We start from the raw sequence: 113,046 nt of genomic DNA, 5'->3' as shown, positions 1-113,046 counted from the left end.
GCGCGCGCACGCGGCGGCTGAAGGCCGGCTGGGTCAGGTGGCGCTCCTCGGCCGCGCGCGAGAAGTTGCCCGTTTCGGCCAGCACCAGGAAGTCGTCGAGCCAGAGGAAATTCATGGCGGTGCTTTCAAGGCATCGAAGTCTAGAAAAAGGGCATTGGCCGGATCGGCGCCACGCGGCCACCATCGGGTCTTCCTCAGCTCCTGGAGACCTCCCGTGAAGATCGTCGAGATCCGCGAAAAGACCCTTCCGATCAGTTCGCCCATCCGCAATGCGTACATCGACTTTAGCAAGATGACCCTGAGCCTCGTGGCGGTGATCACCGATGTGGTCCGCGACGGCAAGCCGGTGGTCGGCTACGGCTTCAATTCCAATGGCCGCTACGGCCAGGGCACGCTGATGCGCGAGCGCTTCATTCCGCGCATCCTCGAGGCCGAGCCCGACACGCTGCTCGACGCGAGCGGCCGCAACCTCGATCCGCACAAGGTGTGGGACACGATGTTCAAGAACGAGAAGCCCGGCGGCCATGGCGAGCGCTCGGTCGCCATCGGCACCATCGACATGGCGGTGTGGGACGCGGTGGCGAAGATCGAGGGCAAGCCGCTGTTTCAGCTGCTGGCCGAGCGCTACGGCAACGGCACGCCGAACCCGAAGGTCTTCGTCTATGCGGCCGGCGGCTACTACTACCCGGGCCAGGACCACGGCAAGCTCAAGGACGAGATGCGCAGCTACATCGACCGCGGCTACACGGTGGTCAAGAAGAAGATCGGCGGCGATTCGCTGGACGAGGACCTGCGCCGCATCGACTCGATCTTGAGCGTGCTGCAGGACGGCCAGAAGCTGTGCGTGGATGCGAACGGCCGCTTCGACCTCGACATGGCGATCGCCTATGCCAAGGCGCTGTCGCAGTACGACCTGTTCTGGTACGAGGAAGCCGGCGATCCACTCGACTTCGAGCTGCAGGCCACGCTGCGCAACTACTACGCCAACCCGATGGCCACGGGCGAGAACCTGTTCTCGATGCAGGATGCGCGCAACCTGATCCGCCATGGCGGCATGCGGCCCGACCGCGACTGGCTGCAGTTCGACTGCGCGCTCAGCTACGGCCTGGTCGAGTACCTGCGCACGCTCGACATGCTCAAGCAGCACGGCTGGTCCGCGAGCCGCTGCATCCCGCATGGCGGCCACCAGATGTCGCTCAACATCGCGGCCGGGCTGGGGCTCGGCGGCAACGAGTCCTACCCCGACCTGTTCCAGCCCTTCGGCGGCTTCCCCGACGGCGTGCAGGTGGAGAGCGGCCACGTCACGCTGCCGCCGCTGCCGGGCATCGGTTTCGAGGGCAAGGCCGACCTGTACGCGCGGATGCGGGCACTGTCGGACTGAAGGGGCGATCGAGCGCGCGACCCGTGCGTCCGCTATATTCCGCCGGCCCCATCGCGGCCGGCGGGAGCGCAAGCCGTTGCGTCTCGCAACCCCTCAGGAGATCGAAGTGCATCCAAAGTTTTGCGGCCTCGTGGCCATCGTCGTGGCGCTGTCGGGCTGCAGCCTGTGGCCGAAGTCCGGCCCGTCCAAGGATGCGCCGAAGGCCGCGGCACCGAGCGAGACCTACCACTCGGACCGGCCCAAGTCCTTCACCAACACCGCGGGCGTGTCGGTGCCCGAGAACCTGATGCTGCTGTGCCAGTACCGCGTGGGCAAGACGCTGGCGGAACAGGACGAGAAGAACCGGCAGTCGACCACGCCGCAGCGGCTCGAGTACGGCACGGGCGCGAGCGCGCCGCTGAAGGCTTGTTTGTCGGCCTACGGTTACCTCGAGCGCTGAGCGCGGGACTCATCCCGGGCCGGGGCGCAGTTCGGCCGGTGAATCGGACAGCTCGCCGACCAGGAAGTCCCTGAAGCTCTCGGCCGCCGGCGACAGTGCGCGGGCCCGCGCGCAGAACAGCGACAGGTGGCGATCCACCGTCGGTGAGGTCAGCGGCCGCGACACCAGGCCGAAGGATTCGAGCATCGGCAGCACGCGGCTGGGCTGGGCCGTGATGCCGAAGCCGCCGCGCACCATGCCGAGCGCGGTGGTGATGAACGACACCTCGTGCGCCGGATGCAGCGCCAGCGCATCCGAGTGCTTGAACAAATCGGCCTGCAGCCGGTTCGTGAAGTCGGGCGTGAGGCTCACGAACGGATGCTGCAGCGCCTGCGCCCAGCTCACGCGGGCGCGCGCGGCCAGCGCATGGTCGCCCGGGCACACCAGCCGGATGCGATCGCGCATCAGGCTTTGCTGCAGCAATTCGGGCGGCGTCGGGCGCTGCGGCGCGATGCAGAGGTCGGCCTCGCCGCTCACGACCCGCGCGGTGGCCTGCTGGTTCAGCGAATCGAGCACGTAGACCGCGATCGCCGGATACCGGCGGCGGTAGCGATGGATCATTTCGGGCAGCGTCGTCGCCGCATAGAGCGGCGTGCAGGCGATGCGCACCGTGCCGCGCTTCTTCTGCTCGAGGTCCTGCGTGCTCTCGAGCGCGCGAGAGAGATCGTCGAGCACCTGCCGCGCGAGCGGATAGAACTCGCTGCCCGCCAGCGCGAGGGCGGTCGACCGCGTCGTGCGGTCGAACAGCCGCACTCCCACGTTGCGTTCGAGATCGCGGATCAAGAGGCTCAGCGCCGAAGGCGTGAGATGGAGCCGGCGCGCCGCCGCGGCAAAGCTGCCGGCATCGGCGATGGCGACGAAGGCGCGCAACTGGCGCAGGGACACGTTTCCGATATTCATAAGACAAGCTCAACAGGGCCTAAAAAAGTCTAGCTTGTCTTAGCAATACCCGCTACCTACGATGCCCTTCATCCGAGACCAACACGAAGCGATTCCACGATGCTGCGATTCGATCCCAACCTGCGGTGGCTGTTCACCGAATACCCGATGCTCGAGCGTTACGAGGCGGCCGCCAGGGCCGGCTTCCGCGGCGTGGAGGTGGCCTTTCCCTACGAATACCCGGCACGCGAGATCGCGGCCCGGCTCGAGGCCAACGGGCTTGCGCTGGTGCAGATCCTCTCGCCCTTCGACTGGGACGCCGGCGAGCGCGGCTACGCGGCGCTGCCGGGACTCGAGGCGCGCTTCCGGCAGAGCATCCACACCGCGATCGACTACGCGGCGCAGGTGGGCGGTCCGATGATCCACGTGATGCCCGGCAACATCGGGCCGGACATGGACCGCGCGCGCTGCATGGACCTGTTCAAGGGGAACATCGCCTGGGCCGCCGACCAGGCCCGCGCCAGCGGGCTCACGCTGATCCTCGAGCCCTGCTGCCGCGCGCGCTTTCCCGACTTCCTCTATCACCGCATCGAGGAGGGCGTGGCGGTGGTCGAGGCGCTGGGCCGTGGCAACGTGAAACTGTGCTTCGACACCTTCCACATCCAGACCGAGCAAGGTGCCATCGCCGAACGCCTGAAGGCCGCATGGCCTCACATCGGGCACATCCAGGTCGGCAGCGTGCCGGGCCGCAACGAACCGGGCACCGGCGAGATCCGTTTCCCCTACCTGTTCGAACTGATCGAGCAGATGGGTTGGGAGGGATGGATCGGCTGCGAGTACGCGCCTTCGGGCCACACGCTCGACACGCTGCAATGGGCCGCCGATCACGGCATCCGCGATCCGCGCACGCCAGCGGCCGCGCACTGAACACAACCACGAGGAGACGACCGCGATGCTCAGCGCCGCCGACAACGACATGCTCACCCGCACCGGGGCCCAGACACCGATGGGCCAGTTCTTTCGCCGCTTCTGGCAGCCCGTGGCGCTGTCGCGCGAACTGCCGGAGCGCGACGGCGCGCCGATGCGCGTGAACATCATGGGCGAGAGGCTGGTGGTCTTCCGCAACAGCGAGGGCGTGGTCGGACTGGTCGACGCGCGCTGCCCGCACCGCGGCGCGGACTTGTACTTCGGACGCAACGAGAACTGCGCGATCCGCTGCGTGTTCCATGGCTGGCAGTTCGACCTGCAGGGGCGCCCGGTGGAGCTGCCCAACGTGCCGCCCGGCGCGAGCTACCACCAGACGCTGCGGCTCAAGGCCTACCCGACGCGCGAGCACGGCGGCGTGGTCTGGGCCTACATGGGACCCGATCCGTGGGAGCGCGAACTGCCCGAACTGCCGCAGCTCGAGTTCGCGGCCTTGCCGGAGTCGCACCGCTACGTCACCAAGAAGCTGCAGGAATGCAATTGGGCGCAATCGATCGAGGGCGCGCTCGATACCTCGCACTTCTCGTTCCTGCACATGCCGGCGCCGGGCGTGCCCTCGAACGCGAACCCCGACGCGCCGGCCGACGAGAAGCGCCTGCGCTGGATCCGCGAGGATCCGTTGCCACTGTTCTCGATCCTCGAGCACGAGGTCGGCTTCGTCGTGGGTGGCGCGCGCCGCGCCGACGATGGCGTGCGCTACTGGCGCAGCGCGCAGTTCGCGCTGCCCTCGCACAGCACCACGCCCTCCACGCTGCCCGGCGAGACCCACTTCGGCTACACCTGGGTGCCGATCGACGACGAGAACTGCTGGATCTACACCTATGCGTGGAATCCGGATCGCCCGCTCGGCGAGGAGGAGGTCGCGAAGTTCAAGGAAGGCCACGGCGTGATCGCGGAGGTGGACGCGGACTTCATTCCGATCCGCAACCGCTCGAACGAATACCTGATCGATCGCGTCCACCAGAAGCACATCAGCTTCACCGGCGTGCGCGGCGTGGCCGAGCAGGACGCGATGATCCAGGACAGCCAGGGCCGCATCGCGGATCGCACGCAGGAGCACCTCTCGGCCTCCGATGCCGCCGTGGTGCGCTTTCGCCGCACCGTGCTCACGGGTGCGAAGGCACTGGCGCGCGGCATCGAGCCCGAAGCGCCGCTGCGGCACGAGGCCTACCGGCTGCGCTCGGGAAGCTGGTTCGCTTCCGAGGGCGTGTCCTTCGAGCAGGTGATGCTCGAGCGCTTCGGCGACACCGTCGGCCGCATCGCGGCGGCGCCGGGCGCACCGAGCGCCGAGGAGGCCGCCAGCGCTCGCTAGCTTTTTCCGCTTCCCCGTTCCCGACAAGAAATCCTGGAGACAAGACACGATGAACCCCCTGAAGAAGTTCCGCTGGTCCGCCGCGCTGGCGTTCGCGGCCTGCGCGCTGGTCGGTGCCGCCACCGTCCATGCGAGCACCTACCCGTCCAAACCCATCAAGCTGATCATTCCCTACGCGGTCGGCGGCTCGACCGACCAGACGGGGCGGCTCATGGCCAAGTCGCTGTCCGAACGGCTCGGGCAGGCCGTGGTGGTCGAGAACCGCGCGGGCGCCGGCGGCACCCTGGGCCAGGACTTCGTGGCCAAGGCATCGGCCGACGGCTACACGCTGCTGTTCAGCGCCGCGGGTCCGCTCACGGTGACGCCGCACACCTATGCGAAGCTGAGCTACGACCCGGTCAAGTCCTTCGAGCCGATCGCGCTGGTGGCCACGCAACCGCTGCTGCTGGCCGTGAAGCCGGGCCTCAAGGCCGACAGCGTGGCCGAGTTGATCGCGCAGGCCAAGGCGAACCCCGGCAAGCTGTCGTACGGATCCTTCGGCAACGGCAGTGCCGCGCACCTGGCCGGCGAATACTTCAAGACGCTGGCCGGCGTGGACATGGTGCACGTGCCCTACAAGGGCAGCGGGCCCGCGCTGGTCGACCTGGTGGCGGGGCAGATCGACCTGATGTTCGACGTCTTCAGCACCTCGGCGCCGCTGGTCAAGGCCGGCAAGCTGCGCGCGCTCGCGATCACTTCCACCGAGCGCTCGCCGCAGTTCCCGCAGGTACCGACCATGCAGCAGGCCGGGGTCGCGGGCTTCGAGGCCGGCACCTGGTTCGGGCTGCTGGCGCCGGCCGGAACGCCGCGGCCCATCATCGACAAGCTCTCGGCCGCGGTCAACGCGGCGCTCGGCGAGAAGGAACTGCAGGAGACGCTGGCCTCGCAGGGCGCGAGCGTGCGCGGCGGCACGCCCGAGCAGTTCAGGAGCTACTTCCTGGCCGAGTACGACAAGTGGGGCCGCATCGTGAAGTCGGCCGGCGTCACTGCCGACTGAGCGCGGCTCTTCTTCCGTTTTTCTTCCACCCGCCCCTCGTCAGGGGGCCGTCTTCCGTCATGAAACTTCTGAGCTATTCCCACCAGGGACGGGCGCGCTGGGGCGCGCTCGTCGATGAACGCATCGTCGACCTGCAGGCCGCGTCGCAGGGGCGCTGTCCCACGCTGCGCAGCGCGCTCGCCCAACTGGACCTGCCCGCGATCGAGGTCTTGGCCAGGAGCGCCGTCCCCGGCGTCGCGCTCGGCGAGGTGACGCTGCTGCCGGTCGTGCCCGACGCGCCGCGCATCTTCTGCATCGGCCTCAACTACGAGGAGCACCGCGTCGAGGCGCGGCGCGAGAAGACCGGCCAGCCGACCGTGTTCCTGCGCGTGGCGTCCTCCCAGGTCGGCCACGGCCAGCCGATCGTGCTGCCGCGCGAATCCACCTGCCTCGACTACGAGGGCGAGATCGCGATCGTCATCGGCCGCGGCGGCCGGCGCATCCGCGAGCAGGATGCCTGGACGCACGTGGCCGGCTATGCGCCCTACACCGATGCCTCGGTGCGCGACTGGCAGGCCCACACCACGCAGTGGACGCCGGGCAAGAACTTTCCCGCCACGGGAGGCTTCGGGCCCTGGATGGTCACGCGCGGCGAGATCGCCGACGGGCAGGAACTGGGACTGGCCACGCGGCTCAACGGCGAGGTGGTGCAGCAGGCGACGACCGCGCAGCTGATCTTCCCGATGCCCACCCTGATCGCCTACATCTCGACCTTCACCGCGCTCGAGCCGGGCGACGTGATCGTGACCGGCACGCCCGGCGGCGTGGGCTTCAAGCGCCAGCCGCCGCTGTACTTGCGCGCGGGCGACGTGGTGGAGATCGAGGTGGACGGCGTGGGCATCCTGTCGAACGCCGTGCAAGCCGAATGACCGGCACGCGGCCGATCGAGGCGCGCATCGCCGCGCGCGCGAGCGTGGCGCCGGACATCTGCGCCCTCGAGATCGAGGCGCGCGACGGCACGCCGCTGCCGGCCTTCGATGCCGGGGCCCACATCGATGTGCATGTCGATGGCTTCGTGCGGCAGTACTCGCTGCTCGGCGCGCCGTGCGCGGCGCCCGCGCGCTATCGCATCGCGGTGCTGAAGACCGCCGCCTCGCGCGGCGGCTCCGAGGCGGTGCACGCCCGGCTGCAGGCGGGCAGCGCGCTGCGGATCTCGGTACCGAGGAACCTGTTCCCGCTGCAGCCGCAAAGCCCATGGTCGCTGCTCGTCGCGGGCGGCATCGGCATCACGCCGCTGCTGAGCATGGCGGCGGCACTGCATGCGGCCGGCTCGCCATTCGAGCTGCACTACTGCGCGCGCTCGCGCGGCGCCATGGCTTTCGTCGACGAGTTGCTGCGCTCGCCGTTCGCGCGCGCAGTGCACTTGCATCCGGACGACGAGAGGGCGTTCGATGCCGCGCGGGTGCTGGCCGGCCGGCCCGGCGACGCGCGGCTCTATGTCTGCGGCCCGCAGGGCTTCATGGACCATGTGCTGCACACCGCGAAGGCCGCGGGCTGGGACGAGCGCAGGTTGCACCACGAGTCCTTCCAACCGGTGGCAGCGGCCCACGGCGATCGCGGCTTCGAACTGGTCGCGGCGCGCAGCGGCAGGCGCATCGCGGTCGCGGCCAACGAGACGGCGCTGCAGGCGCTGCGGCGCGAGGGCATCGAGATCGCATCGTCCTGCGAGCAAGGGGTCTGCGGAAGCTGCCTCACACCGGTGCTCGAGGGCCGGGTCGAGCACCGCGATGCCTTTCTCACGGCGCAGGAACAGGCGCTGCACGACCAGTTCCTGCCGTGCTGTTCGCGCGCGCTCGGCGAGGTGTTGACGCTCGATCTCTGAGGCCGTCGCGGGCCGGGCTGCGAGGGGCGGCGCGTCGGCTCGCCACCCTAGAATCGCCGCATGGCATCTCCAGCGGCTTCTTCATGATCGGTTCCGGCGGCAGGCCCACCAGCAGGGACGTCGCGCGGCTCGCGGGGGTGTCGCAGGCGACGGTGTCGCGCGTGCTGCAGAACTCGCCGCTGGTGCAGCCGGCCACGCGCCAGGCGGTGCTCGATGCGATCGCGCAATCGGGCTACGCGCCCAACGCGGCCGCGCGCTGGATGCGCACCAGGCGCACCGGCATCATCGCGCTGGTGGTCGCCAACCTCGCGGTCAATCCGCTCTACCCGGCGATGCTGCAGTTGCTCTCCGCGGCGCTGCGCAAGCGCGGCCTCTCGGCCTCGGTCTACGAGGAAGAAGACTTCAGCGACGCGACCATGCGCGTGATGGTCGAGAGCGGCGTGGACGGCGTCATCACCACCACGGCCACCGAGGCCTCGCTGCCGCTGCTCGAGCGCATCGCGCAGAAGGTGCCGCTGGTGCTGCTGCACCGCACGGTGGGCTCGGATGCCTTCGACCAGTTCTCGAGCGACAACCGCGCGAGCGGCGCCTCGACCGCGGGCTTCTTCGTGGACCATGGGCGCACGCGTATCGGCCTGATCTCGGGCCACGACCTGCCGAGCACCTTGCGCGAGCGCGAGCAGGGCTTCGTCGAGGAGCTCGCGCGGCGCGGCGTCGCGCCGAGCCCGGGCGCGGTCGCGCGGGTGCCGAAGTTCTCCTATGCCGCGGGCCAGGATGCGGCGCGTGCGATCCTGCAGTCGGGCCGCGTCGATGCGATCTTCGGCGTCAACGACATCGTGGCGATCGGCGCGCTCGACGGCGTGCGCTCGCGGGGGCTCGCGGTGCCGCGCGACGTCTGGGTGGTGGGCCACGACGACGTGCCGATGGCCGCCTGGGACAGCATCGCGCTCACGACGGTCTCGCAGTCGCGCGAGGCGATGGTGGAGGCCGCCGTCGCGCGGCTGTGCGCGCGACTCGACAACCAGCAGATGGAGCCGGCGCGCGTGGTGCTCCCGCACGCGTTCATCGTGCGGGGCACGGCCGGCTGATCAACGCCTCGCGGCTCAGTCCAACGTGATGTTGTTCTCGTGGGCCACCTTGCCCCACTTCGCGACTTCGTTCTTCAGGTAGCTCGCGAACTCCTCGGGCGTCGAGCCGACGATGTCCGCGCCCATCGACGTGAGCTTGGCGGCCGTCTCCGGCTGCTTGAGGATCTTCACGATCTCGGTGTTGAGCCGCGCGACGATCTCGGGCGGCAGGTTGGCCGGACCCATCACGCCGCCCCACGAGTTGGCCTCGAAGTTCGGGATGCCGCCTTCGGCCACGGTGGGCACGGAGCTCAGCGCCGACGAGCGCTTGGCGCCGGTCACCGCGATCGGCTTGAGCAGCCCGCTCTTGATCTGCGACATGCCGCCGATCACGGTCGGGAAGATCACGCTCACGTTGCCCGCGATGGTGTCCTGCAGGCCGGGCGCATCGCCCTTGTAGGGCACGTGGACCATCTTGAAGTTCGCCATCGACTTCATCATCTCGCCCGCGAGATGGTTGGCCGATCCGTTGCCGGCCGAGGCATAGGTCAGCTTGTCGGGATGCGCCTTGGCATAGGCGATCAGCTCCTTCATCGAGTTCACCGGCATCGAGGGCTGCACCAGCACCACCAGCGGCACCACCGAGGTCAGCGTGATCGGCGTGAAGTCCTTGATCGCGTCGTAGGGCAGCTTGCGGTAGACGGCCGGGTTGATCGCGTTGGGTCCGAGGTTGGCCATGAGGATGGTGTAGCCGTCGGGCGCCGACTTGGCGACGTACTCGAGCGCGATCAGGCCGTTGGCGCCGGGCCGGTTCTCGACCACGAAGGCCTGGCCCAGCGCCTCGGTGAGCTTCACGCTGAGCAGGCGCGCGGTCACGTCGGAGGCGCCGCCGGGCGGGTAGGGCACGACGAAACGCACGGGCTGCTTGGCCGGCCAGGCCTGGGCCAGCGCGGCGGCCGACACCACCAGCGAGGCCACGCACAGGCCCGCGGCGCGCCACAGGGAGCGGGCCTTCATGCGGCCACCGTCGCGGTCGAGGCCGCGGGCAGCGGCAGGTCCAGCGTCGTGGTGCGCCGCAGCTCGCGCCGGTACTTCTTGTCGTCGAAGGGCCGCGCGCGGTGCATGGTGGTGCGGTTGTCCCAGATCACGAAGTCGTGCACCCGCCATTCGTGGCGGTAGATGAACTGCGGCTGCGTCGCATGCTCGCTGAGGTCGCGCAGGATCAGCCGGCCCTCGGGCACGGCCATGTCGACGATGTGCGAGGCATGCGAGGCGAGGTAGAGCGAGCGCCGCCCGGTGCGCGGCAGGGTGCGCGCCAGCGGATGCACCGCGCCCTTGAGCCGCTGCTTCTCTTCCTCGGAGAACTCGAAGCCCATGATCTGGCGCGAGTAGGCGATCGAATGGAAGACCTGCAGCCCTTCGATGGCGGCCTTCGTCGCATCGTCGAGCGCGTCGTAGGCGGCGCGCATGTCGGCGAACTCGGTGTCGGCCCGCACCGGCGGCACCACGCGCGCCGACAGCATCGAGTAGCGCCCGGGCGGGTTCTCGAACGAGGCGTCGGTATGCCACAGCCGGTTGCTGATGGTGCTCATGCGCAGCCGGTGGTCGGCCGGCAGGATCTGGCCGTCGGCGCCGACGTTGGAGATGTCGGTCAGGGCCTCGTTGCCGAAGCGGTTCTTGGCGAGCACGGCGACCGAGGTCTTGCTGTGCAGCGTGCCGTCGAAGCGCTCGGCGAAGGCGAGCTGCTCCTCGTTCTCGAGCGGCTGGTCGCGAAAGACCAGCACCGCGTGCTCGTCCATGCCGGCGCGCAGCTGCGCGAGCGTGTCGGGGTCGGTCAGGGTGCGCAGGCTGATGCCGGTCACCTCGGCGCCCAGCACCGAGGGGAGTTTCTGGATCTTCAGGGTCATGGTGGAGTCGTCTTTGGGTACGTATTCATGAATACGTAGTCATTTTTGGCCGCATGGCCGTGGTGGCGCATCGGGGAAAGCCCGCGGCCCGGTCGGAACCCTTGTTTCAGCCTTCGGCGGCCGCCACTTCCTCGGCCATCCAGTGCTCGAAGTCGCGCACCCGCTGCGGCACCGGCCGGTCGGCGCGCCAGGCCATGAAGTAGCCGCCCTCGGTCGGCAGCCGCAGCGCGAGCGGCGCCACCAGCCGGCCGCTCGCGAGGTCGTCGCGCACGAAGGCCAGCAAACCCATCATCACGCCCAGCCCCTCGGCCGCGGCCTGGTAGGCCATGGCGGCGTTCTCGAATTTGAGGCCGCGATGGGTGTCGAGACCGCTCAGCCCCGCGGCCTCGAGCCAGGCTGGCCAGTCCTGCGGCCGGTTCAGCGAGCTCAGCAGCGCGTGCTGCGCGAGGTCGGCCGGTTGCGCCAGCGGCGGATCGCGCTGCAGCAGCGCTGGCGCGCACACCGGCAGCAGCGTCTCGCGGAACAGCAGCCGGTAGCCCGGGCCCTCGGGCGGGCTGGGCTCGGAGTGGATGCTCACGTCCACGTCGTCGCGCTCGAAATCGGTCGGCTTGTGCGAGGTGGTGATCTGCACGTCGATGCGCGGATGCCTGGCATGGAAGCGCGCCAGCCGCGGAATCAGCCAGCGGATCGCGAAGGTGGGCGGCAGCTTGACGCGCAGCAGCCACTCGTCGGGGCTTTGCTGCAGCTGCCGCGTGCCGAGCTCGATCTGGTCGAAGGCCACCCGCATGCTGGCGTGGTAGCTCTGGCCCGCGGGCGTGAGCCGGATGCCGTGGCGGCCGCGCTCGAACAGCTGCACCTCGAGCCAGCTCTCGAGCGTGGCGATGTGGCGGCTCACCGCGCCCTGGGTCACGCAGAGCTCGTGCGCGGCGCGCGTGAAGTTGCCGCAGCGCGCGGCGGCCTCGAAGGCGCGCAAGGCATTGAGCGGTGGCAGGCGGCGTGTCATGGGGTCTGACTTTAGCTCATGCCTGCATGCGTTAATTGTGATTGCGGCGCCTTCCTCTGCGGGCCTAGGATGCGGCCACTACAAGACAGGAGACGCGCAATGATGAAGAAACTGCATGCCTGCACGATGGCCGCGGTGCTGTTCGCGGGTTTCGGCCCCACGCTGGCGCCGGCCCAGGACGCGGCCGCCAACTACCCCAGCCAGCCGATCAAGCTCATGGTGCCCTGGCCCGCGGGCGGCGGCGTCGACACCACGGCACGCATCGTGTCCGACATGCTCGGCCACCGGCTCGGCCATCCCTTCGTGATCGACAACCGCGCGGGCGCCGGCGGCAACATCGGCACCGAGCTCGCGGCGCGGCAGAAGCCTGATGGCTACAACCTGCTGATGTCCTCGATCAGCCCGAACGCGGTCAATGCCAGCCTCTACAGCAAGCTCGGTTTCGATCCGGTCAAGGACTTCGAACCGGTGATCTACGTGTCGGCGGTGCCGAACATCCTGGTGGTGCCCGGCGACTCGCCGTTCAAGACCGCCAAGGACGTGATCGACGCCGCGCGCGCCAATCCCGGCAAGCTCAACTACGCCTCGGGCGGCATCGGTTCCTCGCAGCACCTGGCGGCGGTGCAGTTCGCCAGCGCGGCCAAGATCGACATCGTGCACGTGCCCTACAAGGGCACGGCGCCGGCCGAGGCCGACCTCGCGGCGGGCCATGTCTCGCTGATGCTCGACACCACCACCTGCCTGCCCTTCGTCGCCAGCGGCAAGATGCGCGCGCTCGCGGTGGCCTCGAAGAAGCGCAACCCCGCGCTGCCCGACGTGCCCACCTTCGACGAGGTGGGGCTGCCCGGCGTCTATGCCTCCTCGTGGTATGGCCTGTCGGCGCCGGCCGGCACGCCCAAGGCCATCATCGCCAAGCTCAATGCCGAGGCCAACGCGGTGCTCAAGTCGCCCGAGTTCCAGAAGCGCATGCTGGCCTTCGGCGCCGAGGTCGGCGGCGGCACGCCCGAGGAGTACGGCCGCTTCATGGCCAGCGAGACCAGGCGGTATGCCGAGATCGTGCGCATCTCGGGCGTGAAGCTCGATTGAACCCTGGCCCTGTCCTCTCTTCTTCCCACCCTTCCGACGATCCCATGTCCGCTTCCCCCGCTCCCCGCACCCTGTTCGACAAGATTTGGGAGCCGCATGTCGTGATGCAGCGCGACGACGGCCAGAGCCTGCTGTACGTCGACCGTCACCTGGTGCAGGACGGCTCGGCGCCGGCCTTCGAGATGCTGCGCCAGCGGCAGCTGCCGGTGCGCCGGCCCGAGCGCGCCTTCGCCACGCCCGACCACTACGTGCCCACCGGCTCGCGCGTGCTGGCCGACATCGCCGACGCCGAGAAGCGCGCGATGGCGCAGGCGCTGCACGACGACAGCGCGGCCGCGGGTATCCGCTTCTTCGGCCTCGACGACATCCGCCAGGGCATCGTGCACGTGGTCGGTCCCGAGCAGGGCCTGAGCCTGCCGGGCAGCGTGATCGTCTGCGGCGACAGCCACACGGCCACGCACGGGGCGCTCGGCGCGCTGGCCTTCGGCATCGGCGCCTCGGAAGTGGCGCACGTGCTGGCCACGCAGACGCTGTGGCAGCGCAGGCCGCGCACGCTGCGCGTGAGCATCGACGGCCGGCTCGGCGAAGGCGTGTCGGCCAAGGACATCATCCTGGCCGTGATCGCGCGCATCGGCGCCGCCGGCGGCACCGGCCACGTGATCGAGTACGCGGGCGAGGCGATCCGCGCGCTCTCGATGGCGGGCCGCATGACGGTGTGCAACATGTCGATCGAGGCCGGCGCGCGCGCGGGCATGGTCGCGCCCGACGACACCACCTTCGAATGGCTGGCCGGCCGACCCGAGGCGCCGCGCGGCGCGGCCTGGGACGCGGCCTTGGCCATGTGGCGCCGGCTGCCGAGCGACGAGGGCGCGGCCTTCGACAGCGAGGTGCGCCTGTCGGCCGCCGACATCGCCCCCATGGTCACCTGGGGCAACAGCCCCGAGGACGCGTTGCCGATCACCGGCCGCGTGCCCGATCCCGCGCAGGCGGCCAGCGCCGAACGGCGCGAGGCGATGCAGCGCACGCTCGCCTACATGGGCTTGGCACCGGGCCAGGCGCTGACCGATCTCGCGGTCGACCGGGTCTTCATCGGCTCGTGCACCAACGGCCGCATCGAGGACATGCGCAGCGCCGCCGAGGTGGTGCGCGGCCGGCGCGTGGCCGAAGGCGTCGAAGCCTGGGTCGTGCCCGGTTCGGGGCTCGTCAAGCAGCAGGCCGAGGCCGAGGGGCTCGACGCGGTGTTCCGCGACGCCGGCCTGCAATGGCGCCATGCCGGTTGCTCGATGTGCCTGGGCACCAATGGCGACCAGGTGGCCGCGGGCCAGCGCTGCGCCTCGACCTCGAACCGCAACTTCGTCGGCCGCCAGGGGCCGGGCTCGCGCACCCACCTGATGAGCCCGGCGATGGCCGCGGCCGCCGCCATCACCGGCCGGCTGACCGACGTGCGCGCGATCCCGCCGGCGCGCTGAAGCGCCGCTGCCACGAACCCACGCCCCGAACCCATGGAAGCCTTCACCTCCCTCGACGCGGTCGCCGCGCCGCTCGCGCGCATCAATGTCGACACCGACCAGATCGTGCCCGCGCTCTACCTGCAGAAGCCGCGCTCGGACGACTTCGGCGACTACCTGTTCCACGACGTGCGCCACGATGCCGCGGGCGCGCGCCGCGGCGACTTCGTGCTCAACGATCCGGTGTACGCGCGGGCGCGCATCCTGGTCGCGGGCCGCAACTTCGGCTGCGGTTCCTCGCGCGAGCATGCGGTGTGGGCGTTGCACGACGGCGGCTTTCGCACCGTGATCGCGCCGAGCTTCGGCGACATCTTCTTCTCGAACGCGCTCAAGAACGGCCTGTTGCCCGTGCGCCTGCCCGAAGACACGGTGCAGTCGATGCTGGCCGAACTCGCCGCCGCGCCCGGCGCGCGCCTGCGCGTGGACCTGCGCGCGCAGACCGTCACGCGGCCCGGTGGAGAGGTCGAGTCCTTCGCCGTCGATCCCTTCGCGCGGCATTGCCTGCTCGAGGGCCTCGACGAGATCGACTACACGCTGACCCAGCGCGCGCGCATCGAGGACTTCGAGCGGCGCCGCGCCGCCGAGGCCGCGCTGTCCCATTCCTCCCTCTGAACAGCTAGAAAAGGTTCCCAGACATGAAGATCGCAGTGATGCCGGGCGACGGCATTGGCCCCGAGGTGACCGCCCAGGCATTGAAGGTGCTGAAGGCCGTGGTGGGCACGGCCCAGCCGCTGGAACTCGCGCATGCCGCGATCGGCCAGGCCGGCATCGACAGCGCGGGCGACCCGCTGCCCGCGGCGACCAGCGAGATCGCGCGCAAGGCCGACGCCATCCTGTTCGGCTCGGCCGGCATGCCCGGCGACGAGGCCATCCCGTTCATGATGCGGCCCGGCGCGAGCCTGCTGCGCCTGCGCAAGGAGCTGGGCCTGTTCGCGAACTTCAGGCCGGCCTTCCTGTTTCCCGAACTGATCGGTGCCTCCACGCTCAAGCCCGAGGTTGTCGAGGGGCTCGACATCCTGATCCTGCGCGAGCTCACGGGCGACGTGTACTTCGGCGAGCCGCGCGGCAGCGGCGTCAATGCAGCGGGCGAGCGCGAGGCCTTCAACACCATGCGCTATTCCGAGCCCGAGGTCGAGCGCATCGCGCACGTGGCCTTTCGCACGGCGCGCGCGCGCAAGGGCCGGCTGTGCTCGGTCGACAAGGCCAACGTGCTCGAAGTGATGCAGCTGTGGCGCGAGGTGGTCACGCGCGTGGGCGCCGAGTATCCCGACGTGGAGCTCACGCACCTGTTCGTCGATGCGGCGGCCATGCAGCTGATGCGCGCGCCCAGGCAGTTCGACGTGATCGTCACCGGCAACATCTTCGGCGACATCCTGTCCGACGCGGCCGCGATGCTCACCGGTTCCATCGGCATGCTGCCCTCGGCCTCGATGGCGGCCGGCAGCTTCGGCCTGTACGAGCCGGTGCACGGCACCGCGCCCGACATCGCCGGGCGCAACCTCGCGAACCCGCTGGCCGCGATCCTGTCGATGGCGATGATGCTGCGCTTCTCGTTCGGCCAGGCGGCGAACGCCGATCGCGTGGAGCAGGCGGTGCGCCGCGTGCTGGCCGATGGCCTGCGCACCGGCGACATCTACCAGGCCGGCAGCACGCGCGTGGGCACCGAGGAAATGGGCGACGCGGTGGTCGCGGCCCTGGGAAGGAACTGAAGGAGCCCGATGGAGGGCAGGGCGCGCGCCCTGCCTACCAGAGCTTCCACCAGCGCGGTGGCGGCTTGCGGAGTTCGAGCGGGCGGGTGTCGAGCTCCAGGCCCGCCACCGGCATCGAGGGCAGGTGACGGCGCAACGTGCGCTCGAGTTCATGCGCCATGCCGCGTGCGCGCGCGTCGCCGCGCAGGGCGCGACGGCGCCATTCCGCAGCCTCTGCGGCCAGTGCATCCATGTCCATGTTGCTGATCTCCACCATGGCGCGATTGTCTCGTGCCCGGGCGTCGCTCATGTAGGCGCAAGCAGTACGTCGGCGTACGAATGGATACGCAGCGCGGCCTGGATCCCACACCTTGGCAACAAGAAGCCCGCCGCTATGTCAAAAGACATTGCGCGCCGGCGCGAAACCGGGCCCAGTCGAAGATCGCCTCACCCATCCTATATGTGGGATACGACCTACACGAGGATGCGGCATCGCTTGACTGATGCAGCTTCGTCGGCGCGGTCCGCCGACGGCTACGATCCCCGACGCGAACCAAATACTCAAATTAGGGAAGGGAGCCGCCGCGTGCATGATCGAATGCACGGGCGGTCGGTGGTGGGACCGCGAACCGTGCAAATACCGAGAGGAAATCCATGAAGAACGACCATGAAGCGTTGCGCGCGACGCTGCGCGAGGAAGAGAACGACGTCCTCGAGGGCTGGCTGGACGAAGCCCGCGTGAGCGAACCGGGGGCGCGTCGCTCCGCCAAGGCCGAGGGCGGCGAGCTGCTGCGCCAGCTCGACGGCGTTCTGGCCGCGGGCGGCGACGCCGCGCGCTTCGAGGCGGCCGAATGGGCACCGCTGCGCGACACGCTGGCCAACCTCTCGCGTACGCGCGCGGCCAAGGGCGAGTCGGCCGGCGACACCAGCCTGTTCGTGCTGGCGCTCAAGAAGCCGCTGTTCGATGCGCTGCAGCGCCGGCTGGCGAAGGATCCCGCCGCGCTGGCCAGCGCGCTGTGGACCCTGTCGGCCTCGGTCGACAAGCTCGCGCAGCACACGGTGACCACTTTCCAGCAGGCTCGCGAGGACATCATCCGCCGCCAGCAGGAGGAACTGCTCGAACTCTCGACCCCGGTCGTGAAGCTGTGGGAAGGCGTGCTGGCCGTGCCGATGATCGGCGTGCTCGACAGCGGCCGCACGCAGATGGTGATGGAGGCGCTGCTGCAGCGCATCGTCGAGACCGGCTCCGGCATCGCGATCATCGACATCACGGGCGTGCCCACGGTCGACACCCTGGTCGCCCAGCATCTGCTCAAGACCGTGACCGCGATCCGCCTGATGGGCGCCGACTGCATCATCAGTGGCATCCGGCCGCAGATCGCCCAGACCATCGTGCACCTGGGCATCGACCTGCAGGGCGTGCAGACCAAGGCCACGCTGGCCGATGCGCTCGCGCTGGCCCTGAGGCAGACCGGCTGGCGCATCGAGCGCATGGCCTGAGCGGAGCCGCCATGGACCGCATTCCCATCCTGCGCATGGGCGACATCCTTCTGGTGACGATCCAGGTCGACATGCAGGACCAGACCGCGTTGCAGCTGCAGGACGACCTGGCCGGCCAGATCGCCAAGACCGGCGCCTCGGGCGTGATGATCGACATCTCGGCGCTCGAGATCGTCGACTCCTTCGTCGGCCGCATGCTGACCAGCATCTCGGGCATCGCCCGCATCCTCTCGGCCACCACGGTGGTGGTGGGCATGCAGCCGGCGGTGGCGATCACCCTGGTCGAGCTCGGGCTCTCGCTTGAGGGCGTGAAGACGGCGCTCAATGTCGAGCGCGGCATGGAAATGCTGCGCCGCGCGCGCCTGGAGAACACCCTTGGCCGCTGACCCCACGGGCACGCTGCCGCTGCTCTCGGAGCAGAACATCGTGGCCAGCCGCCAGATGGTGCGCACGCTGTGCCAGGAGCTCAAGCTGTCGCTGGTCGACCAGACCAAGATGATCACGGCCGCCAGCGAGTTGTCGCGCAACGCGCTGATCCACGGCGGCGGCGGGCGCATGCGCTGGGAGTTCGTCGAGCGCAACGGCCGGCGCGGGCTGCAGCTGCACTTCGAGGACGAAGGCCGCGGCATCGAGGACATCGCCTTGGCGCTGACCGACGGCTGGACCAGCGGCAGCGGCATGGGCCTGGGCCTGCCGGGCAGCAAGCGGCTGGTGAACGACTTCGAGATCCAGTCGGCACCCGGTGCCGGCACGCGCGTGAGCATCACCAAGTGGAAGTGATCGCGGGCTGGACCCATCGAGCGTTTCCGATCGACGATGCCAGCCGCATCGGCGAGGCCCGGCGCCATGCGGCACTGGCCGTGGCCGAGATGGCCTGGAACGAAGTCGACGCGGGCCGGGTCGCGCTGGTGATCACCGAGCTCGGCACCAACCTGCTGCGGCATGCGCGCAAGGGCCGGCTGCTGATCGCTTCGCGGCCGCAGATGCACGAGCTCGAGATCGTCTCGATCGACGAGGGACCGGGCATCGAGAACCTCGCGCTGTCGATGCAGGACGGCCATTCCTCGGGCAGCACGCCCGGCACCGGCCTGGGCGCGGTGCGGCGGCTGGCCGACGAGTTCGACATCCATTCGTCGGTGCCCGAGGGCACGGTCTGCGTGGCGCGCGTGCGCGAGGCGCGCGGCCGCGGCGCGGCCGAGGTACCGGGCGCGCAGCGGGTGCAGATCGGTGCGCTGTGCCTTCCGGCGCCCTACGAATCCGTCAGCGGCGACGCGTGGGCGGCTTCGGTGTCGCCCGAGGGTGACCACTTCAACCTACTGCTCGTCGACGGGCTGGGCCACGGGCCCGAGGCGGCCAAGGCCGCGCAGGCCGCGACCGAGGCTTTCGCCGAGGCGCCCGGGCGCGAGGTCCGCGACGCGGTGCAGCAACTGCACCAGCGCCTGCAGACCACGCGCGGCGCGGCCGTGTGCGTGCTGAAGCTCGATACCGAGGGCGAGTCCATCGCCTGGTCGGGCGCCGGCAATATCGTCGGGCGCGTGCTCTCGGGCATCTTCGACAAGGGCATCCTGACCCAGCACGGCACCGCCGGCATGCAGATCCGCAAGCCCGAGGCCGCCACCATGGAACTTCCGCCGCATGCGCTGGTGGTGCTGCACAGCGACGGCATCGAGACGCGCTGGCAGGCCGACCGCATCCGGCCATTGCTGCAAAAGGACCCCACGCTGGTGGCGGCCGTGCTTTTGCGCGACCATACGCGTCACCGCGACGATGCGACGGTCGTGGTTCTGCGGCGAAAGGAATGGCGATGAGCAGCAGCGAACTCGACACCGCGCACGACACCGAGGCCTCGGCGCTCGCGCGCCAGCTGGCCGAGAGCCGCCAGGAGAGCGACGAGCTGCGCGCCGAACTCGAGGAAACCAACCGCGGCGTGGTGGCGCTCTATGCCGAGCTCGATGCGCAGGCCGAGCAGCTCAAGAAGGCGACCGAACTCAAGAGCCGCTTCCTCGCCTACATGAGCCACGAGTTCCGCACGCCGATCAATGCGATCCGCAGCATTACGCGCATCCTCAACGACCGCATGGACGGCCCGCTCACGCCCGAGCAGGAGAAGCAGGTCGGTTTCGTCGAGACCATGGCCTCGGAACTCGCCGAGATGGTCGACGACCTGCTCGACCTGGCCAAGATCGAGGCCGGCCGCGTGGAGATCTCGCCGGCCTGGTTTGAGATGGTCGACCTGTTCTCGGCGCTGCGCGGCATGTTCCGCCCGGTGCTCGGCAACCCGGCCACCGCGTTGATCTTCGAGGAGCCCGAGGGCCTGCCCAAGCTCTACACCGACGACCGCAAGCTGTCGCAGATCCTGCGCAACTTCATCTCGAACGCGCTCAAGTTCACGCCCGAGGGTGAGGTGCGCGTGACCGCGATGCGCGTGGGCGAGGATCGCGTGCGCTTCTCGGTGGCCGACACCGGCATCGGCATCGCGCCCGAGCACCATGCGGCCGTGTTCGACGACTACTCGCAGGTCGACTCGCCGGTGCAGAAGCGGCTGCGCGGCACCGGCCTGGGCCTGTCGCTGAGCAAGCAGCTCGCCACGCTGCTTGGTGGCCATGTCGAACTCGAGAGCGAACTCGGCAAGGGCTCGACCTTCTCGGTTACGCTGCCGGTGCAACTGCGGCGCCAGTCTGGCGCCGAGGCGCAGGACGGGGAGCGCGACTGGGGCTGGAACGGGGCGGGCGGCGCCGCGAACGAACAGCACCCGGGGCAGGCATGAACATCGACCCCGTCATCAACATCACCATCGACCGCTCGCAGCACACGGTGCTGGTGGTCGACGACAACCCCACCACCCGCTACGCCACCGCGCGCGTGGTGCGCGCGGCCGGCTTCCAGACCCAGGAAGCGGGCACCGGCGGCGAGGCCGTGCGGCTGGCGCCGAAGAACATCTCGGCCGTCGTGCTCGACGTGCACCTGCCCGATTTCAGTGGTTTCGAGGTCTGCCAGCAGCTGCGGTTGCGCCCCGAGACCTCGACCCTGCCGGTGGTGCACCTGTCGGCGACCTTCGTGCGCAACGAGCACAAGGTGGCCGGACTCAACGCGGGCGCCGACGCCTACCTGGTGCACCCGGTCGAGCCGCCGGTGCTGATCGCCACGCTGCAGGCGCTGATCCGCGCGCGCATGGCCGAGGAGCGGCAGCGCGCGAGCGAGGCGCGCTTTCGCGCCATCTACGACCAGGCGCCGCTGGGCATCGCGCTGGTCGATGCGCGGGGGCGCATCGCCGACGTCAATCCCGCGATGGTCGGCATGCTCGGCCGCGCTCGCGAGATGCTGGTCGGCCAGGCGGTCAGCGCCTTCGCCCCGCCGGACTGGACCGAGTTCGTGCACCAACACACCACGGAGAGCGGCGACCCGCTGCAGCCGGCGGCGACCTGGACCGGCGAGTTCCCGCTGTTGCGGCAGGACGGCACATGGGTCCGCCTCGAATGGACCCTGTCGACGCCGATCGAACCCGGCCTGCGCGTGGGCATCGCGCTCGACGTCTCCGAGCGCTTCGAACTCGAGGCGCGCCGCAGCGAGGTGCTCGAGCGCGAACAGGCGGCGCGCGCCTCGGCCGAGCGCCTGAGTCGCACCAAGGACGACTTCGTGGCCGTGCTCTCGCACGAGCTGCGCAACCCGCTCAATGCCATCGGTGGCTGGGTGCACCTGCTGAAGGTCGGCAACCGCGCGCCCGAGCAGATGGAGAAGGGCCTCAACGCCATCGACCGCAGCGTGAAGGCGCAGGCGCGCCTGATCTCCGACATCCTCGACGTCTCGCGCATCAGCTCGGGCAAGCTGCGGCTGCACCGCGAATGGGTGGACCCGGCCGCGCTGGTGACCGCCTCGATCGAGGCCTCGAACGCCGCCGCGGCCGCGAAGAAACTGGCGATCCGCTTCAACCAGGAAGGCGCCGAGCAGGCGGCCTGGCTCGACGGCACGCGCTTCCAGCAGATCGTGTGGAACCTGCTGTCGAATGCCATCAAGTTCTCCGACGAGGGCGGGCGCATCGTGGTCGACCTGGTGCGCAGCGGCGACCGGCTGCACCTGTCGGTGCAGGACTTCGGCCGCGGTATCGCGAGCGATTTCGTGCCGCACCTGTTCGACCGCTTCTCGCAGAGCGATTCGCCCGACAACCGTTTCCATGGCGGCCTCGGCCTCGGGCTGTCGATCGTGAAGAACCTCGCCGAACTGCATGGCGGGCAGGTCTCGGCGCACAGCGAAGGCGAGGGCAAGGGAGCGACCCTGCGCGTGTCGCTCGGCGTGGTGCCCGACGGCGACGGCGGGATCATCCTGCTCGATGCGCGCCAGGCCGCTGGCGATTCGCTTTCCGACCATCTGCTCGCGGGGCTCGAGGTGCTGGTGGTCGAGGACAACGTGGATGCCAGCGAGATCCTCGCCGTGGTGCTGTCCGACGCGGGCGCGCTGGTGCGCATCGCGCCCGACTTCGACGGCGCGTTGCAGCTGCTCGACCAGAAGTGGCCCGACGTGCTGGTGAGCGACATCGGCCTGCCGGGGCGCGATGGCTACGACCTGATCCGCGAGCTGCGCCAGCTCGAGGTCGCGCGCGGCAAGCCGCGGATCTTCGCGATCGCCCACACGGCCTTCACCCGGCCGCAGGACCACAGCAAGGCGACCGAGGCCGGCTTCGACGCGCACCTGGGCAAGCCGCTGCAGCCGCATGCGCTGATCGCGCTGATCAACCAGCGCCACGGCTGAGCGCAAGCGCCTAGGCGGCTGGGCCCTCCACGAACACGTCGGAATGGAAGTCGGTGGCGTCGAGGCCGCAGCGCGCGAGCGCGGCCTCGCGCACCGCCGCCACCATCGCTGGCGAGCCGCAGCAGTACAGCGCGTGCCCGCGCAGGTCGGGGGAGGCCCGTGCCAGCGCCTCGTCGGCCCGGCCGCGGATGTACTCGGCGCGCAGGCTTTCGTCCACTGTCGCGTCCTCGTCGCTCAGGGCCGCGACGAAGCGCAGCGACGGCCACTGCCGCTGCCAGCGCGCGATCGCCGCGGGCAGGTAGATGTCCTGTGCGCGGCGCGCGCCCCACAGCAGCGTGATCGGCCGATCGGCGCGGCGCTTCATCAGGTCGTCGAGGATGGACTTGACCGGCGCGAAACCCGTGCCGCCGACCACGAAGACCAGCGGCGCGGTGTCGTCGGCTTCACCGGCCAGCGAGAAGGCGCCGAAGGGCAGTTCCACCTCGAGCAGCTCGCCGCTTTCGAGCCGCGGCACGCGCGCGCTGAACGCGCCGCCGGGCACATGGCGCACATGCAGCGTCAGCGTGTCGCTCTCGTGGGGCGGATTGGCCATCGAATAGCAGCGCGTGCTGCCGTCGTCGAGCTTGAGCTGCAGGTACTGGCCGGCCTGGAAGCGCGCGCGCTGGCCCGCGGGCAGCCGAAGCTGCAGCAGCGAGACGTCGGGTGCGACGAGCTGGTGGCGAAACACCTTGGCAGCGAAGCGCTTGCGTGCCGCCGGATCAATGCGCCGCCACGACACCGGCCGGATCTCGAGCGCGGGGCTCGCGGCCGTGCACATGCACAACAGCACCTGGCCCGGCAAGCAGGTCTCGTTGACCATCGCGCCGCGGCCCGTGGGTGCGACCTCGCCTTGCGCGACCGTGCCCGCGCAGTTGCCGCACACGCCCTTGCGGCACGAGTGGGGCAGCTCGATGCCGGCGCGCAATGCGGCGTCGAGCACGGTCTCGCCCTCGTTGCCGTCGAAGGCCAGGTCGCTGTCGGCGATAGCGATGCGGTGGCTCATGGCACCACCTCGCCGGACACGTTCGGCAGACCCGACAGCAGCGCGATGGTGCGCAGCACGGCCTCGGGGCTCGCGATGCCGCGGCCCGCGATGTCCATCGCGCTGCCATGGCCGACGCTCGACAGCAGCGCATCGGCGCCGATGCTCAGGGCGCTCGCTGCGCGCGGCGCCAGCAGCTTGACCGGGATGTGGCCCTGGTCGTGGAACATCGCCACGTAGAGATCGTGCGTGCGCTCCGCGAGCAGCAGGTCGGCACCGACGGGGCCGTCCACGCGCAGGCCCTCGGCGCGCGCGGCCTCGACCGCCGGCGCGACGATCGCGGCATCCTCGGGCCCGAACAGCCCGCCCTCGGAAGCATGCGGGTTGATGCCGAACACGCCGATCGAAGGCCGGTCCACGCCCAGCAGCGCGCAGGCCCGCGCGCCGGCACGGATCGCCTCGGCCACCAGCGCGGGCGTCATGCGGTCGAGCGCGGTGCGCACGCTCTCGTGCAGCGTCGCATGCACGATGCGCAGCCCGCCGCCCACGAGCAGCAGGAACACGCGCTCCTCGGCCATGCCGCACACGCGCGCCACCAGCGAGGGATAGCCGCTGAAGGCGATGCCGGCGCGATGGATCGCGGTCTCGTGGTGCGGGCAGGCGACCACCGCATCGACTTCGCCGCGTCGGCAGGCCTGCAGCGCGGCCGTGGCCGATGCGACGGCGGAGGCGCCCGCTGCGGCGTCGATACGTCCGGGTTGCGCTTCGAGGTCGCCGGTGGCGACCAGCGCCGCATCGCGCAGCAGCGCGTCGAGGCCGAGCTGCGCCGCCGTGCGTTCGAACACGTTTGCCGGTCCGTACAACACGATGCGTTCGCGGTCTTCGCGCGGCAGCGCGGCCAGGGCCTTCAGCGCGATCTCGGGCCCGATGCCGTTGGGATCGCCCGCCGTGAGCGCGAGCCGGCGCGGCGTTCGAAGAGAAGACTCGGCGTTCACAGCGGCAGCGCGAGCAGGGTGTCGGTCACCGTGCTGTCGCACACGGCCACGCGCGATTGCAGCAGCAGGCGGCCGTCGCGGCGCACGAAGCGGTCTTCGTAGCTGCCGGTGGCGAACATCTCGGTCTGTCCCGTGGCCATGATGCGCGCCACCATGAAGGGCGTGCGCGTGCGGGCAGTATCGGCTTCGGCTTCGGCCTCGAGCAGCAGCGGCATGCCCAGCAGGTGGCGGTAGCGCTGCCGCTCGTAGATGTTGGCCTCGCGCAGCGCGGCGATGCGGTCCTCGAGCATCGCGCGCGAGTCGGCGTAGACGATGCCCGCGGGCAGTCCCTCGCGCTCGTTCTCGACGTGGGTGATGCGGTAGTGGCAGTCGTCGGCGAAGAAGTCGGGCCAGCGCTCGAGCGCATCGCTGTCGATGGCATCGGCATAGGCCGCGTTGAAGGCGCACAGCGCCAGCAGGTCGATCATGGGTGTACTTTCCTCGTCGGGTGCTCAAGCGCCCATGTGCTGGCGATACGCCTTCCAGAAGCCGCGCACCGAGGCCTCGGTCGCGCGGCCCTCGCTCGAGACGGCGCCGTCGCCGCCCATCTCGACGATGGCCTCGTGGTCGGCCGCGCCCGCGATGCCGCGCTGCACGAAGCCGCCGACCGCGCCGTCCTCCATCGAGATGAAGCCCGCGGGGCCGACCAGGTTCGACTGCTTGAGCCGCACGCGGCGCTGCGCGGGCGTGTCGTCGACGTAGCCGATGTAGGTCCAGTTGAGCTCGGTGCGCGCGCTGCCCTTGGGCAGTACCTGGCGCACCGCGAGGCAGTTCTGGATCTGCTGCAGCACGAAGCCAGGGAACACCGAGAGGATCTGCAAGGTCACGCCGTCGTCGTACTCCGCGAAGCCCGCGAGCACGCTCGGGTCCTTGAGGCGATAGCGGTCGTTGTCGGAGCGCAGCGCCTGTTCCTTGTACGAGGCATCCTTTTCGGCGGCCGCGTCGATCATCGAATAGCTCACGTGGTGGCCGCCGCTCTCGTCGACGATCACGCCGCCCTTCTGCGACAGCCGGTTGAGCTCGAAGGTGGTGAAGAACAGATGCAATAGGCTCGCGTGGTAACTGTCCTTCACGTTCTCGACGTAGAGCTTCCAGTTGTTGGGCAGCGCCTGCGTGAAGCGGCCGATCACCTCTACCGGCTTGTGCAGCACGCGCTCGATGCGCGCGCAGATGTCGTCGCCGAGGTATTCCTCGATCGAGGGCACGTCCTCCGAGAAGCTGCCGAACACCAGCCCGCAGAAGCGCGCGATGCGCAGCTTGCGCGGCCCGTGCGCTTCCTTGCAGAAGCTCGCGGGCATGCCGCCCTGGCCCTTCACGCCCTTCTCGAAGGCCACGCCCGTGAGGTCGCCCTTGCGGTTGTAGCTCCAGGCGTGGTAGACGCACTGGAAGTTCTCGCTGCGGCCCGACTTCTCGAGCGCGATCAGCGCGCCGCGGTGCGCGCAGCGGTTCTCGAAGGCGTAGATCTCGTCGTCGTCGTCGCGCACCACCACCACCGGCGTCTCGCCCGCGAAGGTGGTGCGGTAGCTGCCGCCTTCGGGCAGTTCGGCCTCGAGGCACAGGTAGTTCCAGGTCTGGCCGCGGAAAATGCGCGCCTGTTCGTCGGCGGCCAGTTGCGCGTCGCTGTAGACGCCGAAGGGAATGCGCGTGAGGCCGGGCCCGGACCAGTGGATCGGCTGCGCGGACGCGGTGGATGAAGCGATGGACATGGCGGGCTTATTCGAGGGTGACGTTGGCGCTCTGGATGACCTTGTGCCACTTGGCGGACTCGGCCTGGATGAACTGGCCGGTGCGGGCACTGTCCCAGCCGCGCGGCTCGGCGCCCTGCTCGGCGAACTTCTGCTTCACGTCGGGCAGCGCGAGCGCGGTGGCGATGGCCTTCTGCGTCGAGGCCACGACCGGTGCCGGCGTGCCCGGCGGCGCGACCACCGCGAACCAGGTCACGGCGTTCATCGCGGGCAGCTTCTGCTCGGCGAAGGTCGGCGCCTCGGGCAGCGCGGGACTGCGGTGCTCGTCGGCCACCGCGAGGATGCGGACCTTGCCGGTGCGCGCGAACTGCAGCGAGGAGGAGATGTTGTCGAAGAACACGTCGACCTGGCCGCCGATCAGGTCCACCAGCGCGGGCGCCGTGCCCTTGTACGGCACGTGCGTCATCTCGGTGCCGGTGAGCTGCATGAACAGGCTGGCCGTGAGGTGCGAGGTGGTGCCGTTGCCCTGCGAGGCGAAGCTCACCTTGCCGGGGTTGGCCTTGAGGTAGGCGATGAACTCGGCCACGTTGTGCACCGGCAGCTTCGGGTTTACCACCAGCACGTTGGGAACCGTCGCGAGCACCGTCACCGGCACCCAGCGCGTGGGGTCGAAGCCCAGCTTCTTGTAGAGGTGCTGGTTGATCGCGATCGGCGCGGGCGGCGAGGCCAGCAGGGTCTTGCCGTCGGGCTCGGCGCGGTAGACCACGTCGGCGCCGATGTTGCCGCCGGCGCCCGTGCGGTTCTCGATCACCAGGCCGCCGGGGAACTGGTCGCGCAGCTTGTCGGCCACCACGCGCGGCAGGATGTCGGCGGTGCCGCCGGCGGGGAAGGGAACGATCATGCGCGCGACCTTTTCGTTGGCGGTCTGCGCCCGCGCGGCGAGCGGCAGCGCGGGCAGCATCAGCGCGGCCAGGGCCGCCAGGCCGAGCGTGCGCGCGGCGAGTCTGTGGAACATCGTGTGTCTCCGTCTTGTTCGTGCATCGAGGGGTTTTCAGTGTCCTTGCGGGCCGGTGCGCAAACAAGCTAGATTTGCGCTATGCGCAAAACCCGGACCGACGCCCCGAGCGAGGAAGAGCCCGCTCCCGACAAGAACTTCGTCGCCTCGCTCGAGAAGGGGCTGGCCGTGCTGACCTGCTTCGGTCGCCAGCACAGCCGGCTCGACTTGTCGGAGGTCGCGCGGCTCACGCGCAGCACGCCGGCCTCGGCGCGGCGCTCGCTGCTGACCTTGCGCGCGCTCGGCTATCTCGACAGCGACGGCAAGCGCTTCTGGCTGCTGCCGAAGGCGCTGCTGGTGGCGCATGCCTATCTGGCGTCGCGGCCCGAGCCTTCGGTGGCGCAGCCGCTGCTCGACGCGCTGTCGGAACGCACGCGCGAATCGGCTTCGCTCGCGCTGCTGCAGGACGACGACGCGATCATCATCGCGCGCTCCACCGCGCGGCGCAGCCTCAGCACCGGCCTGGGCATCGGCTCGCGCCTGCCGGCCTACTGCGCGGCGCTGGGCCGCGTGCTGCTCGCGAGCCTGCCGCCCGAGGAGGCCGAGCGCCGCATCCGCGCCATGCCGCGGCCACGGCTCTCGCCGCGCACCGTCACCGACGCGGCCGAGGTGCTGGCCATCGTCGCGCGCTGCCGGCGCGAGGGCTATGCCAGCAACGACGGCGAGCTCGAACTCGGCGTGCGCTCCATGGCCGTGCCGGTGCGCGACCGCGCGCAGCAGGTGGTGGCGGCGATGAGCATCGCGGTGCGAACAGAGCGCATGACGCTGGCGGAGTTTCGCGAGGCCTTCCTGCCGGCGCTGCAGAAGGCGAGTGCGAGCCTGAGCGCGCGCCTGTATCCGGGATGACGCGCAGCCGCCAGCAGGAGAGGGCGATGCAGAATGCCCCCGTCGCCAGCGACCACAACCACGACAACCGCCTCATGAACCTCCGCTCCTCTCTTGCCCGCACACTCGTGGCGAGCGCGATCCTCGCCCTGCTGGCCGCCTGCACCTCGAACCCGCCCGCCGACCCCGGCGAATGGAAGCCCAACCCGCCCAATCCCAATGCGCCGTATCCCGCCGAGTCGCGCACGAATGGCGAGCAGGGCATGGTGATGCTGCGCGTGCGCACCACGCCGGCGGGCAAGCCGGCCGCGATCGAGGTGCAGAAGTCGAGCGGTTATCCGCGGCTGGACCGCTCGGCGGTCGAGACGGTGTGGAAGTGGCAGTTCAAGCCCACGCCCGACGACGGCACCGTGGTCTGGCGCGAGGTGCCGATCCGCTTCTTCATCACCTCGCTGCCGCAGCAGCAGAAGCTGGATTGAGACCCACCGCCCTCAGGCGGTAACCGGCGCATCGTCCGTGAGCTGCCGCAGCGCCTCGCGCAGCTTGCCGAGGTCGGCCGGCTTCGAGAAGTGCGCATCGAAACCGGCCTCGAGCGCCTGGCGCCGGTCCGATTCCTGGCCATAGCCGGTCAGCGCGAGCAGGGCGATCCGTCGCGTGCCCGATTCGCGCTCGCGCACGCGCCGCGCGAGCTCATGTCCGCTCATGCCGGGCAGGCCGATGTCGAAGATGCCCGCGTCCACCGGCCCGGCCTCGAGCAGCTGCAGCGCCTCCTCGGCGCTGCCGGCCTTGCGGACATCGTGCCCTTCGAGCGCGAACCACTCGGCCAGCACGTCGAGCGCATCGAGGTTGTCGTCCACCAGCAGCAGGCGCAACGTGGGCGCGCCGATGGCGGCCGCATCGGCGGGCGCCTCGGGCTCGGCGGCCGCGGCACCGGCCAGCGGCAGGCGCACGATGAAGCGGCTGCCCTGTCCTTCGCCGGCGCTCTGTGCCTCGATCAGCCCGCCATGCAGCTTCGCGAGGCTTTGCGCGATGGCCAGGCCCAGGCCCAGGCCGCCGGCCGCGCGCTGCAGCTGCTGCGCGCCCTGCACGAAGCGGTCGAACACGTGCGGCAGCAGCTCGGGCGCGATGCCGATGCCCTCGTCGCTGATCGACAGTTCGGCCTGGCCACCGGCCATGCGCAGGTCCAGCACGATCTCGTCGGTGGGCTGGGTGAACTTGGCGGCGTTGTTCAGCAGGTTGCACACGATCTGCACCAGCCGCAGCGGATCGCCGAGCACCGGCACCGGCTGATCGGGCAGGCTCAGGCGCGGCATGCGCGCGCGCGGCTGCAGCGCGGGCTGCGTGAGCTCGATCGCCTTGGCGGCCACGTCGCGCAGGTCGACGGGTTCGGGCCGCAGCACGATCTTGCCCGACACGATGCGCGAGATGTCGAGCAGGTCGTCGACCAGCCGCGACAGATGGCGCACCTGCCGCTCGATGATCTGGCGCTCGCGCGGGAAGGCTTTTTCGTCCTTGCGTTCGATCAGCGTGAGCGCGAGCGAGATCGGCGCCAGCGGATTGCGCAGCTCGTGGCCCAGCATGGCGAGGAACTCGTCCTTGGCCTGGCTCGCCACCTCGGCCTGGGTCTGCGCCTTGCGGGCGCGCGCGAGCAGGCGCACGTTGTCCAGCGCGAGCGCGGCGCGCTGCGCGAGCTCGCCGATCAGGGCGCCGTCGGCCGGCGAGAAGCGCCGCTTCGAGCGGTCCTGCAGGATCGCCATCGCGCCGATGGTGCGTCCGCGCGCCACCAGCGGCACCACGCAGCCGGCCGTGATGCCCAGCATCTGCACGAAGGCGCGCAGCTGCGGGTCGAGCAGCTCGAAGTCGCCGGGGCTGTCGAGGTTGCCGATGAAGGTCTGGCCGCTGGCGACGGCCCAGGGGAACGAGCCGGGGCCCGTGGTCGGGGCTTCGCTGTTGTCCACGAACTTCGCGATCTCGGCGCTGCGCGCGGGGTCGGCATGGTGGGTGAGCTTGCGCTCGAGCACGTCGTGCTCGTCGAGCAGGTCGATGCGGCAGAGGTCGGCCACGTGCGGCACGATGATGCCGGCGATGGCCTGCAGCGTCGACTCCTCCTCGAGCGAGCGCGACAGCACCGCGCTCGCGCTCACCAGCCGCTCGAGTTGCGTCTGCGCGGCCTGCGCCACGGTGCGTGCCTCGCGCTCGGCGTTCAGCAGGCTGTCGCGCTCGGCCTCGTGCTCGGTGCGCTGGGTGGCGGCATCGGCCAGCGCATGCGCCACGGCGTCGATCTCGGCGATGCCCGAGGCATGGGTCGAGACCGGCAGGCCGTGTCCGAGCGCATCGGCGCTGCGGCGCAGGCGCGCCATCGGCCGCGTGATCGAGCGCGACATCCACCAGGCCACGAGCGCGCCGAGCAGCAGCGAGACCAGCAGGCCGCCGCCATAGGCGACCAGGGTGCGGCGCAGCGCGTCGTCGGCCACCGCGGTGGGTGCGCCGAGCGCGACGATCCAGGGCGCGACGTCGATGCGCGCCACCGCCGTCTGCACCTCGGTGCCGTCGACGTTGTGCGTGGTGCCGACGTACTCGCGCCGCTCCTTCATCGTCTGCAGCAGCGCGCGCAGGCTGTCGCTGGGCGGCCGGCCGCGGAAGCGATCGTCCTCGCGCGAGCGCGCCACGCGCGTCAGCGCCGAATCGAAGACCGAGACCGCCCAGCCCTCGGGCACGCGCTGGCGCGCCAGCACGGCACCGATCGCCTCGGGCCGCACGATGGCGGTGAGCACGTAGCGCACCGCGTCGTCGCGCACCACCGGCACCCGCACCGCGAAGGCCAGATTGCCGCGCGGCCCCGGCGTCAAGGCGCCGATGCCGGGCTGGCGCGTGCGGATCACCTCGGCCAGGCTGGCGGCCTCGACCACCTCGCCGTCGGCCCCGGCCACCGAGCCCTCGCTGCTGAAGACCACCTTGCCCGAGGGCGCGATCAGCAGCACGCCGCGCCATTCGGGATGCGAGGCGCGCAGCGCCTTGGCGAGCACCAGCGCGTCGATCAGGCCGCTGTCCTCGTTGGCGCCCAGCGGCTCGGCCAGCGCCAGCGCCTGCAGCGCCGAGATCGTGAGCCGCAGCTCGCTGTCGACCGAGGTGGCGAGCGCGCGCGCCACGCCCATGGTGGAGGTCTGCGTCTGGTTGCGCTGGGCCTGAAGCAACCCGTTGAGCGCGAAGCCGCAGACGACGGCCAGCGGCAGCAGGGCTGCCGAGGCCACCAGCAGGAGCCGGACCGAGAGGGAGGGAGCGCGCATTCGTCTGAGGTGATCCACCGCAAAAGCATCGATTGTTGCTCAGCCGGCGCGGGCGGCCATCCCTGGTTTTCGGTAGCCGCCGGCACGACGCCTGTTGCAGCGCGCTTTCGCTCGCCGCGAAAGCTCCGCGCCTCGAAGCTAAACCACGCGTTGGCTCGCGTTCCTAAAGTTGCGCCACGGGCCACGCCGATGGCCGCGAACAGGAAAAAGAGATGCCTTCCCGAGACAAAGAAACCATCGACCCGATCACCCTCGAAATCTGGTGGAGCCGGCTCGTCGCCATCGCCGACGAGGCGGCCACCGCGCTGCTTCGCACCGCTTTCTCGACGATCGTGCGCGAATCGAACGACTTCGCCACGGTGCTGATGAACCGGCATGGCCAGTCGATCGCCGAGAGCACCGGCGGGATTCCCGCCTTCGCCGGCATCGTGCCGCGCACCACCAGGGCGATGCTCGAAACCTACCCCGCGTCCGGCTGGCGCGAGGGCGATTGCCTGATCACCAACAACCCCTGGCTGGCGACCGGCCACCTGCCCGACATCGCGATCGTCACGCCGATCTTCTTCGCGGGCGAGCTGGCCGGCTTCGCTGGATCGGTGGCCCATTCGCCCGACATCGGCGGCAAGCCGGGCGCCGGGGCGCAGGAGCTCTACGAGGAGGGCGTGTGCATCCCGCCGATGCACCTCTACCGCGGCGGCCGGCGCAACGACGACATGCTCAAGCTGTTCCTCAACAACGTGCGGCTGCCCGAGCAGGTACTCGGGGACATCGAAGCGCAGGTCACGGCCAACGAGGTGTGCCGCCGCCGCACCGTGGATTTCATGACCGACGCCGGGCTGCGCTCGCTCGACGCCCTCTCGGAGGCGGTGCACGAGCGCTCGGAGATGGCGGTGCGCAAGGCGATCGCCGCGATCCCGGACGGCCGCTACGAATCCGCCATCGATGCCGACGGCTTCGCGCACCGGCCCACGCACATCCGCTGCGCGATCACCATCAGCGGCGACTCCATGACGGTCGACTACGAAGGCAGTTCGCCCCAGGTGGACCGCGGCACCAACTGCACGATGAACTACACGCAGGCCTACTCGGTCTATCCGATCAAGTGCGTGCTCGATCCCGCGACGCGCAGGAACGAGGGTTCGTACCGGCCGATCCTGGTCAAGGCGCCCGAGGGCAGCATCCTCAATGCGCGTCATCCGGCGGCCGTGGCGGCGCGCCACCTCACCGGCCACATGCTGTGCTGCGCGATCTACCAGGCGCTGGCGCGCGTGATCCCGGACCAGGTGCTGGCCGACAGCGGCGGCACGCCGGCGATGCGGGTGCGTTTCAGCGGTGCCACCGGCTCGGGCTCGCGCTTCGCGCAGATCCTGTTCGCCAGCGGCGGCATGGGGGCGTCGGCGCAGGGCGACGGGCTGTCGACCACGGCCTTCCCCACCAACTCGGGCGCCGGCAGCATCGAGGCGCTCGAAGCGGTGGCGCCGGTGCTGGTGCGCCGCAAGGAATACCGGACCGACTCCGGCGGCGCGGGCCGGCACCGTGGTGGGCTGGGGCAGCGTTGCGAGGTCGAGAACATCACCGGGCGGCCCATGCAACTGGCGCTGCTCGCCGACCGCGAGCGCCATCCCGCGCTCGGCATCCTCGGCGGCCGGCCCGGCGCGCCCACGGCCGCCTTGCTCTCGAACGGCGAGGCACTGTCGCTGAAGTCGAAGGTCGAGTTCCCGCCCGGCGAATGCGTGACGCTGCTGTTCGCGGGCGGCGGAGGCTACGGTCCGCCGCTAGAGCGCGATCCGGCGCGCTTGCGCCGCGATGTGTCGGACGGCTTCGTGTCGCCGGCGGCGGCCCTGGCCAGCTATGGGCAGGACGAGGGAGCGGTGCAATGAGAAGGACCACCCGCATCGGCGTCGACATCGGCGGCACCTTCACCGACTTCGTGCTGCACGACGAGGCACGCGGCATCACGCGCACCGGCAAGCGGCTGACCACGCCGGCGCAACCGAGCCAGGCCATCGTCGAGGGCATCGAGCGGCTGCTGGCCGAAACCGGCACGCGGGCCGGCCAGATCGCCAGCATCGTGCACGGCACGACGCTGATCACCAACACCGTGCTCGAGCGCACCGGTGCCAAGGTCGGGCTGCTGGCCACCGAGGGCTTTCGCGATGTGCTCGAGATGGGGCGGGAGAGCCGCTACGACGTCGATGACCTGTTCCTGCAGCCGGCGCCGCTGATCGTTCCCCGCTCGCTGCGCCTGGGCGTGGGCGGCCGGTTGCTCGCCGACGGCAGCGAGCGCACCCCGCTCGACGAGGAGGGCGTGGCGCGTTCGGTGCGCACGCTGGTGGAGGAACACCGCATCGAAGCCCTGGCGATCGCCTTCTTCCATGCCTACCGCAATCCAGCGCACGAGCGGCGCGCGCGGCAGATCGTGCACGGGCTGTACCCCGGCCTGCTGGTGAGCCTGTCGGCCGAGGTCGCGCCGGAGATCCGCGAGTTCGAGCGCACCACCACCGCTTGCGTCAATGCCTACGTGCAGCCGCGCGTGCACGGCTACCTCGACCGGCTCGGCGCCGACCTGGCGGCGCTGGGCTTCGAGGGCGACCTGCGGATCATGCTGTCCGGCGGCGGCATCACCACGGTCGACGAGGCCAAGCGCTATCCGGTGCGCCTGATCGAATCGGGCCCGGCGGCCGGCGCGATGGCGGCCGCCTTCGTGGCGCGCACCGCCGGCGAGCCGCGCATGGTGTCGTTCGACGTCGGCGGGACCACCGCCAAGATGTGCCTCATCGAGCAGGGGCAGCCGCACCTGAAGCACGACTTCGAGGCCGGGCGCCTGCGCAAGTTCAAGCAGGGTTCGGGCCTGCCGCTGAAGGTCACGGTCATCGACATGATCGAGATCGGCTCGGGCGGCGGCTCGATCGCCGCGGTGGACGCGGTGGGCCTGATGAAGGTCGGCCCGCGCAGCGCGAGCTCCGTGCCAGGGCCGGTCTGCTACAACCGCGGCGGCACCGAGCCGACGGTGACCGACGCCGACCTGCTGCTCGGTTGCCTCGACCCCGCGTTCTTCCTCGGCGGCGAGATGGCGCTGTCGATCGACAAGGTCCGCTCGGCCGTGAGCGAGAAGCTGGCCGGCCCGCTGGGCATCGGCAGCGAGGAGGCGGCGCGCGGGATCCGCAGCATCGTCGACGAGAGCATGGCCGCGGCCACGCGCATGCACCTGGCCGAGAAGGGCAAGGACCCGCGCGCCTACACGCTGTTCGCCTTCGGTGGCGCCGGTCCGGTCCACGCCTATGCGCTCGCCCGGCTGCTGAAGATGCGCAGGATCATCGTGCCGATGGGGGCCGGCGTGATCTCGGCGCTCGGGTTCCTGGTGGCGGCACCTGCGGTCGACGAGGTGCGTGGCTACGTGACCAGCCTGGAGCAGGTCGACTGGGACCACGTCAACCGCATCTATGCCGAGATGGAGGCCTCGGCCAGCGCGCTGCTGCTGGGGGCCGGCGGCGACGCGGGCCAGATCTCGCTGCGCTGGTCGGTGGACATGCGCTACCTGGGCCAGGGCTTCGAGATCACCGTGGACATTCCGCGCGGCCCCCTGGGCGCGGCCGATCGCGGCGCGATCCGCGATGCTTTCGTGGCCACCTACGCGGCGCGGTTCGACCGCACGGTGCGCGACGTCGGCATCGAGGCGATCAACTGGCGCCTGTCGGCGAGCCTGCCCGCGCAGGACATCAGCCTCGCGCATGCACCGGTGCAAAGCGATCCGCTGCGTGGCGTGCGGGTGGTAAATTTCGCCGAATTCGGCGACCTGCCGGCGCGGGTCTATGACCGCTATGCGCTCAAGCCCGGCGACCGTTTCCAGGGGCCGGCCGTGGTCGAGGAGCGCGAATCGAGCTGCAGCTTCGGTCCCGATTGCGTGTTCTCCATCGACCGGCACTTCAACCTGGTCATCGAGCTCGGTGCCGCGCCCGAAGTGGCGGCGAGCCGGGGCGCCGTGGCCGAGGAGGCTGCCGCGCCATGAGCACGCTCTTGTCGGCGCGGCGCGTGGTCGTCACGCAGCGCTTCTTCGATGCGCAGGCCCGCGCCTTTCTCGAACAGCACGGGTGCACGGTGAGCGAGGTCGAGCTTCCGGCTGGCGTGGCCGACGGGGATCTCGGCGTCGACGTCCTGCGGCGCCATCTCGAGGGCGCGCAGGGCTGGATCGTCGGCCATGCGCGCGTCGACGATGAGTTGCTGCGTGCGCTGCCCGCGCTGCGGGTCATCGCGCGGCGCGGCGTGGGGCACGAGCGGGTGGACCAGGATGCGGTGCGCCGCCACGGCAAGGTGGCGACCATCGCAGCGGGTGGCAACGACGCCGCGGTGGCCGACCATGCGATCGCGCTGATGCTGGCGGTGGGCCGCCGCCTGCACGAAGCGCGGGCACAACTCGTCGTCGGCGACTGGTCTATTCCGCTGGCCACCGAGCTCTACCGCAAGACCGTCGGTGTGGTGGGGCTCGGGCGCATCGGCCGCGGCGTGGTGAGGCGCCTGCGCGGCTTCGAGGCCCGGGTGCTGATCGCCACGCCCGAGCGCGACGAAGCCTTCGCCGCCGAGCAGGGCGCGCGCTTCGCCAGCCTCGACGAACTGCTGGCCTGCGCCGACATCGTCAGCCTGCACGCGCCGCTGACGCCGGCGACCCACAGCTTGATCGACGCCGCGGCGCTCACGCGCATGAAGCGCGGCGCCATCCTGGTCAACACCGCGCGTGGCGGCCTGGTCGACGATGCCGCGCTGCTGGCCGCGCTCGAGGAGGGGCGGCTCGGCGGCGCCGGGCTCGACGTGTTCGAAAGCGAGGCCGATCCCGGCTTGCAGGCGGTGACGCACGCGCTGCTGCGGCTGCCGCAGGTGGTCGCCACGCCGCATGCGGGGGCGTCGACGGCCGAGAGCCTCGCACGCACGAACCTGATCGCGGCGCGCTGCGTGGTGCAGGTCCTCGATGGTCAGACGCCCGCCGCCGAATGTCTTCTGGCCGATGGCCGCTCTCCCAACCTCTCCCGATGAAAGAAGAACGATGCAGACAAGCGTGAAAGTCCTGGTCCCCTCGGGCTCGATCGGCGCCGGCGCGCGATCGCAGCAGCCCTTCGAGCGCGGCATGCGCGAGCGTCCCGACGTGATCGCCGTGGACGGCGGCTCCACCGACTCCGGTCCGCACTACCTGGGATCGGGCCAGGCCAAGTGCTCGGTGGGCGCGTTGCGCTACGAGCTGCGGCAACTGATGGTCGCGCGTGCCGAGCTCGGCATTCCGCTCATCGTGGGCAGTTGCGGTACCTGCGGCTCCGATGCGGGCGTGAACCTCATGCGCGATCTGTGCCGCGAGATCGCGATCGAGCTCGGGCAGACCGTGCGCGTGGCCTGCATCTACAGCGAGCAATCGGCCGCGGCGGTGAAGACGGCGCTCGCGCAGGGCCGCATCTCCGGTCTGCAGCCACTGCTGCCGATCGACGACGCGCTGATCGAACGCTGCTCGCATATCGTCGCGGCCATGGGCGTGGAGCCGATCATCCATGCGCTCGGGCAGGGCGTGGACATCGTGCTCGCCGGGCGAGCGACGGACACAGCGCTGATGGCGGCCGTGCCGCTGATGCGCGGCGTCCATGCCGGGGCCGCCTGGCATGCGGGCAAGATCCTGGAGTGCGGCGCGCACTGCACCACCAAGCCGATGGCCGGCGCCGTGATGGCGACCATCGACCAGACCGGCTTCACCGTGCAGGCCCTGGCCGAGGGCGCGCGCGCCACGCCGCGGACCGTGCTGGCGCACATGCTCTACGAGAACTCGAACCCGCACGTGCTGGTCGAGCCGGGCGGCACGCTCGAGGTCGAGCGGGCCCGCTACGAATCGATCGACGACCAGCGCGTGCGTGTCGAGGGCTCGACCTGGACGCCGGCCGATGCCTACACCGTCAAGCTCGAGGGCGCCGCGCCGGCCGGACATCAGGCGCTGATCATGTGCCTGCTGCGCGCGTCGCGCTACAAGGACCGCTTCGACGAATGGATCGGGAATCTCGAGCGGCGCTCGCGCGAACTGATCGCGCTGCAGCTCAAGCTGGAGAGCGGCGACTACCATCTGCAGTTCCGCGCCATCGGCCGCGACGCGACGCTCGGTGCGCTGGAATCGCTCCCGGGCAGCCCGGCCGAGATCGGGGTGATGGCGATCGTCACCTCGCCCACGCAGGAGCGCACCCGGGAACTGCTGGCGATCCTCAACTCGCCGATGCTGCACTTCCCGCTGCCGGACGACGAGGAACTGCCCACGCACTGCTTCCCGCTGTCGCCCGCCTCGATGAACCGGGGCGTGGTGTACGAGTTCGTGCTCAACCACGTGATGACGGTGTCCGATCCGCTGTCGCCGTTCCGTTTCGACTACGCCACCTTCGGAGAACCGCAGTGACCCGCCCCGATCCTTCCAGCTACGACGTGCGCTCCAAGAATGCCGGGCCGTTCTGGCTCACCATCGACATCTTCTGTCACGATGCCCGGGCCTTCCAGGCGCTGTGCGACGAGCCGCGGCTGCGGTCCGACGAGATCGCCCGGCTGCTGCGCGGCGATGCCGCCAGCGTGAAGGTGTTTCGCATCGAGGCGCTCAACGTCATCAAGATCAGCCTGCCGAGGCCGGTGGTGCAGGGGTCGCTCGAGGACCGCGACCTGCACGGCGCGCAGTGGGCCCATCTCGTGCAGGAATCGCTGACGCGCGACTGAGCCGCGCGTCGACCTGCATCACGAACAACGACAAGGGGCCGTACTCGATGCGGCCTGCCGGAGACAAGACATGCCAACGACGACCATCCCTTTCAACCCGCGGCGCCGCCGCGCGCTGGCCATCGGTGCCGCCGCGTTCCTGCCCGCTCCCTTCGCCTGGGCGCAGGGCTATCCGACGAAGCCGATCCGGCTGATCCTGCCGAATGCGCCGGGCTCCTCGGTCGACAACATGGCGCGCCAGCTCTCGGTCGGACTCGGTGCCGCGCTCGGGCAGTCGATCGTGGTCGAGAACGTGCCCGGCTCGGGCGGGCTGATCGGCATCAGCCAGATGCTGCGCGCGCCGCGCGACGGCTACACCATCGGCATGGTGGCGAACAACTATGCGATCGGTCCCAGCCTCTATCGGCTGCCCTACGACCCCGCCAGGGACATCGTCCCGGTGTCGCTGCTGGTGACGGGGCCGATGGTGCTGGTCACGCACCCCGCGCTGCCGGCCCGCACGCTGGCGGATTTCATCGCGCTCGCGAAGTCGCGGCCGGCCGAGAAGTCGCTGAGCTTCGGCAGCGCGGGCGTGGGCACCGTCGGCCACCTCGCGGGCGAGCTGATGGCGACGTCGGCCGACGTGAAGCTGCTGCACGTGCCCTACAAGGGCAACAACAACTTCACCACCGACCTCGTCGGCGGGCAGCTCGATGCCGGCTTCATTGCGGCGGGCGTCGCGATGCCGCTGGTCAGGCAGGGCAGCCTGCGCGCGCTGGCGCTCACCACGCCGAGGCGCCTGGCGCTGATGCCCGAGGTTCCGCCGATGGCCGAGGCCGGCTTGCCCGGTTTCGATCTCGGCGGCTGGCAGGCGATGATCGCGCCGGCCGGCATTCCGGCGCCGGCGCTCGAGCGGCTCAACGCGGAGATCGTCCGGGTGCTGAAGTCGAAGGAGGTCTCCCGCTTCATCGAGGAGCAGGGCAGCCAGGTGGTGGCGAGTTCGCCGGCGGAGGCCGGGAAGCTGATCGCGCGCGACATCGCGCGCTATGCGGACTTGTCGCGCCGCATCGGCCTGAAGCCCGAGAATTGATGCGCCGCCGGCGCCGAAGGGCCGGCAGCCGTCGGTTGCAATGCGCCATCGGCGACCCCTTCACCCAGCCGACGAGGCGGCCGCCATGAAGCAACTCGAGTTCACCACCCTCCGGCTCTTCGCCGCCGTCGCCGAGGCCGGCAGCCTTTCGGCGGCCGCGGAGAAAAGCAATATCGCGGTGGCGGCGGTCAGCAAGCGCATCAGCGATCTCGAGAGCTCGACGGGCAGCCAGTTCTTCCATCGCCATGCGCGCGGCATGACGCTCACGCCCGCGGGGCGCGCCTTGCTGCAGCACGCCAGGCAGATCCTGTTCGGCGTCGATCGCATGCACATGGACCTGAGCCAGTACGCGCTCGGCGCGAAGGGGCTGGTGCGCGTGGCGGCGACGGGTTCGGCGGTCACGCAATTCCTGCCGGGCGAGCTCAAGCGCTTCGGCGACCTGCATCCGAACATCGCCATCGACCTGTCGGAATGGACGAGCGAGCAGATCGTCGACGCCGTGCTCGACGGACGCGTGGACATGGGCATCTTCATCGGGCCCAGCGGCAACGATGCGATCGCCACCTATCCGTACCACACCGATCGGCTGTGCCTGGTGGTGCCCAAGGGCCACCCGCTGGCCGCGCGCCCCAGCGTGCGCTTCGCCGACACGCTGGACGAGGACTTCATCGGCCTGTCGCCGAGCAGCTCGATCGCGCAGCACCTGATGGCGGCGAGCGGCGGCAAGCTGAAGGTGCGCATCAACGTGCGCGGTTGCGATGCGCTGTGCCGCATGGTGGCCGAGGGCCTGGGCATCGGCGTGAGTCCCTACCTGATCGTGCGGCACTACGTGTCGGCCACGCCTGTCGAGCTGGTGGCGCTCGAGGACGATTGGGCGCGGCGCCAGCTGCTGATCGGCATCCGTTCGGGCGACGACGGCTTGTCGGGAGCCGCGCAGTCCTTTCTCGCGCACTGCATCGAGGCGGCCGCGCGCCCGCCCGGCTGAGGCTTTCTCCAGCGGCGAAGGGCGTCCGCCCTCGAAGCTAAACCGCGCCGCCGCCCTTCTTTCTAAATTCCAGTGGCCCTCGCACCGGCGGTGCGAGCAGGCAGACAAGAACCACTGGAGACAACCCATGAAACCAAGCCTTGCCGCGACCGCGGCAGTCGCTGCGGCCTGCGCCGCTTCCGCCGCTTCGGCGCAGTCGTCGATCCTCATGTTCGGCGTGGTCGACACGGCCATCGGCACGTTCTCGAGCCGCGCCGAGCCTTCCTTGCGCACGCTCGCCAGCGATCCCGCGGCGGCCGCGCGCGGCGCCATCGGCCTGCGCCGCAAGGCGATGATCAACTCGGGCCACAACTCGAGCCGCTTCGGCTTTCGGGGCACGGAAGACCTCGGCGGCGGCCTGGCCGCGAGCTTCTGGCTCGAGGCACCGATCTCGAACGACGACGGCCAGACCGGCATCGCCTCGTTCTCGCGCCGCTCCACCGTCAGCCTGTCGGGCGGCTTCGGCGAGATCCGCCTGGGCCGCGACTACACGCCCACCTTCTGGAACGACTCGGTGATGGACCCCTTCGGCCAGGTCGGGCCGGGAACGAACCTGCTGCTCGCGGCCAGCACGAGCGAGCCGGGCTTCGGTGCCAACGGCAACTACGCGCGCGTCGGCAATTCGGTGGGCTATTTCCTGCCGAAGGATCTCGGCGGCTTCTATGGGCAGCTGATGTACGGCTTTCACGAGAACACGCGCTACACGCCGGGCGACAGCACGCCGCCGGGCATCGGGCCTTCCGGCCGGCTCAACGCCGGCGCGGTGCCGGCGGTGCGTGCCGGCCGCTATCTCGGCGGGCGCTTCGGCTATGCGAGCGGCCCGCTCGACATCGCCCTGGCCTACAGCACCAACACCGTGGCCGACAGCTTCTATGCGGGAACCACGGACAGCGTGCGCACGGCCAATCTCGGCGTGGCCTACGACTTCGAGGTGGCCAAGCTCACGGCGGAGCTCTCGCGCGTGGAGCGCGTGCGCAGATACGCGCAGCCGCCAGCCGTGGGCGCGGTGCCGGACACGGAGCTTTCGGGCTATCTGCTCGGCGTGCAGGTGCCGATCGGGCCGGGCCTGTTCCGCGCGTCCTATGCGCGGGTGCGCTACGACCTGAACGCGGCGTTCCCCGCGGCCGACCCCTCGGCGTCGAAGCTCGCGATCGGCTATGTGCACAACCTCTCGAAGCGCACGGCGCTGTATGTCACGGCGGCGCGGGTGCGCAATCGCAACGGAGCTGCGTTGATCGTCGGCGGGGCGCCCGCGTTCACGGCGACCGCGGGCTATGTGCCCGCGACCTCGACCGGCTACGTGATGGGCGTGCGGCACGCCTTCTGAGCCGGGCGCGAGGGGAGGGCGCGCCGGCCCAGGGCGTTGAGCGGGGCTGCGAATCCGGGGTTTGTACTACATCAAACATGATATATCATGTGTCAAACTTCGAAAAAGCAGCCAAGGATCCCGCATGCCGTCCGTGTCTCCCGCCGCCTCGTCCCCCTTGTCGAACCAGCACGATCTCCAGCTTCGGCAACGCGCCGCCAAGGTCGTGCCCGGCGGCATGACGGGGCACTTGAATGCCGCGGGCCTGCCCGCGGGCTATCCGCAGTTCTTCGAGCGCGGCCAGGGCTGCCGCGTCTGGGACGTCGACGGCAACGAATACATCGACTTCATGTGCAGCTGGGGCCCGAACCTGCTGGGTCATCACCATCCGGTGGTCGATGAGGCGGCCCGCAGGCAACAGGCGCTGGGCGACTGCCTCGACGGTCCCACGGCGCGCTTCGTCGAGCTGGCCGAACGCTTCGTCGCGCGCAGCGCCCATGCCGACTGGGTGCTGTTCCAGAAGAACGGCACCGATGCCACCACCGTCTGCCTGATGGTGGCGCGCGCGGCCACCGGCAAGCGCAAGGTGCTGGTCGCGACCAAGGCCTATCACGGCGCCGATCCCTGGTGCACGCCGATCCCGCAGGGCATCACGCCCGAGGACCGCGCGCACCTGATCCACTACACCTACAACGACATCGCGAGCCTCGAGGCTGCCGCGGCCCAGGCGGGTTCCGATCTGGCGGCCATCGTCTGCGCGGCCTTCAAGCACGACCTGGGCATCGACCAGGAGCTGCCCACGCCCGAGTTCGCACGCCGTGCCCGCGCGCTGTGCGACCAGGCCGGTGCCGCGCTGATCCTCGACGAGGTGCGCGCGGGTTTCCGCGTGCACGCAGGCGGCAGCTGGGAGGCGGTGGGCGTGCGGCCCGACCTCAGCGCCTGGAGCAAGTCGATCGCCAATGGCTATGCGCTTGCTGCCGTGACCGGCGTCGATGCGCTGCGCGAAGCGGCCACGCGCATCTACACCACGGGCTCGTTCTGGTCGGGCGGCGTGGCGATGGCCGCGGGCCTGGCAACGATCGAAGTGGCCGATGCGCAGGACGTGGTGGGCCATGTGCAGGCCATGGGCCAGCGTTTCCGTGACGGCATCGCCGCGCAGTCCGCGAGCCATGGGGTGCCGGTGCGCCAGACGGGTCCGGCCGCGTTGCCGCTGATCCTGTTCGACGAAGACCCGGGCTTCGACAAGGGGGCCGTGTTCACGGTCGAGGCGTTGCGCCGCGGCGTCTACCTGCACCCGAAGCACAACATGTTCCTGTCGCTGGCACATACCGTGCAAGACATCGACATGGCCCTGCAGGCCACCGACGCGGCCTTCGCCGCCGTCGCCCAACGCTTCGGCCACCGCTGAGCCGCTCCCACGTGCGAGTCCCCGAAACGCGAACGCCACAATAGCCGCGCGATTCACGCACCCGCACTCAAGGAGAGAGAAGCCATGGCAACCCCCGTCATCAACGTGGTCGAACGCACCAACCTCGCGAGCCAGATCTACGAGCACCTGCGCGAGCAGCTGATGTCGGCCACCTTCCAGCCGGGCCAGCGCCTGAAGATCCGCGACTTGGCCAAGACCATGGGCACCAGCGAGACGCCGGTGCGCGAGGCCCTGATCCAGCTGGTGCGCGACCGCGCGCTCGAGATGAAGGAGGGCTACTTTATCCGCGTGCGCCAGCTCTCGCTGGCCGAGTACCTCGAGCTGCGCGACATCCGCTTCGCGCTCGAGCCGCTGGCCGCCGAGCGAGCCGTGCCATTGCTCGACAACGCCACGATCAAGCAGCTGACCGAGAGCCATCGCCTGCTGGTACGCGCGGAGAAGACCAAGGACTACCGCGCCGCGCTCCAGCACAACTTCGACTTCCATTTCGGCATCTACCGCCATTCCGGCATGCCGCAGCTCACCGAGCTGCTGGACCGCATCTGGGTGCAGGTCGGTCCGATGCTGAATTTCCTCTACCCGCACGGCCATCCGACCTACGACGCCGAGCATCAGCACGTGAACGTGCTGCGCGGCCTGCAGCAGCGCGACACGGCGATGGTGCGCAAGGCCATCGAGGACGACCTGATCGAAGGCGGCCGCGACTTCGTGCGCGTGCTGAAGGAAATCGACGCCAATCCCGCGCGCGCCGAGGAACTGCTCGCGCTGCGCAACCAGCCACCCCCTTCCAGCAGAAAGAAAAGCACTACATGACGGACCCCGGCAGCGCCCTGCACCCCACGGCATTCCCTCCCGACTGGCAACGCCGCGACCGCCTCGCGCTGCCCGTGCCGGAACTCCGGCGCGTGGCGCACACCTTGCGCCGCCAGGTCATCGAGCTCGTGCGCCGCCATGGCCAGGGCTATGTGCAGCAGGGCCTGGGCGCCGCCGAGATCTTCGCGAGCCTCTATTTCCACGAGGCACGCATCGACCCCGCCGATGCACGCTGGGAGGAGCGCGACCGCTGCATCCTCTCGACCGCGCACAACTCCGCGCTGTTCCATGCGGCGCTCGCGCTGCGCGGCATGATCCCCTCGGCCTCGCTCGACGACTACGTGAAGGACGGCTCGGCGCTCGAGATCAACGTCTCGGAGCGGCTCGGCCCCGTGGTCGAAGGCACCTTCGGCTCGCTGGGCCAGGGCATGTCGGTGGCCGCTGGCATGGCGCTGGCCTCGCGCATCCGCGGCATCGACTACCGCGTGAACGTGGTGCTCGGCGACGGCGAGCTCGAGGAGGGCCAGGTCTGGGAGGCCGCGATGCTCGCGGGCTCCGAGGGCCTGCACAACCTCTGCGTGGTGCTCGACCTCAACTGGATGCAGGTCGAGGGCCACACCGACAGCGTGTTGCGCCTCTCGCCCATCGCCGACAAGTTCCGCGCCTTCAACTGGCAGGTGATCGAGCTCGACGGCCACGACCTCGAGGCGCTGCTCGCGGCCTTCGCGGCCGCGCGCGGGCAGAGCGCGCGGCCGACCATGATCGTCGCCACCACGGTGCCCGGAAAGGGCGTGAGCCTGCTCGAGGGCGTGATCAGCCACAACGCGAAGCTGCCGGCCGAGGTGGCCGACGCGGCGCTGCGCGAACTGGGAGAAATGGCATGAACGCGAACATCAAGGCGCCGGCGCGCACGCTCGAGGTCGAAGACTTCACGCAGGGCGGTGCCCACACCGCGATGTCGGCCGCGCAGTCGGCGGGTGCATCTTCGGTGCCGCGCTACTACGGCGAGGCGCTGCTCGCACTTGCGCGCGAACGCCGGAACATCGTCGCGCTCTCGGCCGACCTCACCTCATCGACCGAGACCGACATCTTCCGCGACACCTTCCCCGAGCGCTTCCTGAACCCCGGCATCGCCGAGGCCAACATGGTGGGCGTGGCCGGCGGCCTCGCGCGCAGCGGGCTGCAGGCCTGGGTCCACACCTTCTGCGTGTTCGCCACGCGCCGGCCCTTCGACCAGATCGCGATGCAGGTCGCCTATCCGCGCACCGATGTCAAGATCGTCGGCTTCCTGCCGGGCCTGTCGACCATCCTCGGCGTGAGCCATCAGGCGATCGACGACATCGCGCTGATGCGGGCACTGCCGAACATGACGGTGATCGAACCCTCGGGCCCGGCGCAGGTGCCGGCCGCGGTACGTGCCGCGGCCGACCACAAGGGACCGGTGTACCTGCGGTTGCTGCGCGCGTCCGCGGCCCTGCCCGAGGGCACGCCCTGGGAGCCGCTCGAGCTCGGCCGCATCCAGCCGCTGGACGACGGCGATGGCGAGGCCCTGATCGTCGCGAGCGGCCTGATGGTCGAGCCCGCGAAGGCGGCGGCACGCGCGCTGCGCGCGCAGGGCATCGCGGTCGGCGTGGCCAACGCGCACACGCTCAAGCCTTTCGACGAGGCCTTCATCCAGCGGCAGCTCGCGCGCCGGCGCCTGATCGTGACGGTGGAGAACCATTCCATCGTCGGCGGCCTGGGCTCGGCCGTGGCCGAGGTGCTGGCCGAGGCCGGTGCCGGCACGCGGCTGGTGCGCCTGGGCGTGCGCGACCGTTTCGCGCAGGGCGCCTCGATGCCCTGGCTGTTCGAACGCCACGGCCTCACGGCGCAGGGCATCGCCGACGCGGTGCGCGAGGCATTGGCTTCGGGCGAGAAGACGCGATGACCGACGCCGTGCTGGTGCCCGAGCTCTGCCGGCTGCCCGCGCGCGAGCTGGCGGCGCTGATCCGGCGCCGCGCGCTGTCGTCGCGCGAGGTGGTGAGCGCCTTCCTGCAACAGGTCGATGCGCTCAACCCGCGCTTCAACGCGATCGTCTCGCGCGTCGAGCGCGAGCAGGTGCTGGCCGAGGCCGACGCGGCCGATGCGGCGGTGGCGCGTGGCGACGCGCTGGGCGCGCTGCACGGCCTGCCGCAGGCGATCAAGGACACGGCGCCGGTGCGCGGCATGCGCTCCACCTTCGGTTCGCCGCTGTTCGCCGACCACCTGCCGGCGGCCGACGCGATCATGGTCGAGCGCATGCGCGCGGCCGGCGCGATCTTCATCGGCAAGACCAACGTGCCCGAGTTCGGCCTGGGCTCGCACACCTACAACCCGGTGTTCGGCGCCACGGGCAATGCCTGGGACCCGCGCTTCAGCGCCGGCGGCTCCAGCGGCGGCACGGCGGTGGCGCTCGCGCTGCGCATGCTGCCGGTGGCCGACGGCGCCGACATGGGCGGCTCGCTGCGCAACCCGGCGGCCTTCAACAACGTGCTGGGGCTGCGGCCCTCACAGGGGCGGGTGCCGTTCTGGCCGCGCGGCGATGCCTTCGCCGGGCAACTGACCACGGAAGGCCCGATGGGCCGCAGCGCCGACGACCTCGCGCTGCTGCTGTCGGTGCAGTCGGGCTACGATGCGCGCGCGCCGCTGTCGCTCGACGGCGCGGTGCCCGACTGGCACGACCGCCTCGAGCGCGATTTCGCCGGCGCGCGCATCGGCTGGCTCGGCGACCTCGGCGGCCACCTGCCGTTCGAGCCCGGCATCCTCGCGCTGTGCGAAGCGGCCCTCGCGCGCTTCGGCGATGCGGGCCTGCGGGTCGAGCCGGTGCGCACCGACTTCGACTGGGAGCGCGTCTGGCACGCCTTCACCGTGCTGCGCCAGTTCATCATCGGCGGCAAGCATGGCGCGCACTACGACGTGCCGGCCTCGCGCGCACTGCAGAAGCCCGAGTTGCAATGGGAGATCGAGCAGTACCGCCGGCTCTCGGCCGACGACCTCTACCGCGCCGCGCTCGACCGCACCGCCTGGTACGACTGCCTGCTGGGCCTGTTCGAGCGGCACGACTTCCTCGCGCTGCCGACCGCGCAGGTCTTTCCCTTCGCGATCGGGGAGCACTGGCCGCGCGAGATCGCGGGTCGTGCCATGAGCAGCTACCACCGCTGGATGGAGGTGGTCACGCCCGGCACGCTGTCGGGCTGCCCGGTCATCAGCCTGCCCGTGGGCTTCGATGCGCGCGGCCTGCCGATGGGCATGCAGATCATCGGCCGTCCGCGCGACGACCTGTCGGTGCTGCAGCTCACGCATCTCTACGAAAGCCTCAGTCCCTTCCTGCGGATGGCGCCGCCCGCGCTGCGCATGGATTGAGGGGCGGGCTCCCGCACACGCACAGAACGAACGAGACAAGGAGCACCACCCGATGAACACGACCCACCCGCTGAAGGGACTGCACGCCCCGGTGGACCTGTGGCGCGATGCCTGGGGCATTCCGCACCTGCGCGCCGCCAACGCCGACGACGCCTTTTTCGCGCTCGGCCATGTGCATGCGAGCGACCGCCTGTGGCAGATGGATGCGCTGCGCCGCCGCGCGATCGGCCGCTATGCCGAATGGATCGGCCCGGCCGCCGTGCCGATGGACATGCTGGTGCGCCGGCTCGGCCTGGCCGACTGCAGCCGCCGCGACCTCGCCGCGCTCGGCGCCCCCGCGCGCGCCATGCTCGCGGCCTACACCGCGGGCGTGAATGCCTTCATTGCGAAGGGCGAGCTGTCGCCCGAGTACGCGCTGCTCGGCGAGACGCCCGAGCCCTGGGAGGAGTGGCACAGCATCGCGGTGCTGCGCCAGACCGGGCTGCTGCTGAACTCCGTCTATCCGAAGCTGTGGCGCGCCATCGCGCTGCCGGTGATCGGCGCCGAGGCGATCGATCGCCTGCGCATGGACGACGGCGGCGAGGAACTGGTCTGCCTGCCGCCGGGTTCGCTGGCCGGGCGGCTGTCGCCCGACATGGCCGAGCTGGCCGATGCCATCTCGACCTTCATCGGCGAGGCCGACACCGAGGCGGCCGGCGGCGGCAGCAACAACTGGGCGGTGCACGGCAGCCGCACGCGCAGCGGCCGGCCGCTGGTGGCGGGCGATCCGCACCGTGTGCTCGACATGCCCAACATGTACCTGCAGTGCCACCTCGCCTGCGATGCCTTCGACGTGATCGGCCTGACCTCGCCGGGCGTGCCGGGCTTTCCGCACTTCGCGCACAACCCCGACGTGGCGTGGTGCGTGACGGTGGCCTTCGTCGACACGGCCGACGTCTACCTCGAGCGCTTCGAGGACGAAGGCCGGCGCTACCTGCGCAGCGACGCGCCCGGCGGCGGCGATGCGCAATGGGCCGAGGTCGAGCGCCGCGTGGAACGCATCCGCGTGCGCGGCCAGGCCGACGTGGACTGCGAGATCCTCGTGACCGCGCGCGGCCCGGTGGTGGCCGGCGACGCGAAGAGCGGCAGCGCGCTGGTGCTGCGCCATTCGGCCGACGTGGAGGCCGACCGCTCGCTCGACTGCATGCGCCCGATGATGGAGGCGCGCAGCGTCGATGCACTGTTCGAGTCGGTGCGCGGCTGGGGCCTGGTCGACCACAACCTGGTGGCCGGCGACACGCAGGGCCACATCGGCCACCACGTGCGCGCCAAGGTGCCGCGGCGCGCGGCCGCCAACGGCTGGCTGCCGGTGCCGGGCTGGCTCGATCGCCATGCCTGGAAGGGCTGGATCGACTGGGAGCGCATGCCGCGCCAGATCGATCCCGCAGCGGGCCTCATCGTCACCGCCAACAACCGCGTGGTCGAGCGCCATGACGACTATCTCTGCACCGACTGCCATCCGCCGCACCGCGCGCAGCGCATCTGGCAGCTGCTGGTGGCGATGGAATCGGCCGATGTCGCGGGCATGGAGGCCGTGCACCGCGACACGCTGAGCCTGCCGGCGCGCGAAATCTGTGCGCGGCTCGCACCGTTGACGCTGGCCGATGCCCCATCGCGTGCATTGCGCGACCGCCTCGTGGCCTGGGACGCGCGCCTCGAGGCCGATTCGCAGGAAGCCGATGCCTATGTGTCGCTGCGCATGGCGCTGGCGCGCGCGGTGGCGCGGCGCAGCGGGCTCGCCGCGCTCGATGTGAGCCGGCAGCGCACCGTGCCGCCCGGTCTCGCGATCGACTACCAGCTCGGCTGGTGCGTGCCGCAGTTGCTGCGTGCCGACGATCGCGCGCTGCTCGGCGGCGCGAGCTGGGACGAGGTGCTGACCGAGGCCCTGGCCGAGGTCGCGCGCCTGCCGCTGGCGGCATGGGGCGAGCGGCACCGGCTCGAGCTGCGCCATCCGCTGGCGCCGGTATTCCCCGCCGAGCCCTTGGTGGCGACGCGCGACATGGGCGCGATCGGCGGCGACAACGAAACCGTCTTCACCACCGGCTACCTGCCGCACCTGGGCCCGCACGCGCACTACGCCTCGCTGGCGCGCTACGTGTTCGACGTGGGGCAGTGGGAGGCCTGCCGCTGGATCGTGTTCCACGGCGCGGCCGGCGATCCGCGCGATGCGCACTACGCCGACCAGAGCGCCACCTGGCGGCGCGCGGAAACGGTGCCGATGCACTACGACTGGCGCACCGTCGCGGCCGAAGCCGCTTCGCACGCGCGGCTCACGCCGGCCTGAGGCCGCGGCGCGCGAGCGCCGCTGGCACCGCGCCTACCGCAAGGTCGGCGCAAAAAAGAGAAAGCGCGCACAGCTCTTGCATGGGAGATGCCCGGATTGTCTTCGTTTGACACATGATATATCGTGTATCAAATTTCATATCGAGAGATTTCCAGCGTTTTTCCACGAACCCTCGAAACCCTGAAAGGAACCCGGCTCATGAAGAATTCCCCTCCCCTGTACGCACGGCTCGCCGGCTGGGCGGTGGCATGCGCGATGGGCGCGGCCGCGACTGGCGTGTGCGCGCAGAACGCACCCGCGCCGGCCAAGACCCTGCGCATGGCGATCAACAACGACCTCAAGGTGGTCGACCCGCTGTTCAGCAACACCTACGTGACGCGCGACTACGGCTACATGGCCTTCGACACGCTGTTCTCGCGCGACAGCAAGGGCGAGCCCAAGCCGCAGATGCTCGAGCGCTTCACGCAGTCGCCCGACAACAAGGCCTGGACCTTCACGCTGCGCCCGAGCCTGAAGTTCTCCGATGGCAGCGCCGTGACATCGGCCGACGTGGTGGCCACGCTGCAGCGCTGGGCCAAGCGCGCGACCATGGGCCTGCTGCTGGCCGACTCGGGCGCGGAGTGGAAGGTGGTCGACGACAAGACCTTCTCGCTGCAGCTCAAGGAGGGCATGGGTCAGGTGCCGCTGATCCTCGCGGCCAAGACGCTGTTCATCGTGCCCGAGAAGCAGGCCAAGGCCTTCCCCGACGCGCCGATCCCCGAACCCATCGGCTCGGGCCCGTTCATCTTCAAGCGCGACGAATGGATCCCGGGCAACCGCATGGTGTTCGTGCGCAATCCCAACTACGTGCCGCGCAGCGAGCCGGCCGATGGCCTGGCCGGCGGCAAGCGCGTGAAGCTCGACCGCGTCGAGTGGCGCTACATGCCCGATGCCAACACCTCCACCTCGGCGCTGAAGAACGGCGAGGTCGACATCGTCAACGTGGTGCCGCCCGACTACCAGGCCGCGCTGCGCACCGACGCCAACGTGCGTCTCGCGCAGACCGGCATCTGGCAGCCGTTCATGGTGGCCAACACGCTGGCACCGCCGTTCAACAACCCGAAGGCGCGCGCGGCGCTGCTGCACCTGGTGAACCAGGAGGAGATCCTCGCGGGCATGGGCTTCACGCCCGAGCCCGGCAAGTCCTTCTACTGCCCGGCGGTGTTCATGTGCGGCGCGCCCAACGAGACCGCCGCGGGCGCGGAAGCCTTCAGGAAGCAGGACTTCGAGAAGGCCAAGGCGCTGCTCAAGGAGGCCGGCTACAAGGGCGAGAAGATCGTGTTCCTGCAGCCCACCGACGGCACGCAGTCGATGGCCGCGCTGATCTGGATCCAGTACCTGAAGAAGGCCGGCCTGAACCTCGACGTGCAGGTGATGGACCAGTCCTCGGTGCTGGCGCGCGTCTACAAGAAGGAAGGCCCGGCGCAGGGCGGCTGGAGCCTCTACCTCACGGCCTCGAAGAATGCGGACGTCGACACGCCGCTGACCAACGGCTGGGTGCTCTCGTCGTGCAAGGGCAGCGTGGTGCCGGGCTGGCCCTGCGACGCGAAGATCGACGAACTGCGCGACGCCTGGATCCGCGAGGGCGATGCCGCCAAGCGCAAGCAGCTGGTGGACAACCTGCAGCGCCGCTTCTATGAAGCGCCGCCCTACATCCCCTACGGCCAGTACCCGGCCACCTTCGCGGCGCGCAAGGACGTGAAGGGCACCGAGCTGTTCGGCATGGGCATCCCGATCATGTGGAACGTCGAGAAGTAAGGGGACCGCGGCATGGAATATGTGATCCGGCGCGTGCTCGCCACGGTGCCGGTGATGCTGGTGGTGTCGGTGATCGTGTTCCTGCTGATCCACCTCGCCCCCGGCGATCCGGTGTTGCTGATCGTCGGCGACTTCGCCACGCCCGAGCAGATCGCACAGACGCGCGCCGCCCTGGGGCTGGACCAGCCGCTGTGGCACCAGTTCGTGGTCTGGGTCGGCAACGTGGTGCGCGGCGACTTCGGCGTCTCGCTGTTCAACCAGATGCCGGTGTCGCAACTGCTGGGCCAGCGCATCGGCGCCACGCTGTCGATCGCCTTCTTCACCATCCTCGTGGCGGTGCTGCTGTCGATCCCGCTGGGCGTGCTCGCGGCCTACCGCGCCGGCAGCTGGATCGACCGGCTGGTGATGGTTTTCGCGGTGTGCGCGTTCTCGATGCCGGTGTTCCTCACCGGCTACCTGCTGGTCTACACCTTCGCGCTCAAGCTGCAGTGGCTGCCGGTGCAGGGCTACCGCGGCATCGCCGAGGGCGTGCTGCCCTGGCTCAAGCACCTGGTGCTGCCGTGCCTGAACCTCGGGCTGCTCTACACCGCGCTGCTCACGCGCATGACGCGAGCGTCGATGCTCGAGGTGCTGCACGAGGACTACATCCGCACCGCGCGGGCCAAGGGCCTGGGCGTGCTGCCGGTGCTGGGCCATGCGCTGCGCAACGCGGCGATCCCGATCGTCACCACCATCGGCGTGGGCATCGCGCTGCTGCTGGGCGGCGTGGTGGTCACCGAGACCGTGTTCTCGATTCCGGGACTCGGCAGCCTGGTGGTCGACGCGGTGCAGCACCATGACTACCCGGTGATCCAGAGCCTGCTGCTGCTGTCGGCGGCGGCCTATGTGCTGATCAACCTGCTGGTCGACCTGAGCTACAGCCTGTTCGACCCGCGCATCCGCTATTGAGGCCCCGCGAATGACCGAAGCCATCCTGAACCCCGGCGCCGCGCGGCGCCCTCCCTCGCCGGCGCTGCGGCTGCTGCGCAAGCACTACACGCTGATCCTCGGCGTGCTGATCCTGCTGGTGGTGGTCACGGCCGCGCTGGGCGCGCCGTGGATCGCGACCCACGATCCGCAGGCCATCAACCCGATCGCGCGCATGAAGGCGCCCTCGGCCGAGCATTACTTCGGCACCGACGCGCTCGGGCGCGACACCTTCAGCCGCGCCGTCTGGGGCGCGCGCGTCTCGCTCGTGACCGGCGCCTCGGTGGCGCTGCTGGCCACGCTGCTGGGCGTGCTGCTCGGCCTGCTGGCGGGCTTCGTGCGCTGGACCGACGGGCCGATCATGCGCGTGATGGACGGCCTGATGGCGATCCCCGGCATCCTGCTGGCGATCGCGCTGATGGCGCTCACCAAGGCCAGCCTGACGACGGTGATCGTCGCCATCACCGTGCCCGAGGTGCCGCGCATGGTGCGGCTGGTGCGCGCGCTCTCGCTGTCGCTGCGCGAGCGGCTCTACGTGGAGGCCGCGCATGCGCTGGGCACGCGGCTGCGCACCATCCTGTGGCGGCACGTGCTGCCCAACATCCTGGCGCCGCTGCTGGTGCAAGCCACCTTCATCGCCGCGTCGGCCGTGCTGGCCGAGGCCGCGCTGTCCTTCCTCGGCGTCGGCGTGCCGCCGCAGGTGCCGAGCTGGGGCAACATGATCTCGGAAGGCCGCAACCTGATCGCGATCGTGTTCTATCCCATCGTGTTCCCGGGCCTGCTGCTCGGGCTCACGGTGCTGGCGATCAACCTGCTGGGCGACGGCCTGCGCGATGCGCTCGACCCGCACGTGGCGCGCCAGCTCTGAGGACATGTCCATGAACGACACCCCCCTGGCCGCCAAGGGCGCGGCGCACCGCGCGGGCGATGCGCCGCTGCTCGAGATCGACGGCCTGCACACCTACTTCGACACCCTGGCCGGCGAGGTGCGCTCGGTCCACGGCGTCTCCTACCGCGTCGAGGCCGGCCAGACGGTCGGCGTGGTCGGCGAGTCGGGCTGCGGCAAGAGCGTGACGGCGCTGTCCGTGATGCGGCTGATCCAGACCCCGCCCGGGCGCTTCGCCGGCGGCGCCATCCGCTACCGCGGCACCGACCTCTTGAAGCTCAGCGAGGCCGAGATGCGCCGCATCCGCGGCAACCGCATCTCGATGATCTTCCAGGAGCCGATGACCTCGCTGAACCCGGTGCTGACCGTGGGCCGGCAGATCGCCGAGACCGTGATGCTGCACCAGCAGGTGGGCCGCCGCGAGGCGCTGGCGCGCGCCACCGAGATGCTGCGGCTGGTGCAGATCCCCGAGCCGCAGCGGCGCGTGAACGAGTATCCGCACCAGCTCTCGGGCGGCATGCGCCAGCGCGTGATGATCGCGCTGGCCCTGGCCTGCCATCCCGAGCTGCTGATCGCCGACGAGCCGACCACCGCGCTCGACGTGACGATCCAGGCCCAGATCCTCGAGCTGCTGCGCGGCCTGCAGCGCGAGCTCGGCATGGGCATCGTGATGATCACGCACGACCTCGGCGTGGTGGCCGAGTGCTGCGACCGCGTGGTCGTGATGTATGCCGGGCGCAAGGTGGAGGAGGCCGACGTGCTCGATCTGTTCGAGCGGCCGCTGCATCCCTACACGCGCGCGCTGATGGCCTCGATGCCCTCGATGAACACGCACAGCGCGCGGCTGACCGAGATCCCCGGCATCGTACCCTCGCCGCACGAGGCGGTGCGCGGCTGCGCCTTCGCGCCGCGCTGCGGCTTCGCGAGCGAGCGCTGCCGCAACGAGGTGCCGCCGCTCGAGGAACACGGCGCGGGCGCGTCGCACCTGTCGGCCTGTTTCCATGTCGAGGAGCTGGTGCGCACGACCGAAGTACCGACGGCCCAGGCCGTCCTGATGCAGGAGGCCGGCGCATGAGCAAGAACGCGACAACCGAGGCGGGCACGCCCTTGCTCGAGGTGCGCGACCTGCGCAAGCACTACCAGTCGCCGGGCTCGTGGATCTCGCGGCGCAAGGCCTCGAAGGTCTACGCGGTCGACGGCGTGTCGTTCTCGGTGGCCGCGGGCGAGACGCTGGCGCTGGTCGGCGAGTCGGGCTGCGGCAAGACCACCACCGGCAAGTCGATCCTGCGGCTGATCGAGCCGACCTCGGGCACGGTGCAACTCAATGGGCGCGACCTGCTCTCGCTCGACGCCGGCGCGATGCGCGAGCAGCGGCGCGAGATGCAGATCATCTTCCAGGACCCCTACGCCTCGCTCAATCCGCGCATGACGGCCGGCGAGCTGGTGGCGGAGCCGCTGCGCAACTTCGGCGAGTCGAACGACGCGCAGCGCAACGAGCGCGTGGCGTGGCTGTTCTCGAAGGTCGGCCTGCGGCCCGAGGCCATGAAGAAGCTGCCGCACGAGTTCTCGGGCGGCCAGCGCCAGCGCCTGGGCATCGCGCGCGCCCTGGCGCTGAACCCGAAGCTGATCGTCTGCGACGAGCCGGTGTCGGCGCTCGACGTGTCGGTGCAGGCGCAGGTGATCAACCTGCTGACCGACCTGCAGGCCGAGTTCGGCATCGCCTACCTGTTCGTCGCGCACGACCTCGCGGTGGTGCGCCACATCAGCCACCGCGTGGCCGTGATGTACCTCGGCAAGATCGTCGAGATCGCCGGGCGCGACACGCTGTTTCGCGCGCCGCTGCATCCCTACACCGAGATCCTGCTGTCGGCGGTGCCCGTGCCCGACCCGCGCGTGCGCACGCAGCGCCGGCTGCTCAAGGGCGATCCGCCCAACCCGGCCGCGCCGCCCTCGGGCTGCCGCTTTCACACGCGCTGCCCGATGGCGCAGGCGCGCTGCGCCGAGGAGGAGCCGGTGCTCGAACAAAAGACGGCGGGCCAATGGGTGGCCTGCCATTTCCGCTGACTGCAAATCCACTCACACAAGGAAAGCGATACCGATGATTGCCGAATACGACAAGCTCGATGCCGTGGCCATGGCCGACCTGGTCCGCCGCCGCGAGCTCAAGGCAGAGGAACTCCTCGACGAGGCCATTGCCCGCACCGAGGCGCGCGACACCGTGCTCAACGCCGTCACCACGCGCTTCTTCGACCTCGCGCGCGACCGCATCGCGCAGGGCCTGCCCGACGGCCCGCTGCGCGGCGTGCCCTTCCTGCTCAAGGACCTGGGCGTGTTCTACGCCGGCACCAAAACCACCAGCGCCTCGCGCCTGTTCGCCGACTTCAGCTCGCCGATCGACAGCACCCTGGCCGAGCGCTACGTGCGCGCCGGCCTCGTGATCTTCGGCAAGTCGAGCCTGTCGGAATTCGGCATCAGCGCCACCAACGAGCCCGAGATGTTCGGCCCCTGCCGCAACCCGTGGAGCCTGGAGCACACCACGGGCGGCTCGAGCGGCGGTGCCGCCGCGGCCGTGGCCGGCGGCATCATCCCGAGCGCGCACGCGGCCGACGGCGGCGGCTCGATCCGCATCCCCGCTTCGCACTGCGGCCTGTTCGGCCTCAAGCCCACGCGCGCGCGCGTGCCGCTCGGCCCGCACATCAGCGAGAGCTGGGCCGGCATGACCATCCATCACGTGGTGACGCGCTCGGTGCGCGACAGCGCCGTGCTGCTCGACGTCTCGCAGGGCGCCGCGCCCGGCGATCCGTACTGGGCGCCGCCGCCCGCGGCCTCGTACCTCGAGCTGACGAAGCGTGATCCGCAGCGCCTGCGCATCGCCGTCTCGCTCAAGTCCTTCGAGGCCGTGGCGCTCGATCCGCAGGTACGCGCCGGCGTCGAGAACGCGGCGAAGCTGTGCGAATCCCTGGGCCACCAGGTCGAGTGGGTCGATCCCGCGCTGGACGACGTGATCTCCGACGACGAGTACATCCAGTGCCGCGCCGACATCATCCACGCCAGCATGTACACCTCGCTGCTGCGCCGCAACCGGCAACTGGGCCGCGACTTCAGCGGCCGCGACCTGCAGCGCGTGACCGCGCTGTTCGCCGAGGCCGGCCGCGAGGTCAGCGCGCAGACCTACCTCAACGCCATCCAGACCCTGCAGCGCGCGAGCCGCGCCCTGGGCCAGCAGTTCGAGAAGTGGGACGTGCTGCTCGGACCCGTCTGCGCCACGCCGCCGCACAAGCTCGGCGTGGTCGACATGGAGAGCACCGACCTCGCGAGCTACAAGGCCATCGCGCGCAGCCACACGGGCTACACCTCGATCTGGAACGTGGCCGGCAACCCCGCGATGTCGGTGCCGCTGCACTGGTCGAAGGAAGGCCTGCCGATCGGCGTGCAGTTCACGGGACGCTTCGGCGCGGAGGACACGCTGTACCAGCTCGCGGGGCAGATCGAGCGCGCGGCGCCGTGGGCGGACCGCCGGCCGGAAGCGTTTCCGGCCACGTCCTGAAGTTGTCCCGCGCCCCTAGCGCCGCGCGGTGAGCCACTGCGACGGCGTCAATGCCGCCGCGACCACGCGCACCTCGCCGATGTTGCCGAAGAAGCCGTCGGCGCGGTCGCCGTCCCACGAGCCGCCGCCCACCACCCAGGGCGAGCTCGCCGACAGCGTGGCGAGGCCGGGGATCGCGGCGGCGTTGCGCAGCACCGGTGCGCCTTCGACGTACATGGTGGTGTCGTGCGAGACCGGGTCGTTCACGATGGCGATGTGCACCCAGCGGTCGGCGATCACCTCGCCCGACCAGTTGGCCTTGGGCTCGCGCCGGCCCGCGGGGCTCGGCACCACCTCCCACTGCACCTCGCGCAGGCTCGAGATCGCGAACAGCATCGGCGGCGATTCACCGTCGCCGCCCGCATAGCCCGCGAGGTCGCCGCGGCGGCCGTCGCGCGTCATGATGTTCATCCACGCCTGGTTGCCGCTGGTCCAGCTCTTGTCGATCTTGACGAAGGCCTCGACCGTGTAGCCGCTCTCCAGCGTCTGCGCATTGATCGGCGCGCTGGCGTCGGTGAGGAAGTAGCTCAGGCGCGGCGTGTTCTTGTTGGTGTTGAGGAAACGCACCGAGCCCGGCGCCGCCGACAGGTGGTGGCGGTCGTCGGTCCAGACCACGTCGCCATTGGCCGCGCCCTTCACGCCGCCCTGGTCGAGCGCATCGCGGTGCAGCGGGTTGTTGCCCGTGACGTCGGCCACCACCGTGCCCGGCAGCACCGGCTGGTTGAGCGCGCCGCCGAAGAAGCGCCAGTGCGCCAGCGTGTTCGCGACCTTCGGATAGTCCTCCGCGTCGGCGGCGGGGCGCTGCGCGACGGTCTCGGGATCCTTGTAGTTGGCGAGGATCATCGCGCGCGCCTTGTCGACCAGCGAACCCTCGATGACCGCGCTGCCGCTGGCGAAGGCCTTGTTGAAGCCGGCGAAGCGCTGCGCGAAATCCATTTCGATCTCGAAGGCCTCGTTGGGCGTGATCAGCACCGCCTGGTCGAAGGCGTTGAGCGTGGCGGCCGGCTTCTGCGGCACCCACGGCGAGAACGACAGCACCTTGATCTTCTTGTTCGTCAGGTCGAACTCGTAGAGGCGCATCAGGCCGTTGCCGCCCTGGTAGGCCATCTGGTAGTCCACCACCATCTCCTCGACCTTGTGGCCGAAGTCGTTGGTCTTCGTGAGGTGCGCGGCGCCATGGTGGTGGCCGTTGAGCGTCATGAAGATCTGGTCGTTGTCGCGGATCAGCTTCTCCCACAGCATCTTGCCGTAGTCGGTCTCGAGCGGACTGGTGCCGTCGGCATCGATATTGAGCAGCTGGTGGTTCGACAGGATCACCGGCAAGGTCGGGTTCTTCGCGATCACCTGGCGCGCCCAGGCGATGCCCGCGGCGGAGATGCGCCACGACAGCGACAGCACCATGAACTTCTGGCCCTGCGCCTCGAACACGTGGTACTCGTGGAAACCGCTCGGGTCGCGCCCGCCGAAGGTGGCCTGCTTCTTCGCGCGCTCGGTGCCGAACCACTGGATGTAGGGCTCCTTGCTCGGGTCGCGGTCGGCGTCGGTGCCGCCGACCGGGTCGACGCCGTAGTCGACGTCGCGCAGCACGTCGTGGTTGCCGGCCAGCACGCTGTAGGGCAGCTTCGCGTCCTCGAGCAGCTTCATCGCCGCATCGGCCACCTTCCACTGGTCGGGCTTGCCGACCTGGTCGACCACGTCGCCGAGGTGGATGGTGAAGGGGATGTTGAGCGCCTTGGCGTTGTCGGCGATCCACTTCGTCTGCGCGGCGAAGGGCGCGCTGCCGAAGCGCTTGTCGTACTGGTCGCTCTCGGCCGCGGTGGCGTAGCGTGCATAGAACTGGGTGTCGGGCATCACGGCCAGCGCGAAGCTCGAGATCTTCGCGGCGACCGCTGGCGCCGGTGCCGGCGCGGGGGCCGCCGGGGCGGGCGCGGGCAGGGCGCCCAGCACCGGCGAGCCGCCGCCACCACCGCCACAGGCGGCGAGCAGCGCGCCGCTGCCGCCGAGGGTCAGCAGCGAGGCGCCGAGCTTGAGCAGGTCGCGCCGCGGCGGCGTGGTGGATTCGGGTGCGGAAGGCGAGGCGTCGCGCGGCTCGGTCGTGCCGCGCGGATCGTCGGGGAAATTCATTGCAAGCTGAACGAAAGGATGAAGGCGCGCAGCGTAGGAAGACGGGGTGACGTGGGCGTGTCAGCGGCGTGACGCTTGCGGCTGTCATGTAGATCGCGCGCCGGACGCTTGAAGCGACGCCCGGCGCGAATCGAAGCGCCGATCAATGCGCGCTGGCAGTCGGCCGAATGACGATCTCGCTCGTGTCCACGTCCTCGGGCTGCGAGATCGCGAAGTCGATGGCGCGCGCGATCGCCGATGCGCTGATGGCCACTTTCCTGAACTCCTTCATCTCGTCGCGGCCCTTCTGGTCCGAGATGGTGTCGGCCAGTTCCGATTCGGTCACGCCTGGGCTGATCGTCGTGACGCGGATGTCCTGGTGCTCCTGGCGCAGGCCCTCGGAGAGGGCCCAGACCGCGTACTTGGTCGCGCAATAGACGGCCGCCGTGGGCGAGACGGCGTGCGCACCGATCGACGCGACGTTCACCACGTGGCCCGCGCCCTGCTTCTGCATGGTGGGCAGCACGGCGGCAATGCCGTGCAGCACGCCGCGGATGTTGACGTCGATCATCCGGTCCCATTCCTCGAGCTTGAGCGAGGCGAGCGGCGACAGGGGCATGACGCCGGCGTTGTTGACGATGACGTCGATGCGGCCGAAGCGCGCGATGGCGTGGGCCGCGAAGGCCTGCACGTCCTCGCGCCGCGTCACGTCGAGTGCGCGGGCCTCGGCGATGCCGCCGGCGGCGACGATGTCCGCGACGATCCGATCCAGCCGCTCGGTGCGCCGCGCGCCGAGCAGCACGGTGGCGCCGTTCTGCGCGAGCAGGCGGGCGGTGGCTTCGCCGATGCCGCTGCTGGCGCCGGTGATGAGGATGACCTTGGAAGTCTTTGCGTTCATGGTGGGTTCTTTCTGGGGTTGGAGAAGAGGGTTCGGGTCATCGGGGGGCGCCGGGCGCGACGCGCCTGAGCACCATCCCGCCGTGATGCAGCACGCCATCGATGAAGTCGCCATCGGCCGTGAAGCCCGTGTCGTCGACGTACTCGATGTGGTTGCCTTCGATGACGTAGCGGCCGCGGTAGGCGCTCTCGCGATTGCCGCGCACCTCGTCATAGCGGCCGTTGGGAAGCAGCTGATGGCGCACGTGGCCGTCGCCGGTCACCCACATGCCGAGATAGGGATGCGTTGTCATGTCCGATTCCTTGGAAGATCGAGCCTGGGCTCGGTGGGGGGCGGCGAGGGCCGTGCCGAGGGCCAGGAGCCCGAGGCTCAGCAGACCGCGCCGCGTGGGTTTCCGGCGCTTGCAGGCTGCTGGAGAAGGGGTGGTTCGTGAAGTCATGGGCTCACTTTAGGAAGGCGCGGCGGTTAAGAGAACTCCCCGATCGCTGACTGCGCCGGTTAGCATTGCTAACCAATGGACGCCGACTTCAACCTGTTGCGCTTCTTCCTCGCGGTCGCGAAGGCGCAGAACTTCCGCGCCGCCGCGGACCATCTGGGCGTCACGCGTTCGGCCGTCAGCCAGGGCATCCGGCGGCTCGAGGACAGCCTGGGCATCGCGCTGGTCCAGCGCTCGACGCGCCACGTGCGCCTGACCGAGGCGGGCGAAGCGCTGCACCGGCAGATTGCCGAGCCGCTGTCGACGGTGGGCGCGGCGCTGGAGGAGGCCGCGGTCGAAGGCCCCTCGCGCGGCGTGCTGCGGGTGGCGGTGACCTCGATCGCCGAGCGCTTCCTCTCGGGCCCGCTGATCGGCAGCTTCGCGGCGGCCCATCCCGGCGTCACGCTCGACGTGACCGTGACCGACGACGAGTCGGACATCGTCGCCGCGGGCTTCGATGCCGGCGTGCGGCTCGGCGAGGTCATCGAGCAGGACATGGTGGCGGTCCCGCTCACCGGGCCGCAGCGCCAGATGGTCGTGGCGAGCCCGGCCTACCTGGCCGCGCACGGCGTGCCGACGCATCCGCGCGAGCTGCTCGCGCATTGCTGCATCGGATGGCGCCGTTCGCTCAAGGAAGCGCCGTACCGCTGGGAGTTCCGCGAGGACGGACGCGACTTCGCGCTGACGGTGGAACCGAGGATCACCACCAACGACATGCTGCTGATGATCCGCACCGCGCTCGCGGACACCGGCATCACGATCGGCATGGAGGAGACCTTCCGGCCCTACATCGATCGCGGCGAACTGGTCTCGGTGCTCGACGATTTCCTGCCGAGCTTCGCGGGCTTCTTCCTGTACTTTCCGAGCCGCCGGAACCAGCCGCGCAAGTTGCGCGCGCTGGTCGATCACGTCAGGGCCTTCGCGCAACGCTGAGCCCGTGCCGTGGGTGCCCGGCACGGCATCGCCGGTGTCGCGCAACCCCACGTTCGGGGGAGGCCGCGAGGCCCGGCGCGGCCGGGGCTTTGGCGACAATGGACCGATGCTTCTTTCTCCTCCGAGCGGTATGGATCGTGTGCAGGGTCTGGCGGCGCGGCTGGGTTGCAGCGTGGCCGTCCATTGCGAGCCCTATGGCCGCCCCAAGGCCGCCGTGATGGGCGGTGTCTCGAGCCTCGCGATGACGCTCAAGGCGTTCGGCGGGCGCTGGGACAGGACGGAGCGGGTCTACGTCTTCGCCAGCTGGTCGATGCTCGAGGCCGCCCTGGCGCATTGCGTCGCGCACGGGAGCGACTCCCCCCGTGTCGGCTCCGGCGCTCCGGCCACATGTCACGCGCGACCCGCAATGCACCTTCGGCTATCGGTCTCCGAAGGGTCTATGAAGAAATGAATATGGAAGTTTTACAAAAAATGTAGCCAAATAGCGCTTCCCCGTGCGGATCGCGGTTCGGCGCAGCGCGCTTCCGTCACCCGCGGGGAAGTTCAGGGCCGGCCCTGGACCATTCGACGGGCCGGGCAGGCGACGTGGCGTCGCGCGCTTGGGGAGGAAGGGCCTCGAGGCCCAGGGGACGATCCGTAGAGAAAGCGTGAATGAGCCATGGATCATCGTGCCGCTTCAATGGCGGTTGACTCGTTCGGGTCGAACTCGTTTTCGGTCGACATCGAGCTGCCCGTGCTCCTCAATGGGCGACGCCAGACCAGTCCGGCGCGAGTCGTCTTCAAGAAAATCCCCCGCGAAGCGCTCACCCGCTGGATGCTCGACCAGGACGGCTGCTACCGCTCGGACAAGGACCTCCTGACCGAGGTGCTGCTGGACGTGGTGAACCCCTACAGGCCCACGCAGCGCTCGGCCACGTCGATGCTCAACGATGCGATCGGCGACGAGCGGACCGCGGCGTTCCTCGTCGCGGTTTTCCTCCAGCATTGCCAGGCGCCCGGACCCGGGCAGACGCTGCTCCAGGACCCGGGCTGAAACGATCCTCGCGCCGTGTCAGCGCGGCACCGGGCCCGTGCTCGCGCGCTCCATCAGCCGCACCGGCAAGGCGACGGGCGCCGCGGCCGAACCCGCGCCCAGCCGCGCCAGCAACTGCCGTCCCGCCTGCTCGCCGATCTCGCGGATCGGCAGGTGCACGGTGGTCAGCGGCGGATGCAGGTAGGGCGCGAAGTCGTTGTCGTTGAAGCTCGCGACCGACAGCCGGCGCGGCACCTCGATGCCGGCCTGGTCGAGCGCGGCCAGCGCGCCGGCCGCGAGGTAGTCGCTGCCGCAGACGATGGCGCTGACCGGGGGCTCGCGGCGCGCGATGGCCTGCATGGCTTCGAAGCCTTCGCGAAAGCCGTGCTCGGTCTCGACCACGGCATCGCCGTGCAGCGCGAGCGAGCGCTCGGCCATCGCGAGCTTGAGGTCGCGCAGCCGGCGCCGGGCGCGCTCGCTGTCCGCGGTGCGCCCGCCGATGTAGCCGAGGCTGCGATGGCCGAGCGCGCGCAGGTGCTCGACGACCAGCACGGCGGCGGCCTGCTCGTCGAAGCCGATGCTGCTGCCGGTGGCATCGGGCGGCGCCCACATGCACACGAAGGGCGTGTGGCTCGCGCCGAGCATGGCGAGCACCTGCGGCGGCTGCTCGGCACCGAGCAGCGCCACCGCGTCGACGCCGCGCTCGAGCAGCGTGCGCAGGATGGCCGTGTCGCCGGTGGCCCGCGGCTCGGGCGCGGACAGCAGCAGCGTGTAGCCGCCGGCGGCCAGCGTCGTTTCGAGCGCCTGGATCAGCGCCGGGAACGACGAGCTGCCGAAGCGCGGCACGATCGCGCCGACCGTCATCGTGCGGCGCATCGCGAGCGCGCGCGCGGTGCCGTTGGCCACATAGCCGAGCTGCTCGACCGCCGCCATCACGCGCAGCCGGGTCGGCTCGCTGATCATGTCCGGCCGGCTCAGCACGCGCGACACGGTGCCGGTCGACACGTCCGCGAGCGCCGCGACATCGGCCAGCGAGGCGGCGCGGGCGGCGGGCGCCCGTGGGGTGGAAGGGGAGCGGGTGGCGGTCATGAGCGGGCGATGGACAGCGCATGTTAGCCGCCCCGTGCAAGCGCATGCATGCCTAGGTGCTAACCCCGGGGTCGCCTGGATTCGATTGCTCCTATGCTTCGTGCAAGCGCTTGCACCAACCGCCTGGAACGCGCTGGCGGGCCCACGAATGGAGACAGTCCGATGCATCCGATCCCAACGCTTCGCCGCGCGCTGCTCGCTGCCGCCGCGCTCGCCGCCGCCTGCACGGCGGCACCGGTCGCGCTGGCGCAGCCCGCCGCCTGGCCCGTTCCCGGCAAGCCGATCCGCATCGTCGTGCCCTTCCCCGCGGGCTCGGGCTCCGACGTCACGGCCCGGGTGATCGCCAAGCTGATGACCGATGAGCTCGGTGGCGCGCCCGTGATCGTCGACAACAAGCCCGGCGCCGGCACCTTCATCGGCGCGCAGGAGGTGGCGCGCGCTCCCGCCGACGGCCACACGCTGCTCTACACCATCGTCATCACGCACACGCAGAACCCGCACCTGTATTCGAAGCTGCCCTACGACCCGGTCAGGGACTTCACGCCGCTGGCGCAGATGGTGAAGTCGGCCACGGTGCTGATCGCGCCGCCCGATGCGCCGTTCAGGAACATCGGCGAACTCGTGGCCTATGCCAGGGCGAACCCGGGCAAGCTCAACTACGCCTCGTTCTCGCAGGGCTCGACCTCGCACCTGAATGGCGAACTGCTGCAGATGCGCACCGGCACGAAGATGACGCACGTGCCCTACAAGGGCACGGCCGATGCCTCGCGCGCGCTGGTCGCGGGCGAGGTGCAGCTGTACTTCGACGGCACCGCCACGGCGGTGCAACTGATCAAGGCCGGCAAGGCCATCGGCCTCGGCACGGCCACGCCGGCGCGCGTGCCGGTGCTGCCCGACATGCCGACCATCGCCGAGCAGGGCGTGAAGGGCCTGGACATCGTGGGCTGGCAGGGCATCTTCGGGCCCGGCCACATGGACCCCGCCGTCGCGAAGAGGATCGGCGACCTGCTCGCGAAGATCGCGCGCTCGCCCGAGATGCTCAAGCTGATCGAGACGCAGGGCAACGAACCATCGGGCGCCTCGGGCCCCGCCTTCGCCGCCATCGTGAAGAACGACAGCGAGCGCTGGGGCGAGGTCATCAAGGCCGCCAACATCAAGCTCGACTGAGCGCAGGAGACATCGGAATGTTCGACACCATCATCCGCGGCGGCACGCTGGTCGACGGCAGCGGAGACCCGCGCTTCACGGGCGACATCGGCATCGTCGGCGGGCGCATCGCCGAGGTCGGCGGCAGGCTCGGTGCCGCGCATCGCGAGATCGATGCGCACGGCGCCATCGTCACGCCCGGCTGGGTCGACGTGCACACGCACTACGACGGCCAGGTGACCTGGGACCCCTATCTCAGTCCTTCCACCGACCATGGCGTGACCAGTGTCGTGATGGGCAACTGCGGCGTCGGCTTCGCGCCGGTGCACCGCGACAGGCGCGAGTGGCTCATCAGCGTGATGGAGGGCGTGGAGGACATTCCGGGCACCGTGCTGGCCGAGGGCATCGACTGGCAGTGGGAGAGCTTCCCCGAGTACCTCGACGCGCTCGAGCGCATGCCGCGCGCGCTCGACGTCGGCGCGCAGATTCCGCACTCGGCGCTGCGCACCTACGTGATGGGCGAGCGCGGCATCACGCACGACGAGGCCACGCCCGCCGACATCCAGGCCATGGTGCAACTGGTGCGCGAGGGCATGCGGGCCGGCGCGCTGGGCTTCTCGACCAGCCGCACCATCATCCACAAGTACCAGGGTCGCAAGTACCCGCCGGGCACCTTCGCCTCGCCCGACGAGATCCTCGGCATCGCGCGCGTGCTCGGCGAGGTCGGCCACGGCGTCTTCCAGATGACGTCGAACCACTACCAGATGGAGACCGAGCTGCCGTGGATGACGCAGCTCGCGCGCGAGAACAACCTGCCGGTGGCCTTCGCGCTGGTGCAGACCGACCAGACGCCCGACACCTGGAAGCGCCTGCTGGCCGCGCTCGACGAGACCCACCGGCAGAACGTGCCGCTCTATGGCGCCGTGGCGGGCCGGCCCGCGGGCATCCTGATGGCCTGGCTCGGTTCCACCCATCCGTTCATGGCGCATCCGCTGTGGCAGCAGATCGCGCCGCTGCCCTGGGACGAGAAGCTCGCGCGCCTGCGCGACCCGGCGGTGCGCGCGCAGCTGACCGACATGGACGCGCTGGCCGGCGCGGCCCGGCACGACAGCCGCATGGCCTACCTGACGCAGAGCTTCCACAAGATGTATGCGCTGGGCGCCGAGCCCGACTACGAGCCGCCGCAGGAACGCAGCGTGGCCGCGATCGCGCAGCGCGAGGGACGCACACCGCTGGAGGTGGTCTACGACATGCTGATGGACCTCGACGGCAAGGGCATCGTCTACTTCCCGAGCTTCAACTACGCCTACAACGACCTGAGCCAGCTGCATGCCGAGCTGCAGCATCCGCGCACGATGATGAGCCTGGCCGATGGCGGCGCGCACTGCGGCTACATCTGCGACGTCAGCATGCCGACCTACATGCTCACCCACTGGGCGCGCGACCGCAGCCGCGGACCCACGCTGCCGCTCGAGCTGATGGTGCAGCGGCAGACGCGCGACACCGCGCGCATCTACGGCCTGGAGGACCGCGGCCTGCTGCGGCCGGGCTACCTGGCCGACATCAACATCATCGATTTCGACCGGCTGCGCATCCCGCCGCCCCATGTCGCCTTCGACCTGCCGGCCGGCGGACGGCGATTGGTGCAGACCGCCGAGGGCTATCGCGCGACGCTGAAGGCGGGGCAGACCATCATGGAGAACGGGGAGCGCACGGGGGCGCTGCCCGGGAAGCTGATGCGGGGGCCGCAGCGCCGCGGGTGAGGGCGCCGTGGGACGTCAGCGCACGCAAGTGAAGCTGCTGGCGAGATCGACGTCGCCCGTCCCGTTGTAGCGCGGCCAGGCCGGGTACTCGCACAGCGGACGGGTGCGGCCGTTGTTGCCGGCGTTGGCGTCCGCCACCGTGGGATTGGAGGGCGCGAGGCCCTGCTCGACCCAGCGTTCGAGCGCATCGACCGAGTCGAAGCGCACGTCGTAGGCGCCGCCGCCGTGCCCGTAGCCGGGCACCTCGTAGTACTTGAGGAAGGCGTCGACCCGCGCGCTGCCCATCGCCGCGACGGCGCGCCGATGGAACTCCTCGGACGAGCCCGCGGGAATGAGTGGATCGGCCATGCCGTGCACGATCAGCACCTTGCCGCCCTTGTTCGCGAACGCGCTCAGATCGGGGTTGACGTCCAGCCGCGACGAGATGTAGCGCAGCCGCTGCTGGACATAGCCGTTCGCGTCGACGGCGAAGAGGAAGGGGTCGTAGCTGGCATCGCGGTAGACCATGTACTTCACGAAGGACTCGCCGATGTAGGTCGCGAACGCCATGTCGAAGCGCGAGGGCGTGGCCGGTGCGCTGCTGCCCATCGCGGGAATGACGCCGCCGTCGAAGATGTTGAGCGCGGCATAGCCGTCGGTGCCGTTGGCCAGCAGGTAGGGCAGCTTCAGCGGCGTGGCATAGGCACGGAAGCCCCCGATCTGGGCCGTCGACAGGCAGCCGTCGCCGCTGTCGGCGGCGCCCGGGCAGGCGAGAGTCGCGGGATCGAAGGCGCAGGCCGAGACCTTGGCGATCACGCCGTCCGTCGCGCCATCGAGCGCATCGCAGGCCGCGACCACCGAGCGGGTCAGCAGCTGCTGCTTGGCCGGGTTCGACCAGGCGCCGGGCGCGGCGAGCGCCTTCGAGGTGATCGCGTAGTTGGTCAGCATGCCCGTCAGCGACCAGGCGGGAAAGTAGGCGATGACACCGTCGTAGAGCGCGGGCCAGCGGTCCGCGACGTAGAGCGCCTCGCGGCCGCCGCCGGAGCCGCCGGCCGCATAGGTGCGCACGGGCGCCGCGCCGTAGCGCCGCGCGATCAGTTTCACCGCGACGTCGCGCGTCTTGCGCAGCTGGTCGCCGAAGTAGTTCTCGAGCGCCTCGTCGTTGAGCGCGAAGCTGGCCTCGGCGGCACTGCCGCTGTGTCCCGAATCGCTGCCGAAGGCGGCATAGCCGCGCGCCAGCGGCGTGGCGAGGCCCGAGGCACCGGGTGCGTTGCCGTTGCCCGCGATCACGCTGCCGTCGTAGCCGCCGCCCGTGAGCTGCATGGCCTTGCGGTTCCAGGCGGTCGGCAGGGCCAGGTCGAACTGGATCGGAGGAGCGCTGGCGTCGACCGGTGCGATCGATCCGGTGACGCGGCAGTACTCGCCGACCGCGGTCGATCCACTGCCCGCGGGCGCCACGAGCGTGGTGCTGGAGACCACGGCGCCCGAGGTCGGCAACGCGATGTCGGTGGCGGGGATGCCGAGCCCGTTCAAGGCGGCGCAGGCCTCGGCCGCGCTCAGAGCGGGTGCGGGAGGCGGCGCGGGCGTATTGGAGGCCGGCGCGGGCGCGGGAGCGAGGCCCGAAGCCACCGGGGCGAATCCGCCGCCTCCGCCGCCGCCACCGCATCCGGCCTGCACCGCGAGCGCGATGACCGAGACCGCGAGCGAGATCCTTCGCTTCGAAATCTGGGTCGCGGGGGTGTAGCTCTTTTTCATCTCGTCGTCTCCTGCGTCCGTGTTGGAAATTCCTGTCGCCTCATCGCCCGCGATAGACCGGCGGGCGCTTCTCCATGAAGGCACGCGGCCCTTCGCGCGCGTCCTCGCTGGCGAACACCGTGGCCTTGGCCTGGTTCTCGAGCGCGAAGCCTTCGGCGAGCGACAGCCCGCTGGCGGCGCGCGCGGTGCGCTTGATCGCCCGCAGCGCGAGCGGCCCGTTGCCTGCGATGCGTTCGGCCAGCGCGCGTGCCTCGGTCATCAGCGCCGGACCCGGCACCACGCGGTTGACCAGGCCGATCTCGCGGGCCCGCGCTGCGTCGATGGGTTCGCCGATCAGCATCAGTTCCATGGCCAGCGGCCACGGCAACTGCCGCGGCAGCCGCACCATCGAGCCCGCGAAGGGAATCAGCGCGCGCGTGGCCTCGGGCAGGGCGAAGCGGGCGTGCTCCGCCGCGATGCGCAGGTCCGTGCCGAGCATCAGCTCGAAGCCCGCGGCCATGCACACGCCGTTGATGGCGGCGATCACGGGCTTGTCGAGTTCGAAGTCGCGCAGGCCCGAGGCCGCGAGCACTCGCGGGTCGGACAGCAGGCGTCGGTCCCACTCGTCCTCTGGCGCGCGGGCTCCGCTCATCAGCGGCAGGGTGCGCGACAGGTCGCCGCCGGCGCAGAAGGCGCGCTCGCCGGTCGCCGTGACGATGGCCACGCGCAAGGCGTCGTCGGCCGCGAAGCGCATCACGGCATCCGCGAGCAGGCACAGCATGCGCGGCGTCAGCGCATGGTGCGTGGCGGGCGCGTCGAGCGTGATGGTGGCGATCGCGCCGTCGATGTCGAGGCGCACCGGCGGGCTCATGCGCCGCCTCCGGCGCGATCGTCGATCTCGTAAGGGATCGCGAAGGTGCGCATGAGCGCGTGCAGACGCTCGGCGTCGGGTGCGGCATCCGCCGCGGCGCGTCGGCGAAAGCGCGCATTCAACCCGCGCGCGCTGTCTTCCACCGCGACCGCCACGCCATCGAGCAGGCCGGCGTCGCGCAGGCGCTGCGTCAAGGCATGCTCGCAGGCCAGGGCCCGCAGCCGCGGCTTGTAGACCTTGCCGACGGCGGTCAGCGGGATCGCCGCGAGGACCTCGATGCGCTTGGGGAACGCGGGCCGTTCCGGAATGCGCGCATTGGCGAAGGCCGAGAGCGCCTCGGCGTCGACCCGCGATCCCGGCCGCAGCGACACGTAGGCCACCGGCAGTTCGCCCGCGTACTCGTCGGGCTCGCCCACGGCCGCGGCCAGCTCGACCTCGGGATGCTGGAGCAGCGCCGCCTCGATCACCTGCGGGTCGATGTTGTGGCTGCTGCGGATGATCAGGTCCTTGGCGCGCCCGGTCACGAACACGCGGCGCTGCGCATCGACATGGCCGATGTCGCCGGTGATCAGCCAGCCATCCTCGAAGGTGCCGGCGTTGCGGTGCGCTTCCGTGTAGCCGGGGCCCACGTTGGGGCCGCGCAGGCGCAGCACGCCGCTCTCGCCCGGCGCGCAGTCGCGGCCGTCGTGCGCGACGGCCTTGACCTCGGTGAAGGGCAGTGGAATGCCGCAGGAGCCGTGCACGCGCGGCGCGAGAAAGGGTTCGATGCTGACCACGCCCGCGCACTCGGTCATGCCGAGGATGTTGCGCACCGGGATGCCGAACTTCTGCTCGAAGGCATTGGCCAGTTCGTTGGGCAGCGGCGAGCCGCCGGTGAGCAGGGTGCGCACGCGGGCATGGTCCGCGGGTTCGGCCTCGAGCCCGAGCAGCGTCGCGATCACTGTCGGCACCGCGGCCAGCAGGCTCACGTCGTGCTGCCGCACGACGCTCCAGTAGCGCCGCACCAGTGCCGTGTTGCGCAGCCCGAGCAGGGTCGGCAGCACGATGCGCGCACCGCTCAGCAGCGCCGAGAGCCCGTAGACGAAGGAGCCGGCGACATGGAACAGCGGGAAGCCGTTGAGGATCGTGTCGTCCTCGCGCATCGCATACAGCTGGGCCGCGCTCCAGGCGGCATGCAGCTGGTTGCGCTGCGTGTGCTGCGCGAGCTTGGGCGCGCCGGTCGTGCCGCCGGTGTGGAAGAGGGCGGCCAGTCCGTCGGTAGATCGTGCTGGAAGCGCCGCATCCGGCGCCATCCGCGACAGGGCCGTGTCGAAGTCGATCGCGCCCGGCGCCCCGCCGACGGCGAGCACCTGGCGCAGCGCGGGGCAGGCGTCGGCCAGCGTCGCGGCACGCGACCAGATGTCGAGCTCGGGATGCGGGCCCAGCGCCACCAGGATGTTCGCGCCCGAGGCCCGCACGAGTTCGGCCAGGTGCGCGGCGTCGAGCAGGTAGTTGATCGGGCAGACGATGCCCGCGGTCTCGGCGCCCAGCAGCGTCAGCCAGGCCTGCGGAATGGCCGGCAGCAGCATCGCGACGCGCGGCGTCTCGCCGGGCACGAGGCTGGCGAAGAGATTCGCGGCGCGGCGGATGTCGGCGAGCAGGTCGGCGTAGCGCCAGTGCCGCGGCGGCGTTTCGGGATCGGCATCGGGCAGGTAGCTCAGCGCGATGCGCGTGGGGTGCCGGGCGGCGACCTCGCACAGCGCGTCGTAGACGTGGTCGTGGGCCATGAAGGAGGCGTAGGGCCGCGCTTCGATGCGCGCGAGGTCCTCCGCGTCGCGGATACGGTGGTGTTGCATGGGTCGATGGGGCGCGGTCGGCGCCCGCCTCCTGGTTGTCAGTCGCCGCGGAATCCGGAGGCCTTCACGACCGCGGCCCAGCGTGCCGCTTCCTCGCGCAGCATGCGGTCGGTGTCGGTGCGGCCCGCGCCGACGATGCTGAAGCCGGCTTCCACCAGCTTGGCGCGCGCGTCCTCGGGCTGGACGGCCTTCACGGACTCTGCACCGAGCAGGTCGAGGATGGCCGGCGGCGTGCCCTGGGGCGCCATGAGCGCGAACCAGGAGGAGATGTCGATCTTCGGATAGCCCGACTCCGCCATGGTCGGCACCTCGGGCAGCAGCGGCGAGCGCCGCGGCGCGGTGGTGGCGAGCGCGCGCATCTTGCCGCCCTTGATCTGCGCGTTGCCGAGCGCCGTGGAGACGAAGGCGGCCGCGACGTCGCCCGAAAGGATGGCCGTGACCGCGTCGCCGGTGGTCCGGTAGTGGACCGGCTCGACCTGGAAGCCGGCCGCCTCGCCGAACAGCTCGGCGCCGAAGTGGCCCGAGGTGCCGGCGCCGAAGGTGCCGAAGTTGAGCCGGCCGGTCTGCGCGCGCGCCGCCTTGACCAAGTCCGCCACCGTCCTGTGCGGCGAGTTCGCGGGCACGGCCAGCAGGAAGTCGACGCGCGCGACCTCGCTGATGCCGGTGAGCTCGCGGCTCGGCGCGTAGCCGAGCTTGCCGAAGGCGGCCGGTGCGATCGAGATCGAGCCGACCTCGCCGAGCAGCAGCGTGTAGCCGTCGGGCACGGCCTTGGCGACCGTCAGTGCCGCGATCTGCCCGCCGGCGCCGGGCTTGTTGTCGACCACCACCTGCTGCTTGAGCAGCTCCGACAGCCGGATCGCGAACAGCCGCGCCAGCACGTCGGGCGCCGTGCCGGGCGCATAGCCCACGGCCAGGCGGATCGGGCGGTCGGGATAGGCCTGTGCGCGGGCGGCGAGGGGCCACTGCGCGAGGGTGGGCACCAGGGAGGCGGCGAGCAGGGCGCGGCGTGAGAGCGTCATGGGGATTCCTTTGGCCGCCAGTGTCGCGATGGGGGACTTTTCGTCTGTCCCCCGCGATGTAGACAGGGCGCGCCCTGAGGGGGAAAACCCGGTGCGGCCCGAAGGCGCCGCGCCGATAGGCTCCGGGCATCCCATCGGTTGTGTCCATGCAGCTTATCCCTCTTTCGTCCGCCACGCCCGCGCTCGCCACCAGCGCGGACGGACGCGCCGTGGATGCCATGGCGGGACTGATCGCCTGCATCGGCGGCCACGGCTTCGCCAACGACGCGCTGGCGCAGCTCAACCGCTGGCTGCCGGTCTCATGGCTGTCGGTGTTCCGGCTGTCGGACCATGCGCCGCCGCGCATGCCCGCGTCGGGCAGCTACCGCGCGCCCGACGGCACCGCGGAATCGTGGGCCGTGTACCGCTCTTCGCTGTATCGGCAGGACCAGACCTTTCTCGCGGCGCGCGAGCAGATCGGCCAGGCCCGCTGCACGCTCGTGCACTGGCACGCGAAGGAGATTCCGGCCCCGCATCGCGAGCGCATCTACACGCGGCACGGCCTGCGCGAGCGGCTCTCGGTGGTCTGCAAGGACCAGGACGATGGCCTGCTGGCGATCAACCTCTACCGGCACGAGAGCCTGCCGCTCTTCACGGACGAGGAGATCGAGTGGGTCGGCATGGGCGCGCCGATCCTGACCTCCTGCGTGCAGCGCCACCTCGACCTCGCCGGTGCACGCGAGCAATCCTTCGATGCCCGGCTGTCGGGGCTCACGCGCAGGGAGCGCGAGGTCTGCGAGCGCATGCTCAAGGGCTGGACCTACGAAGGCATCGCCAGCGATCTCGGCATTTCCGCCGGCACGGTCAAGACCTTCAGGGACCGTGCCTTCGATCGCCTGGGCATCCACCACCGCAACGAGCTGTTCGCATTGGTGCTGGTGAACACGCCCTAGACGTGCAGCGCCGCGAGCGCGCCGATCGAGATGCCGGCGAGCGCTACGCCGTACATGGCGCGCTCCAGCCACTTCCTGCGCGTCAGCAGCGCGATGGCCGCGAGAGCGATCGACACCTGCAGCACCGTGGTGGCCTGCGCCCAGCGGTGGTGCTGGTGCATCTGTTCCTCGGAGGCCGTGTCCCAGCGGACGGACTCTTCCTCGAGCTTCTTGGCCGCGGCCTGGATCTCGCCCTTCTCCTGCTCGTAGCGCGTCACCTTCACCTGCCAGCCCTGGCGCCGGGCGTCATCGGTGGCGGTGTCGCGCGCGAACTCGGCCAGCGCCTGCTTGGTGCTCTTCGACTGGAAGTAATTCCACTGGTTCGAGGCCTCGGTCTTCTTGATGGCCGCGTTGTTCTTGTAGAGCCCGGCATTGGCCTGCGTGGCGCCGCCCATGTACGCGAAGATCGCGCCGATGGTGGCGATGGCCGCGGTGCAGACGGCGATCTTTCCCGTGACGCTCATGCCGGCGCCCTCGGCCGCATCGCCGTGGCCATGGCCGCCGGACGCGGCGTGTTCGAGTTCGTGGTCGTGCGGGCCGTGCACGTGGAATCCGTGTCCTGACATGGGGTCCTTTGTTTTCAGAAAGATATGGAGCGGCGCGGGAGTATGCATGGGCGTGGCGCGGTTGCGGCCTTGGGGAAAGTCCTGTCGGCTGAGGCTGCCTGCCAGGGGCGGCCGCGGGTTCACTTCCATAATGGCGGCCAGTCCAGCTCTCTCGAAACCCCCGCAGACATGTCCGTCACCAAAGCCGCCACGCCGCGTCGCGCCCCCCGGGGCGAAAAATCCGAGCGCACCCAGGCGAGCCTGCTGGCGGCGGCGCGCGAGGTCTTCGCCGAGCGCGGTTTCGAGCGCTCGACGACCTCGGAGATCGCCCAGCGCGCGGGGGTGTCGGAGGCGACGCTCTTCACCTACTTCGAAAGCAAGCGGCGCCTGTGCATCGACGTGGTGGGCCGCTGGTACGACGAGATCAGCATCGAGCTCGAGGAGCAGGTGCCGGCGATCGCCGGATTCGAGGCCAGGCTGCGCTTCGTGATCCAGCGGCACCTGACCCATCTGATGGGCGACGGCATCGGGCTGTGCGCGCTGGTCCTCGGCGAGGGGCGGATGGTCGATGCCGAGTTCTCCGGGCTCATCGCCGAACTCAAGCGGCGCTACACCTCGCCCTTCATGGCGGCGTTGAGCGAGGCGCGCGAACTCGGCGAGGTGCGCGGCGACGTGCCGCTGCGCCTGATGCGCGACATGGTGTACGGCTCGATGGAACACGTGCTGTGGGACTACGTGACCACCGGCACCAAGCCCTCCATCGCATCGACCGCCTCGCAGCTGAGCGCGATGCTGATGGCGGCGTTCTCGCTCGAGCCAGCGCCGGCGCGCGCCGCCCGCCGCTTCCAGTCCGATGTGCTCGCGGCGGTGCGCCGGCTCGAGCGCGACGCGGGTCCGGCAGAAGACGCCTCCTAGCGCGTTGGCCGGGCCGGCCGGCCGTACATCCGTCGTCCTCCAAAAAATGAGTCAGGCTCAAGCCGTGCGTGCGCGGCTGACATTGGCGTGCCTGTTGCCAACCTTGGAATTACACATGTATAGTTGAGTGACACTCAAATTTAAGGTGCGGAGACCACGATGGGACACGGTGACCCGGAGATCCAGCGCGCATTGCGCTCGGTTTCCCTCGACGACAAGTACGACGGCGGCAGCGGCGTGGCCTACCTGAGCGGCACTCAGGCGCTGGTCCGCCTGCTGCTGAACCAGGGGGAGCGGGATCGCCGCGCGGGGTTGCGTACGGGCGGCTTCGTCAGCGGCTACCGCGGCTCGCCGCTGTCGGGGCTCGACCAGGCGCTGTGGGGCGCGCGGGCCCGGCTCGAGGCGCGCGACATCCGGTTCCAGCCGGCGATCAACGAGGACCTGGCCGCCACGGCCTGCTGGGGTTCGCAACAGCTCGCGCTGTTTCCCGAGGAGGCCAGGGTCGATGGCGTCTTCGCCCTGTGGTACGGCAAGGGGCCCGGCGTCGACCGCAGCGGCGACGCGCTCAAGCACGGCAACGGCGCCGGCACCTCGCGGCTCGGCGGCGTGCTGGTGCTGGCGGCCGACGACCACACGGCCAAGTCCTCGACCTTCGGCCACCAGAGCGAGCAGGCGCTGGTGGCGGCGTTCATCCCGGTGCTGTATCCCAGCAGCGTGCAGGAGTACCTCGACCTCGGCGTGCATGGCTGGGCGATGAGCCGCCACAGCGGCCTGTGGGTGGGCATGAAATGCGTGTCGGACGTGGTGGAGACCACGGCCGTCGCCGACGTGGACCCGCAACGGGTGATGGTGAAGCTGCCGGACGCGGGCGAAGCGCCATCGCAGGACCTGCACATCCGCTGGCCCGACGTCTGGGCCGAGCAGGAGCCGCGCATCGTGCGGCACAAGCTGCCCGCCGCGCTCGCCTACTGCCGCGCCAACGGGCTCAACACGATCGCGCTCAAGACGGCCTCGTCGAGACTCGGCATCGTGTGCGCGGGCAAGAGCTACAACGACGTGCGCGAAGCCCTGCGCCTGCTGGGGTGGACCGACGCGCAGGCCGCCGAGCGCGGCGTGGCGGTGCTCAAGCTCGGCATGGTCTGGCCGCTGGAGCCGGAGATCGTGCGCGAGTTCGCGAACGGTCTCGATGAGCTGCTCGTGGTCGAGGAGAAGCGCCCGCTGATCGAGCAGCAGCTCAAGGACGAGCTCTATGCGGACGCCGTCGAGGGCCGCAAGGCCATCCGCATCTCGGGCAAGAGCCGCGGTGGCATCGGCGGGGAATGGAGCGTGGGCGCCGACGAACGCCTGCTGCGCAGCGACTACGAGCTCACGCCGCCGGAGATCGCCGCCGCGATCGCCGAACGCCTGGGCCTTCCGGTCAATGCCTTCGAGGCCGACCCGCGCGCCGCGGCGCATGGCGCACCGTCGGCGCCGGCCGCGGTGCGCAAGCCCTACTTCTGCTCGGGCTGCCCGCACAACACCTCCACCGTGGTGCCCGAAGGATCGCGCGCCATGGCCGGCATCGGCTGCCACTACATGGCGAACTGGATGGACCGCGACACCAAGGCCTACACCCACATGGGCGCCGAGGGCGTGCCGTGGATCGCGCAGCGCCTGTTCTCGACGCGCAGGCACATCTTCGTGAACCTCGGCGACGGCACGTACTTCCACTCGGGCTCGCTGGCGATCCGGCAGGCGGTGGCGGCCGATGCCTGCGTGACCTACAAGGTGCTGTTCAACGACGCGGTGGCCATGACGGGCGGACAGCCGGTGGAAGGCCAGCTCACCGTCTCGCGCATTTCCGAGCAGGTCGCCGCCGAGGGCGTGCGCCGCATCGCGGTCGTCAGCGACGACATCGGGAAGTACCGCGACGCGGGCACGCGCTTCGCCGCCGGCACGACGGTGCACGAGCGCGGCGAACTCGACCGCGTGCAGCGCCAACTCGCCGCCTTCGAGGGCGTGTCGGTGCTGATCTACGACCAGACCTGCGCGAGCGAGAAGCGCAGGCGCCGCAAGCGCGGCAGCTATCCCGACCCGGCCATCCGCTACGTCATCAATCCCGAGGTGTGCGAGGGCTGCGGCGACTGTTCGGTCAAGAGCAACTGCCTGTCGGTGGAGCCGCTGGAGACGGAGCTGGGGCGCAAGCGCAGGATCAATCAGTCGTCCTGCAACAAGGACTTCTCCTGCGCCCAGGGCTTCTGCCCGAGCTTCGTGGCGGTGAAAGGCGGCAAGCTTCGCTCGAGCCCGTCCAGGAGCGACGTGCTCGCCTGGGAGCCGCCGCCGGAGCCGGTGGTGCCCGAACTCGACGGCACCTGCGGCATCCTCGTCAACGGCGTCGGCGGAACCGGCGTGGTGACCATCGGCAGCCTGATCGGCATGGCGGCCCACCTGAGCCACCGCGGCTGCAGCGTGCTCGACATGGCGGGGCTCGCGCAGAAGGGTGGGGCGGTGTGGAGCCACGTGCAGCTCGCGCCCACGCAGTCGGCGATCCTGTCGTCGCGGATCGCGTCGGCGCAGGCGGACGTGCTGATCGGCTGCGACCTCGTCGTGAGCGCGCATCCCGACAGCCTCGCCCGCCTGCGCGAGGGCCGCACCCGCGCGGTGGTGAACCTCGACGTGGCGCCGACCTCGGAGTTCGTGAAGAACGCGGACTGGAAGCTGCCGACGCAGGCGCTGAAGGCGGCGCTGGAAAAAGCCTGCGGCGCGGACGTGCAGTGGCTCAAGGCGCAGGAGGCGGCCACCTGGGCGCTCGGCGACGCCATCTACGCCAACCTCGTCATGCTCGGCTTCGCCTGGCAGAAGGGATGGATTCCGCTGTCGTCGCAGGCGCTCGAACGCGCGATCGAACTCAACGGGCAGCAGGTCGAGAAGAACAAGCAGGCGTTCCGGCTCGGCCGCTGGTGGGCGCACGACGCGCCGCGCGTGCTCGCCGCGATGAAGCCCGCGAGCACGGTCCAGTGGCTGCCGCGCGTCAACCGCACGCCCGAGGACACCGTCGCGCGCCTGTCCGAGCGGCTGGTGGCCTATCAGGGGCTGGCGTATGCGCGCCGGTTCGCCGCCTTCGTCCAACTCGTCGACAGCCAGTGCGCCGACGAGACGCACCGTCAAAGTTTTGTGGTTGCAGTGGCGCAGAACCTTTTCAAGCTCATGGCCTACAAGGATGAGTACGAGGTCGCGCGCCTTCATTCCGATCCGGAATTCATGGATTCGATCCGCCGTCAGTTCGACGGAGAGATCCAGCTGCAATACCACCTCGCACCGCCCCTGCTCGCCAAAAAGAACGACAAGGGCGAGCTTCAGAAGACGGCCTACGGCGCCTGGATGGGCCGGGCCTTTCGCGTGCTGCGGCACGGCAAGGTGCTGCGCGGCACGCCCTTCGACATCTTCGGCTACACACACGAGCGCCGCACCGAGCGCGCGCTCGTCGAGGAGTACCGCGCCGCGATCGGCGCCGTGGTCGCGCACCTGGGCAGCCATGCATCGGAGTGCCTGGAACTCGCGCGGTTGCCGCAGCAGATTCGCGGCTACGGCCATGTGAAGAAGCGCGCGGTCGCGGCGGCGCGGGCGCGCCAGGCCGAACTCTTCGAGTCCATCACCGGCAAGCCGCTGCCGCCGGGGACGATGGCGGACGGCTACGGCAAGTACCTGGAGTACGGCTGGTGACAAACGCTTCGCAAACGACGGACCGACACAGCCGCAGCGCCGTGCGCGCGGCGGAAGGCATCCTCTCGACGCTGGACGACGGCGCGTGGCGCATCCAGATCCATCGCGCGTCCAAGCGCAATGCGCTCACGATGACCATGTTCAGCGCCCTGGCCGAGAGCCTGGGGCTGGCGCAGTCCAACGACGCCGTACGGGCGATCACCCTGTCCGGCCTCGGGCCCAATTTCTGCGCGGGCCACGACCTGAGCGCCTTCGACAGCTGGCCGCAGGGCGCGGGAGACCCGGTGCCGCGCTTCCTTCATGCATTGGCCGACGTGCGCAAGCCGCTGCTCATCGGCGTGCACGGCTCGGCCGCCGGCATTGGCGTGACGATGCTGCTGCACGCGGACTGGGTGGTCGCGACACCCGACGCGGTCATGAAGCTGCCGTTCGTCGACCTGGGCATCGCGCCCGAGGCCGGGAGCTCCCTTCTGTTGGCGCGCGCCATCGGCGCGCACAGGGCGAGGCGCTTGCTGCTGGGCGGCGAAGCCTTCACCGGGCAGCAGGCCTGCGAATGGGGGCTGGTCTCCGAATTGGCACCCGCGCATGAACTCGCGACCTGCCTGCAGCACCGGGCCCGCGCCTTGGCGGCCAAGGACCCGAAGACCTGCCGCCGCATCAAGTCGCTGCTGGTCCCGGCCGACGAGGTGCATGCACGCATCGACGAGGAGATCGAACTGATCAACACGAGCGTGGCCGAGCGCCGCGCCTTGCAGCCGACCGGATGAATCCAGCCATGACAGCACCGACACCGCGCAAGGCGCACATCGTGTATGCCCATCCCGAACCGAAGTCCTTCGTCGCGGCGATGCGCGACCGGGTGTCCGAGCGGCTGACCGCCGGCGGCTGGCAGGTCGGGCTCTCGGATCTCCACGCCATGGGCTTCAACCCGGTGGCGAGCGCGGCCGACTTCGTCGAGCGCGAGAAGCCCGACTACCTGGTCTATTCGCTCGAGCAGCGCCATGGATGGCAGCGCCGGGCCCTGGCCCCCGACATCCTCGCGGAGGTCGAGGCCGTCAGGCAGGCCGAGCTGCTGGTGCTGGTGTTCCCCGTGTTCTGGTTCTCGGTGCCGGCCATCTTGAAGGGCTGGATCGACCGCGTGTTCCTGTCGGGGCTCTTCTACGGCGGCAAGCGCATCTACGACCGCGCGCCCATGGCGGGCAGGCGCGCGCTGGTCGTCACCTCGCTGGGCGGACGCAGCCACATGTTCGGCGACACCGGCATCCACGGATCGATTGAACTGATGCTTCGGCCCTTGCTGCAGGGCTCGCTCGGCTATGTGGGCTACGAGGTGTTCAAGCCTTTCGTGGCCTACCACGTGCCCTATGTGACGCAGGCCGAGCGCGGCGCGATGCTCGAGCAACTCGGCCGGGAGATCGATGCGCTGTCGCGGCGCGAGATCTTGGCCTTTCCCTCGCTCGACGGCTATGACGAGCTGCTTCGCCCCCTCGAGAGAAGCGCGGCAGGGATGGGGTAGGGCGCGGGGAAAAATCCTACCGGGACTACCGATGCGCGCCCACGGCCCGCGCGCGGCGCGCGCGTAGCGTGCCTTCTTTGTCGCAAAGGAAGCGCCCGCATGGCCCACAGGAAAGTCGCCGAACTCGTCATCGAAACCCTGCAGAAGGCGGGAGCCAGGCGTTGCTATGGCATCGTCGGCGACACCTTGAACCACGTCACGGACGCGATCCGCCGCAGCGAGATCGAATGGGTGCATGTGCGCCACGAGGAAGCGGCCGCCTTCGCCGCCGGCGCGGAGTCGTACCTGACGGGCGAGCTCACGGTGTGCGCGGGCTCGTGCGGGCCGGGCGGCCTGCACTTCATCAACGGCGTCTTCGAGGCGAACCGCAACCGCGCGCCGGTGGTGCTGATCGCGAGCCAGATCGTGACGGCCGAACTCGGCATGGAGTTTCCGCAGGAGGTCGACTTCAAGTCGCTCTATGCCGGTTGCAGCGTCTTCTGCGAGCAGGTGCAATCGGCCGAGCAGGCGCAGCGCGTGGTGGCGCTCGCGGCCCAGGCGGCGTTGTCGCGCCGCGGCGTGGCCGTCGTCATCCTGCCGAGCGACATCGCGCAGGCGGAGGTGAAGGAAGGACTCGGCTTCTCGGTGCACCGCGCCGCGCCCGTGATCCGGCCCAACGATGCCGAGCTCGCGCAGCTGGCGGCCTTGCTGGGCAAGGGAAGGAAGATCGCGATCTATGCGGGCCATGGTTGCGAGGGCGCGCACGAGATGCTGCTGGCGCTCGGCCAGTGCCTGAAGGCGCCGATCGCCCACACCTCGCGCGCCAAGGATTTCGTGGAGTACGACAACCCCTTCAACATGGGCATGACCGGCATCTTCGGCGTGGAGTCGGGCTACCGCGCGCTGCAGGAGTGCGACACGCTGCTGCTGCTGGGCGCCGACTTCGCCTGGAGCCAGTTCTATCCGGCCAGGGCGACCATCCTGCAGATCGACGTCGACGGCAGCCACCTTGGACGCCGCCATCCGGTGGCACTGGGGCTGGTGGGCGACATCGCGCACACGATCGAGGCGCTGATCCCTCTGCTCGAGGAGCGTGCCGACCGGAGTTTTCTCGACGAGTGCCTGCGCCACCGCAAGGCTTCGCTGGAGACGCTGCGCAGCGACGAACGGCCCGGCAAGGCGGGGCTGATCCATCCGCAGCACCTCACGCGGGTGATCGACGAGCTGGCGGCCGACGACGCCATCTTCACCGCCGATGGCGGCAGCCCGATGGTGTGGTCGCTGCGCCACCTCACGATGAACGGCCGCCGCCGCACGCTCGTGAGCCTGCTGCACGGGACCATGGCCAACGCCATGCCGCAGGCGCTGGGCGCGCAGAAGGCCTTTCCCGGCCGGCAGGTGATCTCGCTGTCGGGCGACGGCGGCATCGCGATGCTGCTGGGCGACCTGATGACGGCCGTGCAGGAGAAGCTGCCGATCAAGGTCGTGGTCTACAACAACGCGAGCCTGAACTTCGTGGAGCTCGAGCAGAAGGTCGAGGGGCTGCTCGACAACTACACCGACCTGCTGAACCCCGACTTCGCGCGGCTGGCGGAGGTGATCGGCTTCTACGGGCAGAAGGTGGAGCGCGCCGAGCAGCTGCCCGATGCCGTGCGCGCCTGCCTCGCGCATCCCGGGCCGGCGCTGCTCGACGTGAAGGTCAACCGCACGGAGCTGGTGATGCCGCCGAAGGTGGAATTCAGCCAGGTCGCGGGCACGATGCTGTATTCCGCCAAGGCGGTGCTCGGCGGGCGTTCGTCGGATGTGGTGGACCTGATCAAGGACAACTTCACCGAATGACGCCGAGCCTGTCCATGCTGCACGGCAACGTCCTTCTTTCCCATGGCGAGACGCTGCTGCGCCTGTTCGTCGCTGCCGCGCTCGGCAGCCTGGTCGGCCTGGAGCGCGAGCGATTGCTGTGGGCCGCGGGCATCCGCACGCACATGCTGGTGAGCGTGGGTGCCTGCCTCTTCATGCTGGTGTCGGCCTACGGCTTCGCGGACAGCCTGCGGGGCGAGCACGTGGTGCTCGATCCTTCGCGCGCGGCCGCGCAGGTGGTGTCGGGCATCGGCTTCCTCGGCGCCGGCGCGATCCTCGCGCGCGGGGAGATCGTGCGCGGTCTCACGACCGCCGCGAGCATCTGGACCGTGGCCGCGATCGGGCTCGCGGTCGGCGGCGGGCTGTACTTTCCGGCGGCCGCTTCGACCGTGATCATCCTGGTGATCCTCGCCGGCATCAAGCCGCTGGAAGAGGCCTACCGCGCGCGCAGCCAGAGCTGCCGGCTGCGCGTGGTCGCAAAGCACGGCGCGGTGAGCCCGGAGTCGCTCGAGCAGGGCCTCGACCTGCAGCCCGCGCGGCTGCGGCGCTTCCTGGTCGCGGTGCGGCCGGGCGGCGAGCTCGACGACATCACGGTGCAGCTGGTGCGCGTGTCGTCGGCCGACATCGGCAATTTCGTGCAGCGGCTCGAGGCGCTGGAAGGCGTGCAGTCGGTCGAGGTGGTGACGCGCGGCGGCGGGCACGGGGCCGAGGCCAGCTGACGTCGTAGCGCGGACTCAAGCCTGAGGTTGCGCGGCGAGTTCGTGGCTGCGCAGCGAGGGCTCGAGCGAGAGCGCACGCCGCGCCGACTGCGCCCGCGCGGCATCGAGTTCGACCAGCAGGCTGACTTCTCCCGCCACGCTGGTGGCGATCGGCACGCCATCGCAATACAGCACGCGCGAGCCCGCGACCCGCGGCACCTTGGGACCGTTCACGACGGTGCCCAGCAGGTTGGCCGGGTCGCTGGCCGCGAGCGCGATCAGCGCGCCGTCGCCCGGCTCGCGGCGCACGCGCCGCATCGATGCCACCGCCTCGGGCAAGGCGAACTGCTCGCCCGACACGCCGGCGATGAAGCGGCCGCCACGGATCTCGCCGCGCGCCTCGAGCCGGCGGCACACGCGCACCAGCTCGCGCCAGGGCGGCAGCCACGCGGCTTCGCGCTCGAGCAGCCGCCAGCAGACCACGCCATAGCGGCGCAGCAGCACGTGCACCACCTGTTCGATCGCCTCGGCGGAGCTGGCGGCCATCGCTTCGGCGGCGGCGGGTGGCCGCACCAGGGTCCAGCGCCCGGCGTCCTCGATGCTGAAGAGCGGCGCGCGCCGCCGGCGCCGCAGGTCGGCCGAGGCGCGCTTGGCGGCCGGCACCAGCAGGGCGCGCAGGCCCGCGTAGCTGTCGCAGCGCGCGCGGCCCTTGGCGACCAGTTCGGTCAGCGCCTCCTCGATCTCGACCGGCAGCAGCCGGGTGCCGTGCGCGATCTCGTCGAAGAAGCAGGCGCCGTGCTGGGCCAGGTGCGCGGCGACGCGTGAAGCGCGCGAGCCCAGGTTGTCGTCGTCGGCAGGCGTGGGCGCGAGCGTGGTCCACAGCGCCGAACTGCGGCGCGGCAGCAGCACCACCGGCGTGGCGCGCAGCGACAGGCTGCCCGCGCCCTTGCGCCCCTCGGTGGCCGTCGGCCGCAGCCGCGTCCACAGCACGCGCCCGGCGGTGCACAGGTCGTCGAGCCAGGCGCCCGCGTAGTCGCTCACGCGCGCGGGCAGCAGCTCGGCCTCCCACAGCGGCGCGGGCGCTTCATAGCCTTCGAGCTGCGAGAGGATGCCCGACAGCGCTTCCGGGCCGCTCACGCGCGAGCCCGCGCCGATGTGCTGCCATTCGAAGAGGAAGCGCACGAAGTTGCGCGGCTCGATCGGTTCGATCTCGCGGCGCAGGCGTCCGAGCGTGTAGCGGTGGATGCGTGCCAGCAGATGGCGCTCGCACCATTCGGGCTCGGTGCCGCCGGGCGTGAAGCGGCCCTGCAGCACGCTGCCTTCGGTCTGCAGCGCGAGCAGGGCGCCTTCGACGTCGGCGGTCGACAGGAAGAGTGGCGTGGCGAGCTGCGCGACGGTCACCGGGCCGAGCCCGCCCAGGCGCGAGCGCAGCAGTTCGCGCAGCGCGGTGTCGCGATCGGCGGGTTGCTCGGCGTCGTCCGGCGCGGCGATGGCGGGCTGCATCGGCGCATCGGGCGCCACGGTACGCAGCAGGCCCAGCCGCTCGGCCGTCACCCACAGGCCGCGCGCGGTGCGGCCCTTGCCTTCGAGCAGCAGGCGCGTCGCGCGGCCGGCCTTGGCGAGGGCCGTCAGCCATTTCTTCCAGTCCGCCTGCCGGGCCACCTCGTCGTCGTTCAGGGCGCCGAGCATGCCGAGCGCCTCGTGCATCTCGTCGACGCTGCGCGGCTGCGGCCAGGCTTCCTCGCGCACGCTGGCGATGGCCTGCGCGTCGAGCTGGCCGACGTCGTCGGCGCTCTGCGGATCGGTGTAGCGCCGGTTCTGCACGGCCTGCGTGCGGCGTTCCTCCAGGGGCGCATCGTCGAGGAAGGCATAGGGCCGCGCGTTCAGGGCCTCGAGCGCGAGCGGCGAGGGCGCGCTCAGATCGCGCGCCAGCACGCGCACCGCGCCGGCCTCCATGCGCCGCAGCAGCGCGAGCCAGCCGTCGGCATCCATCGCGTCGTGCAGGCAGTCGTCGAGCGTCTGCGCGACCAGCGGATGCTCGGGGATCTCGCGCTCGCCGACGATGTTCTCCGCGCATGCGACCTGGTCGGGAAAGACGGCCGCGAGCAGGTCCTCGGAACGCATGCGCTGCAGCTGCGGCGCCACCTTGCGCCCGCCGGTGAAGCGCGGTAGCGCGAGCGCGGTGGTGGCGTTCCAGCGCCAGCGCACGCCGAACAGGGGCGCGTCGAGCAGCGCCTGCACCAGCACGTGCAGCGCCGAGGCCGAATGCAGGTAGCGCGCCACCTCGTCGAGCGGGAAGCTGTGGCTGGTGGAGAGCGACAGCACGATCGCGTCCTCGGTCGCCGCGGCCTGCAGCTCGAAGTTGAAGGTGCGGCAGAAGCGCTTGCGCAGCGCCAGGCCCCAGGCGCGGTTGAGCCGGCTGCCGAAGGGCGAATGGATCACCAGCTGCATGCCGCCCGAGGCATCGAAGAAGCGCTCCATCACGAGCGTGTGTTGGGTCGGCAGGTCGCCGAGCACGGCACGCGCCTGGGCGAGGTGCGCGGCGATCTGGCGCGCGGCTTCCTCGTCGAGGCCGATGGTTTGCGTCAGCAGCGCCATCGCCGCGTCGAGGCCGCCCGTTGCGAGCGCCTGCGCGACTTCTTCGCGCAGCCGCGACACGCCGAACGACAGCTCGTCGCTGCGACCCGGCGCCTCGCCGAGCCAGAACGGAATGTTGGGCGCCGCGCCCTGGGCATCTTCCACCCGCACGCGGCCCGGCTCGATCTTGAGGATGCGGTAGCTGGTATTGCCGAGCTGGAACACGTCGCCCGCGAGGCTCTCGATGGCGAAGTCCTCGTTGACGGTGCCGATCTTGTCGGCCTGCGGCTCCAGCACGACCGTGTAGTCGCCCGTCTCGGGGATGGTGCCGCCGGAGGTCAGCGCGGTCATGCGCGCGCCCTTGCGTTCGCGCAGCAGGTGGTGCACGGCGTCGCGGTGCACGTAGCCCGCGCGCTGGCCCTGCCGCGTGACGAAGCCTTCCGACACCATGCGCACCACCTCCATGAAGCGCGCATGCGGCAGCTGGGCATAGGGCCAGGCGCGGCGCACCAGGGCGAACAGCTGGTCCTCGTTCCATTCGCGGCAGGCGGTCTCGGCCACGATCTGCTGCGCCAGCACGTCCAGCGGCGCCGGCAGCACGCGCAGCGCGTCGAGCTCGCCGCGGCGGATGCAGTCGAGCAGGGCGGCGCATTCGACCAGCTCGTCGCGCGACTGCGCGAAGAGCCGCGCCTTCGGCACGCCGCCCACCGCATGGCCCGAGCGCCCGGCGCGCTGCAGGAAGGTGGCGATGGCGCGCGGCGAGCCGAGCTGGCACACGAGGTCGACATCGCCGATGTCCAGGCCCAGCTCGAGCGAGGCCGTGGCGACGAGCACCTTGAGCTCGCCGCGCTTCAAGCGCTGCTCGGCGGCCAGCCGCGTCTCCTTCGACAGGCTGCCGTGGTGCGCGGCCACCGCCTCCTTGCCGAGGATGTCGCCCAGGTGCCGCGCCGCGCGCTCGGCCATGCGGCGCGTGTTGACGAACACCAGCGTGGTCTTGTGCAGCCAGACGAGCTCGGCCACGCGCGCATACACCTGCGTCCACTGGTCGCCCGACATCACGGCCTCGAGCGGCGTGGGCGGCAGCTCGAGCGCGAGGTCGCGCTGCCTGGCATAGCCGATGTCGACGATCTCGCAATCGGCCGTGCCGTCGGCGCGCAAGGCGCCCGCGCCGACCAGGAAGCGCGCCACCTCGTCGATGGGCTTCTGCGTGGCCGAGAGACCGATGCGCACCGGCCGCGTCGCGCACAGCGCCTGCAGGCGCTCGAGCGACAGCGCCAGGTGGCTGCCGCGCTTGCTCGCGGCGATGGCATGGATCTCATCGACGATCACGCTGCGCACCGTCGAAAGCATCCTGCGGCCCGAGGCGGAGCCCAGCAGCACGTAGAGCGATTCGGGCGTGGTCACCAGCACATGCGGCGGCCGGCGCAGGCTCTGCTGGCGTTCGCGCTGCGGCGTGTCGCCGGTGCGCACGGCGGTGCGGATCTCGACATCGGGCAGCCCCAGCGCCGCCAGCTCGGCGCGGATGCCCGCGAGCGGCGCATCGAGGTTCAGGCGGATGTCGTTGGACAAAGCCTTGAGCGGCGAGACATAGACGACGGCGGTCTCGTCGGGCAGCCCGGCGGGATCGAGGCCGCGGCGGACCAGGTCGTCGAGCGCGGCCAGGAAGGCCGTGAGCGTCTTGCCCGAACCCGTGGGCGCGGCGACCAGCGTGTCGCGCCCGGCACCGATCGCCGGCCAAGCCTGGGCCTGGGCCGGGGTGGGGCCGGGGAAGGTTCGCTGGAACCAGCGGGCGACGGAAGGGTGAAAGGAATGCAGGTCCACGGAAAGCGCAGGCTACGGCAGCGATCGCGGCGGTGCAACGCGCGAGCCGTTGACCCCACAGCTGGGGGCGCCGGGCGCTTTGTCTATATCCAGGGGCCTACAAGGCGCTGCGCGATGAAACATCCGCCAGGTGGATCGCGAAGCCCTGGCGGCGAATCTCCTCGAGGATGTGGGATGCATGCATGGCGACCCGTGGCAGGGGCTCCAGCGGGTCCCAGCTCATCTTGAATTCACGCAATGGCAAGACATGGGATGGACTGGTCGGAAGTGTCAGCGTGTCGGGATGCACGCCCGAACAGGTGCTCAGAAACAGCCCTGGCCGCTGAACACTCTCATAAGTATCGATTCGCACTCGGCCCCCTTCTTCAGGAGCGAGAGTAGCCGACTTTGCGCGGTGCGGGCGGCGGGCTGGATGCGGGCGGCTCCGGTTCCGAGGGGCCTCCGGCGGACGATCGGCGGGGTCAGAAAAATTTTTTCTCACTTCGTTGACCGAAGCCCCCAAAGCTGTGCATAATCGAGGGCTTCGCTGACTGGCTTCGGCGGTGATGACGAAAGTTGTTGCTGCGGGGTTGGATGGTGAAGAGGATGAAAAAAGTTTTGACGGTTCTTTAAAAACCGTGTTAGACTACAAGGCTTCGCTGATCGCAGCGGGCAAGACGAAGCAGACGATAGGTTGCTTCGGTGATCGTTAAAAAATTACAGCCGATAAGCGTGGGCGTTTGAAGGTAATTGCGTAAGTTCTTCGGAACAAGTCGCAAGACTTAAAACGCTCATGAGAATAGAAGTGAAGTTCACTTCAATTTCTTTTTTTATGAGTTTTGCCTGGTCGCGAGATCAGGCGCAAATCAAGATCGAACTATAGAGTTTGATCCTGGCTCAGATTGAACGCTGGCGGCATGCCTTACACATGCAAGTCGAACGGCAGCGCGGGAGCAATCCTGGCGGCGAGTGGCGAACGGGTGAGTAATACATCGGAACGTGCCCAATCGTGGGGGATAACGCAGCGAAAGCTGTGCTAATACCGCATACGATCTACGGATGAAAGCAGGGGATCGCAAGACCTTGCGCGAATGGAGCGGCCGATGGCAGATTAGGTAGTTGGTGAGGTAAAGGCTCACCAAGCCTTCGATCTGTAGCTGGTCTGAGAGGACGACCAGCCACACTGGGACTGAGACACGGCCCAGACTCCTACGGGAGGCAGCAGTGGGGAATTTTGGACAATGGGCGCAAGCCTGATCCAGCCATGCCGCGTGCAGGATGAAGGCCTTCGGGTTGTAAACTGCTTTTGTACGGAACGAAACGGCCTTTTCTAATAAAGAGGGCTAATGACGGTACCGTAAGAATAAGCACCGGCTAACTACGTGCCAGCAGCCGCGGTAATACGTAGGGTGCAAGCGTTAATCGGAATTACTGGGCGTAAAGCGTGCGCAGGCGGTAATGTAAGACAGTTGTGAAATCCCCGGGCTCAACCTGGGAACTGCATCTGTGACTGCATTGCTGGAGTACGGCAGAGGGGGATGGAATTCCGCGTGTAGCAGTGAAATGCGTAGATATGCGGAGGAACACCGATGGCGAAGGCAATCCCCTGGGCCTGTACTGACGCTCATGCACGAAAGCGTGGGGAGCAAACAGGATTAGATACCCTGGTAGTCCACGCCCTAAACGATGTCAACTGGTTGTTGGGAATTCACTTTCTCAGTAACGAAGCTAACGCGTGAAGTTGACCGCCTGGGGAGTACGGCCGCAAGGTTGAAACTCAAAGGAATTGACGGGGACCCGCACAAGCGGTGGATGATGTGGTTTAATTCGATGCAACGCGAAAAACCTTACCCACCTTTGACATGTACGGAATTCGCCAGAGATGGCTTAGTGCTCGAAAGAGAACCGTAACACAGGTGCTGCATGGCTGTCGTCAGCTCGTGTCGTGAGATGTTGGGTTAAGTCCCGCAACGAGCGCAACCCTTGTCATTAGTTGCTACATTCAGTTGGGCACTCTAATGAGACTGCCGGTGACAAACCGGAGGAAGGTGGGGATGACGTCAAGTCCTCATGGCCCTTATAGGTGGGGCTACACACGTCATACAATGGCTGGTACAAAGGGTTGCCAACCCGCGAGGGGGAGCTAATCCCATAAAACCAGTCGTAGTCCGGATCGCAGTCTGCAACTCGACTGCGTGAAGTCGGAATCGCTAGTAATCGTGGATCAGAATGTCACGGTGAATACGTTCCCGGGTCTTGTACACACCGCCCGTCACACCATGGGAGCGGGTTCTGCCAGAAGTAGTTAGCTTAACCGCAAGGAGGGCGATTACCACGGCAGGGTTCGTGACTGGGGTGAAGTCGTAACAAGGTAGCCGTATCGGAAGGTGCGGCTGGATCACCTCCTTTCTGGAAACAAGCAATTTAATTTAAACGCCCACACTTATCGGTTGTTGGAAGAAGTCGGTTGTCTTCGATTTTGAAGGTAATTGGCGAATGGGTCTGTAGCTCAGCTGGTTAGAGCACCGTCTTGATAAGGCGGGGGTCGTTGGTTCGAGCCCAACTAGACCCACCAAATCTTCTGATACCTCGTGTGAGAGAAAACTGAGGGATTTGGGGGATTAGCTCAGCTGGGAGAGCACCTGCTTTGCAAGCAGGGGGTCGTCGGTTCGATCCCGTCATCCTCCACCACAACCAATCATCGGTTCCCCTCGGAACGTTTCAACACCAAAGCGGCTTCCTGCGAAAGCATGAGGCTTCTTTGTTGTTGATCGGGATCTCCTGATCAATCGGCTGTTCTTTAAAAATTCATAGAGTTGAATCAGCGTTGCTGACGGAAAGAGCTTCATGGCTCACCGTGCCGTCAGCAACTTGAATTTTTGATTGCGTCAATATGAACTTCAATTTCGAGAAATCGATTTATGAAGACGGCATAACGCGCCAGGTGAAAGACCTGGCAATTCCTTGATTGACTTTGGTTTCTGTGAAGAAACGTCAAAGTTATAGGGTCAAGTGAATAAGAGCACGTGGTGGATGCCTTGGCGATGATAGGCGACGAAGGACGTGATAGCCTGCGATAAGCTTCGGGGAGCTGGCAAATTAGCTTTGATCCGGAGATTTCCGAATGGGGAAACCCACCGAAAGGTATCGCATGATGAATACATAGTCATGCGAGGCGAACCGGGTGAACTGAAACATCTCAGTAGCTCGAGGAAAAGACATCAACCGAGATTCCGAAAGTAGTGGCGAGCGAAATCGGAAGAGCCTGCTAGTGATAGCACAAGACTTATCAGAACGGCTTGGAAAGGCCGGCCATAGTGGGTGACAGCCCCGTACGTTAAAAGACTTGTGTGGTACTGAGCTAGCGAAAAGTAGGGCGGGACACGTGTAATCCTGTCTGAATATGGGGGGACCATCCTCCAAGGCTAAATACTCATCATCGACCGATAGTGAACTAGTACCGTGAGGGAAAGGCGAAAAGAACCCCGGGAGGGGAGTGAAATAGATCCTGAAACCGCGTGCTTACAAAAAGTAGGAGCCCGCAAGGGTGACTGCGTACCTTTTGTATAATGGGTCAGCGACTTACATTCAGTGGCAAGGTTAACCGAATAGGGAAGCCGTAGAGAAATCGAGTCCGAATAGGGCGATCAGTCGCTGGGTGTAGACCCGAAACCAAGTGATCTATCCATGGCCAGGATGAAGGTGCCGTAACAGGTACTGGAGGTCCGAACCGACTAGTGTTGCAAAACTAGCGGATGAGCTGTGGATAGGGGTGAAAGGCTAAACAAACTTGGAAATAGCTGGTTCTCTCCGAAAACTATTTAGGTAGTGCCTCAAGTATTACCTTCGGGGGTAGAGCACTGTTTTGGCTAGGGGGTCATGGCGACTTACCAAACCAAGGCAAACTCCGAATACCGAAGAGTACAGCTTGGGAGACAGAGCACCGGGTGCTAACGTCCGGACTCAAGAGGGAAACAACCCAGACCGCCAGCTAAGGTCCCTAAAATTGGCTAAGTGGGAAACGAAGTGGGAAGGCTAAAACAGTCAGGATGTTGGCTTAGAAGCAGCCATCATTTAAAGAAAGCGTAATAGCTCACTGATCGAGTCGTCCTGCGCGGAAGATGTAACGGGGCTAAGCCAGTTACCGAAGCTGCGGATTTGCAATTTATTGCAAGTGGTAGGAGAGCGTTCTGTAAGCCTGTGAAGGTGCGTTGTAAAGCGTGCTGGAGGTATCAGAAGTGCGAATGCTGACATGAGTAGCGTTAAAGGGGGTGAAAAGCCCCCTCGCCGTAAGCGCAAGGTTTTCTACGCAACGTTCATCGGCGTAGAGTGAGTCGGCCCCTAAGGCGAGGCAGAGATGCGTAGCTGATGGGAAACAGGTCAATATTCCTGTACCGATATACAGTGCGATGTGGGGACGGATCTTAATAGGTCATCCGGGTGTTGGATATCCCGGTTTAGTTGGATGTAGGCGTGCATTAGGCAAATCCGGTGCACATATACCGAGGCCAACGATCGAGCGAGCTTGCTCGCGAAGTGACTGAACGAGGTTCCAGGAAAAGCCACTAAGCTTCAGCTGTATACGACCGTACCGCAAACCGACACTGGTGCGCGAGATGAGTATTCTAAGGCGCTTGAGAGAACTCAGGAGAAGGAACTCGGCAAATTGACACCGTAACTTCGGAAGAAGGTGTGCCCTATTAGTGTGAAGTGAACAACGGAGCATGAATGGGTTGCAAAAAATCGGTGGCTGCGACTGTTTATTAAAAACACAGCACTCTGCAAACACGAAAGTGGACGTATAGGGTGTGACGCCTGCCCGGTGCTGGAAGATTAAATGATGGGGTGCAAGCTCTTGATTGAAGTCCCAGTAAACGGCGGCCGTAACTATAACGGTCCTAAGGTAGCGAAATTCCTTGTCGGGTAAGTTCCGACCTGCACGAATGGCGTAACGATGGCCACACTGTCTCCTCCTGAGACTCAGCGAAGTTGAAATGTTTGTGATGATGCAATCTCCCCGCGGAAAGACGGAAAGACCCCATGAACCTTTACTGTAGCTTTGTATTGGACTTTGAACAGATCTGTGTAGGATAGGTGGGAGGCTTTGAAGCAGGGTCGCTAGATCTTGTGGAGCCAACGTTGAAATACCACCCTGGTGTGTTTGAGGTTCTAACCTAGGTCCATTATCTGGATCGGGGACAGTGCATGGTAGGCAGTTTGACTGGGGCGGTCTCCTCCCAAAGCGTAACGGAGGAGTTCGAAGGTACGCTAGTTACGGTCGGACATCGTGACGATAGTGCAATGGCATAAGCGTGCTTAACTGCGAGACTGACAAGTCGAGCAGATGCGAAAGCAGGACATAGTGATCCGGTGGTTCTGTATGGAAGGGCCATCGCTCAACGGATAAAAGGTACTCTGGGGATAACAGGCTGATACCGCCCAAGAGTTCATATCGACGGCGGTGTTTGGCACCTCGATGTCGGCTCATCTCATCCTGGGGCTGTAGCCGGTCCCAAGGGTATGGCTGTTCGCCATTTAAAGAGGTACGTGAGCTGGGTTTAAAACGTCGTGAGACAGTTTGGTCCCTATCTTCCGTGGGCGCTGCAGATTTGAGGAAGCCTGCTCCTAGTACGAGAGGACCGGAGTGGACACACCTCTGGTGTATCGGTTGTCACGCCAGTGGCATTGCCGAGTAGCTAAGTGTGGAAGAGATAACCGCTGAAAGCATCTAAGCGGGAAACTCGTTTCAAGATGAGATCTGCCGGGGCCTCGAGCCCCCTGAAGAGTCGTTCAAGACCAGGACGTTGATAGGTCAGGTGTGGAAGCGCAGTAATGCGTTAAGCTAACTGATACTAATTGCTCGTGCGGCTTGACCCTATAACTTTGATCAAGAAGATCAAGGTGTTATGCCAAGTTGACGCATTCAAAATACATTCAAATAACGCCTCCGCGCGTGCTGATTCAAAACTCTATGAATTCGCCAGGTTGATCACTCGATCAGCCCAGCAACCCTTTATGCCTGATGACCATAGCGAGTTGGTACCACTCCTTCCCATCCCGAACAGGACAGTGAAACGACTCAGCGCCGATGATAGTGCGGGTTCCCGTGTGAAAGTAGGTCATCGTCAGGCTATTACAGCCAAAAAAGCCCCAACCAATCGGTTGGGGCTTTTTTCTTTGCGCAAGCAAAAGCAACGCAGAAGCAGAAACAAAAAGCGCATTGTCCAAAACGATGCGCTTTTTTAATTGGCAATTCAATCAGACCGCCTTGATCGGAGGCAGATCCACCAACTGAGGACGTCCGCCCAGCATCCGCGGAAGCGTCTCCGCATTGACCTCGAACGGCACACCTGGAGCGATCTGGCTGACCTGATCGAGCTGGTTCACCAGGTCCCGCGGCAGCTTCAGATCGAGCGCCAGAAGGTTGTTGTCGAGCTGCTCTACCGTCCGCGGTCCGATGATCGGAATGATCGACGTGGTGGAGTTCCGCGCCTTGCTGCCGAGCCATGCCAGCGCGACTTCAGCCGGCGATCGCCCGAGCTGCGCGCCCGCTTCGATCACGGCATCCACGACGGCCGCGTCGCGCTCGGTCTTCTCGGTTCGGATGACCCGGCCCATGCCCTGGAGCCGGCCCTGTTCCCCGTTGCGGTACTTGCCCGTGAGCAGGCCGCCTCCCAGAGGCGACCACACGACGACCGCCAGGCCCAGCGCTTCGGCCATCGGCATCAGCTCCCTGTCGGCGCTGCGTTCGATCAGGCTGTATTCGAACTGCACGCCCACAAGCGGCGACCAGCCACGCAATTCCGACAGCAAATCCGCGCGCGCGATGCGCCAGGCCGGAAAGTTCGAGAAGCCTGCATAAAGGATCTTCCCCGCGCGCACGAGGTCATCGAGCCCCCGGAGAATTTCTTCCGCGGGCGTGACGTTGTCGGAGTGATGGACCCACAGCAGGTCGATACGGTCGGTCTTGAGCCGCTGCAGGCTCTGTTCGACGGAGTAGACGAGGTTCTTGCGGCTGTTGCCGGTCTTCGCCAGCGTCGGCTCCTTCGAGGCGCCGCCGCTGTACTTCGTCGCCACCACGATGTCGTCGCGGATCGGCGCGATGAACTCGCCCAGCATGGATTCGGACTGGCCGAACTGGTAGCCGTCGGCGGTGTCGAAAAAGTTGCCGCCGGCCTCGAGGTAGCGGTCGAGGACCTGGTGCGCCTCGGCATGCTCGGAGCCGTAGCCCCAGCCCGTGCCGAACAGGGCGACACCGAGTGCGAATTCGGAAACCCGGAGGCCGGACTTGCGGCCGAGAAGACGATAGCGCATGGAATTTCTCCTTCGTGGATGGACGATCACTCGCTTGGCGCGACCAAGTGCGCCTCCTGCGGGCCGTTCACCGCATGGGCATCGCGGCCGGGCATCAGCAGCCGTGTCAGCGCCAGCGCGACCACGGCCACGCCGGCGGCGGACCAGGCGGCCGCCGCGAATCCGTTGCTGAATGCATATCGCAACGCAGTGGCGGCAGCGTCCGCCGCGCCAGCGGGCAGGGTCTGCAACTCATGCAGCGCCCCTGCCACATCGCCCGCGCTGAAGCGCTTCGCCACATCCCGCGCCAGCGCGGGCGCCAACGGCCACTGCGCCGCCGCGCGCTGGAAGTCCGCGCTGGCCACCGCCACCAGCACCGCGCCCAATCCGGCTACGCCCGCCAGCAGGCCGCTGAAGCGCGTGGTACCTGCCAGCCCCGAGGCCATGCCCGCGCGCTGCGGCGGGATCGCGCCCTGCATGGCCTTGGCCGTTTCGCCGTTGAGCAGGCCCGCGCCGGTGCCGGCGAGCGCCATCGCACAGGCGAAGGCAAGGTAAGCCGAGCCGCCGGTGGCCAGCAGCGCCATGGCCGCATTCGCCGCGCCGCTCAATCCCAGGCCCAGGCACAGCAAGGCGCGCGGCGTCCACCCGGCCGTGTAGTAAGCGGCGATGCGCGGCACCAGGAACATGGGCAGCGCGAACGGCAGCATCGAGAGGCCGGCGCTGGCGGGCGACAGTCCGTAGGCGTTCTGCAGATACAGCGGCAGGTAGAACAGCATGACCTGCGCCCCCGCCGCATAGCCCACCATGGCGAAAGCGCTGCCGACGAAGGCCGGCGAGCGCAGCAACCTGAAGTCGACCATGGGCCGCGACTGCAGGCCCTCGATCACGACAAAGGCCTCGAGCAGCAGCACGCCGCCGATCAGTCGCCACAGCACCGCGGGCGAGGACCAGCCCAGCGCGTTGCCGTCGATGGCTGCCCAGGTCAGCAGGAACAGCGCACCGCTGAAGGTGGCGACGCCCCTATAGTCCAGCCGCACGGCCTCCTTGTCGCGCGATTCCTCCACCACGCGCAGCGTGGCGGCGATCAGCACCACGCCGATGGGCAGGTTGATGAGAAACACCCAGTGCCAGCCGATGGTGCTCGAGATCACGCCGCCGAGGATGGGCCCGCAGGTGATGGCGATGCCGAGGCAGGCGCCCCAGAACGCATAGGCCCGTGCGCGCGCCGGTCCCTGGAAGCTGTGATTGATCACCGCCAGCGCCGCCGTCAGCAGCAGGGCCGCGCCGATGCCCTGGAAGGCCCTCGACACGTTGAGCACCCAGGCTGCCGGCGCCGTGCCGCAGAACAGCGAAGCGCCGGCGAAGAGCACCTGCCCGATCACCATGATGCGTCGCCGGCCATACCGGTCGCACAGCGAGCCCGCGGCCATGAGCAGGGCCGCGAAGGGCAGCATGTACGCGGTGATCACCCATTGCATGTCCGCGAACTCGGCATCGAGCCTGTGCGCGATGGTGGGCAGGGCGACCGCCACCACGTTGGTGTCGAGCATCACCAGCGAGCACACCATGGAGGCCACCAGCAGGACGGCTCGCTGTCGACGCGAATCCTGCGCGGCGGCAGGGGATGGAGGAAGGGTGTTCATGGATTTGAGGGCATATGCCCATATTTAGGCCAATGAAGAACGAGGTGAATGCAAACCCGGAAATCAGGACGCCCGCGAGCTCAGCCGCTCGTCCGCGGCAATATCGAGCAAGGTGGTGCGCAATATCGCCGCTTCCGCTTCGCCGAACACCTCGCAGAAGCGGTCCTGCGCGCGCTGCCACAGCGGCTGCGCGCGGGCGACGAGCGCCTGCCCCTTGCGGGTCAGCACGACCTGCCGCTGGCGGCGGTCCGACTCGCCATGCTGCAGTGCCAGCAAGCCATCGCGTTCCAGTGGGCGCAAGGTGTGGCCCAGGGCGGAGCGGTCCATCACCAGCGCATCCGCCAGCACCTGGAGGCTGGGCGCCTCGCTGGCGCGCCGGCTCAACTCCATCAGGATCGAGTACTGGGTGGAGCGCAGCCCCACGGGTGCCAGCGCTTCGTCATAGAGCTGCGTGACGCGGCGCGTGGCCTTGCGCAGCGCGGTGCTGCAGCACATGCCGTGGTGGTGATGGGCGGAGGTCATGCGCAATTATGGGTATATGCCCATAAACCGCGAGGGCGGTAGTGTTTCCGCGGGGCGGCTCCCGGGCATTCACCGCGAGGTCGTCAGAAGGCGCTCTTGACCACGCCACCATCCACGCGCAGCGCAGCACCCGTCGTCGCCGACGCGAGCGGGCTCGCCACATAGGCCACGAGCGAAGCGACTTCCTGCGGCGTGGCGAAGCGCTTGATCAGCGAGGTCGGGCGGATCTGCTCGAAGAACTCCGCCTCGACCTGCTCGAAGCTCTTGCTGCTCGATCGCGCCATGCCCTCGACGAAGTCGCCGACGCCACGCGATTTCGTCGGGCCCGGAAGCACGCTGTTCACCGTGATGTTCGTGCCCGCCATCGATTCCGCGAGCCCGCGCGACACCGCGATCTGCGCTGTCTTCGTCATGCCGTAGTGGACCATCTCGGTCGGTATCTGCACCGCGCTTTCGCTCGAGATGAAGATGATCCGACCCCAGTTCGCCCGCTTCATCTCCGGCAGCACCAGGCGCGCGAGCCGCACGCCGCTCAGCACGTTGACGTCGAAGAAGCGCAGCCAATCCGCGTCGGGGATGTCCTCGAAGGCCTTGGCCTCGAAGATGCCGAGGTTGTTGACGAGGATGCCGATGCCGGGGTGGCGGCGCACGACCTCCTCGGCGGCGTCGGCCTGGCTGAGGTCCCCGGCGTAGCCGACCACCGTGCCCTGCGTCTCCGAGCGGATGCGCTCCACGGCCTCGTCGACCGATGCCTGCGATCGGCCGTTGACGATGACGCTGGCGCCCTCGCGGGCCAGCGTGTGCGCGATCGCGTAGCCGATGCCGGCGGTGCTGCCGCTGACCAGGGCCAGCTTGCCCTTCAGTTGTAGATCCATGTCGATGCTCCTTGTGTCGATGACCAGACGGGCGTCAGCCCAAAAAATTGACCAGCGCGGGAATGACCTGCTCGGGCGCCTCTTCCATCAGCCAGTGGCCGGACCCCTTGACGATCACGCCCTGCACGTGGGTCGCGACCATCTTGCCCTGGTCGATCAGGAAAGTGCCACCGGCCTTTTCCCCGGAGAGAACCAGCATCGGCATCGGCAGCGGCGTCTTGCCCAGTTCGGCGAACTCGGCCGCGTCCTGCTCGAAGGCCTTGAAGTACTCGAAGCCAGCGCGCATGCCGCCGGGCTGCGCGTAGGCCTTGGCATAGAAGCGGCGATCGGCCTCGGGCACCGAGCGCTTGGGGTCGGCCGCGAAGTCGTTCCAGAAATGCTCGAAGTAGATGCGCTCTCGTCCGTGCACCAGCGCCAGCGGCGTCGCGCCGTGGAAATGGAAATGCCAGAGGTCGCGCAGCAGCCAGACGTTCTGCCAGGCGCCGATGCCGGGCAGGAAGGCGTCCATGAGCACCACCTTGTCGGTCTCCGACGGGAACTGCGCGGCATAGGCATAGGCCACCATCAGGCCGATGTCGTGGCCGACGATGCTCACGTTGCGGATGCCGAGCGACTTGACGAGCTCGTGGATGTCGACGGCCATGTTCTTCTTGCCGTAGCCGGTCTCGGGCTTCGACGAATTGCCCGCACCGCGCAGGTCGGGCACGACCACGGTGTGCGTCTTCGCCAGCAGCGGCATCAGCGGGTTCCACATGTGGCCGGTCTCGGCGTAGCCGTGCAGCAGCACGATGGCCGGCCCGGTGCCGCCGATGCGGTAGTCGATGCGGGTGCCGTTCACCTCGGCGCTGCCTGCGCGAAAGCCCGGCACCGCGTCGACTGCGGGCGCGGCGTGCGCCACGGAGCCGAAGCTCAGCGCGGCGCCGAATGCGGCGGCGCCGGCGATCAGCGCGCGGCGGGTGGGGGCGGGATGGGTGGTGTTCATGTCTAGGCCTTTCGGTCTGTGTTTTGGGGTGAAGCGAATTTATGATTCAGCTTCACTTCCAGAAAGGCCCCAAAAGTGGTTTACTCATTCAGCTTTCATGAATGATTGGAGCCCAGGGCCATGGACCGATTGCGTGCGTACGAGGTGTTCGTGACCGTGGTCGCGCGCGGCAGCTTCGTCAAGGCGGCCGACGCGCTCGACACCTCCCCGGCCAACGTGACGCGCTACGTCAACGAACTCGAAGCCCACCTGCGCACGCGGCTGATCAACCGCACCTCGCGCCGCCTGTCGCTCACCGAGGGCGGCGAAGCCCTGTTCGACCGGGCGAAGTCGATCCTCGAGGAGGTGGCCGAGACCGAGGCGCTCGCGACCACCGCGTCGCTCCAGCCGCGAGGCCGCCTGCGCCTCAACGCGCCGCTGAGCTTCGGCAGCCTCGTGCTGGCACCGCTGTGGCCGAAGTTCATGGCGAAGTACCCCGATGTCGAACTCGACATCGCGCTCATCGACCGCGTGGTCGACATCGTCGAGGAGGGCTACGACCTCGCCATCCGCATCTCGCGGACCACCTCGGGCAATCACATCGCGCGCCACCTGGGCCGCTCGCAGAACCTCGTGTGCGCCTCGCCCGACTACCTGGCGAGGCACGGCATGCCCGAGGTTCCCGTGGACCTGTCACGGCACCCGTGCCTGGGCTACACCTATGGCGCGACCTCGGACGAGTGGCAGTTCGCCGGGCCCGGCGGAACGCTGGAATCGGTTCGCGTGCGCTGGGCCCTGCGCGCGAACAACGGTCAGACCGCCCGTGCCGCGGCCCTCGCCGGCGCCGGTGTCATCTGGCAGCCGAGCTTCGTGCTCGGCGAGGACGTGCGGGCCGGCCGGCTCGTCGAGGTCATGCCGGGCTATCACATGCCCCCCATCGACATCCTGGCGATCTACGCCAGCCGTCGCCATCTCAGCGCCAAGGTGCGGGTGATGGTCGACTTCCTGGTCGAGGCTTTTCAGGGGGCGACGATGTAGCGAGCGTGCGTTGCTCGACGCAGCGGATGCTCACGCGCCCACTTTGAAGCGTTCGGCGATGTAGGTGGCCGGCGGCTTGCCGAAGGCTTTCTTGAACATCGTGATGAAGGCGGACGGCGACTCGTAGCCCAGGCCATAGGCCACCTGCTGCACGGTCGCGCCGCCCGACAGTTCGCGAAGCGCGACGATCATGTGCAGCTGGCGCCGCCAGCGGCCGAAGCTCAGACCGGTCTGCGCCGTGCACAGCCGGGTCAGGGTGCGCTCGCTGGTGCCGGTCTCGGCGGCCCAGTCCTGCAGGGTCCGGCGGTCCGAAGGGTCGAGCGAGATGGCGCGCGCGCTCGCGCGCAGTTGCCGCGTGTGCGCTGAGTGCATTTCCAGACGCGGGCCGAGTGGCCGGACTCCACGCTCGTAGCGAACCACGCGATCGTTCGTGCCGTTTCTTTTCGCTCGGCCGGGGCAGTCCGCATGTCTTTCCCGTCAGGAGATTCCCCCTCAAGGCGCCAGCCGCGTGAACACATAGTCCCTGTCCTTCACCCGCGCCGCATGGCAGGCAAAGCAGGTCTGGTGCTGCGCGATGTCCACCGGCTTGCCGTCGACGAAGCGGCCGAAGCCCCAGCCGCCGGTGGCGGCGTACTTCTTCGAGTCCTTGACCATCACCTGCACCGTGGTCGCCATGCCCGGCACCAGCGCGGGCTCGAAATCCGGCGACTGCACGTGCTTCCACGCGAGCTTGGTCAGCACTGTGCCGTCGGGGAAAGGCAGCGTGCCCTTCTTGTAGGCATCGAGGGCGGTCTTGTTGCCGAGCACCACGCGCAGTTCGTTGAGCGGCTCGGACTCCAGCGCGGGCGCGATCAGCTGCCATTCGCGGTAGCCCTTGGGGATCGTCACGCCATAGATCGGCGATGCGGCGGACGTGGCGGGCACGGCGGGCTTGCCGTCCGCGGCGAGCGACACGGCTGCGAACGCGCAGGCGCCGAGCGCGAGCGTCACGGCGGCGATTTCCATGCGGAAGGTTTTCATCGAAGGCGTCCTTGAAGTGGGGGCGCCGCGATTCTTCGGCGCCTCCGCGCGCCATGGCGCGGCCTTCGTATGCCCGTGTATCCGCGCCGCGTACGCGACACACTGCGATTCGCCACGGACCGGGCGGCAATGTCATGCAGTTTGAACGACGGTGCCATGGAAGCCACACGCCCGCGCCGATCCAATCCATTGCGTTGACATGCCATCGGGCGCATGTCCGAACACGAGAGGCACACCATGGATTTCGAACTCGACCCCGCGCAACGCGATCTTCAGCAGCGCGCACGCAGCTTCATCGGGACGGTCGTCCTGCCGCACTACCGCGAATGGCCGGCCGCCAACTGCGACTACAGCCCCGAGCTCAATGCACACCTGAAGGCCAAGCTGGCCGAATACGGACTGGCCAAGCTGATCGTGCCGAAGGAATTCGGCGGCCAGGGCCTGGGGCCGATGGAGGACGTGATCGTGCTGGCCGAGTTCTCGAAGTCGCCGCGACGCATGCCCGGCGGGCCGTTCGCGCCGTGGCCGGTGCTCTACCAGGCGCCCGAGAAGATCCGCGAGAAGTATCTCTATCCGGTGCTCGAGGGCAGGACCGGCTGGTCGATGTGCTTCACCGAACCCGAGGCCGGCTCGGACCTCGCGGGCATCCGCACGACGGCGGTGCGAAAGAGCGACCACTGGGTGCTCAACGGCACGAAGATGTGGCGCACCGGCCATCACTTCGCGTCGTACACGGCGGTCGCGGCGGTCACCGATCCGAGCAAGGGCCCGAAGGGCATCAGCGTGTTCCTGGTCGACAACGACACGCCGGGCTTCACGAAGTCACGCGACATCCCGGTGATCGCGCGGCAGTGGGGCACGGAGCAGGAGGTGCGGCTCGAGAACGTGATCGTGCCAGCCGAGAACCTGCTGGGCGCGGAGGGCGAGGGCTTCTCCATCGCGCAGCACCAGTTCAATCGCTTCCGCCTAAGGCTGGGCGGCACCGCGCTCGGCATGGCCGAACGCAGCCAGGAACTGGCCGTCGAATACGCGCGCGAGCGCAGGGTGTTCGGCAAGGCGCTCGGCGACAACCAGGCGATCCAGTGGATGCTGACCGACAACCAGTACGACATCGAATCGATCCGCCTCAACACCTACTACGCGGCCTGGATGGTGGCGCGCGGCGGCTACTCGGCCTCGCGGATGCAGGCGGCCATGGTGAAGGCCTACTGCGTGGATGCGGGGCTGCGGGTGATCGACCGCTCGATGCAGGTGCTGGGTGGGCGCGGCCTCGCGATCGAGGACTATCCGTTCTTCGACTTCCACAACCTGCTGCGCATGTGCAAGCAGATGGAAGGCTCGACCGAGATCATGAAGATCGTGATGGCGCGCGAGATCCTGTCGGGCGAGTTGAACTGATGAAGAAAGCGGCGGCCCGGGCGGCCGCCGCCTTCACGCGACCACGACGATCTTGCCGAGCGCGCCGCGCGCATCGAGTCGCGCGATGGCCGCGGGCGCATCGGCCAAGGCGAAGGTCTCGGTCACCTCCGGCTGCAGCAGGCCCTCGCGCCACATCGCGAGCAGCGAGTGCACGTTGCGGTCGTTGAGCTTCGGGTCCTGCTGCACGAAGCTGCGCCAGTCCACGCCGACGATGTGGCGGCTCTTGAGCAGCGCCAGGTTGAGCGGCACGCTCGGGATGCCGGCGGTGAAGCCCACCACCAGGTGGCGGCCGCCGCGGCGCAGGCTGCGCAAGGAGGGTTCGGTGTAGCCGCCACCGACCGGATCGAACACCACGTCGCAGCCGTCGCCGCCGACCGCCTCCTTGAGGCGGCGCGCGAGCGCCTGTTGCGCCTCCCGGCCTTCCACCTGCTGCTCGTAGACCAGCCCGCACGAAGCGCCACGCGCCATCGCGAAGGCCAGCTTGGACGGCGAGGACACGGCGGCCACCACGCGCGCGCCGAGCGCATGCGCGACCTCGACCGCGGCCGATCCCACGCCGCCAGCGGCGCCGAGCACCAGGACCGTCTGTTGCGCACGCAGCTGGGCGGCATCGCACAGTGCGTGGTAGGCGGTGGCATAGGCGAACATGAAGGCGGCCGCCTGCGTGCGCGGCGTGTCGGCCGGCACGCGCACGCATCGCTGCTCCGCCACCGCGATGCGATCGGCCATGGCGCCCCAGCCGCAGCGGCCGATGACGAGGTCGCCCTCGCGCAGGCCCGACACGCCCGGGCCGGCCTGCTCCACCACGCCGCAGAACTCGCTGCCCGGAACGAAGGGCCGTTCGGGCCTGACCTGGTAGAGGTCGCGGATCAGCAACCCGTCGGGATAGTTGACGCCCACCGCGGCGATCTTCACGAGCACCTCGCCCTCGGCGGGCACCGGGTCCGGCAGTTCCTGCCACACCAGCGTCTCCGGTCCCCCAGGGCGATGACTCACCCATGCTTTCATGTTCGACTCCTTTGGTTGGCGCGATGATGAAAGGCCGGCCCGGCCCGCGCCATGACCGCCGCGCGCAACCCGCATGGCGCGGCGCGCAGGGGTCATGGGGAACGAGCGCGGCGGTCATCGCGGCCGTGCAAGCGCGACGGCACCATGCGGCGATGCACGACACGTCGAAGAACACGCCATCATCGCCCGCCGGCCCCTTGCGCGGCCTGCGGGTCGTGGAGTTCGCGGGCCTGGGCCCGGTCTCCTTCACCGCGATGCTGCTCGCCGACATGGGCGCGCGGGTCGCGCGCATCGAGCGGCCTGGCGCGGCGCAGATGGAGCGCGGCGCGACGATGCGTGGCCGCGGACGCCTCGCACTCGACCTGCGCGCGGCGGAAGGACTCGCGACCGCGCGCGAACTGCTGCGCCATGCCGACGTGGCGATCGAGGGCTTTCGTCCCGGCGTGATGGAAAGGCTGGGGCTCGGCCCCGCCGAGCTGTTCGCGCTGCGGCCCGCGCTGGTGTTCGGCCGCATGACCGGCTGGGGACAGGACGGCCCGCGCAGCCACCAGGCAGGCCATGACATCGACTACCTCGCGGTCGCCGGCGCGCTGCATCCCATCGGTCCCGTCGAGGCGCCCAGCGTGCCGCTGAACCTCGTCGGAGACTATGGCGGCGGCGCGCTCTACCTGGCCGTGGGCGTGCTCGCGGCCCTGCACGAGGCGGCGCGCAGCGGGCGCGGCCAGGTCGTCGATGCCGCGATCTGCGACGGCGCGGTGTCGCTGCTGTCGCTGATCCATGGCCTGCGCGCCGCCTCGCGCTGGCGCGACGAGCGGCAGGCCAACGTGCTCGATGGCGCCGCGCCGTACTACCGCAGCTACCGTTGCGCCGACGGGCTGCACCTGGCGGTGGGCGCGATCGAGCCGCAGTTCCATGCCGAATTTCTCGCGCGCCTGGGCCTGGATGCCAAGGCGTTCGCGCAGCACGATCGCGATCGCTGGCCCGAGCAGGCGCGCGCGCTCGAGGCGCTGTTCGCGCGCGAGCCACGCGCGCACTGGGAGGCGTTGTTCGAAGGCGGCGACGCCTGCGTCGCGCCAGTCCACAGCCTCGGCGCGAGCACGCGCGATCCGCACCTCGTGGCGCGCGGCACCTTCGTCGAACTCGAAGGCGAACTGCAGCCCGCGCCGGCGCCGCGCTTCAGCCATTCACCTTCGCTGCCGCGCCCCGCGACATCGGTGGTGGCCGATGCGCACTGGCTGGCGGACTGGGCGCGGCCAGGACCCTGAATCAGGAGGCCGGCGGGTTGGCCCGGTACTCGGTCGGCCCCGTGCCGGTCCAGCGCCGAAAGGCCCGATGGAAGGTGCTGTACTCGGCGAAGCCCAGCCGCAGCGCGATGGTCTCGAGCTTCACATGGCCCTGGCGCACCATGTCGAGCGCCGCGCGGCGGCGCACGTCGTCGCGCAGTTCGGAGAAGCCGCAGCCCTCGTCGACCAGATGCCGTCGCAGGGTCACCGGCGTCATGTGGAGGCGGGCCGCCACGTCGTCCAGGCTCATCGGCGTGCCCACCTGCGCGCGCAGGATGGACTTCACGCGGTCGCTGACGCGGCTCTGGTCGTAGTAGCGGGTGATGAGCATGCGCGGCGCTTCCGAGAGGAAGCGGCTCAGGCGCTCCTCGCCGCCGATGATCGGCAGCGAGGCCAGGTGGCATTCGAGCCGCAGCGCGGTGAACGGCTGCTCGAAGCGGATCTCGCGCGTGTCGTAGGTGCGCAGCGTCTCGGCGCTGGCCGGCCGGCGCGGATACGAGAACTCCACCGCGGTCAGCGGAATGCGGCGGTCGACCAGCCAGCACATGAACTGGTAGAGCAGGAAGATGGTCGCCCCATGCAGCGCCACATGCCGCTCGGGTGAGAGCGCGCGCAGCGGCTTGAGCCAGACGATGGCCTCGCCGCCTTCGCGGCGGATCTTGATCGAGAAGTCGTCGACCACCAGCGCATAGAAGCGGCCGATGACGACCAGCGCCTCGCCGAGCGTGCGGCAATTGACGATCAGCCGGCACAGGGTGTGGAAGGTGCCCGGCGGTATCGGCCGCGAGGCGATGCCCCAGGCCTCGTCGCGCGCGCGCCGCGCCAGCAGGATCAGGAAGCGCGTGAAGGCCTGCTCGCTGACGCGCAACCCGCGCGCATCCAGCTGCCGCGGATCGATGCCCGAACGGCGCAGTACCGCCTCGGCCTGCGCCGGCGGCAGGGCCGCGCTGCGCAGGAACAGCTGCACGAACCAGCCGGCGATCGGCGGCGGCGTGGCGCTCGGCGAGGGGCCGGGGGCGGCGGTCATGAAGCGGGCGGGTGCGGACTGGTGCGGGAAGGCGCGGGCATGCGCTTCGCATTGTCGCGCCGCCCGCACGCGCGGCGCCGTCAATCGGCCGTGATGTTGAAGCGCCGGCTCAGCGCCTCCCAGTGGCGGTACTCGTTCTGCATCGCGGCGGTGATCTGCTCGGGCGTCTCGCTGCTGGGCTCGAGGCCCGCGAGCTGCAGCCGGCCGACCATGTCGGGCTCCTGCAGGATGGCGCGGATCGCGTTGCGCAGGCGCTCGGCCACCGGCGCCGGCGTGCCCGCGCGCAGGAACAGGCCCCACCAACCCGTGTAGTCGAAGCCTGCATAGCCGAGCTCGTGCAGCGTCGGCACCTGCGGCAGCGCCGTCAGCCGCTTGCTGTGCGCCACCGCGATCGAGCGCAGTCCCTTGTCGCCCTGGCGCTCGATCGCGGTGGCGGCCGAGACGAAGGCCATCGGCACGCGTCCCCCCAGCATGTCCTGCAGCAGCGGGCTGGTGCCGCGGAAGGCCACGTGCGGCATCTCGATGTTCCAGGCCGCGCGCAGCTGCTCGCCGTAGATGTGCGAGGTCGAGCCCGCGCCATAGGAGCCGAACGAGAAGTTGCCCGGGTTGGCCTTGGCAGCGCGCGCGAGGTCGGCCAGGCTCTGGTAGGGGCTCGACGCGGGCACCACCAGCACCACCGCCTGGCGGCCCAGCAGCACCAGCGGCTCGATGTCCTTGGCGAAGTCGTAGGGCGGCTTGCCGCGCGACAGCGCGATGTTCTGGATCAGGCTCGTGATGTGGAACAGCACCGTCAGGCCGTCGGGCGGCTGGCGCAGCAGGTACTGCGTGCCGATGAGGCCATTGGCGCCGGCCTTGTTGTCGACCAGCACGGTGCGCGCGAGCACCTCCTGCAGGCGCTGCGCGAGCGGGCGCACCACGGGGTCGGCCGCGCCGCCGGCGGCATAGGGCACGAGCAGGGTCAGCGGCCGGGTTTCCTGCTGCGCGCTGGCCAGCTCGGGCAGGCCGGCCAGCGAGGCCAGCAGGGCCATCGTCCAGTGCCTGCGTCCGATGTCGATCGTCATGGTCGGGTCTCCGTCACGGTTGGGAAGCGGGCGCGGCGAGCGCGCGGTAGCGGTCGCGCACCACGCGTTTGAGCAGCTTGCCGGTCTCGGTGCGCGGCAGCTCGGTCGCGAAGTCCACGCTGCGCGGGCACTTGATGGCCGACAGATGGGCGCGGCAGTGGTCGATGAGCTGCTGCGCGGTCGAGGCACCGGCGAGCGCCGGGTCCTTGAGCTGGACCACGGCCTTCACCTCCTCGCCGAACTCGGCATGCGGCACGCCGATGACGGCCACCTCGTGCACCAGCGGATGGTCCTGCAGCAGGTTCTCCGCCTCCTGCGGATAGATGTTCACGCCGCCCGAGATGATCATGTTGGCGCGCCGGTCCGTGAGGTAGAGGTAGCCCTCGGCATCGACGTGCCCGATGTCGCCGAAGGTGCCCCAGCCCTGCGGCGTGTGGGTCTCGGCTGTCTTCACCGGATCGTTGTGGTACGCGAAGCTCGGCCCGCCCTCGAAGCAGACTAGGCCGTCGACCATCGGCGCGCATTCGCCGCCGTCGTCGCCCACGATGTGCAGCACGCCCTGCTTCGCGCGGCCCACCGAGCCGGGATGCGCGAGCCATTCGGGCGCCGAGATCGCGGTTGCGCCGGCGCGCTCCGAGCCGGTGTAGTACTCCCAGACGATCGGGCCCCACCAGTCGATCATTCGGCGCTTGACCTCGATGGGGCAGGGCGCGGCCGCATGCAGCGCCAGCCGGTGACTCGAGAGGTCGTGAGCCGCGCGGCGCTCGGCCGGCAGCGCGAGCAGGCGGATGAACATCGTCGGCACCCATTGCGAATGCGTGACGCGCCAGCGTGCGATCGCGGCGAGCGCGCCTTCGGCATCGAAGCGGCGCATCAGCACCACCGTGCCACCGAAGGCCACGCAGCGCACGCTGAAGCGCAGCGGCGCCGCATGGTAGAGCGGCGCGGGCGAGAGATAGACGCTCGCCGGATCGAAGGCGAAGAACGAGAGCCAGTCGCCCGCGAGCGCCTTGCGCAGCTGCTGGTCCTCGAGCTTGTGCTTGATGCCCTTGGGCCGGCCGGTGGTGCCCGAGGAGTAGGCGAAGTCCAGGCCCAAAGGCCGGTCGGGCAGCGGCGGCACCGGGCCGTCGGCCTCGACCAGCGCGCGGTAGCTCGCGGCGCCGTCGACCGGATCGTCGGCGTCGATGCAGAGCACCTCGTCGAGCTGTTCCGGCCAGGCCGCGCGCTCGGCCCAGGGCCGCAGCGCCGTCTCGGTCAGGAGGATGCGCGCGCCCGAGTCCCGCAGGATGTAGTCGATCTCTCCCGGCGTGAGGTGCGTGCTGATCGGCACGTAATAGAGGCCCGCGCGGCGCGCGGCGAAGGTCAGCTCGAAGTATTCGAGCCGGTTGCCCAGCAGGATCGCCACCACCTCGCCGGCCTCGAGGCGGGCCGCGAGGAAGCGCGCGAGCCGCGCCGAGCGTTCGTGCAGGCGCCCGTAGTCCAGCGTTTCGCCGGTCTCGGCCAGGATGGCGGCCGGTCGTGCGGGGGCCTCGGCGGCGAAGCGCGCCAGGCCGTCAAGGACAGGTTCTTTCGGTGGCAAGACGGTCTCCGTGGGGCCCTGGCCACCTCGGGTGGCGCGGACCTTGTCTCTCGTTCAATGGTCCGAGGATACGAAGCCGGGTCGGCGCACGGCATGACCGGGCCGATCAAACTGCATGACGCGCGGCGACGGCGCCCTGGCCGGATCTCAGGCGCCTGTCCGCAGGCCGCCCGCCGACAACGCCGCGAGCTCGACCTGCCCGCCGCGGGGATCGCGCCATGGAAACGCCATGCCCGCCAGCACCGTGTACTCCGCCGCCCGGGCCTCCTGGTGCGGCGTGCCCGCGTCCTCGGCCAGCGAGGGATGGCACATCAGCACATCGCCGCTGCGCGCCGCGGACAGCCAGGCGAGCAGGCGCCGCCGGTAGCCCGCCACCCCGCCCGCGAAGTCGTAGACGCCCAGCAGTCCCCGGCTCGTCGGGATCGCGCGCAGCGCGGCGTCGCGCACCAGCGCACGGCCGCCCAGCGCGTGGATCACCCGGGGCTTGAGCGCCAGGCCGCCGGGCCGCGTGTTGCGCAGCCACGGCGGCGCCGCCGCGTAACGGCGCGAGACCTCTTCGAGCAGCAGCTCGCGCACCATCGGCAGCTGGTGCACATGCCGGTGCCCGTCGACGAAGGCGGGCGCGCGGCCCAGGCCCTCCTCGAAGCGCGAGAGCTGCTCGGCGATGGTCTGCCGCAGGCGCGCCCGCGGCATCGACCGTGCGTAGCAGCGCAGCACCAGCGGGCACAGGCCGGGCTCCTCGGCGCCCGGTGACCGCGGCGGCGTGAGGTCCAGGTGCAAGCCGACGTCGACGCGCGCGGCATCGACGCGCCGCAGCGCGGCCAGGCCCCATGGCCAGGCCTCGCGCAGCACCAGGCAACCGGTGGCCGAGAGATTGCGCCGCGCGATCAGGTCGAGCACCGCCGCGTTGATGCCCGCGCTCATGCCGAAGTCGTCGGCGCAGATGCAAAGCCGTTGCGTTGCGGCCGCGGGCGCGGTCATGGCTCCTCGGTTTCCAGGCCGTGGCCGCGCTGCTCGCGCACCACGTAGACGGGCCGGCCCTTGACCTCCTCGAAGATGCGCGCCACGTATTCGCCGAGGATGCCGGTGGAGATCATCTGCACGCCGATGAAGAACATCAGGCTCACGACGATGGTCGACCAGCCCGACACCTCGTTGCCGAAGCACATGTAGTCGAAGACCACGTAGCTGCCGTAGCCGAAGGCCGGCACCGCGAGCATCAGGCCGGCCACGCTGACCATGCGCAGCGGCCAGGTGGTGAAGGAGGTGAGGCCGTCGAGCGCCAGCTTGAACAGGCGCCGCGCGTTGAAGCGGCTGCGCCCCTCGGCGCGCGGCGCCGGCGTGTAGGGCAGCGCCACGGCGCGAAAGCCGACCCAGGCGTACAGGCCCTTCATGAAGCGGCTGCGCTCGGGCAGCTTCAGCAGCGCATCGACCACCTTGCGATCCATGAGGCGGAAGTCGCCCGCGTTCTCCGGCACCGCGAAGCGGTCGGAGGCGTTGAGCAGCCGGTAGAACAGGCGCGTGCTCCAGGTCTTCAGCGGCCCCTCGTCGCGGCGGTCCTCGCGCACCGCGTAGACCACCTCCGCGCCCGCGCGCCACTGGTCGATCATGGCGCGCACCAGCGCGGGCGTGTGCTGCATGTCGCCGTCGAGCAGCACCACCGCATCGCCGCGCGCCGCGCCCAGGCCGGCGGTCAGGGCCGCTTCCTTGCCGAAGTTGCGCGACAGCGAGAGGCCGCGGATGCCGGGCCGCTCGCACCACGCGCCGAGCACGAGGTCGGTGTCGTCGGTGCTGCCGTCGTTGACCACGATCACCTCCCAACGCAACCCGGTGGCGCGCAGCATGCGCTCGAGTTCCGGCAACAGCGTGCCCAGGTTCCGCGCCTCGTTGAAGCACGGAACGACGCACGAGATGCTCGGTAGGGCGACCTGCGGCCTCTGCAGCCTCGATTCGGAGAGGGGGGCGTTCATGGATGGATCGGCGGCACCTCGGATGCCGTGACGAAGAATGAGCTGGAGATTACGAGCTTGTGCATAGGAAAGCACTCAATTCCATGTGCGCGACGCGACCCTTTGCGCGCGGTCAGTGCGGGGTCAGCATCGGCGGCTCCGGCCGCGCCGCGGCCAGCGGCAGCCGCAGCTCGAAGCGCGCGCCGCCGCCCGGTGCGTTCATCGCCTCGATGCGGCCGCCATGCCCCTGCACCACGGCCTGCGACAGCGCGAGCCCGAGGCCCAGGCCCGGCGTGGTCTCGTCCGAACGCGCGCCGGCGCCGCGGTAGAAGCGCTCGAACAGGTGCGGCAGTTCGTCGCTGCGGATGCCGGGACCGTGGTCCGCGATGCGCACCACGGCCTCGCCGCTGCCCGGTGGCGCGAACACGTCGACGTGCACGGTGCCGCCATCGGGCGAGAACTTCAGGGCGTTGTCGAGCAGGTTGGCCAGCGCGAGGTTCGCGGCGCCGCGCGCCACGCGCACCGCCACCGGCGCGAGCAGCTCCAGCCGCAGCCGGATGCCGCGCTCGCGCGCCATCGGCTCGAGGCGCCGCACCGCTTCCTCGGCCAGCCGGTCGAGCGCCACGGTCTCCGCGGCCTCGCGCTCCTGGCCCGCGTCGATGCGGGCCAGCACCAGCAGTTCCTCCACCAGCAGCGAGAGCGATTCCACCTCGTCGAGCGCCGAGCGCAGGGTCTGGACATAAGCCGCGGGTTCGCGCGGCCGGCGCAGCGCGAGCTCGAGCTCGGTACGCAGCCGCGACAGCGGCGAGCGCAGCTCGTGCGAGGCATCGGCGGTGAAGCGCCGCTGCGCCTCCATGCCGTGCTCGATGCGCGCCAGCATCGCGTTGAGCGTCTCGACGAGCCGGCCGACCTCGTCGGCCGTGCCAGGGCTCGGCAGCCGTTCGCTGAGGTTGGCGTCGCTGATGCGGTGCGCCTGCTGCACCACCTCGTCGATGGCGCGGAAGGCGCGCCGCGTGATCAGCGTGCCGGCCAGTCCCAGCGCCAGCAGCAGCGCGCCGCCGAGCACGAGGAACAGCACGCTGGCCATCGCGACCGTGCGGTTGACGTCGTCGAGCGAGCCGGCCACCTGCACCGCCAGCGTCGCCGCGCGGCCGGGCACCGGCACCGAGACCATGCGCGTGGGTTCCTCGCCGAAGCCCTCGAGCGTCTCGAACACGGTCTCGCCCGCGGCGAGCCGCTCGCGCAGCAGCGGCGGTATCGGCAACTGGGCCTCGCCGAGGTTGGTGCTGCGCGCGAGCACGCGGCCATCGGGGCCGACGATCTGCACCAGCCGGTCGAGCCGCACGAAGGAGGGCGCGCCCGGTCCCGAGGGCGCCTCGTGCACCGTGGCCGCGCTGCCCGCGTCGGCCGACAGCAGCATGCCGAGCTCGGTCTCGGCCAGTGCGAGCAGCGCGGCGTCGAGCTCGCGGTGCACGTTGCGCGCGAACACCGCATAGGCGCCGAAGGCCGCGATGGCCATGACCGCGACGGTCACGCCCACCTGCACCAGCACCAGGCGCCGGCGCAGGCTAAGCATGGCCGTCGTCCGCCGCGAGCCGGAAACCGCGGCCGCGCACCGTGCGGATCAGCGGCGGCGCCGGTGCCGCGTCGACCTTGCGGCGCAGGTTGCCCACATGCACGTCGATCAGGTTGTCGATGCCGATCAGGTCGTCCTTCCAGACCTGTTCGGCCAGGCGCGCGCGGCTCACCACCTCGCCGGCATGCCGCAGCAGCATGTGCAGGATCGCGAACTCTTTGTGCGTCAGGTCCAGCGTCGCGCCGCCGCGCTGCGCGCGCTGGCGCTGCGGATCGAGGCTCAGGTCGGCCAGCGACAGGATCACCGGTCGCATGCTCTCCGGGCGGCGCAGCAGCGCGCGCACGCGCGCCAGCAGTTCGTCGAAGGCGAAGGGCTTGGTCAGGTAGTCGTCGGCGCCGGTGTTCAGGCCCTCGACGCGGTCGCGCAGCGCATCGCGCGCCGTGAGCATCAGCACCGGCGTCGCGCAGCCGCGCCGGCGCAGCTCGCGGCACAGCGAGAGGCCGTCGCCCCCCGGCAGCATCCAGTCCAGGACCAGCAGGTCGTAGGCCTGCACGAAGGCCCGCTCGTCGCCTTCCTCGGCGCTGTGCACCGCGTCGACCACGAAGCCTTCCTCCTCGAGGCCGCGCGCGAGCAGCCGGGCCGCCTTGCGGTCGTCTTCGATCAACAGGATTCGCATGGCGCGCCATCATCGGGTCGCAACCTGACCGCCCGCTGCCACGATCCTGAAGCCGTCTTCAGGATTTCTTGGGGAAATCTTCAGCCGCGTTTTCCTACGCTCGCGCCGGTGCCGGCAGCCAGCCGCGCCGCGACGCATCCATCGCCATGAAGAAGCCTCCCCACAAGATCATCCTCGCGCATGCCATTGCCGGCACCCTGGCCTGCGCGGCCCTGTACGCCGGCTGGTTCCATGCCGCGGCGCACAGTGCGCCCGCCGTGCCCGCGCCCGCGCCGCTGCTGGTGCGCGAAGGCCACCGCCTGAGCGTGCCCGCCGGCTCCCCGCTGCGCGAGCGGCTGCGGGTCGACGCCATCGGCGAAAGCACGAGCTCGCACCTGCTGAGCCTGCCCGCAACGGTGGAGGCCGACCCGGCGCGCACCGTCAACATCCTGCCGCCGCTGGCCGGGCGCCTGCTCGCGCTCCAGGTGCGCCTCGGCGACACGGTGCGCGCGGGCCAGCTGCTCGCGACGATGAGCTCGCCCGACCTCGCCCAGGCCGTGGCCGACGCGCAGAAGGCACGCGACGCGCTCGCGCTGGCCGAGCGCGCGCTCGCGCGGGCGCAGGGCGTCAACGAGGCCGGCTCCAACGCGGCCAAGGACGTGGAGGCGGCGCGCAGCGCAGTGGTGCAGCAGACGGCCGAGCTGCGGCGCAGCGAGGCGCGCCTGCGCGCCATCGGTGCCGGCGACGGCGGCGACGGCCGGGTGCTGCGGATCGTCGCGCCCATGGCCGGCACCGTCACCGCGCTCAATGTCGCGCGCGGCGCGGTGCTCAACGACACCAACGCGGCGCTGATGACCGTCTCCAACCTCGAGCGCGTCTGGGTCGGCGTCAGCGTGCCCGAGAACCTGCTGGGGCAGGTGGCCGCGGGCCAGAAGGCCACGGTGACGCTGGCCTCGCAGCCGGGGCGCCATTTCGCGGGCACGGTCGGCTTCGTCGGAACGCTGCTCGATGCCGACACGCGCCGCGCGCGCGCGCGGATCGCCTTCGACAACCCCGACGGCAGCTTCAGGCCCAACATGTTCGCGACCGCGCAGATCGAGCTGCCGCAGGCCGCGCAGCCGCAGGTGCCGAGTTCGGCGCTGCTGATGAACAACGACAGCGTGAGCGTGTTCGTGGAGGTGCAGCCGTGGACCTTCGAGCGGCGCCCGGTCGAGCTCGGACGCGAGGACGGCGAGCGGGTGCGCATCCGCGGCGGCCTCGCGGCCGGCGAGCGCGTGGTGGTCCAGGGCGGCGTGCTGCTCAATGATTAACCTCGTCATCTCCCAGTTCCTGCGCCGCCGCCACCTGGCCTGGGCGCTGTCGGTCGCGCTGGTGCTGTTCGGCGCCTGGTCGTGGACGCAGATGACCGTCGAGGCCTACCCCGACCTCGGCGACGTCACGGTGCAGGTGACGACGCAGGTCAACGGCCTGGCCTCCGAGGAGATGGAGCAGCAGATCACCACGCCGCTGGAGCGCGCGCTGAGCAACACGCCGGGGCTGGCCTCGATCCGCTCGAGCAGCACCTTCGGGCTGTCGCTGATCACGCTGACCTTCAAGGACGGCACCGACGACTACTTCGCGCGCCAGCGCGTGACCGAGCGCATCGGCCAGGTCAGCCTGCCCGCGGGCGCGCAGCCGGGCCTCGGGCCGGTGGCGGGGCCGGCCGGCGAGATCTACCGCTACACGCTCGAGTCCGACCGCATGAACCTGATGGAGCTGTCGGAGCTGCAGCGCTGGAAGGTGATCCCGGCCCTCAAGCAGGTGGCGGGCGTGGTCGACGTCAACAACTTCGGCGGCTTCACGCGCGAGTTCCAGCTCGAGCTCGATCCCGCGCGGCTGCAGGCGCACGGGCTGGTGCTCAACGACGTGGTGACGGCGATCAACAACGGCAGCGCCAACGCGGGCGGCGGGCGCATCGCGCGCGGCGAGCAGAGCTACGTGGTGCGCGGCATCGGCCAGATCCGCTCGCTCGACGACCTGGGCGCGGTGATGGTGTCGAACAGCGGCGGCGCGCCGGTGCTGGTGCGCGACCTCGG

The 113,046-nt window shown here is 69.4% G+C and carries 96 protein-coding genes, 2 tRNA genes and 3 rRNA genes (2 of these 101 running past the window's edge); 63 read left to right on the top strand and 38 right to left on the bottom strand.

Features of this window, described 5'->3' with window-relative positions; all coding sequences use genetic code 11:
- On the bottom strand, nt 1-115 hold the beginning of the coding sequence (locus AC1HIL_RS34995; protein ID WP_064262195.1) for a LysR family transcriptional regulator. The gene continues 863 nt to the left of window position 1, outside the view; the window shows 115 of its 978 coding nt (coding positions 1-115); it begins with the start codon at nt 113-115; its stop codon lies beyond the left edge, outside the window.
- A gap of 99 nt (nt 116-214) precedes the next feature.
- Here AC1HIL_RS34995 and AC1HIL_RS34990 point away from each other — a divergent pair, with 99 nt between their 5' ends.
- Nucleotides 215-1,381 carry a mandelate racemase/muconate lactonizing enzyme family protein gene (locus AC1HIL_RS34990; protein WP_479668963.1) on the top strand — a complete coding sequence of 389 codons (1,167 nt, stop codon included), beginning with the start codon at nt 215-217 and terminating at the stop codon, nt 1,379-1,381.
- 106 nt (nt 1,382-1,487) lie between these two features.
- Nucleotides 1,488-1,820: a hypothetical protein gene (locus tag AC1HIL_RS34985; RefSeq protein WP_143129319.1), complete on the top strand. Its 333-nt coding sequence runs from the start codon at nt 1,488-1,490 to the stop codon at nt 1,818-1,820.
- Nucleotides 1,821-1,829: 9 nt separating this feature from the next.
- Here the strand turns inward: AC1HIL_RS34985 and AC1HIL_RS34980 are convergent, their stop codons facing one another.
- Nucleotides 1,830-2,759, bottom strand: a complete 930-nt coding sequence (locus AC1HIL_RS34980; RefSeq protein ID WP_479668964.1) for a LysR substrate-binding domain-containing protein — start codon at nt 2,757-2,759, stop codon at nt 1,830-1,832.
- 99 nt (nt 2,760-2,858) lie between these two features.
- Here AC1HIL_RS34980 and AC1HIL_RS34975 point away from each other — a divergent pair, with 99 nt between their 5' ends.
- The 6 genes from AC1HIL_RS34975 to AC1HIL_RS34950 all read left to right on the top strand — a co-directional run bounded on the left by AC1HIL_RS34975 (nt 2,859) and on the right by AC1HIL_RS34950 (nt 9,019).
- Nucleotides 2,859-3,665, top strand: coding sequence for a hydroxypyruvate isomerase family protein (locus AC1HIL_RS34975; protein ID WP_479668965.1), 807 nt, complete (start codon nt 2,859-2,861; stop codon nt 3,663-3,665).
- A gap of 25 nt (nt 3,666-3,690) precedes the next feature.
- Nucleotides 3,691-5,034: a Rieske 2Fe-2S domain-containing protein gene (locus AC1HIL_RS34970; RefSeq protein WP_057593878.1), complete on the top strand. Its 1,344-nt coding sequence runs from the start codon at nt 3,691-3,693 to the stop codon at nt 5,032-5,034.
- 49 nt (nt 5,035-5,083) lie between these two features.
- Nucleotides 5,084-6,070, top strand: coding sequence for a Bug family tripartite tricarboxylate transporter substrate binding protein (locus tag AC1HIL_RS34965; protein ID WP_479668966.1), 987 nt, complete (start codon nt 5,084-5,086; stop codon nt 6,068-6,070).
- A gap of 59 nt (nt 6,071-6,129) precedes the next feature.
- Nucleotides 6,130-6,978, top strand: a complete 849-nt coding sequence (locus tag AC1HIL_RS34960; RefSeq protein WP_479668967.1) for a fumarylacetoacetate hydrolase family protein — start codon at nt 6,130-6,132, stop codon at nt 6,976-6,978.
- Nucleotides 6,975-7,931, top strand: a complete 957-nt coding sequence (locus AC1HIL_RS34955; RefSeq protein ID WP_057593881.1) for a PDR/VanB family oxidoreductase — start codon at nt 6,975-6,977, stop codon at nt 7,929-7,931. Before AC1HIL_RS34960 ends, AC1HIL_RS34955 begins: the two co-directional genes overlap by 4 nt.
- Nucleotides 7,932-8,014: 83 nt before the next feature.
- On the top strand, nt 8,015-9,019 hold the full coding sequence (locus tag AC1HIL_RS34950; protein WP_479668968.1) for a LacI family DNA-binding transcriptional regulator: 1,005 nt from the start codon (nt 8,015-8,017) through the stop codon (nt 9,017-9,019).
- 15 nt (nt 9,020-9,034) lie between these two features.
- Here the strand turns inward: AC1HIL_RS34950 and AC1HIL_RS34945 are convergent, their stop codons facing one another.
- The 3 genes from AC1HIL_RS34945 to gcvA form a co-directional block, all read right to left on the bottom strand.
- Nucleotides 9,035-10,015 (bottom strand): Bug family tripartite tricarboxylate transporter substrate binding protein, encoded by a 981-nt coding sequence (locus tag AC1HIL_RS34945; protein WP_479668969.1) that lies wholly within the window; start codon nt 10,013-10,015, stop codon nt 9,035-9,037.
- On the bottom strand, nt 10,012-10,905 hold the full coding sequence (locus AC1HIL_RS34940; protein ID WP_057593884.1) for a TauD/TfdA dioxygenase family protein: 894 nt from the start codon (nt 10,903-10,905) through the stop codon (nt 10,012-10,014). The genes AC1HIL_RS34945 and AC1HIL_RS34940 overlap by 4 nt, the downstream gene beginning before the upstream one ends.
- 106 nt (nt 10,906-11,011) lie before the next feature.
- Nucleotides 11,012-11,908, bottom strand: a complete 897-nt coding sequence (gcvA, locus tag AC1HIL_RS34935) for a transcriptional regulator GcvA (RefSeq protein WP_057593885.1) — start codon at nt 11,906-11,908, stop codon at nt 11,012-11,014.
- 99 nt (nt 11,909-12,007) lie between these two features.
- Here gcvA and AC1HIL_RS34930 point away from each other — a divergent pair, with 99 nt between their 5' ends.
- The 4 genes from AC1HIL_RS34930 to leuB are packed head-to-tail and all read left to right on the top strand — an operon-like array spanning nt 12,008 to nt 16,211.
- A complete protein-coding gene (locus tag AC1HIL_RS34930; RefSeq protein ID WP_057593886.1) occupies nt 12,008-12,994 on the top strand; it encodes a Bug family tripartite tricarboxylate transporter substrate binding protein in 987 nt (328 codons plus the stop codon).
- A 44-nt stretch (nt 12,995-13,038) separates the two neighbouring features.
- Nucleotides 13,039-14,463 carry a 3-isopropylmalate dehydratase large subunit gene (leuC, locus tag AC1HIL_RS34925; protein WP_479668970.1) on the top strand — a complete coding sequence of 475 codons (1,425 nt, stop codon included), beginning with the start codon at nt 13,039-13,041 and terminating at the stop codon, nt 14,461-14,463.
- A 33-nt stretch (nt 14,464-14,496) separates the two neighbouring features.
- Entirely contained in the window at nt 14,497-15,114 is a 618-nt protein-coding gene (gene leuD / locus AC1HIL_RS34920; RefSeq protein ID WP_261216875.1) for a 3-isopropylmalate dehydratase small subunit, read from the top strand.
- Between the two features lie 23 nt (nt 15,115-15,137).
- Nucleotides 15,138-16,211 carry a 3-isopropylmalate dehydrogenase gene (leuB, locus tag AC1HIL_RS34915; RefSeq protein ID WP_422099357.1) on the top strand — a complete coding sequence of 358 codons (1,074 nt, stop codon included), beginning with the start codon at nt 15,138-15,140 and terminating at the stop codon, nt 16,209-16,211.
- Between the two features lie 34 nt (nt 16,212-16,245).
- Here the strand turns inward: leuB and AC1HIL_RS34910 are convergent, their stop codons facing one another.
- On the bottom strand, nt 16,246-16,467 hold the full coding sequence (locus tag AC1HIL_RS34910; protein WP_208513274.1) for a hypothetical protein: 222 nt from the start codon (nt 16,465-16,467) through the stop codon (nt 16,246-16,248).
- A 377-nt stretch (nt 16,468-16,844) separates the two neighbouring features.
- Here AC1HIL_RS34910 and AC1HIL_RS34905 point away from each other — a divergent pair, with 377 nt between their 5' ends.
- The 6 genes from AC1HIL_RS34905 to AC1HIL_RS34880 are packed head-to-tail and all read left to right on the top strand — an operon-like array spanning nt 16,845 to nt 22,436.
- Nucleotides 16,845-17,690, top strand: coding sequence for an STAS domain-containing protein (locus tag AC1HIL_RS34905; protein WP_057593891.1), 846 nt, complete (start codon nt 16,845-16,847; stop codon nt 17,688-17,690).
- 11 nt (nt 17,691-17,701) lie between these two features.
- Nucleotides 17,702-18,076 (top strand): STAS domain-containing protein, encoded by a 375-nt coding sequence (locus AC1HIL_RS34900; protein ID WP_057593892.1) that lies wholly within the window; start codon nt 17,702-17,704, stop codon nt 18,074-18,076.
- Nucleotides 18,066-18,470, top strand: coding sequence for an anti-sigma regulatory factor (locus AC1HIL_RS34895; RefSeq protein WP_057593893.1), 405 nt, complete (start codon nt 18,066-18,068; stop codon nt 18,468-18,470). The genes AC1HIL_RS34900 and AC1HIL_RS34895 overlap by 11 nt, the downstream gene beginning before the upstream one ends.
- A complete protein-coding gene (locus AC1HIL_RS34890; protein ID WP_057593894.1) occupies nt 18,461-19,498 on the top strand; it encodes an ATP-binding SpoIIE family protein phosphatase in 1,038 nt (345 codons plus the stop codon). Before AC1HIL_RS34895 ends, AC1HIL_RS34890 begins: the two co-directional genes overlap by 10 nt.
- On the top strand, nt 19,495-20,457 hold the full coding sequence (locus AC1HIL_RS34885; RefSeq protein WP_479668971.1) for a sensor histidine kinase: 963 nt from the start codon (nt 19,495-19,497) through the stop codon (nt 20,455-20,457). Before AC1HIL_RS34890 ends, AC1HIL_RS34885 begins: the two co-directional genes overlap by 4 nt.
- Complete coding sequence (locus AC1HIL_RS34880) at nt 20,454-22,436, top strand: hybrid sensor histidine kinase/response regulator (RefSeq protein WP_057593895.1); 1,983 nt, start codon at nt 20,454-20,456, stop codon at nt 22,434-22,436. The genes AC1HIL_RS34885 and AC1HIL_RS34880 overlap by 4 nt, the downstream gene beginning before the upstream one ends.
- A 10-nt stretch (nt 22,437-22,446) precedes the next feature.
- Here AC1HIL_RS34880 and AC1HIL_RS34875 read toward each other — a convergent pair whose 3' ends face one another.
- Genes AC1HIL_RS34875 through AC1HIL_RS34855 form a run of 5 tightly spaced genes read right to left on the bottom strand, consistent with a single transcriptional unit; the run spans nt 22,447 to nt 27,191 of the window.
- Nucleotides 22,447-23,478 (bottom strand): 2Fe-2S iron-sulfur cluster-binding protein, encoded by a 1,032-nt coding sequence (locus tag AC1HIL_RS34875; protein WP_296736841.1) that lies wholly within the window; start codon nt 23,476-23,478, stop codon nt 22,447-22,449.
- Nucleotides 23,475-24,452, bottom strand: coding sequence for a PdxA family dehydrogenase (locus AC1HIL_RS34870; RefSeq protein WP_479668972.1), 978 nt, complete (start codon nt 24,450-24,452; stop codon nt 23,475-23,477). Before AC1HIL_RS34870 ends, AC1HIL_RS34875 begins: the two co-directional genes overlap by 4 nt.
- Nucleotides 24,449-24,919, bottom strand: a complete 471-nt coding sequence (locus AC1HIL_RS34865) for an aromatic-ring-hydroxylating dioxygenase subunit beta (protein WP_479668973.1) — start codon at nt 24,917-24,919, stop codon at nt 24,449-24,451. Before AC1HIL_RS34865 ends, AC1HIL_RS34870 begins: the two co-directional genes overlap by 4 nt.
- A 24-nt stretch (nt 24,920-24,943) precedes the next feature.
- Complete coding sequence (locus AC1HIL_RS34860; protein WP_479668974.1) at nt 24,944-26,197, bottom strand: Rieske 2Fe-2S domain-containing protein; 1,254 nt, start codon at nt 26,195-26,197, stop codon at nt 24,944-24,946.
- 7 nt (nt 26,198-26,204) lie between these two features.
- Nucleotides 26,205-27,191 (bottom strand): Bug family tripartite tricarboxylate transporter substrate binding protein, encoded by a 987-nt coding sequence (locus tag AC1HIL_RS34855; RefSeq protein ID WP_479668975.1) that lies wholly within the window; start codon nt 27,189-27,191, stop codon nt 26,205-26,207.
- 81 nt (nt 27,192-27,272) lie between these two features.
- Between AC1HIL_RS34855 and AC1HIL_RS34850 the strand changes: the two genes are divergently transcribed.
- Together AC1HIL_RS34850 and AC1HIL_RS34845 are read left to right on the top strand one after the other, a co-directional pair.
- Nucleotides 27,273-28,076: an IclR family transcriptional regulator domain-containing protein gene (locus AC1HIL_RS34850; RefSeq protein WP_479668976.1), complete on the top strand. Its 804-nt coding sequence runs from the start codon at nt 27,273-27,275 to the stop codon at nt 28,074-28,076.
- 26 nt (nt 28,077-28,102) lie between these two features.
- Nucleotides 28,103-28,534 (top strand): energy transducer TonB, encoded by a 432-nt coding sequence (locus tag AC1HIL_RS34845; protein ID WP_479668977.1) that lies wholly within the window; start codon nt 28,103-28,105, stop codon nt 28,532-28,534.
- Between the two features lie 12 nt (nt 28,535-28,546).
- Here the strand turns inward: AC1HIL_RS34845 and AC1HIL_RS34840 are convergent, their stop codons facing one another.
- The gene (locus AC1HIL_RS34840) at nt 28,547-31,342 is read right to left on the bottom strand and encodes a hybrid sensor histidine kinase/response regulator (protein ID WP_479668978.1); all 2,796 of its coding nucleotides are present in this window, start codon (nt 31,340-31,342) and stop codon (nt 28,547-28,549) included.
- Nucleotides 31,343-31,554: 212 nt separating this feature from the next.
- Here AC1HIL_RS34840 and AC1HIL_RS34835 point away from each other — a divergent pair, with 212 nt between their 5' ends.
- The 20 genes from AC1HIL_RS34835 to AC1HIL_RS34740 all read left to right on the top strand — a co-directional run bounded on the left by AC1HIL_RS34835 (nt 31,555) and on the right by AC1HIL_RS34740 (nt 56,606).
- Nucleotides 31,555-33,222, top strand: coding sequence for a hydantoinase B/oxoprolinase family protein (locus AC1HIL_RS34835; RefSeq protein WP_479668979.1), 1,668 nt, complete (start codon nt 31,555-31,557; stop codon nt 33,220-33,222).
- Nucleotides 33,219-35,351, top strand: coding sequence for a hydantoinase/oxoprolinase family protein (locus tag AC1HIL_RS34830; RefSeq protein WP_479668980.1), 2,133 nt, complete (start codon nt 33,219-33,221; stop codon nt 35,349-35,351). Before AC1HIL_RS34835 ends, AC1HIL_RS34830 begins: the two co-directional genes overlap by 4 nt.
- A complete protein-coding gene (locus AC1HIL_RS34825) occupies nt 35,348-36,370 on the top strand; it encodes a phosphoglycerate dehydrogenase (protein ID WP_261216840.1) in 1,023 nt (340 codons plus the stop codon). The genes AC1HIL_RS34830 and AC1HIL_RS34825 overlap by 4 nt, the downstream gene beginning before the upstream one ends.
- Nucleotides 36,371-36,392: 22 nt before the next feature.
- Nucleotides 36,393-37,757 (top strand): acyclic terpene utilization AtuA family protein, encoded by a 1,365-nt coding sequence (locus AC1HIL_RS34820; protein ID WP_479668981.1) that lies wholly within the window; start codon nt 36,393-36,395, stop codon nt 37,755-37,757.
- A complete protein-coding gene (locus AC1HIL_RS34815; RefSeq protein ID WP_479668982.1) occupies nt 37,754-38,065 on the top strand; it encodes a DUF4387 family protein in 312 nt (103 codons plus the stop codon). Before AC1HIL_RS34820 ends, AC1HIL_RS34815 begins: the two co-directional genes overlap by 4 nt.
- Before the next feature lie 70 nt (nt 38,066-38,135).
- Nucleotides 38,136-39,134, top strand: a complete 999-nt coding sequence (locus AC1HIL_RS34810) for a Bug family tripartite tricarboxylate transporter substrate binding protein (protein ID WP_479668983.1) — start codon at nt 38,136-38,138, stop codon at nt 39,132-39,134.
- An 85-nt stretch (nt 39,135-39,219) separates the two neighbouring features.
- The gene (locus tag AC1HIL_RS34805; RefSeq protein WP_261216824.1) at nt 39,220-40,119 is read left to right on the top strand and encodes a LysR family transcriptional regulator; all 900 of its coding nucleotides are present in this window, start codon (nt 39,220-39,222) and stop codon (nt 40,117-40,119) included.
- Between the two features lie 127 nt (nt 40,120-40,246).
- Entirely contained in the window at nt 40,247-41,485 is a 1,239-nt protein-coding gene (locus tag AC1HIL_RS34800) for a porin (protein WP_479668984.1), read from the top strand.
- Nucleotides 41,486-41,609: 124 nt separating this feature from the next.
- On the top strand, nt 41,610-42,872 hold the full coding sequence (locus tag AC1HIL_RS34795; RefSeq protein WP_479668985.1) for an aminotransferase class III-fold pyridoxal phosphate-dependent enzyme: 1,263 nt from the start codon (nt 41,610-41,612) through the stop codon (nt 42,870-42,872).
- Nucleotides 42,873-42,956: 84 nt separating this feature from the next.
- The gene (locus AC1HIL_RS34790) at nt 42,957-43,706 is read left to right on the top strand and encodes a GntR family transcriptional regulator (protein WP_479668986.1); all 750 of its coding nucleotides are present in this window, start codon (nt 42,957-42,959) and stop codon (nt 43,704-43,706) included.
- On the top strand, nt 43,703-44,590 hold the full coding sequence (locus tag AC1HIL_RS34785) for a transketolase (protein ID WP_261217378.1): 888 nt from the start codon (nt 43,703-43,705) through the stop codon (nt 44,588-44,590). Before AC1HIL_RS34790 ends, AC1HIL_RS34785 begins: the two co-directional genes overlap by 4 nt.
- The gene (locus tag AC1HIL_RS34780) at nt 44,587-45,633 is read left to right on the top strand and encodes a transketolase family protein (protein ID WP_093355893.1); all 1,047 of its coding nucleotides are present in this window, start codon (nt 44,587-44,589) and stop codon (nt 45,631-45,633) included. The genes AC1HIL_RS34785 and AC1HIL_RS34780 overlap by 4 nt, the downstream gene beginning before the upstream one ends.
- Nucleotides 45,630-47,087, top strand: a complete 1,458-nt coding sequence (locus tag AC1HIL_RS34775; RefSeq protein WP_479668987.1) for an amidase — start codon at nt 45,630-45,632, stop codon at nt 47,085-47,087. The genes AC1HIL_RS34780 and AC1HIL_RS34775 overlap by 4 nt, the downstream gene beginning before the upstream one ends.
- A gap of 52 nt (nt 47,088-47,139) precedes the next feature.
- Nucleotides 47,140-49,410: a penicillin acylase family protein gene (locus tag AC1HIL_RS34770; RefSeq protein ID WP_479668988.1), complete on the top strand. Its 2,271-nt coding sequence runs from the start codon at nt 47,140-47,142 to the stop codon at nt 49,408-49,410.
- A 198-nt stretch (nt 49,411-49,608) separates the two neighbouring features.
- Nucleotides 49,609-51,207, top strand: coding sequence for an ABC transporter substrate-binding protein (locus AC1HIL_RS34765; RefSeq protein ID WP_479668989.1), 1,599 nt, complete (start codon nt 49,609-49,611; stop codon nt 51,205-51,207).
- A 12-nt stretch (nt 51,208-51,219) separates the two neighbouring features.
- Entirely contained in the window at nt 51,220-52,155 is a 936-nt protein-coding gene (locus AC1HIL_RS34760; protein ID WP_261217367.1) for an ABC transporter permease, read from the top strand.
- Nucleotides 52,156-52,165: 10 nt separating this feature from the next.
- The gene (locus AC1HIL_RS34755) at nt 52,166-53,041 is read left to right on the top strand and encodes an ABC transporter permease (RefSeq protein ID WP_057597733.1); all 876 of its coding nucleotides are present in this window, start codon (nt 52,166-52,168) and stop codon (nt 53,039-53,041) included.
- A 10-nt stretch (nt 53,042-53,051) separates the two neighbouring features.
- Complete coding sequence (locus AC1HIL_RS34750) at nt 53,052-54,134, top strand: ABC transporter ATP-binding protein (RefSeq protein WP_479668990.1); 1,083 nt, start codon at nt 53,052-53,054, stop codon at nt 54,132-54,134.
- Nucleotides 54,131-55,123, top strand: a complete 993-nt coding sequence (locus AC1HIL_RS34745) for an ABC transporter ATP-binding protein (protein WP_479668991.1) — start codon at nt 54,131-54,133, stop codon at nt 55,121-55,123. The genes AC1HIL_RS34750 and AC1HIL_RS34745 overlap by 4 nt, the downstream gene beginning before the upstream one ends.
- Nucleotides 55,124-55,157: 34 nt before the next feature.
- Nucleotides 55,158-56,606 (top strand): amidase, encoded by a 1,449-nt coding sequence (locus tag AC1HIL_RS34740; RefSeq protein ID WP_261217364.1) that lies wholly within the window; start codon nt 55,158-55,160, stop codon nt 56,604-56,606.
- A gap of 15 nt (nt 56,607-56,621) precedes the next feature.
- Here the strand turns inward: AC1HIL_RS34740 and AC1HIL_RS34735 are convergent, their stop codons facing one another.
- From AC1HIL_RS34735 to AC1HIL_RS34725, 3 genes are all read right to left on the bottom strand, one after another.
- Nucleotides 56,622-58,769 (bottom strand): LamG-like jellyroll fold domain-containing protein, encoded by a 2,148-nt coding sequence (locus tag AC1HIL_RS34735; RefSeq protein ID WP_261217362.1) that lies wholly within the window; start codon nt 58,767-58,769, stop codon nt 56,622-56,624.
- A gap of 142 nt (nt 58,770-58,911) precedes the next feature.
- Nucleotides 58,912-59,646, bottom strand: a complete 735-nt coding sequence (locus AC1HIL_RS34730) for an SDR family oxidoreductase (RefSeq protein ID WP_261217355.1) — start codon at nt 59,644-59,646, stop codon at nt 58,912-58,914.
- A gap of 37 nt (nt 59,647-59,683) precedes the next feature.
- A complete protein-coding gene (locus tag AC1HIL_RS34725; RefSeq protein WP_479668992.1) occupies nt 59,684-59,938 on the bottom strand; it encodes an Atu4866 domain-containing protein in 255 nt (84 codons plus the stop codon).
- Between the two features lie 222 nt (nt 59,939-60,160).
- Here AC1HIL_RS34725 and AC1HIL_RS34720 point away from each other — a divergent pair, with 222 nt between their 5' ends.
- From AC1HIL_RS34720 to AC1HIL_RS34710, 3 genes are all read left to right on the top strand, one after another.
- Nucleotides 60,161-61,054, top strand: coding sequence for a LysR family transcriptional regulator (locus AC1HIL_RS34720; RefSeq protein ID WP_261217344.1), 894 nt, complete (start codon nt 60,161-60,163; stop codon nt 61,052-61,054).
- A gap of 106 nt (nt 61,055-61,160) precedes the next feature.
- Nucleotides 61,161-61,505: a hypothetical protein gene (locus tag AC1HIL_RS34715; protein WP_261217343.1), complete on the top strand. Its 345-nt coding sequence runs from the start codon at nt 61,161-61,163 to the stop codon at nt 61,503-61,505.
- A gap of 207 nt (nt 61,506-61,712) precedes the next feature.
- Complete coding sequence (locus tag AC1HIL_RS34710) at nt 61,713-62,087, top strand: hypothetical protein (protein ID WP_172705735.1); 375 nt, start codon at nt 61,713-61,715, stop codon at nt 62,085-62,087.
- Nucleotides 62,088-62,105: 18 nt separating this feature from the next.
- Here the strand turns inward: AC1HIL_RS34710 and AC1HIL_RS34705 are convergent, their stop codons facing one another.
- On the bottom strand, nt 62,106-63,155 hold the full coding sequence (locus AC1HIL_RS34705; RefSeq protein ID WP_261217341.1) for a LacI family DNA-binding transcriptional regulator: 1,050 nt from the start codon (nt 63,153-63,155) through the stop codon (nt 62,106-62,108).
- A gap of 162 nt (nt 63,156-63,317) precedes the next feature.
- Between AC1HIL_RS34705 and AC1HIL_RS34700 the strand changes: the two genes are divergently transcribed.
- Entirely contained in the window at nt 63,318-64,322 is a 1,005-nt protein-coding gene (locus AC1HIL_RS34700; protein ID WP_057596975.1) for a Bug family tripartite tricarboxylate transporter substrate binding protein, read from the top strand.
- Nucleotides 64,323-64,339: 17 nt separating this feature from the next.
- Nucleotides 64,340-66,064 carry an N-acyl-D-amino-acid deacylase family protein gene (locus AC1HIL_RS34695; RefSeq protein WP_261217340.1) on the top strand — a complete coding sequence of 575 codons (1,725 nt, stop codon included), beginning with the start codon at nt 64,340-64,342 and terminating at the stop codon, nt 66,062-66,064.
- 15 nt (nt 66,065-66,079) lie between these two features.
- Here AC1HIL_RS34695 and AC1HIL_RS34690 read toward each other — a convergent pair whose 3' ends face one another.
- The 4 genes from AC1HIL_RS34690 to AC1HIL_RS34675 are packed head-to-tail and all read right to left on the bottom strand — an operon-like array spanning nt 66,080 to nt 71,502.
- Nucleotides 66,080-67,798 (bottom strand): tannase/feruloyl esterase family alpha/beta hydrolase, encoded by a 1,719-nt coding sequence (locus tag AC1HIL_RS34690; protein WP_261217336.1) that lies wholly within the window; start codon nt 67,796-67,798, stop codon nt 66,080-66,082.
- A gap of 40 nt (nt 67,799-67,838) precedes the next feature.
- Complete coding sequence (locus AC1HIL_RS34685; RefSeq protein ID WP_261217335.1) at nt 67,839-68,648, bottom strand: enoyl-CoA hydratase/isomerase family protein; 810 nt, start codon at nt 68,646-68,648, stop codon at nt 67,839-67,841.
- On the bottom strand, nt 68,645-70,483 hold the full coding sequence (locus tag AC1HIL_RS34680; RefSeq protein ID WP_261217333.1) for an AMP-binding protein: 1,839 nt from the start codon (nt 70,481-70,483) through the stop codon (nt 68,645-68,647). The genes AC1HIL_RS34685 and AC1HIL_RS34680 overlap by 4 nt, the downstream gene beginning before the upstream one ends.
- Before the next feature lie 38 nt (nt 70,484-70,521).
- The gene (locus AC1HIL_RS34675) at nt 70,522-71,502 is read right to left on the bottom strand and encodes a Bug family tripartite tricarboxylate transporter substrate binding protein (RefSeq protein ID WP_261217331.1); all 981 of its coding nucleotides are present in this window, start codon (nt 71,500-71,502) and stop codon (nt 70,522-70,524) included.
- 146 nt (nt 71,503-71,648) lie between these two features.
- On the opposite strand from AC1HIL_RS34675, the gene AC1HIL_RS34670 reads away from it, so the two are divergent.
- Nucleotides 71,649-72,434 carry a helix-turn-helix transcriptional regulator gene (locus AC1HIL_RS34670; RefSeq protein ID WP_261217328.1) on the top strand — a complete coding sequence of 262 codons (786 nt, stop codon included), beginning with the start codon at nt 71,649-71,651 and terminating at the stop codon, nt 72,432-72,434.
- On the opposite strand, the gene AC1HIL_RS34665 is transcribed toward AC1HIL_RS34670, so the two are convergent.
- Nucleotides 72,431-73,039 (bottom strand): DUF4337 domain-containing protein, encoded by a 609-nt coding sequence (locus AC1HIL_RS34665; RefSeq protein WP_261217326.1) that lies wholly within the window; start codon nt 73,037-73,039, stop codon nt 72,431-72,433. The genes AC1HIL_RS34670 and AC1HIL_RS34665 overlap by 4 nt on opposite strands.
- Nucleotides 73,040-73,207: 168 nt before the next feature.
- Here AC1HIL_RS34665 and AC1HIL_RS34660 point away from each other — a divergent pair, with 168 nt between their 5' ends.
- The 6 genes from AC1HIL_RS34660 to AC1HIL_RS34635 all read left to right on the top strand — a co-directional run bounded on the left by AC1HIL_RS34660 (nt 73,208) and on the right by AC1HIL_RS34635 (nt 81,706).
- Nucleotides 73,208-73,933: a TetR/AcrR family transcriptional regulator gene (locus AC1HIL_RS34660; RefSeq protein WP_261217325.1), complete on the top strand. Its 726-nt coding sequence runs from the start codon at nt 73,208-73,210 to the stop codon at nt 73,931-73,933.
- 159 nt (nt 73,934-74,092) lie between these two features.
- Nucleotides 74,093-77,635: an indolepyruvate ferredoxin oxidoreductase family protein gene (locus AC1HIL_RS34655; protein ID WP_479668993.1), complete on the top strand. Its 3,543-nt coding sequence runs from the start codon at nt 74,093-74,095 to the stop codon at nt 77,633-77,635.
- A 41-nt stretch (nt 77,636-77,676) separates the two neighbouring features.
- Entirely contained in the window at nt 77,677-78,402 is a 726-nt protein-coding gene (locus AC1HIL_RS34650; RefSeq protein WP_413765207.1) for an enoyl-CoA hydratase-related protein, read from the top strand.
- Between the two features lie 8 nt (nt 78,403-78,410).
- Complete coding sequence (locus AC1HIL_RS34645) at nt 78,411-79,151, top strand: NAD(P)H-dependent oxidoreductase (protein ID WP_261217320.1); 741 nt, start codon at nt 78,411-78,413, stop codon at nt 79,149-79,151.
- A gap of 99 nt (nt 79,152-79,250) precedes the next feature.
- On the top strand, nt 79,251-80,969 hold the full coding sequence (locus AC1HIL_RS34640; protein ID WP_261217318.1) for a thiamine pyrophosphate-dependent enzyme: 1,719 nt from the start codon (nt 79,251-79,253) through the stop codon (nt 80,967-80,969).
- 14 nt (nt 80,970-80,983) lie between these two features.
- Nucleotides 80,984-81,706, top strand: coding sequence for an MgtC/SapB family protein (locus AC1HIL_RS34635; protein WP_409976599.1), 723 nt, complete (start codon nt 80,984-80,986; stop codon nt 81,704-81,706).
- A 15-nt stretch (nt 81,707-81,721) separates the two neighbouring features.
- Here AC1HIL_RS34635 and AC1HIL_RS34630 read toward each other — a convergent pair whose 3' ends face one another.
- Nucleotides 81,722-86,083: a DEAD/DEAH box helicase gene (locus AC1HIL_RS34630; protein WP_479668994.1), complete on the bottom strand. Its 4,362-nt coding sequence runs from the start codon at nt 86,081-86,083 to the stop codon at nt 81,722-81,724.
- A 97-nt stretch (nt 86,084-86,180) separates the two neighbouring features.
- Nucleotides 86,181-86,435, bottom strand: a complete 255-nt coding sequence (locus AC1HIL_RS34625) for a hypothetical protein (RefSeq protein WP_296740463.1) — start codon at nt 86,433-86,435, stop codon at nt 86,181-86,183.
- 193 nt (nt 86,436-86,628) lie between these two features.
- Here AC1HIL_RS34625 and AC1HIL_RS34620 point away from each other — a divergent pair, with 193 nt between their 5' ends.
- The 6 genes from AC1HIL_RS34620 to rrf all read left to right on the top strand — a co-directional run bounded on the left by AC1HIL_RS34620 (nt 86,629) and on the right by rrf (nt 92,193).
- On the top strand, nt 86,629-86,775 hold the full coding sequence (locus AC1HIL_RS34620) for a hypothetical protein (RefSeq protein WP_479668995.1): 147 nt from the start codon (nt 86,629-86,631) through the stop codon (nt 86,773-86,775).
- Between the two features lie 161 nt (nt 86,776-86,936).
- Nucleotides 86,937-88,471: ribosomal RNA gene (locus AC1HIL_RS34615) — 16S ribosomal RNA — on the top strand.
- An 89-nt stretch (nt 88,472-88,560) separates the two neighbouring features.
- A tRNA-Ile gene (locus AC1HIL_RS34610) sits at nt 88,561-88,637 on the top strand.
- A 40-nt stretch (nt 88,638-88,677) separates the two neighbouring features.
- Nucleotides 88,678-88,753, top strand: a tRNA-Ala gene (locus tag AC1HIL_RS34605).
- 315 nt (nt 88,754-89,068) lie between these two features.
- Nucleotides 89,069-91,939, top strand: a 23S ribosomal RNA gene (locus tag AC1HIL_RS34600).
- 141 nt (nt 91,940-92,080) lie between these two features.
- Nucleotides 92,081-92,193: ribosomal RNA gene (gene rrf, locus AC1HIL_RS34595) — 5S ribosomal RNA — on the top strand.
- The 16S, 23S and 5S rRNA genes sit together here with 2 tRNA genes alongside, the layout of an rRNA operon.
- A 127-nt stretch (nt 92,194-92,320) precedes the next feature.
- Here the strand turns inward: rrf and AC1HIL_RS34590 are convergent.
- The 5 genes from AC1HIL_RS34590 to AC1HIL_RS34570 all read right to left on the bottom strand — a co-directional run bounded on the left by AC1HIL_RS34590 (nt 92,321) and on the right by AC1HIL_RS34570 (nt 97,377).
- Entirely contained in the window at nt 92,321-93,376 is a 1,056-nt protein-coding gene (locus tag AC1HIL_RS34590; RefSeq protein ID WP_261217649.1) for an aldo/keto reductase, read from the bottom strand.
- 26 nt (nt 93,377-93,402) lie between these two features.
- A complete protein-coding gene (locus AC1HIL_RS34585) occupies nt 93,403-94,998 on the bottom strand; it encodes an MFS transporter (protein WP_261217648.1) in 1,596 nt (531 codons plus the stop codon).
- Between the two features lie 63 nt (nt 94,999-95,061).
- A complete protein-coding gene (locus tag AC1HIL_RS34580) occupies nt 95,062-95,520 on the bottom strand; it encodes a MarR family winged helix-turn-helix transcriptional regulator (protein WP_261217647.1) in 459 nt (152 codons plus the stop codon).
- A gap of 83 nt (nt 95,521-95,603) precedes the next feature.
- Nucleotides 95,604-96,395, bottom strand: coding sequence for an SDR family NAD(P)-dependent oxidoreductase (locus tag AC1HIL_RS34575; protein ID WP_261217646.1), 792 nt, complete (start codon nt 96,393-96,395; stop codon nt 95,604-95,606).
- A gap of 34 nt (nt 96,396-96,429) precedes the next feature.
- A complete protein-coding gene (locus tag AC1HIL_RS34570) occupies nt 96,430-97,377 on the bottom strand; it encodes an alpha/beta fold hydrolase (RefSeq protein ID WP_261217645.1) in 948 nt (315 codons plus the stop codon).
- Nucleotides 97,378-97,497: 120 nt separating this feature from the next.
- On the opposite strand from AC1HIL_RS34570, the gene AC1HIL_RS34565 reads away from it, so the two are divergent.
- On the top strand, nt 97,498-98,394 hold the full coding sequence (locus AC1HIL_RS34565) for a LysR family transcriptional regulator (RefSeq protein ID WP_261217643.1): 897 nt from the start codon (nt 97,498-97,500) through the stop codon (nt 98,392-98,394).
- A gap of 30 nt (nt 98,395-98,424) precedes the next feature.
- Here the strand turns inward: AC1HIL_RS34565 and AC1HIL_RS34560 are convergent, their stop codons facing one another.
- Both AC1HIL_RS34560 and AC1HIL_RS34555 read right to left on the bottom strand, forming a co-directional pair.
- Nucleotides 98,425-98,766 (bottom strand): helix-turn-helix domain-containing protein, encoded by a 342-nt coding sequence (locus tag AC1HIL_RS34560; RefSeq protein ID WP_261217642.1) that lies wholly within the window; start codon nt 98,764-98,766, stop codon nt 98,425-98,427.
- A gap of 120 nt (nt 98,767-98,886) precedes the next feature.
- Complete coding sequence (locus AC1HIL_RS34555) at nt 98,887-99,414, bottom strand: cytochrome P460 family protein (RefSeq protein WP_479668996.1); 528 nt, start codon at nt 99,412-99,414, stop codon at nt 98,887-98,889.
- 237 nt (nt 99,415-99,651) lie between these two features.
- On the opposite strand from AC1HIL_RS34555, the gene AC1HIL_RS34550 reads away from it, so the two are divergent.
- Nucleotides 99,652-100,812 carry an acyl-CoA dehydrogenase family protein gene (locus AC1HIL_RS34550; RefSeq protein WP_261217639.1) on the top strand — a complete coding sequence of 387 codons (1,161 nt, stop codon included), beginning with the start codon at nt 99,652-99,654 and terminating at the stop codon, nt 100,810-100,812.
- 33 nt (nt 100,813-100,845) lie between these two features.
- Here the strand turns inward: AC1HIL_RS34550 and AC1HIL_RS34545 are convergent, their stop codons facing one another.
- Nucleotides 100,846-101,841: an NADPH:quinone oxidoreductase family protein gene (locus tag AC1HIL_RS34545; RefSeq protein WP_057595092.1), complete on the bottom strand. Its 996-nt coding sequence runs from the start codon at nt 101,839-101,841 to the stop codon at nt 100,846-100,848.
- 152 nt (nt 101,842-101,993) lie between these two features.
- Here AC1HIL_RS34545 and AC1HIL_RS34540 point away from each other — a divergent pair, with 152 nt between their 5' ends.
- Nucleotides 101,994-103,106 carry a CaiB/BaiF CoA transferase family protein gene (locus AC1HIL_RS34540; protein WP_261217637.1) on the top strand — a complete coding sequence of 371 codons (1,113 nt, stop codon included), beginning with the start codon at nt 101,994-101,996 and terminating at the stop codon, nt 103,104-103,106.
- A gap of 1 nt (nt 103,107) precedes the next feature.
- Here the strand turns inward: AC1HIL_RS34540 and AC1HIL_RS34535 are convergent, their stop codons facing one another.
- The 7 genes from AC1HIL_RS34535 to AC1HIL_RS34505 form a co-directional block, all read right to left on the bottom strand.
- Nucleotides 103,108-104,151: an AraC family transcriptional regulator gene (locus tag AC1HIL_RS34535; RefSeq protein ID WP_057595090.1), complete on the bottom strand. Its 1,044-nt coding sequence runs from the start codon at nt 104,149-104,151 to the stop codon at nt 103,108-103,110.
- Between the two features lie 80 nt (nt 104,152-104,231).
- Nucleotides 104,232-105,212 carry a Bug family tripartite tricarboxylate transporter substrate binding protein gene (locus tag AC1HIL_RS34530; RefSeq protein ID WP_057595089.1) on the bottom strand — a complete coding sequence of 327 codons (981 nt, stop codon included), beginning with the start codon at nt 105,210-105,212 and terminating at the stop codon, nt 104,232-104,234.
- 13 nt (nt 105,213-105,225) lie between these two features.
- Complete coding sequence (locus AC1HIL_RS34525) at nt 105,226-106,791, bottom strand: AMP-binding protein (protein WP_261217635.1); 1,566 nt, start codon at nt 106,789-106,791, stop codon at nt 105,226-105,228.
- A 147-nt stretch (nt 106,792-106,938) separates the two neighbouring features.
- Nucleotides 106,939-107,772 carry a ChbG/HpnK family deacetylase gene (locus tag AC1HIL_RS34520; protein WP_261217633.1) on the bottom strand — a complete coding sequence of 278 codons (834 nt, stop codon included), beginning with the start codon at nt 107,770-107,772 and terminating at the stop codon, nt 106,939-106,941.
- Nucleotides 107,769-108,761 (bottom strand): glycosyltransferase family 2 protein, encoded by a 993-nt coding sequence (locus tag AC1HIL_RS34515; protein WP_261217631.1) that lies wholly within the window; start codon nt 108,759-108,761, stop codon nt 107,769-107,771. The genes AC1HIL_RS34520 and AC1HIL_RS34515 overlap by 4 nt, the downstream gene beginning before the upstream one ends.
- Nucleotides 108,762-108,873: 112 nt before the next feature.
- Entirely contained in the window at nt 108,874-110,316 is a 1,443-nt protein-coding gene (locus tag AC1HIL_RS34510) for a sensor histidine kinase (RefSeq protein ID WP_261217629.1), read from the bottom strand.
- Nucleotides 110,309-110,992, bottom strand: a complete 684-nt coding sequence (locus AC1HIL_RS34505; RefSeq protein ID WP_261217628.1) for a response regulator transcription factor — start codon at nt 110,990-110,992, stop codon at nt 110,309-110,311. The genes AC1HIL_RS34510 and AC1HIL_RS34505 overlap by 8 nt, the downstream gene beginning before the upstream one ends.
- 146 nt (nt 110,993-111,138) lie before the next feature.
- On the opposite strand from AC1HIL_RS34505, the gene AC1HIL_RS34500 reads away from it, so the two are divergent.
- Together AC1HIL_RS34500 and AC1HIL_RS34495 are read left to right on the top strand one after the other, a co-directional pair.
- Nucleotides 111,139-112,281 (top strand): efflux RND transporter periplasmic adaptor subunit, encoded by a 1,143-nt coding sequence (locus AC1HIL_RS34500; RefSeq protein WP_261217621.1) that lies wholly within the window; start codon nt 111,139-111,141, stop codon nt 112,279-112,281.
- A protein-coding gene (locus AC1HIL_RS34495) for an efflux RND transporter permease subunit (protein WP_479668997.1) crosses the window boundary here: on the top strand, nt 112,274-113,046 show its 5' end (the start). Its footprint extends 2,323 nt past the window's final position; only the first 773 of its 3,096 coding nucleotides appear in the window; it begins with the start codon at nt 112,274-112,276; its stop codon lies beyond the right edge, outside the window. The genes AC1HIL_RS34500 and AC1HIL_RS34495 overlap by 8 nt, the downstream gene beginning before the upstream one ends.

The organism is Variovorax sp. ISS6 (genome assembly GCF_056523145.1).
This window is presented reverse-complemented; position numbering and strand designations above follow the sequence as displayed.

Excerpts from the sequence above, each read along its gene's own strand:
- AC1HIL_RS34645 (WP_261217320.1), top strand. The coding sequence starts at position 78,411 with ATGACAGCACCGACACCGCGCAAGGCGCACATCGTGTATGCCCATCCC.
- AC1HIL_RS34865 (WP_479668973.1), bottom strand. The coding sequence starts at position 24,919 with ATGATCGACCTGCTGGCGCTGTGCGCCTTCAACGCGGCCTATGCCGAT.
- AC1HIL_RS34510 (WP_261217629.1), bottom strand. The coding sequence starts at position 110,316 with ATGCTTAGCCTGCGCCGGCGCCTGGTGCTGGTGCAGGTGGGCGTGACC.
- AC1HIL_RS34805 (WP_261216824.1), top strand. The coding sequence starts at position 39,220 with ATGAAGCAACTCGAGTTCACCACCCTCCGGCTCTTCGCCGCCGTCGCC.
- AC1HIL_RS34965 (WP_479668966.1), top strand. The coding sequence starts at position 5,084 with ATGAACCCCCTGAAGAAGTTCCGCTGGTCCGCCGCGCTGGCGTTCGCG.
- AC1HIL_RS34585 (WP_261217648.1), bottom strand. The coding sequence starts at position 94,998 with ATGAACACCCTTCCTCCATCCCCTGCCGCCGCGCAGGATTCGCGTCGA.
- AC1HIL_RS34950 (WP_479668968.1), top strand. The coding sequence starts at position 8,015 with ATGATCGGTTCCGGCGGCAGGCCCACCAGCAGGGACGTCGCGCGGCTC.
- AC1HIL_RS34590 (WP_261217649.1), bottom strand. The coding sequence starts at position 93,376 with ATGCGCTATCGTCTTCTCGGCCGCAAGTCCGGCCTCCGGGTTTCCGAA.
- AC1HIL_RS34800 (WP_479668984.1), top strand. The coding sequence starts at position 40,247 with ATGAAACCAAGCCTTGCCGCGACCGCGGCAGTCGCTGCGGCCTGCGCC.
- AC1HIL_RS34760 (WP_261217367.1), top strand. The coding sequence starts at position 51,220 with ATGGAATATGTGATCCGGCGCGTGCTCGCCACGGTGCCGGTGATGCTG.
- AC1HIL_RS34785 (WP_261217378.1), top strand. The coding sequence starts at position 43,703 with ATGACGGACCCCGGCAGCGCCCTGCACCCCACGGCATTCCCTCCCGAC.
- AC1HIL_RS34775 (WP_479668987.1), top strand. The coding sequence starts at position 45,630 with ATGACCGACGCCGTGCTGGTGCCCGAGCTCTGCCGGCTGCCCGCGCGC.
- AC1HIL_RS34790 (WP_479668986.1), top strand. The coding sequence starts at position 42,957 with ATGGCAACCCCCGTCATCAACGTGGTCGAACGCACCAACCTCGCGAGC.
- AC1HIL_RS34535 (WP_057595090.1), bottom strand. The coding sequence starts at position 104,151 with ATGACCGCCGCCCCCGGCCCCTCGCCGAGCGCCACGCCGCCGCCGATC.
- AC1HIL_RS34685 (WP_261217335.1), bottom strand. The coding sequence starts at position 68,648 with ATGAGCCCGCCGGTGCGCCTCGACATCGACGGCGCGATCGCCACCATC.
- AC1HIL_RS34960 (WP_479668967.1), top strand. The coding sequence starts at position 6,130 with ATGAAACTTCTGAGCTATTCCCACCAGGGACGGGCGCGCTGGGGCGCG.
- AC1HIL_RS34745 (WP_479668991.1), top strand. The coding sequence starts at position 54,131 with ATGAGCAAGAACGCGACAACCGAGGCGGGCACGCCCTTGCTCGAGGTG.
- AC1HIL_RS34940 (WP_057593884.1), bottom strand. The coding sequence starts at position 10,905 with ATGACCCTGAAGATCCAGAAACTCCCCTCGGTGCTGGGCGCCGAGGTG.
- AC1HIL_RS34710 (WP_172705735.1), top strand. The coding sequence starts at position 61,713 with ATGGATCATCGTGCCGCTTCAATGGCGGTTGACTCGTTCGGGTCGAAC.
- AC1HIL_RS34860 (WP_479668974.1), bottom strand. The coding sequence starts at position 26,197 with ATGTCCATCGCTTCATCCACCGCGTCCGCGCAGCCGATCCACTGGTCC.
- leuC (WP_479668970.1), top strand. The coding sequence starts at position 13,039 with ATGTCCGCTTCCCCCGCTCCCCGCACCCTGTTCGACAAGATTTGGGAG.
- AC1HIL_RS34690 (WP_261217336.1), bottom strand. The coding sequence starts at position 67,798 with ATGAAAAAGAGCTACACCCCCGCGACCCAGATTTCGAAGCGAAGGATC.
- AC1HIL_RS34665 (WP_261217326.1), bottom strand. The coding sequence starts at position 73,039 with ATGTCAGGACACGGATTCCACGTGCACGGCCCGCACGACCACGAACTC.
- AC1HIL_RS34500 (WP_261217621.1), top strand. The coding sequence starts at position 111,139 with ATGAAGAAGCCTCCCCACAAGATCATCCTCGCGCATGCCATTGCCGGC.
- AC1HIL_RS34980 (WP_479668964.1), bottom strand. The coding sequence starts at position 2,759 with ATGAATATCGGAAACGTGTCCCTGCGCCAGTTGCGCGCCTTCGTCGCC.
- AC1HIL_RS34850 (WP_479668976.1), top strand. The coding sequence starts at position 27,273 with ATGCGCAAAACCCGGACCGACGCCCCGAGCGAGGAAGAGCCCGCTCCC.
- gcvA (WP_057593885.1), bottom strand. The coding sequence starts at position 11,908 with ATGACACGCCGCCTGCCACCGCTCAATGCCTTGCGCGCCTTCGAGGCC.
- AC1HIL_RS34700 (WP_057596975.1), top strand. The coding sequence starts at position 63,318 with ATGCATCCGATCCCAACGCTTCGCCGCGCGCTGCTCGCTGCCGCCGCG.
- AC1HIL_RS34880 (WP_057593895.1), top strand. The coding sequence starts at position 20,454 with ATGAACATCGACCCCGTCATCAACATCACCATCGACCGCTCGCAGCAC.
- AC1HIL_RS34840 (WP_479668978.1), bottom strand. The coding sequence starts at position 31,342 with ATGCGCGCTCCCTCCCTCTCGGTCCGGCTCCTGCTGGTGGCCTCGGCA.
- AC1HIL_RS34635 (WP_409976599.1), top strand. The coding sequence starts at position 80,984 with ATGCTGCACGGCAACGTCCTTCTTTCCCATGGCGAGACGCTGCTGCGC.
- AC1HIL_RS34795 (WP_479668985.1), top strand. The coding sequence starts at position 41,610 with ATGCCGTCCGTGTCTCCCGCCGCCTCGTCCCCCTTGTCGAACCAGCAC.
- leuD (WP_261216875.1), top strand. The coding sequence starts at position 14,497 with ATGGAAGCCTTCACCTCCCTCGACGCGGTCGCCGCGCCGCTCGCGCGC.
- AC1HIL_RS34505 (WP_261217628.1), bottom strand. The coding sequence starts at position 110,992 with ATGCGAATCCTGTTGATCGAAGACGACCGCAAGGCGGCCCGGCTGCTC.
- AC1HIL_RS34810 (WP_479668983.1), top strand. The coding sequence starts at position 38,136 with ATGCCAACGACGACCATCCCTTTCAACCCGCGGCGCCGCCGCGCGCTG.
- AC1HIL_RS34955 (WP_057593881.1), top strand. The coding sequence starts at position 6,975 with ATGACCGGCACGCGGCCGATCGAGGCGCGCATCGCCGCGCGCGCGAGC.
- AC1HIL_RS34835 (WP_479668979.1), top strand. The coding sequence starts at position 31,555 with ATGCCTTCCCGAGACAAAGAAACCATCGACCCGATCACCCTCGAAATC.
- AC1HIL_RS34905 (WP_057593891.1), top strand. The coding sequence starts at position 16,845 with ATGAAGAACGACCATGAAGCGTTGCGCGCGACGCTGCGCGAGGAAGAG.
- AC1HIL_RS34560 (WP_261217642.1), bottom strand. The coding sequence starts at position 98,766 with ATGCACTCAGCGCACACGCGGCAACTGCGCGCGAGCGCGCGCGCCATC.
- AC1HIL_RS34765 (WP_479668989.1), top strand. The coding sequence starts at position 49,609 with ATGAAGAATTCCCCTCCCCTGTACGCACGGCTCGCCGGCTGGGCGGTG.
- AC1HIL_RS34550 (WP_261217639.1), top strand. The coding sequence starts at position 99,652 with ATGGATTTCGAACTCGACCCCGCGCAACGCGATCTTCAGCAGCGCGCA.
- AC1HIL_RS34660 (WP_261217325.1), top strand. The coding sequence starts at position 73,208 with ATGTCCGTCACCAAAGCCGCCACGCCGCGTCGCGCCCCCCGGGGCGAA.
- AC1HIL_RS34975 (WP_479668965.1), top strand. The coding sequence starts at position 2,859 with ATGCTGCGATTCGATCCCAACCTGCGGTGGCTGTTCACCGAATACCCG.
- AC1HIL_RS34910 (WP_208513274.1), bottom strand. The coding sequence starts at position 16,467 with ATGGTGGAGATCAGCAACATGGACATGGATGCACTGGCCGCAGAGGCT.
- AC1HIL_RS34565 (WP_261217643.1), top strand. The coding sequence starts at position 97,498 with ATGGACCGATTGCGTGCGTACGAGGTGTTCGTGACCGTGGTCGCGCGC.
- AC1HIL_RS34575 (WP_261217646.1), bottom strand. The coding sequence starts at position 96,395 with ATGGATCTACAACTGAAGGGCAAGCTGGCCCTGGTCAGCGGCAGCACC.
- AC1HIL_RS34695 (WP_261217340.1), top strand. The coding sequence starts at position 64,340 with ATGTTCGACACCATCATCCGCGGCGGCACGCTGGTCGACGGCAGCGGA.
- AC1HIL_RS34720 (WP_261217344.1), top strand. The coding sequence starts at position 60,161 with ATGGACGCCGACTTCAACCTGTTGCGCTTCTTCCTCGCGGTCGCGAAG.
- AC1HIL_RS34885 (WP_479668971.1), top strand. The coding sequence starts at position 19,495 with ATGAGCAGCAGCGAACTCGACACCGCGCACGACACCGAGGCCTCGGCG.
- AC1HIL_RS34655 (WP_479668993.1), top strand. The coding sequence starts at position 74,093 with ATGGGACACGGTGACCCGGAGATCCAGCGCGCATTGCGCTCGGTTTCC.
- AC1HIL_RS34970 (WP_057593878.1), top strand. The coding sequence starts at position 3,691 with ATGCTCAGCGCCGCCGACAACGACATGCTCACCCGCACCGGGGCCCAG.
- AC1HIL_RS34900 (WP_057593892.1), top strand. The coding sequence starts at position 17,702 with ATGGACCGCATTCCCATCCTGCGCATGGGCGACATCCTTCTGGTGACG.
- AC1HIL_RS34725 (WP_479668992.1), bottom strand. The coding sequence starts at position 59,938 with ATGACAACGCATCCCTATCTCGGCATGTGGGTGACCGGCGACGGCCAC.
- AC1HIL_RS34555 (WP_479668996.1), bottom strand. The coding sequence starts at position 99,414 with ATGAAAACCTTCCGCATGGAAATCGCCGCCGTGACGCTCGCGCTCGGC.
- AC1HIL_RS34730 (WP_261217355.1), bottom strand. The coding sequence starts at position 59,646 with ATGAACGCAAAGACTTCCAAGGTCATCCTCATCACCGGCGCCAGCAGC.
- AC1HIL_RS34755 (WP_057597733.1), top strand. The coding sequence starts at position 52,166 with ATGACCGAAGCCATCCTGAACCCCGGCGCCGCGCGGCGCCCTCCCTCG.
- AC1HIL_RS34855 (WP_479668975.1), bottom strand. The coding sequence starts at position 27,191 with ATGTTCCACAGACTCGCCGCGCGCACGCTCGGCCTGGCGGCCCTGGCC.
- AC1HIL_RS34545 (WP_057595092.1), bottom strand. The coding sequence starts at position 101,841 with ATGAAAGCATGGGTGAGTCATCGCCCTGGGGGACCGGAGACGCTGGTG.
- AC1HIL_RS34740 (WP_261217364.1), top strand. The coding sequence starts at position 55,158 with ATGATTGCCGAATACGACAAGCTCGATGCCGTGGCCATGGCCGACCTG.
- AC1HIL_RS34670 (WP_261217328.1), top strand. The coding sequence starts at position 71,649 with ATGCAGCTTATCCCTCTTTCGTCCGCCACGCCCGCGCTCGCCACCAGC.
- AC1HIL_RS34830 (WP_479668980.1), top strand. The coding sequence starts at position 33,219 with ATGAGAAGGACCACCCGCATCGGCGTCGACATCGGCGGCACCTTCACC.
- AC1HIL_RS34930 (WP_057593886.1), top strand. The coding sequence starts at position 12,008 with ATGATGAAGAAACTGCATGCCTGCACGATGGCCGCGGTGCTGTTCGCG.
- AC1HIL_RS34570 (WP_261217645.1), bottom strand. The coding sequence starts at position 97,377 with ATGAACACCACCCATCCCGCCCCCACCCGCCGCGCGCTGATCGCCGGC.
- AC1HIL_RS34845 (WP_479668977.1), top strand. The coding sequence starts at position 28,103 with ATGCAGAATGCCCCCGTCGCCAGCGACCACAACCACGACAACCGCCTC.
- AC1HIL_RS34580 (WP_261217647.1), bottom strand. The coding sequence starts at position 95,520 with ATGACCTCCGCCCATCACCACCACGGCATGTGCTGCAGCACCGCGCTG.
- AC1HIL_RS34515 (WP_261217631.1), bottom strand. The coding sequence starts at position 108,761 with ATGAACGCCCCCCTCTCCGAATCGAGGCTGCAGAGGCCGCAGGTCGCC.
- AC1HIL_RS34640 (WP_261217318.1), top strand. The coding sequence starts at position 79,251 with ATGGCCCACAGGAAAGTCGCCGAACTCGTCATCGAAACCCTGCAGAAG.
- AC1HIL_RS34675 (WP_261217331.1), bottom strand. The coding sequence starts at position 71,502 with ATGACGCTCTCACGCCGCGCCCTGCTCGCCGCCTCCCTGGTGCCCACC.
- AC1HIL_RS34620 (WP_479668995.1), top strand. The coding sequence starts at position 86,629 with ATGACGAAAGTTGTTGCTGCGGGGTTGGATGGTGAAGAGGATGAAAAA.
- AC1HIL_RS34540 (WP_261217637.1), top strand. The coding sequence starts at position 101,994 with ATGCACGACACGTCGAAGAACACGCCATCATCGCCCGCCGGCCCCTTG.
- AC1HIL_RS34750 (WP_479668990.1), top strand. The coding sequence starts at position 53,052 with ATGAACGACACCCCCCTGGCCGCCAAGGGCGCGGCGCACCGCGCGGGC.
- AC1HIL_RS34945 (WP_479668969.1), bottom strand. The coding sequence starts at position 10,015 with ATGAAGGCCCGCTCCCTGTGGCGCGCCGCGGGCCTGTGCGTGGCCTCG.
- leuB (WP_422099357.1), top strand. The coding sequence starts at position 15,138 with ATGAAGATCGCAGTGATGCCGGGCGACGGCATTGGCCCCGAGGTGACC.
- AC1HIL_RS34715 (WP_261217343.1), top strand. The coding sequence starts at position 61,161 with ATGCTTCTTTCTCCTCCGAGCGGTATGGATCGTGTGCAGGGTCTGGCG.
- AC1HIL_RS34520 (WP_261217633.1), bottom strand. The coding sequence starts at position 107,772 with ATGACCGCGCCCGCGGCCGCAACGCAACGGCTTTGCATCTGCGCCGAC.
- AC1HIL_RS34770 (WP_479668988.1), top strand. The coding sequence starts at position 47,140 with ATGAACACGACCCACCCGCTGAAGGGACTGCACGCCCCGGTGGACCTG.
- AC1HIL_RS34780 (WP_093355893.1), top strand. The coding sequence starts at position 44,587 with ATGAACGCGAACATCAAGGCGCCGGCGCGCACGCTCGAGGTCGAAGAC.
- AC1HIL_RS34680 (WP_261217333.1), bottom strand. The coding sequence starts at position 70,483 with ATGCAACACCACCGTATCCGCGACGCGGAGGACCTCGCGCGCATCGAA.
- AC1HIL_RS34875 (WP_296736841.1), bottom strand. The coding sequence starts at position 23,478 with ATGAGCCACCGCATCGCTATCGCCGACAGCGACCTGGCCTTCGACGGC.
- AC1HIL_RS34530 (WP_057595089.1), bottom strand. The coding sequence starts at position 105,212 with ATGACGATCGACATCGGACGCAGGCACTGGACGATGGCCCTGCTGGCC.
- AC1HIL_RS34825 (WP_261216840.1), top strand. The coding sequence starts at position 35,348 with ATGAGCACGCTCTTGTCGGCGCGGCGCGTGGTCGTCACGCAGCGCTTC.
- AC1HIL_RS34735 (WP_261217362.1), bottom strand. The coding sequence starts at position 58,769 with ATGAATTTCCCCGACGATCCGCGCGGCACGACCGAGCCGCGCGACGCC.
- AC1HIL_RS34705 (WP_261217341.1), bottom strand. The coding sequence starts at position 63,155 with ATGACCGCCACCCGCTCCCCTTCCACCCCACGGGCGCCCGCCGCCCGC.